Consider the following 113,832-nt stretch of genomic DNA (forward strand, 5'->3'; position numbering starts at 1 on the left):
CGGGCTACGGGGGGAAGGTCAACCTGCGTACTCGCCCTGGCCACCGCACACCTGATGCGCCGCCACGCCCACCAAGCCGGCCTAAAGATGTCCGTGCGTGAACTCCTCGACCACTCGCCGGCATCGGCGAAACCATCCTGCTGCACCACGACGGCGGCAAAGGCCGCCCCCGCGCCCAACGCATCCTCACCGACATGACCAACACCCAACAAACCCTGTTCGACCTGTTCGGCCTCGACCACTACGCCCCAACCCGCTGACCAGCACCACCACCCAGCATGGGTAATACACCACCCACCCCGCAGCACCCACCCTGAACAGCCCAGACACCAAAGTCGATCATGAAAAGTCGGAAACTCCCGCTAGTGCCCCTCGGCGATGACCGTGAGTCTCGTGGCGACGGCTTCGGTCCATGCTTCGCGCGCTTTTGCGTCCGAAAAGGACCGCTTGTAGCCCCGTCGACGCCGTCAGCGCCAGAAGAACGGAGCCGCTCGTCACGCCCAGCGAGACGGCGACGGCCTCGCTGCGTCCTCGGGCCAACGCCGCTTGCAGGATGAGAACCATGTTCGGACCGGGCTCAGCGCATTGACCAGATAAAGCGTCAGCGCTGCCACGATCGCCATCATGAGAATCGTTCCGTTTCACGCGGACACACTGACGCGCGCCCGCAGCCCCATCGGGACTGTCGGGACAGGCGTGCGTCGTCGTCGCTGCTCGGTCCGGAATGACGCCGACCGACCGGATGACTCGGAATCTACTTCCTGACCGGTTGTCGAATCACGTCCCGGTTCGTGGGTGAAGTGGAACGATGTGAGTTCAGCGACCGACCGTGCCGAACGGCTCGACCCTTGCCCGCAATTGGGCCTTGATCGACATGGCCCGGAGGCTAGCAGCGGTCCGGCCCGGTCACGCCGCGGGTTTTCCGCTGCCGATCAGGGTGTGGGCGATGTCGCGGGCGGCGGCGGTGATCTCGGCCTCGGAGGCGTCAAGGCCACGCGAGGACATCAGCACCAGGTTGACGCTGAGCAGCGCGGCCCGGACCCGCAGCACCTCGGCGATCGGGGCGTCCGGGCCGGTCAGGATGTCGAACAGCTCGGTCATCTTGCCGAACACGTTCTCCCGGCCCTTCTCGTCGTGCAGCTCGCGGATCACGTGCTGGTTGGCCATCGCGAACCTCATCACGGCCATGCCGCTGCCGATGCCGCTGCCGATGCCGCTGCCGAGGTCGACCATCCGGTCGACGGCGCGGGCGCGTAGCTCCGGGCCGGGCGGCTGCTCGCGGGCCCAGGCGGTGAGCTCGTCCAGCGCCTCGAGGTGGGCCTCGAAGATGGACCGGACGATGCTCTCCTTGCTGCTGTAGTGGTAATAGAGCGCGGCCTTGGTGATGCCCAGCCGCTCGGCGATCTCGCGCAGGGAGGTGGCCTCGTAGCCGCGCTCGGTGAACAGTTCGATGGCCACCTTGCGGATCTCTGCCTTCGTGTCGGCGCCCCGCCGCTGGCCTGCCGCTGCCATCGCTGCCCAGTCCTTCCTCGTTGCCAACTTACCGGTCGGCAAGTTAGGGTCTTAACCGGCCGGTAAGTAAGACTACCGAAGGAACTCGCCGTGACCCAACCCGCCCGCTTCACTCATCGCGAAATCATTATCACCATGAGCGGTCTCGTGATCGCGATGCTGCTCGCCATGCTCGACAACATGATCGTGGCGCCCGCGCTGCCCACGATCGTCGGCGAACTGCACGGCCTGAACCGCCTGGGCTGGGTGACCACCGGCTACGTGCTCGCCTCCACCGTCGCCACCCCGATCTGGGGCAAGCTCGGTGACCTGCTCGGCCGCCGGATCACCTTCCTCAGCTCGATCGCGGTCTTCCTGGTCGGCTCGGCCCTCTGCGGCATGTCGCAGAACATGGGCGAGCTGATCGCCTTCCGCGCCCTGCAGGGCCTCGGCGCCGGTGGCCTGATGGTCGGCGTCATGGCGGTGCTGGCCGACATCATCCCGCCGCGCGAGCGCGGCAAGTACCAGGGCGTGACGATGGCCGTCATGCCGGTCGCGTTGATCGGCGGCCCGCTGGTCGGCGGCTTCATCACCGACAACCTGGACTGGCGCTGGGCGTTCTACGTCAACCTGCCGCTCGGCGTGGTCGCGCTCGCGGTCTGCTGGTTCGTGCTGGCCAAGCTGCCGCGCGGCGCCGGGAAGGTGACCATCGACTGGCTCGGCGCGGCCCTGCTCAGCGTCTGGATCACTGCGCTCGTGCTGATCACCACCTGGGGCGGCACCGAGTACGCCTGGGCCTCCCCGCAGATCCTCGGCCTGGCCACGGTCACCGTCGCCGGTCTGGCCGCGTTCATCGTGGTCGAGCGGCGCGCCGCCGAGCCGATCATGCCGCTGTCGGTGTTCGCGAACCGCAACTTCGTGCTGGCCGGCGCGCTCAGCCTGATCGTCGGCTTCGCGATGTTCGGCGGCATCACCCTGCTCCCGCAGTTCCAGCAGTACGTGCAGGGCGCCTCGGCCACCAACAGCGGCCTGCTGCTGATGCCGATGATGCTCGCCGCGATGGCCGTCTCGCTGGTCGGCGGTCAGCTGATCACCCGCACCGGGCACTACCGGGCGCTCCTGATCGTCGGCACCGTGCTGATGACCGGCGGCCTGGCGCTGTTCGCCACCATGGACGTCGGCACTTCGCGATTCATGACCGGCCTGTTCATGGTCGTGCTCGGCGTCGGCATGGGCTGCCTGATGCAGACCACCATGCTGATCGCGCAGAACAGCTCCCCGATCAACGCGATCGGCGCGGCGACCGGCGCGGCCACCTTCGTGCGCAACATGGGCGGCTCGCTCGGCGTCTCGTTGCTGAGCACGCTCTACATCAACCGGCTGCTAGACACCTTCACCGAGAACGCCGGCGTCGCGGCGTCCCGGGCGACCGGCAGCGGTTCGGCCGCGGCGATGACCCCGGCCATGCTGCGGGCCCTGCCCGAGCCGATCCGGCACGCCTTCCAGCTCGGCGTGAGCGACGGCATCCAGGCCGCCTTCATCCTCGGCGCGATCGTTGCGGCGGTCGGCATCGTGGTCGCGCTGTTCATCGAGCACGTCCCGCTGCGCGGCTTCGCCGATGCGCCGAAGGCCGAGATCCCGACCGGGCAGGCGCCGGCCAACGCGCACTGAGCCGGGGCCGGGGGCTTGCTCGCGCCGAGCCCCCGGCCCCGCCGTTGATGCAGGTTGATGCAGAAGGCACAACGGATTCGGCGGTGCGAGGGTCCGGGCAGTAGCAGAACGTTCCAGGAACCGTTCTCGGAGCGTTTCGGCTGCTGAAGGTCCGGATTCCAGAGCAGTTCCCCGGCTTTCGGGCGCCAGCCCAGATTGACCTCGTTGACTTCGCTCGCCTTGGTCTTCTCCAGATACAGGTCAAAATAGAGCTCGTTATCGTCGTCCGGATCGCCACCCAGGAAGACGGCGCTGCAGCCACCAGCGTCCGCCTGTCAGTGGCCCAGCTGTCGCTCGGGCCTACGCCGCGAGATGGGGTACGCTGCTCTGGGAGGAACGGTACCGGAAGTCGCTGGACGCCGTTCGAGCGCACCGATTACCTCTCATAGTACGGCAGCTGGCAGCAGATCAGTGATCTGGTGATCGACTCGTTCGCGGACCGGTTCTCCCGCGTCGAGCCCCGGCGGGCGGGTCGGCCCCCGCGGTTCCGGACACCGGCAGCTTCGACGGCGATCTCACCGCGTTGACCGAGGAACTGGCCGAGCAGCTACGCAGTGCGCGCTGGGCGACGGTCTTGCCCTCCATCGTGGACGCTGCCGAACGTGAGCCCGAGTTGGCCGGGCTTCAGGCGGATCTGCATGCCCGGTTGCTAGCTCCGTTCGGTGTGGTGACCGAACGCGCGCGGGCCCGCGGCGAACTCCCGGCCGGCCAGGAACCGGTCGATGTGACCGCCGCCGTCGCCGGCCCGCTGTTCTACCGTCGCTGGTTTTCCCGGGAGCCTCTCGACACCGCGTTCGTCCGGAGCGTCGTCGAGAATGTCCTAGCTAGTGCTGTATGGCACCGCGGTCAGCGCCGCCATCGCGTCGAGCGGCCACCCGTCGGTCGGCGCGACCGGGGTGGAGTTGCTGCTCTCGTTCGCCGGTGGCATCCTCGCGGGCGCCGCCACCGCGACCGTCGTGTTGTTCGTCCGCAAGAGAATCGACGATCCGACGCTGGAGAACACGCTCAGCGTGCTGACACCGTTCGCTGCGTTCCTGCCCGCGCACGCCGTGCACGCCTCGGGCACCCTGGCCGTCGTCGTGTGCGGGCTCGCCCTCGCCCGGTTCGCACCCCCGCACATCTCCGCGGCGACCCGGCTGCGTGCCCACTCGTTCTGGAACCTCACCGCCTATCTGCTCAACGCCGCCCTGTTCGAGGGGATCAGGGTACAGCTTGTCGCCGCCGCCCGGGACCTCAGCTCTCCGTCGTGGCCGCAGGCGCTGTCCGGGATCGCGGTCGCCGGGTCTGCCGTGATCGGTGGCCGCTTCGCCTTCCTCTACGCGTCGGCGGTCCTGGTGCGTCTGCTGGACCGCCGGGCCGTCCAGCGCGCCCGCCGGGTCGGGTGGCGGCAGCGTGTCCCGCTCGCGTGGGCCGGCGTACGCGGCGGAATTTCCCTGGCAGCCGCCCTGGCGGTGCCCGCCGCCGCCCCGGACCGGGGCCTCGTCATCGTCGTGACCGGCGGCGTCGTACTCACGACCCTGCTGGTGCAAGGGCTGACGCTGCCGGCGGTGATCCGCTGGGGCCGAATGCCCGACGACGGCCGGGACACCATCGAGCGGCGGGAGGCCGTACGCCGGATGATCGCCGCCAGCCTGGAGCGACTCCGCGCCGAGCCGGCGGGCGGCCGGGCGCCGGACTCCGCGGTCATGGTCATCGAGGAGGAACTCCGCGCGCGCCTCGCTTCCCCCGGAACGCGCCTCACGGCGCTCCGCCTGGAGGTCCTCGGGGCCGAGCGCCGCGAGCTGGCAGCGATGCACGCCGGCGCCCAGATCGACGACCTTGTCTTCCTTGATCTGCAGAGCGAGCTCGACCGTGAGGAGATGACCGTGGCGCCGGCGCCGGCCGAGTGACGCGCGACCGATCACCCCTCCCGGGTCAGAGCTCGTCGCCCAGCACCAGCTTGCCCCGCCGGGAACCGCCCTCCAGAGCCGCGTGGGCGTCCGCCGCCGCCGCGAACGGGAACACCGCCTCCACCGGCACCTCGAAACGACCCTGCTCGAACAACTCCGCGGCCGCCTCGAGGCCGTCGCGGCCGTCGGGCTCGCCGGCGATCGCGCCCATGGTCAGGCGGACCCCGTGCTCGGACGCTCCGAAGTCGGCCAGCGTGACCACCGCGCCCGGATCGCCGGTCAGCCCGACCAGCTCCGCCAAGGACCCGGCGCCGGCCACGTCCAGCGCCCGATCCACCCGCGTCGGCACCAGCCGCGCGATCCGGTCAGGCAGACCGGGACCATACGCAACCGGCGTCGCACCGAGCCGGGCTACGAAATCGTGGTTGCCGGGGCGGGCGGTGCCGACGACGCTGACGCCGCGGGCCGCGGCCAGCTGCACGACGACGCTCCCGACGCCACCGGCCGCGCCGTCGACCAGCAGGGTCATCCCGGGCTTCAGGTCGAGCAGGTCGAGGGCACGGGTGGCGGTCTCGACGCTGGTGCCGGCCGCTCCGGCCTGAGGCCAGGTCATCGCGGCGGGCTTGCGGGCCCACATCGGCAGCAGCGCGAACTCGGCGCTGGCCCCGCCCAGCTTCGCGATGTCCACGAGACCGAAGACCTCGTCACCCACCGCGACGCCGTCGACGCCCGCACCGACCTCGTCGACCACACCGGCAGCATCCACACCGGGAATATGCGGCAGCACCAGCTGCGCGCTCATCGGCGTCCGTCCGGAGCGCAAAGCGCCGTCGACCGGTGACACCCCGGCCGCCCGGACCCGCACCCGGATCTGACCGGCCGGTGTCGACGGCGTTTCCGCCTCACCCAGGTGGAGCACCTCCGGGGCGCCGAACTCGTCGTACTGCACTGTCCACATCATCGGCCTACCGTAGAACGGAAACGGAACGGATGTTCCGCCCCGGAGCGAAGTGAGAAGGAGGGTCGCGCGAGATGACTCAGATGCAGCGTTCCGACGCGCGTTCCAACCGTGACCGGGTCCTGACCGCGGCCCGCGAGACATTCGCCGCGGCCGGCCTGGAGGCGCCGGTGCGTGAGGTCGCGCGACGGGCCGAGCTCGGGGTCGCCACCGTCTACCGGCATTTCCCGACCCGGACCGACCTGGTCACGGCGGTCCTCGCGGAACGGGTCGAGGCCTGCCGGCGGCAGATGCGCCGAGCGCTCGACGACACGGACCCGTGGCGGGCGCTCTCCGGCATGATCGAAGAGTTCGCCGACCGGCAGATCCACGACCGCGCGCTCAACGAGGCGCTGCTGGCGCCCGGCGGGGCCGCCGGGGCTTTCGCCGAGCAGCGGCGTGAGCACGTCGAGGCGATGAACACGCTGGTCGCCCGGGCCCGCGCCGCCGGGCGGCTCCGCGAGGGCGTCGGCCCTGAGGACGTACGCGCCGGCTTGCTCGCCATCGCGGCCCTGCGCAACCTCCCATCATCAACGAACGCCCAGGTCATCGGCCGGCTCGCCGAGCTGCTCCGGGCCGGCCTGCGGGCGTGAGCCGGCCGCGCGGCGCCGGCGTCTGATCGGGCTGACTGCGATGCGCCGGCCTCTGCCCACCGCGCCGAGCGGCAAACCCGATGTGCCCCGGCGGCTTGCCCGTCTCTTCCCGTTCCGCCTTTGTGGCTGCTCAGCTGTTGTTCCACAGCCGCCTGAGGAGGAAGTCTGACGTCATGCCGACGCCTGTCCGCCTCCTCGTCTTCGGCGGGCTGCGACTGTGGCGCTCCGGCGTCGAGATCGACGTCGGGCCGTTGCGCCGGCAGATCGTGTTCGCCGTCCTCCTCGCCGCCCGGGGCGCGGTGGTCAGCGTGGCCGACCTGGTCGACGTTCTGTGGGGCGACGACCCCTCGGCCAGCGCGACCAACCAGGTGCACCGCCTGATCGGCGAGATCCGCCGAATGTTCGAACCGAGCCTCGGCAAGCGGGAGGTGGGTGCCTGGGTCCACCCGCACGGTAACGGCTATCGGCTCGTGGCCGACGCTCGCACCTGCGACCTGACCGCCTTTTTCGACCTCGAGACGGCCGCGCGGGCAGCCGTGCGACGAGACGACAGTCAGGAGGCCACCCACAAGTTCGAACAGGCTCTGCGGACCGCTCGGGACCAGCCCTTCGCCGGCCTACCGCCGCACGTCCTCCAGTCGCCCTCGTTCGTGGCGATCGACGCCACCCGCAACGACGTAGCGGTCGCCGCCGCCGACCTCGCACTGGGCCACCCGCGGGCCCGCCAGCTGCTTCCACTGATCAACCGGTACGCGGCCGCCTCGGTCCTGCACGAGCCGCTCCAGGCGCGGCGGATCCGCCTGCTGAACGTCACCGGGCACCGGGCCGAGGCGCTCATGCACTACGACCAGGTACGCCAGCGGCTCGCCGACGAGCTGGGCGCCGATCCGTCGGTCGAGCTGCAGGCCGCACACCTCACCGCGCTGGCGCAACCGGATGAGCCGAGAGAAGTCCGCCCGGCGCAGCTGCCGCTCGGCCTAGCCGCCCTCGCACCCCACGACGACGTGCAGGCCGCACTGCGGGCCGAGCGCGGCTCCCTCGTCGTGCTCACCGGCATGGGCGGCATCGGCAAGACCGCGCTGGCGGTGGACTGGGCCCACCGCATCGCCGCCGACTACCCGGACGGACAGATGTTCCTGAACCTCCGCGGCTTCGACGCCGAGGGCAGCCATCTGCGGCCGTTCGAAGCGTTGGGCATCCTGCTCACAACCGCTCGAGGTCTGCGAGGCCAGGGCGCCGGCTACGGGCGCGGAGGTATCGGGTGAGCGCTCGGGCGGTCTTTGTACCGAAGCGGACCCGGCGTTGTTTGTCGCCCTTGCCGGTCAGTACGACGGAGTTGGTGTCCAGATCGACGTCGGGCACGAGCAGGTCACCGATCTCGGAGAGGCGTGCGCCGGTGTTGTAGAACATCCGCACCAGGGCATGGTCGCGCAGTTGGATGAAGCTGTTGCCTTGACAGGCACCGAGAATCTGCTTGGTCTCGGCGTCGCTGAGTACCTCGACCAGCTTCTGTGCGGCTCGCGGCTGCGGGAGGTCGTGCATCGGCGATCGCTCGATCTCGTTCTCCTCGGCCAGCCAGCGGAAGAACTGTTGCAGGGCCTTGTGTTTGTTCAAACCCGTGGATGCCGAGCGGGTCTCGATCATCCAGGCCTGGAACGCGACGATCTGTCGCTGTTCTACCAAGGTCGGGTTGTCGGCGCCGGCCGACTGCGGCGTTTGGTCGTGGAGGTAGGCGGCCAGTTGGCAGGCTGCGAGTACGTAGTTGTATCGAGTGGTCTCCGGATGGTTTCCGGCCCGCAGCGCCCGGTCCCAGTCCCGCAGCAGCATCGTCCACTCTTCGGCGCGCACGCTGGTCAACAGGTGCGTGATGTCCAACGTCCACCTCCCGAGTCAAGGGGTCGCTGACAGCACCCGAAAGTCCCCGAGTCAAGGGGTTGCTGACTGGCGCTCGCGCCACTCCCCAAGAGGCCCTCCGGGGGCTGCACCCGGCCTCACGAGTAAAAGGGTCACCCGAGCGGCCGGGAGGCCTCAAGCCGATCACTCGGACGATCTACACCACGGGTTGACCTGCGCAAACACTGATCGAGGGGAGCGATGCCCGTTCCGATGCCTTAGCTGAAAGCGCGGCGAGTAAAGGAGTCCATCAAGCCGGAAAAGTCTCTGCGGGATAGGTCCGAAACCGGTGCCTGAGCTGCGCAAACACTGTTGGCTGGTGCGCTTCGCGCGGTTCCATGAAGTTGCCGAGTAAAGGGCACCACGAACGGTAGACATCAATCTGCGTAAATTAAAAGAACGCCCTCGCAAGGCCTCTGACCTGCGAAGACGTTCCAAAAGTCGGGCTGACAGGATTTGAACCTGCGACCCCTTGACCCCCAGTCGCATTACGATTTGGTTAAGTAAGATCAGATTGTGTCAATCAGTACACAGATCCGGACAGACCGACAGCGCAATGCCGTCCGATTTCAACCAGTCGTGGGGAAGTTGATCAATCCTGTGACCAGGCATGTGACCACGCCCAATCAAGTGCGGCTCCTGTCAGCGGATTCAAATAATTGACGATGCCCTCAAGAGGGACGGCACCTTGCCGCACACTTGGGAGGATTCAGCTTCTTCCCGAAACAGCAAATCAGGAACGTCATCAAAACCCCGGCTCCGCAGAAGCGGCGACCATTTGACAGCTCATGAGAGGACTATCCCTCCCCGCAACCCGTAGCGGGCTTCAAATCCGCACGCTGCCTTCAGTTCCGATAATACTCCGCCGACTCGCCGTGACAATTCAAGGCTGCGAGTTGACCATGCCAACGGCGCACCCAGATTGCCACCCGCCGACCCTGCCCAGCCCCGTCTGCGATAGCGGCGATTCCTGATCGCCGCTATCGCAACAGCAACCCGAAAGGCCGCCGGTGTCTAGCGTCAGGTCGCTGATAGGTCGTCCGCGGTCAGCGGCTGATCTGCCAAGCCTGCAGCCTTGAGAGACAAGATCGCGGCGTCAACGTTGGTGGCGTAGAGGACGATGGCGAGTTCGTTTCGCGCTCGTGAGACGCAGACATACAAAAGTCTCCGGCTCCGATCCACGGTGGTGTCTTTGCCGCTAGATTTGTTGCGGCGATCGGTATCAGAAAGCTCTGCGAGCCCTAAGAGTTTGTCGTAGGAGTGGGCGGGCAATGTGCCTTCCGAGTCGTCAAGCAGGACTATGACGTTGGGAAATTCGGCGCCTTTGGTTCCGTGTTGTGTCGAGTAGGGGGACTCCCGTCTGATGTACTGCAGGTATCCGTACAGCTCGCGGACATCGCAATCCAGGAATTTCTCCAGTACCTCCTGGGTCTTTTCGCCCATTACCTGGTCTTTGTGTTCCCCGTCGGGGTCGAGGTAGCGCGAAAGTAGCGGAGTAGCTTCGATGAGCCCGTGCTTGTAGGTGTGCCGCAGCGCATCTCCTACTGAGCCTTCGCCAGCTTTGGCTACTATTGTTTGAAGTTCCCGCACGGCCTCACTTGCGGCGGTGAGGCGCTGACGCGCGACTCCCGGTTCTGTGATGCCGTCCCGCAGCGTGGTGCTGTGCTTGCGCAGGATCCGCGGTATTGCGGCGGCGCTGGCTTCGCACAGTGGCAGGATGACGTTCAGGAACGGCGCGATGGGCCAGGCTGTGCCTTCGTCGAAGCCGGCGGACAGCGCGGCGGGGGCTTTCGGCACATGGAAGGCGGCATGTAGGTCGGCGAAGCCGAGTCGGCGTGCGGCGAGTTTGTGCATGGCTACGAGGATTTTTGCGCCGCCGGGCGCATCGCTGGTCCAGGCGTCGTTGGAGGTGCGTTGCGCGAGCCAGCGGCGGACGGTGTGCATGCTGGTGACGCGGTCGGCGTCTGCGGGCAAAACGAAGAAGTACGCGTGGCCTTCTGGGGTGACCTCGTCTGTCCGGCCGGGGATTTGTTGGTCTCCGTCGCCGGCGGCCCGGACCCGGTTGACGACCTCGAGAACCTGCCGCGATGAGCGGAAGTTCTCTGGTTTGTTGATGAGGGTCCAGTCGGGTTCTGCTGGGATCCGGCCGATGCCGGTGGCATAGATCTGCTGCATGGTGTCGCCGAAGAAGCCTAGGAGGAAGTCGCCTTGGACGGTCCGATACAGGTGGATGAGGCTCTTGACGACCTCTGACTCGGTGTCCTGGCTCTCGTCGACAAAGATGATCGGGAATCGTGAAGCGACCACCTTCGCCAGGAGCGGCTTGGTCATCAGCATGTGCGGCACCATCTTGAGGATGTCCGCGTGGCCGATCTGCCCCTTGCCGTAGTCGGGTCCGATGCCATAGGTGAATCGGCGCATCGATCGCAGGCCGTCACTCTGGCGTTGGTAGCGGTCACGGTCCTGCTCCGCGGAACGTCGTTTGTCGGGTGTTCCAGCCTTGTCGATCTTCTCAGAAATTTCGGCGAGCTTGGCCGCGAGTTGGCGTTCTATCCAGGCTCCGATGTCGGACTGGAACGGTGCGACTAGATCCCACAGGAAGCCATGGATTGTGGAGACGTATACGAGCGGGTCGTCGTGGACGTCGTCGTGGATCTCGGCGGCGGCAACTTCTGTGTAGGTGATGCAGGCGACCTGTTGGGTGCGGGCACGTAGCTGCTTGCGGCGGTCGCCAGCGACGTAAGCCAGCGCCTTGACCAGTGAGGTTGTCTTCCCTGATCCTGCCCCGGCGTTGACTACGAATCCTGTTTTTCCGCGCCGGTCGAGGATCTCGCGCAGGGCACGGTCAGTGTGAGTGTCCGGTGCCTCGATTCGGCTGGTCATCCGCGTACCTCAGCTTGGATCTCGGTCAGCTGTGCACTCTCGGACGCTTCCGCGGTCACCTGATCGCGTAGCCACTCGAGGCCCTCGACGATGTAGTGCGGCCCGAGCCACTCTGCCGGGTTGGAGGTGATCAGCGCGAGGGCGAAGTTGGTCTTGTCGAGCTTGCGGACGCGTTGGTGGATCTTCTCGTGAAGCTGGTCCAAGGTCATCTTTGCTGCATCGCGCACGCGCAGGCCGAGGTTTGCCTGCTTCAGGTCTTGGCACCAGGCCAAGTTTTGCAAGGCGAAAGCCTCTTCGAAGGTGCGGCCGGCTCGGGTGTCGCGTTCGCCGTTCCACTCCACCGGTTGGCGGGTCTCATAGGCAACACGGACGTGGCCGGGGTTTTCTTGCTGCGGCGGGCACTTATCGCTGGCTGGCAGATCGAGGAGGTCGGCGACCGACCGGATGCGTGGGATCCAGGTTGCCAGCGTCTCGTTGCTCGTGACGGCGTCGTCCGTCGTAGTCATGCATGTGGCCCGGCTAGTTTGCCCGTCGGCATCATCAAGACCGTCGTCGTCGGGCTCGGATGCGCCATCGGCATCGTCCGTCTTGGGCCCATGGACGCTGTCGATGTCGGTGATGACCAGCGTCGGAAGGCCGAGGAATTCGACGAGTTCCCGGAACTTGTGAGCGAAGGCTCCACCTACCTCCAAGATCGTCAAATGGCACGACTGCAGCTCAGGCGCCGCCTGCTGAATCATCAGGGGAAGGAGAAGGCGCTCGACGTTTCCCTCGACCAGGACTGCGGCATCAGCGAAGAACAGGTCGCAGTGAGTGAGCTTGAGATACTGGCGGAGGAAGTGCCGCGTGGATTCTTCGGTGACGCCCTTGAACGTCATCAGGTCTCTGACGTCGGTGTGGTGGAGGTTGCCGTCTTGGCCGGTACGTCTGAAGTACCGGATGGGCTCGAACGACTTCTCGTAGATGACGTGCGCCGAGTGGGTGGTGACGACCATCTGCGTGGTGAAGGCTGGATCGGTTTTGGGGAGAATCTCGCGGATTTTCCGGATGAACACCTGCTGGAGTTGGGCGTGCAGATGAGCTTCGGGTTCCTCGATGAATACCAGGTGGATCGGTGGGCGCTCGCCGTCTGCGTCGATCCACCGGTGATGGAAGTCGAGGACTTCGACGACCATGTAAATGAGGTTTTTGAAACCTAGCCCGTTGTACTGGTCAGGTAGGGTTCGCTCTGTCCCGCCAGCGCCGTCGCCCGTGGGCATCGCGTAGTGGACTCGGGCTCCACTGCTGAGGACGGTCTGTGCGTTGAATGACGCTTTTACGACCAGACGTGGATGTTGGAAGCCCGGGTAGCCAAGATCGGAAAGCTTGGTCAGGGTCGACTCGAAGACTTCCGCGAAGTGCTGGTTGAGTCGAAGTTCCGAGTCCGCGATGGCGGCTATGGCCGCTAGGTCAGTCTCCTGCTGTTCGAGGTTGCGGGTGTAGAAGCCGCTCAGCTTGCGCGAGAGGTCTTGCGCCCGGCCACGGCTTTCCCCGTCGACCAGGTGGCGCTGGGCGTCGAGGAAGTCGATCCTGATCAGGTCGTCGAGCTTGCCTCCGAGCTTGCTTTCGCCTCCGCTGACCCAGTCCGGGGTGAAGCTTGCGTCGAACTCGAAGTTCTTGTTGCACTGGCCGGCGTCCAGGACTGCGTAGACGATCTCGTATTCACGATGTAGTTCACGCGTCAGGTAGTCGGTCAGGGACCGGGGCCATGGTTCGTACGCTGAGCCTTCGGCGAGTTTGGCGGCGGTGATCTTGCTGCGGCACTCTTCGAAGTTCTCGACCAGCTGCTTGCCGTTCCTGGGGCGGTAGGCCAGCCGAACCCCGACTAGCTCTGAGTTCCAGCTCAGATCAGGGAGCAGGTCGATCACCCGGTGCAGGTTGGTGTCGTCGTCTTTCAGGTTCAGCCAGATGTCCAGCTCAATCTGGGGAAGCTCGTCAGGGTTGCCGGACCCGGAGTCGAAAGCGTCGAAGACGTCCCAGCAGTCGGTGGTGAAGTCGTAGATCTGAAAGCGGCCTTTGCCCTCGCCGAGGAACAGTCTGAAGACCTGGGCTGCCGAGGTCTTTCCGCTGTTGTTCGCTCCGACGAAGACTGTTGTCTCCGGGTCAAGATCAATCCCGACTTCGCGCAGCCTGCGGAAGTTCCTCACCCGGAAGGTCTCGATGTACAACATCGCTCCGTTCGCAAGGGCGCGCTACCTGGAGCGCGCGAGCCATCGAACGATAGACCTCGTCTCCCCCTTAGCCATCCTCCCGAACTAGCACCGCCCGCTTCGGTGAAAGGTTGAACATCGAGGTGGACCGCTGGAAGTCATCGACAGCGGCCGTAGAGACAATGCAAAAGTTCACCGGTTCGGGTGATCGGGAACGGACTCAACGGCGAGGGCGATCCGGCTCTTGGGAGCGCGTGGCAGGCGGATGCTGGCTGACAGGTGCGATCGTGCGGGACGCCGGTGGCTCAGTCCCGGCGACGTTGGGCTTTTGGTCCTTCCTGCTTGCCGTTTACGATGGGTTTCGCAGACTTTTACAAGGTGCGCCACAACGGATGGTGTCGCCGGGACGAGCGACGGTAAGCCACGACATCGGTTCGGATGCTGACCATCGGTGGGACGGCGGGTCGTCAATTCTGATTCAGGGGTTGCTACGGCGCGAGACCGTTTAAGGCTGCGGTCAGTCCTCGCTGAAGAGCTGCCGCAACCGCTCAGAGATCGCGTCCATGGCGTCGTCGGCGAGCATGATCGCTTGTTGTGCATGTCCTCACCGTGAGCCGCGGAGACCGGTCCTTGGTTCAACGCCTTTCCCTTCACGCCCAGCATCACCACATCGGTCATTGCCGACGTGGCATCGTCGGCTTTCCGGCGAATGTCTTCGTCCAAGATCAGGCGAATCGATTTCCTGATCTGGGCTCGAACGGCCAGTTCCTTCTCGTCCGTGTCGAAGCCCAGCAGAGTTCCGCCGTAGCCGTGCTCGGTGGTACGTGCGATCTTCAGATCCTCGAGGTGAGTCTTCGTTGAGTCGCGCATCATTTGCCACAGCCCGTCGTAGGCCGCCTGCAAGTTCTCGATTTCGAAGGCGCGGCGACGGTCCGCAATGGCCCGCTGCCGGTCGGTGTCTTTCACCTTCCGGTCGTGCTCAATCTTGCGGCGCTCGTTGGCGATGTTCGCCACGGACGTCACCACAACGCCGGCAATCGCCGACCCGCCAGCTACCAGGCCGACCAAGAGGCTCGTATCCACGCAGGGCAACCTACTGGTAGGCCTCTCACCCGCGCTAACCATGGGAGTGCGATCCCCGCCCCGTCACCCGCCTACCGGCGCTATACGCGTTGCAGGCGCCCGCGTCCGATCCGACCGCATGATCATGGCTTTGGCTCGGACTGCCCCGTCCTGCTCGGCCTGACCGCCCCCGGAGCGTCGGGCACGAGCGGGCAGCAGGACGGTCCGGACCTGTTCGACGCGTTCGCCTAGATGGCTCCGGTCGTACGAACAGCCCGGATCGGCGGCCCCTTCGGTCAGGGCTGAGTGTCAAATCATGATCGATGTGCGCGAGTTTGGGCCCCACGCTGCAAATGCCGGCGGGTGCACGCGAGTATGTCGATCAGTAATCGGGACCGCGGATGATACAGGTCAAGTACGAGATCTACGCCTAGATGGCTGATGCGGCAAGATCATTTCGCCCCGTACCGTAAGCGTGGTGAGTGATCTTGACGCAGCTCAGGAATCGTCCGGCAAGTACGTCCGTTGGTACGCGACGGATCCGAACAGGCCGAAGTGCATCCTCGACTTCTGCGAGTCGGGACGGCTGCATGGCGATTTCTGCGGAGCTCACTACGCCCAGAAACGCCGGGGTGAGGTGCTGCGTCCCGTGCGCGGCTCGAAGGCCTACCACCAGGCGAAGTTGAATGACAAGGACGAAAAACAGTGCACGCGGTGCGGGTACTGGCTTCCACTCACAGACTTCTACGTCCGTAAGGACGGGAGCAAGGTTGTCCTTGGCCGCTCCCACTGCAACCGATGCAACATCCTCCGTCGCATGGGGATGACCGCCAAGGATTACGACGAGCGCCTGACCCAGCAGGGCGGCGGCTGCGCCATCTGCAGCAAGGTCGAGAACGGATCGAAGGGCCGTATCTGGCTCGCTGTCGACCACGACCATGGATGCTGTTCCGGGTCAGGCTCCTGCGGGAGCTGCGTTCGGGGCCTGGTCTGCGACGGCTGCAATGTGATGCTTGGCCGGGCGATGGACCGGGCTGACATCCTCCGCAAGGGTGCAGAGTATCTCGAAGCGTACGAGAGCCGTTGACATGCAGAAGCGCCCAGCCTGTTCCGGTCACCAGTGCCAGGTGTACCCGGCGATCGACCCGTCGCGGTTGCCGCGGCCGGTTACCCCGCTGTTGCGGGATTGGATCGAGGAGGGCTCAAGCTCAAAGGTGGACGTCGCATCAACCACACACGCTGAATACCCGCGGATCCTGCGCGGCCGAGTGACCGCCGCTTTCGGCGATCTACGGGTCGGGGACATCACCCGCCACGAGCACCTGGATCCCTGGAACAGGCCGGCGTTCTGCTTTCGCATCGCGGGCCAGCGATCCATGATCTCGTGGTCGCGGCTCTGGCGACCGGCATGGGCCTGGGCGAGCTGCTCGGCCTGCGCACGAGCGCCGTCCGGGTGGGCACAGCGGCGGAGGTGCCTGTGGAGCACACCTTGCGGCGCGACGGTACCTTCGCGCGCCGAAGACGCCGCTGTCGCGGCACACCATCGCCCTGTCCCCCGACGCCGCCGCCTCGTTCGCTGTACTCGTCCACAACGAGCATCCTGATGAGTTGGTCTTCACGGCGCCCGACGGCCAGGCGTGGAATGCCAGTACCTTGTGCCGCCGGCACTGGCAGACGGCCGTCTTTGCCGTGCAGCGCTGCCCGCGGCATCGTACGACCGCGGCGTCGAACGGATGGGTTAGCCGGTGGGAAGTGTCTACCTGCCGTTGCCCGGATCGGCTACGCGGCCGTCCACGGCTGCACGACCTGCGGCACTCGCACGTCGCCCACCTGATCGCCGCCGGGGGACTTCCACTGCGTCCAGCTGCGCCTGGGGCACGCCTCGATCAGGACCACGTTCGAGGTCTACGGGCACCTGCTGACGCACGGCGAACTCAACCAACTCGCGGACTGGATCGGCAACGACCTGCCGGCCGAACAGCAAGCGCGTCGATTCGGACCGTCGGCTGCGGGCCGGAGCAAGCTTCGACCCTCCAGCCGACGCGCCGAGCGGCCTAATGCTGCTCCTGGCATGCGGCTCGGCCGTCGTGGGCGTACGGCGACGAGGGCGTGGCGTAGGTGGATGATGCGTTGACCAAGCGATTCAGCGGGCGCGGCGGCGGCCTTCCTCGTCGAGATGTCTGACAGCCGACGCTGGTCATCCTGGCGGAGGACCGGCTCCTGCGCCAGCGGTGGTCACATCACAAAGGGCTTGATGTGCCTGGCGAGGGCCGCCGCAAGGCGAACCGGGGTGGCATCGCCGATGAGGCGCGCTATCTCGGTTCTCGATCCGCACCACAGGTAGTTGGGCGGGAAGCCTTGCAGGAGCGCGGCCTCATAGTGGGTGATGGCGCGATGTTCTTCCGGGTGGAGGTATCGCCCTTTCTCGGGTTTGAGGAATTCGACGCGGATGGCCGGTGCTGGCGCGTCCCATCGCATGCGGCCGAGGTCGCCGGCCGCTGCGGCTCGCGGCCCTCTGCGCAGGTAGTGGGGAGACAGCAAATGTTCCGGCAGATCACGGACGTCGCCGCCAGGCGGGATGTGCTGGTAGCGCTGCTGAGACAGCAGGGTAACCCGTCGGCCAACGTGCAGATGGTGGCTTCGGAATGTGCCGTGGACGTGCTGGCCGAGAAGGTTCGTGGTGTCGGTGGGGAAATCCCAGACGTGTACCTCGGGAGCGGCGAGGCCGCCGAGTGCGTTGTGGACGGTTACGCGGGGTAGGCCGTGTCTGCCGCCGTGGGTGGGTACGGGTAGCGGAATGCCGTCGGTTTGCGAGCCAATGATGACAGCGTGGCGACGGTCTTGAGCGACTCCAAAATCTGCCGCTTGCACGACACCGTAGGTGAGCCTGAAGGCAGTAGAGCGTTCTTGGTCGATCGTTTGGAGCATGGCTTCGAACTCGTGGCTGCGCAGGAATTGAGGTGTCGTGACGATGGCAAAGACGGTCGGCCGTGCCTCGACGACGACCCGCCAGAACTCTTTCCACAGAGTGTTGCGGGGGTCGGAGCCTCGGGCACGGCCCCAGCCGGTGAATCCTCGCGTGGGCGGGGCGCCGATGAAGACGTCGGCGTGGCCTAGCCCGCGGGATTCGACGTTCTGGATATCGCCCCGGTAGGTCAGAGATTCACCGAAGTTGGCGGCGTAGGTCGTCGCGGCGGCGAGGTCGATGTCGACTGCGAAGATCGGACGGTATCCCTCTTGAACGAATCCGAGGGTCACTCCGCCGGAGCCGGCGAATACGTCGACTACGGTCGGCTCTCTGAGATCAGTAGGCGCCGGATCGACCGGAGATTCATCCGTCACTGGCGGCCGATGCTGCGCCGACCTCGCCGGAAGATCGCGCGCCGTAACGGTCTTGCTGAGTGTGTCCAGATCGAAGGTCAGCTGTTGCTGAACTAGGCGGCGAGGCGGGCCACACAAGCTCGGCCCGCCCGCGAGCGCGTCGGCATCCCTATTTTCGATCACGTTCCTCGTGGTTGTTTCGCTCGGCGCGGTGAGTGCAATCCGGCCCACGGCGATCGGTGTTTCCATGCCGTTGCCGTAGTGGGCCGCGATCAGCAGCGTGCCTTCGTGCCCTGTGCACAGCTCGTGCGCTGCCGGCCGAAGGTCCAGGTCTGCTAGGTGAGAGAACCTGCCAGACAGAAGGTCGGTGCGCCCGAGGGTGACGTTGTCTCCTGAGGTGATGACCGTGCCGTCACCGATGCTGACCAGCCCGGTCGCATTCGCCTGTGCGGCGCGATGCCGCCGCAGTTGAGCGGTCGCGACGGTGGTGATCAGCAGTTCCGGGCCGATCGTCAACAGATCGTCGTGGTCAATCCACGCGGACGTGGTAGCTGCATCGCTGGGATACGCCAAGCTGTGGCGCTCTTCGTCGCCGAGCTTGTCACCCAATCGGGTGATCGATGCGCCCGACCGGCCGTCAGTGCCGCCGCTGGCGAAAGCCCACACAGTGCCGTCCGGGTGGGGCGCGAGACGCGTGGTTCCGAACAGCCCTCCGCCGATCACGGTCACTTGATTGTCCGCAAGCCGTCCGACGCCGTGACGGCGCGTAAACAGAACCGCTCCGTCGGCTCGCACCACGGGATTGCCGTGACATTCGGCTACGGAAACGGCCCATCGAGACCTCCGCGACTGGATGTCGACAGCAAGAATGCCCTGGTCTGTAGTGACTAGGACATGGCCCTGCGGATCGATGCCGACACCAAGGCGCAGCGACGTCGGAAGCGTGAACAGCACCTCGCCGGTCACCACCGCATTTGTGTCGGTGACCAGGCCGTCCGGCATCATGTCCGGCGTGCCGAAGGCCACGCTCGGTGGGTCCTCGGAGGAACCGATCAGGGTCAGCAGCGGCACGTACGGCTCACCGTAGAACGACGCCCGATCGTGCAGCTGGGTGAAGAGTTCCTTCGGCGGCACGAGCCCGCTGAGCATTGCCTCGAAGTGGGTGGCGTCCATGAGTAGGACCTGGAGCTGTTCACCGTCAGCGATTTCCGCGAGCGCGTCCGGGCTATATCCGCCCATGGATAGGAAGACTCCCGGAGTTCCGGCGAAACGTTGACGAAGCCGTCTCTGCAGCTTAGCGATGTATCCAGTGTCTGCTGAACGGTTCTCCCATTTCGCTTCAAGGACGTAACGAACTTCTCCGATACGGAAGACGACGTCCGCCTCGCCTTTGGCAAAGACCGAGGATTCCGCTCGATGTCCCCAGCAGCGCAGCATGTCTGCGATGAGGTCGTTGAACGCCTGGCCTCGCGACTGCGGCGTATGGCCGTCCAGCCGGCGAAGCTGCCCGTACTCCGCAATGAGGGCCTGAAGTCGCGGTCCGTTGTGCACTGTGCCATCTTGCCGTCAGTAGAAGGATGCGTCGACGCCGCGTCGCCGGGATCAACCGCCGCATGATGGTGTCAACCGCCTGTACAGCCGTGCTCCTGCGCGACGATGCTCGAAGATCGCCGGTCCGCTCCACAACTGACCGCGGAGGCCCTGATTGCCGGAAGCACCAGGCTTCGGCGCGGCCGGCCTCCTCGCCGCCCAGTAGAGTGAGGTCTCCGCCACCGCTGCGCGGATAACGGTCTCGCCCGGCGGATCCTCACCCGAGGATGTGAATGTTCCGTCGGGCCGATGACGTCGATGCCGCGGCCAATACGTAGCAGGACGCGTCAGGTGAGCTTTCTGCGACGTGGTCCGAGTGTGTCCAGTACGTCGGTGACGTCCGGCGCGAGCTGCGGTTTGGCGATGTAGTAGACCTTGGTCACCTCCTCGCTGGCGTGTCCGAGCTGGAGCGATGCTTCTTTGGTTTTGACGGCGCTGTCCAGCACCGTGGCTACTGTTTTACGGAAGATGTGCGGCGTGACCCAATCCAGTCCGACCCTGGTGCGGACCTCGCGCCACTGCCGGCCGACATTGTCGGGCGAGAGCCAGGTGTCGTTGCGGCTCTTGAAGACCGCGTCGATGCTGTGCTGACCATGGACCGGATGCTCACGGTCGTGGAAGCGCCGCCACAATACGTTGACTAAGAACTCTGGCGATCCCTCGTGTCGTCGGATGGGGCGGGCCCGGCGAGGCTGCGTCGTGTCTGGGGCGAGACGAATGGACCCATGCCGGCGACGCTGATCACGATTGGATGTGGACTGGGATCGTTGCCTCGGATGTCAGCGAGCAAGTACGCGTCGCGGTCGTCGCGGATGGCCATGCCGTGGACCCTGTTGACGGTCAAGTGGGCGAGTTGGGCGCTGCGCCCACTGGTCGTGCTGGTCTGATAAAGGCTGCCGCGCACGCCTTGGTCGTAGGCGGCGGTGATAATGGACTTGGCGTCCCTGGTGATCAGCGGCCGCGGGCCGGATTGCGGTGATTCGACCCAGGCGGAGCGGTCGACATGGTTTGACACGTCGAGATCGACCACGGCGGAGTGGCCGTCGGCCGCCAGGAAGAACCGCCGGCGTTCCAGCCAGGTGGCGTTCCATACGTTGGCTGAAAAGTCGATCTGATGGCGGTCCTCGGCACCAAGCCCGGCGCCGAGCCCGGTCAAGCTGACCAGGTTGTCGTACATCGTGCCGGTGTTGTCGAAAACCCATGCCGGGCCGTCCGGGCCGGACAACAGGCTGCTGTTGCCGGTGAAACCACCACCGATTACTTCCAGCTTTTCGGCCTGCCAGCGGACGACGGCGTTGTTGCACACCGTCAGTAGTGCGCCATCGGGTTCAACGATCGCTGTTCCCCGGCAGCCAGGCAGCGGCAAGGCCCATTGGGTGGTGCCGTGCCGGATATCAACCGCAACGATCCCGTCGCCGGTGGTGACGAGCAGGGTATGCCTGTCGGGGTGGATGCTCAGAGCCTCCGGCTCGGGCCATCCCGGACCGCCGATCAGGATCGCTCTGGCGCTCACTCCGCCGGCCATTTCCCGGATCAGCTGGTCCTGCACGGTTTCGTCAGGCGGGATGGTGAAGGCCGGAGGGGGACCGGGACGGCGTTGCAGGACCAGATCGGTCAGTGGGACATGGACCCCACCGTGCCGGGCGACGTTGGTGATCACTTCCTCGATGAGGTCTTCGGGTGGGAGGAGACCGGACAGGATGGCCTCGAAATGGGAGCGATCCAGCATGATGACGTCGGGCTGTTGACCGATCTGTGCTGTCTTGGCGGCGTGCCGGGTGTAGCCGGACATCGACAGAACGATGCCGCGGGTTCCCCGTAGCCGTTGCCGGACCCGACCGGCCAGTTTGACGATTGCGTCGCTCGATTGAGGCTTGGCCAGCCATTTCGCCTCGAGCAGATACCGGGTCGGCCCGATGCGGAAAGTTACGTCGATCTCGTCGACGCCATCCAGTCCACGTACCCCTACCTCGACGTCGTCAACGCCCCAGTGCCGCAGCAGATCGGCGACCAGCGTGTTGAACTGCTGGCCACGGCGATGCTCAGCGCCGCGCGCAGCGTTCGCCAGTTGGCCATAGCGGGCTATGAGCGCGTGGAGGCCCAAGGTCCACTCTCGACTGGCCGAGTACCTGACCATTCAGCTCGCCACCCTCCGCCTGCTTCTGCAACTTCCGTGGGGCAGCATGCCACGTTAATCGGCATCCGCTATGTAACGGGCCGGGACCTCTGCAACCCGGGTCGGGACGATTACTCGGGTATGGGTTTCTCCGGGCATGAGGATCGCTACTGGCTGGATCAGGCGGCCTTCCATCGCGCTGAACGGCTCGTGGCGGCGTCTTGCAAAGGTGCTCTGCGCTCCGAATTAGTGCTACGGCACTTGATGAAGCGACAAGACCGACGGTCACACGCAGGGGTGACGTAGGGGGTGGTCGCAGTGTGGTCGCCGTCTGATCGGGCACGCAGAGAACGACAGACACCAACCTGAACTGGGAGGCCGTCATGAGGCCGAATCCGCATCGGGGCCGGGTCTACCGTCGCTGCGCCTGCCGAGGCGCCGACGGCAAGCAGCTCGGCGCCCGCTGCCCGAAGCTCACCAACGCCCGTCACGGCACCTGGACCTACGCCGTTGATCTACGCACCCTCGACCGCCGCAAGACCATGCGCCGCGGCGGCTTCGCGACCAAGACCGAAGCCTCCGCCGCACTGACCAACGTGCTGCAGTGCGAGCGGGCCGGCGTCAGCATCGACGACACCGAGACGGTCGCCGACTACCTGCAGCGCTGGTTCGAGGCGAAGGCGCCGACCCGCAAACCGAACACGGTCAACCGCTACCGCGCCTACCTGGACAACGATCTCATCCCCGCGTTCGGCGCGATCCGCCTCGAGAACCTCAACCACCAGCACGTCGCCCAGTTCATCCGCCGCGAGCTCGACGCCGGGCGCGGCCTGGTGACCCTGCGCCGGTGCATCACCACCCTGTCGACCGCGCTCAACGACGCCCGGCGGGCACACCGCCTCGAGCACAACGCCGCCCGCTACGCGCAGATCCCCCGACGGCCCCGCAAGGACCTCACCTGCTGGAGCACCGCCGAGGCCAGCGCCTTCCTGCGCCACTGTCACACGCCTTCGCGCGGCGCATCGCTAGCTTCGACAAGACTGCCGTCGCGCAAACCAAGCAACTCGTCGATGTAGCCTCCCTGCCGCCGGACGCCGAATTCGCCCCAGGCCTGCAAGCCTTTTTCGAAACGGCAGGGCGCCCGGTGGCAATGCCGCTCATCCGCAGCCTCTTCGAGCGGGGCCTGCAGCAGGCAGACGGCGTTGAAATTGACCTAGGGCACCAGGTCGGTATCGCTCTGGACTGAACCGTCATCGGCACGCCGGTGCGGGTCACCGCGACGCGACCAGATCCTCGGCCGGGTCCTTCTGCCGCGACGATACCGACGATCGGCGCTGCCCGGCTGCTTGCTGCGGGCATATAGCCAGCCGCCGCGAGCTCGTCCGCAGAGACCTGCGCACAGGCGTGATGTCCGAACGGCGCCGGCGCAACCGAAGCTGGAACCAGTGATACCAGCCCAATGAGATGACAAAACCCAAGCTGACGAGTCGGTAGTAAACCACGGCTCCGATCGCCGCGGGGGCCGCCGTCCCGGTCGCGAGCAGACCCAGTATCAGTGCACCATCGATGACGCCGAGCCCACCCGGAACGATGGTCACCGAGCCGGCCGACATCGCAGCACAGAACGCCAGCAGAACTGCGGTAGGGGCAGGCGGCTGATCGCCGGTGACGTAAAAACACAACCACAGCGCCGCCGCGTCGAGGAGCCAGTTGAGGACCGCCAAGGCGCCCGCTACGAGCCCGTCAATGGGCTGTGGCCGTACATCACGCAGCTGGGCCAAGGCGCCGGAAACACCCATGCTCATTGGTGCCTCCGGCCGCCGGAGCACACGCTGGCCGATGGTGAGCAGTCGGCCTAGCAGCCGTTCGATGATCGCGGGATGGGCCGCCACATACCGCAGTCCGAAGGTAATCAGCGCCCCGACAACAAGGAACAGTACGAGCTGGCGCCAGTGAGCTGCCGACCTTGACGCCAGCGCGCTGCCGGTCGTCAAAGTAGCAAGAGCAATTGTCGAGAGCACACCGGAAAGGACGATCGTCAAGGATGCCACGGCAGGAGCGGCGCCGAACCGGCGCATCTCTTGATAACTGAGCCGCGTCGAGAAGGCCGCCCCGCCGGGCAGGGTTTCGTTGAGCGAGTGGGCCGCATAAACCAAGCGGGCATTCGCCCGATACGACGACCGGACCCCAGCCGATCGAAGCAACCGCTGCTGCATAAGAGCGTACGTTGCCATCGAGGCCATCTCGGCCACGAACACCGTGGCCAGCCAACCGAGGTTCGGCGTCGGCAGGTCCCGCAACGCCAGACCTAGTTCCGGCCAGTTGATCCGCAGTTCCACGACAACGAAACCGACCAAAGCGCCCAGTGCGACATGACGCGCCCAATGGCGCCGAGCTTTCCTGCCCGGCCCGGTGCTCAACATCTCCGCCTGACTCACCGTGGCACCCTGCCTTACATCGACGAAGACCAGGCACCCGCGCCCAGCGTCAGCTTTTCCAACCAGACCAACCCGATCAAGATCCTCCGCGGAGGCGGTATTCCAGTTGGCGGATGTGATCAGACACACCGATAGGCTGCCGGGGCAGCCTTTCCTGCACAACTAGATACCCAAATTGGCGGCCCTGAACTAACTTGGCAACGGCGTGAACTTTTTCAGTGAATGAACGACACATCCTCGTGGCCCGATGCTCGCCCGCGGGCGAAGGATTCTATGAGGTGGAATCTATCGGCCCTCGTCGGCTCGTTAGTCCGGGGCGTGAAACGCGGGGACGCGCCAGCAAGGTGCCGTCGAAGTCGTCCGGCGGAAGAAATGGGCGTCCGTCGTCGCAGGGGTAGGCGTCGAGACCCCGCTGCTGAGAAGGTCTGCCGTTCGCGATCGACTATTACCCCGTCCTTGGGGCATTGGCCTCGACCTGCATCGGGTCTGGCGTCTTGCGGCAGCCTTTGACCGCCGCGTACGCGCAGGCCGAGCGGGCGGCAAGGGCTAGCGCGCGCACCAGGACCGCTGCGGAGTCAAGGGCCTGGGCGGTAAGTTCAACGATCGCCGCCCCGACGGCCCCGCCCGGCGACCTGACGGAGCTGATCCACAATTGCGTCTCCGCGGCCATGTCGTTCGGCCAGGTCGTCGACTGTCGTCCAGGGAGCGACGAAACTGGGCCCGCGGGCGACGCCGAGCACCGCAGTCGCCACGATCAGGGGCACAGCCGAGGTGAGACTCGCTGTCGCGACCAGCGACCGCTAAACGGCATCTATGGCCCTCTCAGGTTCTTTCATGAGGCCGGCTGCGGTGGCCTGCAGGAGCCGCGAGAGTCGCGGCTCGAAGTCGAGAGCGGCATGGGCCCAGCGCGGTTCCTGAGCGTACAACGCGGCCAGGGTCTCGGTGGGATGCGATATCTGCCAAAGGTGGGCCGCCATAGCCAGGGCCGCTGTGATGAGCGCCTCGGCCTGCGAGGTCGTAAGGCGACTGTTAGCCGTAATTGCTTCGACGATGGCGTCGTACGCTGCGAATGAGTTCCGCTTGTACTTTCGCGCGCGATCGATGTCGACGTCGCCCTCCAAGCTCAGCGGCACATGTGTGAGCAGGTCGCAGAACAACGGCAAAGAGGCCAGCGAGGAGCTCATCGTTGAGGCGATCTGCGCGGGCGTCCGCTCAGGCGCGCCGCGAAGCAGGTCGACGAGCACGTCACGCCATTGATTCCAGCCGCGCTCGGCCAACTCGAGCAGAAGCTCCTCCTTGCTGGCGAAGTACCGCCGCACAGCTGAAGGATGCAGGCTGGCGACCTCGGTCACACCGGCGAGGGTCACGTGGCGGACTCCGCCATGGTCGGCGGCGATGGCGCGTGCGGCGTCCAGTAGATCTTCCGCCCTGCGTTGCTTAGCCTCCGCGGAGCGAGCGCGCTGATACATGCGGCAAGTGTAACGCATGCAACGTGCGTAATCCGCCATCCGGTGCTAGCGTGTGGATAACGCATTCGACATGCGTTAAGCGGGCTCCGGGCCCGACACCGATGAAGGAGACGTTGTGCAACAACTCAACCGGCAGTACATCGCGGGTCGCATCCAGCCGTCCCGCGGCAGCGACACGCAGGTGGTGACGAGTGCGCTGAGCGGCCGGCAGATCGCCGAAGGCGTCCTCGGCGACGCCACCGACGCCGAAGCCGCGGTGGAAGCGGCGCGGCTGGCACTACCCGCCTGGGCAGCCACTTCCTTGGACGAGCGCCGGGAATATCTGCAGAATCTGGCCGACGCGTTCGCAGCCCGCCGCGACGACATGATCTCTGCCCTCATTGAGGAGTTCGGGACGACCGCGGCGACGGCCGGCTACATCGTCGATCAGTCCCAATACTGGTTCGTCGATGCACAGAAATTGCTGACGGAGTCCGTTTTCACGCAACAGATCGGTCGGGCGACGGTGCGCAAGGTGCCGCTTGGCGTGTCCGTTCTGATCACTCCGTGGAACGGGGCCAGCTGGTTCATCGCCATGAAGGCGAGCGTCGCACTCGCAGCGGGATGCACCGTGGTTATCAAGCCTAGCGAGCGTGGCATGCTCCAGGCCCAGCCGGTTCTCGACGCCATCGCCGAGGCCGGCCTGCCGGCCGGCGTCATCAACGTTGTCTTTGGTAAGGGAGACCCGGTAGGTAATGTCCTGACCTCGCACCCGGACGTGGCGAAAGTGTCGATCACCGGCTCCACTGCAACCGGTAAGACGATCGCTCACAACGCGGTGGACACGATGAAGCGCGTCACGCTGGAGCTCGGTGGCAAGTCGCCGACAATCATTCTCGACGATGCTGACCTCGCCCGGGCGGTACCCTTCGCCGTTGGAGCCGGCCTGTTCAACAACGGCCAGGCCTGCATCGCTGGCACCCGAATCCTGGTGCCGCAGAGCCGAGAGGCCGAGATCAAAGCCGCTCTGGCTGAGGCCGTCGGCGCCCTGCGCGTCGGCGATCCGCGAGATCCGCAAACCGTCATCGGTCCGGTACTCGACCGCGCACAGTACGACCGGATCCAGCACTACATCCAGACAGGCATCGAGCAGGGCGGCGAAATCCTGGCCGGAGGTCTGGGGCACCCCGAAGGTCTCGAGGAGGGCAACTACGTCAAGCCCACACTGATCGCTACCAGCAACGACCGCACTGTCGCCCAGGAGGAGATCTTCGGGCCGGTGCTCGCCGTGCTGACTTATCGCGACGAGCAGGAGGCCATCGCGATAGCCAACGACACCCCCTACGGCCTGCACGCATATATCGCGGCCGGCGACCTCGATCGGGCGACACGCGTCGCACAGCGCCTGCAGGCCGGGCGGATCATGATCAATGAGGTCGTCGACGCGCCCGACGCACCCTTCGGCGGATTCAAGCAGTCCGGACTCGGCCGCGAGTTCGGCAGCTTCGGCATCGAGGCTTTCCTCGAGACCCAAGCCGTCTTCAGCTGAACGTCGGCCGGAAGGACTGTCATGACCGACAACGCAAGCATCCGCTACTTGCTGGACCGAATCGCAATCCAGGACGTTATCGCCACATATGGATTGGGCCAGGACCTTCACCAGGGCCAGGACGAGGACCAGACTTTGATGACCCAATGGTCGCAGGTATTTTCCCCCGACGCCGTCATCGACGCCTCCGAAGTGGGCCAGAGCGCAGCCATCACCCTCGCCGACTACGTCGACTTCATGCGCGGCCGTGATCGCAAGGGCACGGAGGGACTGGGCAAGCTGTTCAGTCGCTGGCAGCACCGCGAAGGCCACGCCGTTGTCACCCTCTACGGCGATCGAGCGACGGCCGTCTCGCCGTTCCTGCACCTGCACGAGACACGAGACGGCCAGGCCAACGTCATCCACACCGGCCTGTGGCACGACCAGCTGCGGAGGCGACCCGAAGGCTGGCGAATCGTTCATCGACGGTTGAGCAACGGCTTCTTCAACACTCTCGCCCGCATCGAGGACCCCAGCGGACTTCTCGAACGCTGACACCGCCAACGCCTGGGGCGCGCTTTCCAAGCGCCCCGGGCGTTGGCGGTTCCCGCCGAAGTCTCCAGCTGCGCCTGTGCTTCCAGCCCCCCGCCGCTCCGGAGCCTCGGTTAGGGCGAACGCCTCCAGCAGCTCGAACCCGAGGGTCTCGACGTTCACCCCGATCACCCGGAGCCTTGCGCAGATGTTTCTTGGCCGCCGGCCCGGCCGCAACACGGGAGGTAGTTACGTGGAATGGCAGTCCAGATTCTTCCAGGAATCGCAGCGCCTTGCCCGACACGCCAGTGCCCGGCACGGCCACGGCCAATGTGACTGGATAAGGCATTCCAGCGAGTACGTGACGTAGAGCATTACCAGCGCAAGACCCGAGCAACGGGATGGAAATGCTGTCAGGCGAAGGGTTCGAGGCGAGCCAGTGCAGGTCGATGCCCTTGCCGCCGATGCACAACGTGGCGTGGCCGAAGACAACAGACCGTTGCCACTGCCCTGCGCGCCGATGCAACGCGAGCCCGGCACGTCCATGGATCCTCTTTTGCGCCCGCGTCGGTACCCTCGTCATGCCTTCCTGGGCAAGGGGCTAGCTGCTGAAGACGCTCTGGCCGCGGCCTTTCTCAGCCACGCCGGCTTCGGCACAGCAACCACCCGAACGTCCCGCACCGTGGCGGGCGGCTCAGCGCATCTTCAGTACATAGGAACGCTCTCTCAGTGACCCACGACTCATGATAACGCAACTCAATTGCGCTATCATCAAGATAACGCACTTGGATTGCGCTAAATAAGGAGACCTCATGCTTGCCGCCGTGGTGACCCGGTTCGGAAACCCGGACGTCTTCGCTCTGACCGACCTGCCGGACCCACAGCCCGGCCCGGGTCAGATCTCAATCAATGTCAGCCACGCCGCCGTCGGCCTCATCGACGCCTACGTCCGCCAAGGCCTCTACAGCGAGCGGCCGGGTCTGCCGCAACCGCCGTATGTGCCGGGCCTGGAGGTCACTGGAACCGTCCGAGCAATCGGCGAGGGCGTCACCGGCCTGCGCGTCGGAGAACCGGTTTTGACACTGTCCGGTACCGGCGCGGAGGGCGGGTATGCCTCGATCGAGGTCGTCGACGCAGCCATGGCGGTGAGCTTGGACGGTTCCCATATCGACCCCGCGCTCGCTGTGGCGGCCGTCCCCAACGCGGCCACCGCCTACCTCGCTCTGACTGAGGTCGCCCACCTGCGCAAGAACGAACGAGTGCTGGTGCACGGCGCCATCGGCGGCCTCGCCTCCGCGTTCCCCGGCATGGCACGGCTGCTCGGCGCCAGCGAGGTCGTGGGCACTGTTCTCACCGCCGACCTGGACGCCGCACGCGCCTCCGGGCTGCCGTACGACGAGATACTGGCCTCCGGCGACGACCTCGGCGCGGCGCGGTTCGACGTTGTCGTCGACCCTGTCGGCGGCGACGTGCGAACGGCGTCGCTGACAGCGATGGCCCCGATGGGCCGGATGCTACTGGTCGGCAACGCCAGTGGCGACTGGACGCACACCGTCAACACCAGTCAGCTCTGGGGCGGAAATCTGGCGCTGTTGGGGTTCGCGGCCGGGTTCTTCCTGCCCGCACACCCAGAACTCGCCGGAACCGCTGGAGCAGCCGCATTGGAGGCAGCCAAGCGTGGTCTGCTTCCGCTGAACGTCACCACCCTGCCGTTGTCCCAGGCCGCCGAGGCTCACCGGCGGCTGGAGGCCGGATCGGTGCGAGGCCGCATCGTGCTGACCGTCTAACTCTGCCGGGTCCAGGCACGGCGGAGTGCTGACGGCCGCGGGGCGCCGCTCTCAACGGCGAAGCCGAAGGTGTCGGCCGCGAGACGGAGCCCCGCGGCGGTGGGAGTCGTCACGTCAGTTGGCGTCCGCTCACCGAGTGCCAATGGGCACCGCGGACGCGATCCGGGCGTCCCGGACGCCTGCGGAGAGGGGTGGTGGTCCGGCAACAGCGCGTCGGCCAAAGGGGCTCCGCCGACCTGAATGGGTCTGGTCCGCAGTCCGCGCTACGGTCGAGGCTCGCAGCGGCGACCGCCTGTGCGAGTTTCCGGGACGGTCAAGTTGACGGCGCAGGCGCCGACGTGGAGCTCCCACCCTTGACCCGCTCAGGACAGGGGTATCGAGGTCAGCCGGATCGTTGACGTGCACGGTTGGCCGTCACGCCGTTCAGCCATAACGAGTGGCCCTCGGTTGCTGGGGAAGTGTCGGTAGAACGTCGCCAGAGCCACTCAGTTGCGCTTGGCGATGACCGGTCGCCGCCCATTGAAGGTCTGCCTCGCTTTGACGTTTGACCGCCGCCCTCAGTGTCGGGTGCGGCGCCAAGGGCGAGGCGCAGGGCGTCATGGGCCGATGTTCATGTGCCGCCGAACCGGCGCGTCAACGAGTCGCCGGTCGTCACTGGAATGCCAGTGCGACCCCACAGAAATGACAGCGGTTCAGGCCGTCAGCGCTCCTACGCTCGGGACCGCGGGGAAGGACTCCGCGTAAACCTAGGAGAGCCCTGTGACCTTGAAATTGGGCGTCAATCTGCCGCAGACGCAACCGTACGACTACGCCCATGACGTCATCACGTTCGCCCGCTGCGCCGAGGAGATCGGCTACGACAGTTTGTGGGCTCTCGAACGCCTGCTCAAGCCGATGGACACGAGCGGGGTACATGGGTTGTACGGCGTACCGGATCTGGGATGGCCGGAGCAGTACGGAAGCGTTGCGGATCCGCTGATCGTGCTTGCCATGGCAGCGGCCGTGACTGAGCGCATCCAGATTGGGACGGGTGTATTGGTCCCACCTCTGCACCTTCCGGTCCGGCTCGCCAAGGCTCTCGCCGCCTTGGACGCCGGCAGTGGTGGGCGGCTGATCGCGGGGCTGGGTGTCGGCTGGTCGATCGACGAGTTCGCCGCCACGGCGCCGCGCCCGTTCGCCGAGCGGGGTGCGGCCCTCGAGGAGTTCCTGGATGTCGCCTCGGCCGTTTGGGGCCCCGACCCGGTCACCATCGACACCGATCGGTTCTCGGTCGCGCCGGCGCAAATCAATCCCAAACCGGGTCGCCGGATCCCGGTGTATCTCGGCGGGAACAGCCGGCCCGCGCTGCGGCGCGTCGCCCGCCGGGCTGACGGCTGGCTGCCGAGCGCCATAGCTCCGTCGGCGGTCCGCAACGGCCTCGAACAAATCCGGCAGACGGCAGCCGAGCACGGTCGCGAGCCCGAGTCGATCAGCTGCGTTTTTCAGATTGCGTACGGAAGTACCGCGGAGGTTCCGACCCTCGGCCGGCAGCCGTACACCGGCAGCGTCCGTCAACTCGTCGAGGACATCGCCGCCCTAGCCGAGGCGGGAGTACACCACGTCTACGTCTCGCTACCGTACGCCACAACCGATCTCAAGTCGTTGATCGGCGCCGCCGAAGAGCTCCACGAGGCTGTACGCGGCGCGGGTCTGTAGCTGCCGTTAACAAGCGAAGGTCGGCGATCGATCTCGGTGAGCGACCGAACCACCGGAAGCTCGGGCCAGCGGTAGCAGCGGTCGGGAACCCGGCGGAGCGCGCAACTACGGCCGACTTCGGCTGGTCGATCGGCCTCCAATCGCACCGTGCGGCCTACCTTCCGGTCGGCACCGTCGTGCAGCCTTCCATCGCGTGAGCGACGAAGCGCCCGCAAACTCCGAGAGAACACCGTTTCGGCAGCAGCTCAGCACAGCGAGAGACAACGGTTAGCCGTCCAGGCCCACGATTCTCCTCGACGGAGCGGTCCACGGCTCATATTCGGCAAGGCCCTGATGTTCTTACTCATTGGCGCGGAGTTGCGACGCGGCTCGACCGCGCGAGTCACGCATTAGATGTGTGTATTCCGGTGCCGGCCACGACTGGCATCGCACTGACGACCTAATGTACAGCCGAGGCACACCGCGCGCAGGAACCGACATACCCGAAGAACGTGGCTGGCCGGTAAGAATCCGCCGCGCATGGCCGCAAACTCTTTGGCAGCGGTGTCCACCGCAGCTTTGTCTTCGACGGAGGAACGATGGCGAGCACTTACGATGACCTGACAGCCCTGTTCATCAACTGCACCCTCAAACGGTCACCGGAGGTCAGCAACACGCAGGGACTGATCGATCTGAGCAGCGCCATCATGCGCAAACAGGGCGTCCGCGTAGACCACCTCCGAGCCGCGGACCATGACATCGCCACCGGTGTCTGGCCCGATATGACGGAGCACGGCGCCCTGACCGATGAGTGGCCAACGCTGTATCCGAGGGTGCTCGACGCCGACATCCTCGTCATCGCGGGTCCGATCTGGCTGGGCGACAATTCGTCGGTCACTAAGCGGGTCATCGAGCGGCTGTACGGCAACTCGCACTTACTTAACGATGCTGGCCAGTACGCTTACTATGGACGCGTTGGGGGTTGCCTTATCACCGGCAACGAAGACGGCGTGAAGCATTGCTCATCCAACGTCCTCTACAGTTTGCAGCACCTTGGTTACGTGATTCCGCCTCAGGCGGACGCCGGCTGGATCGGCGCCATCGGTCCCGGGCCGTCGTATCTCGACCCCGGTTCCGGCGGACCGGAGAACGATTTCACCAATCGGAATCTGACGTTCATGACATGGAACCTGTTGCACCTGGCTCGGCTGCTGAAGGACAACGGGGGCATTCCCGCGTACGGCAATCAGCGCGCCGCGTGGGACGGTGGAGCGCGGTTCGATCTACCTAACCCCGAGTATCGCTGACCGGCACCAGAGGGCCAAGAACCCGCTCAGTCTGGTCACCGGTGCCCGGAATGCTGAGGACGGGTAGCAGGCTGGCCGCCTTCAGCCTGCTACCCGGCACCTACACCCAGCCGGTTAGCAATCGTGACCGGTACGGATACCGCGCGTGCGCGACACCAATGTGAAGTCGTCCACGAGGGCCGCTAAGGAGAAAAAGGGATGAATTACCCGAAGATGATTGCGTCAGTCAACCAGATGGAGCCTGTGCCTCGGCGGATCCGAGCCATGCTGGCAGGTCGTATCGTGGTCGACACCACTCGCGCGGTCTACCTCTGGGAGTGGCCGAACTATCCGCAGTACTACATTCCGGTCGACGACGTCGGCGAGGAATTTTTGGTCGACGAGAACCACGAGCAGCGCCTCAGCCGCGGTTTGGCACGCCGGTTTGGCCTGCGTGTCGGCGTGACCGAGCGGCCCCGGGCGGCACGGCTCTACACCGCAGACTCGATCACCGGGCTCGAGGGCCTGATGCGTTTCGAGTGGGATGCGCTCGACACCTGGCTCGAGGAGGACGAGGAGGTCTTCGTCCACCCGCGCAATCCCTACACCCGAGTGGACGCGGTCCGTTCGACCCGCCATGTGCGCATTGAACTCGACGACGTTGTGCTGGCCGAGTCCCACTCCCCCGTGCTGCTGTTCGAGACCGGTCTGCCGACCCGTTACTACCTGAACCGCAGCGAGGTCAACTTCGACGCGCTGCAGCACAGTGCCACAGTGACGCCCTGCCCATACAAGGGCCGCACTAGCCTCCCTCTTTCGTTAAGCCGCTGGTTCATCAGTGCTGATCAATTTTGGTGGCGTTTGGTGAGGTGAGTGCGGTTTCGGGCGTGGTGAGGGCCCGGCGCGGGGCCGGGTTCCTCCGGGGTGTTTCGTCGGGATTAGGGGCGCGGGTCAGCCGGCTGGCCGGGGTAGTGCGTTGAGCCGGCCGAATGCGGTTACGAGGGTGTCGGTCCAGGGCCAGTGTTCGGCGATGGCCAGGCGGGTCCGGCGGGCGGTGCGGGTGATCCGGGCAGCGACGTGCAGCAGCCGGTAACGCAGTTTCTTGGGCTCGGCCTTGGCGAGGTCGCCGTCCAGGAGCAGGGTTTGGGTCCAGGCGAGCAGGTCGATGCCGGTCAGCGCGAGGTGCAGCCAGGCCTGGTTGATCGCGAACACCCGGGACGGGAACCGGCCGAAGCCGGTGTCCTTTCCACATCGGATGCGATCTTCGACCCTGGCGTGTGCCCGATGGCGGGCTTCCAGGTACTGGATCGATCCGCCGCCGGGTGGGGTGTCGGTGGCGATCACCTGGTGCCGCCAGCCCTCGATGGTGTCGAACAGGGTGAGCTGGGCGCCGGGATGCGGGCGTTCCCGGCGGACGATGAACCGGGTGCCCTCAGGCCAACCGTCGGTGGCGACCATGCCGGTGATCTCGCAGATCTCGGCGTGCTCACGCAGGTCACCGTCGACATCGACGGCACCGATCCAGTCGGTGGCGGCTCGGATGGCCTCGCGGACGGGTTCGGTGATCGCGACGCCGACGGAGAAGCGGATGTCCAGGTGCTGCCGGTCGCGTAAGGCCCGGATGTGGGCCAGGACGCCGTGGCTGGAACCGGCCGAATCGGAGCGCAGCAGGATAGGCGTGCCGTGCCGATGGGCGTCGGGGATCTGCGCGAGGGCTTGGTCGAGGACGGTGATGTGATCGATGGTGGTGTTCGACCCGGCCCGGCCTTCGCGCAACATGCCGGCCAGGGCTTCGCCGGTGTTGTCCAGGAAGCAGAACAACGGGTGGTAGCCGAACGTCTTCTTCCAGGTCGAGGTCGCGGATTCCTTCTCGGAGTGGCACAGCACGATCGAGGCGTCCACGTCCAGGACCAGGCCGGGCACGTCCTGTCCGGCCACCGTCGGGGCCGGCAGATCGCCGCGGGTCTCGGCGTGCTGGGCCCAGGCGATCTCGCGGGCCGCGGCTCGGGCCGCGCGCAACGCGGCCAGGGCTGTCTCGTCAAGGCCGGCGAGCAGCCGCCACGCGGTCGGATCGGAGGCCACCGGCCCGAACAATTCGCTCTGGTCACGCAGCACGGCCAGATCGGCGATGGCCTCGCCGCCGTCGGCGAGCATCACCGCCAGATCCACCGCGATCCGGCCCGGGTCGTGTCCGCCCTGCCGCTGCCGCAACCCGGCCAGAGCCTGGCTGAACGCGCTGGTCAGGCCAGTCGCATCGGCGAGATCGGCCAGCAGCCGGGCCCCGGCGTGACCGACCACGCCCCGCCCGCCACCGGTGACCACGATCTTCGGACGTGTTGCGGTAGCCTTCACCCTGCAAGTGCCTTCCGTGACGGGTTGAACAGGACTCTCGACAAGCCCTATTTTCCCTGATCAGAAGGCACTTCTGCGTTTCCAGCCCAATCCGTGGACAGCCCTTAACGAAGGGCCGAGGCTAGTGATTACTGGTCGGTGCGCACATCAACCGGTGTTCACCCGGACCTCGCATGGTCGTATTCATTCCCGACTGCCAGTGTTCAGGCAATCGCAGGGCTGGTGTCCTTCTATAACGAAAAGGTCGATACCTACCTCGACGGACAACTGCTTGAGCGTCCGAAGACCCACTTCGTCAATTAGGCACGCGCCATGCCAACCTCTGGAACTGGGCCGCCGGCCTGGGCTCGGGCCGGCCGCGATGGGGAATCAAGCCGGCTCACTGTCGCGTCTAGGAGGCGAGGCCGGTGAAGCGGTCCACGTAGCGCTGATCGGCGTGAGCGAGGTCCAGCAGGACGAAGAAGTCGGCCGAGCCGAAGGACACGTCATGCGCCGGTTCACCAGCGACGACGGCTCCCAGGCGGAAGTAGCCGCGCAGCAAAGGTGTGGGAGCGGTTACAGGCGGTCCCGGCTCAGGCGGCGCAGTCCACGGGACGTGGGGGTGAATTCTCGGCTGCGGTGACATGAGCCCGCGATCGAGGATGTACTGTCTTGTCGCTGCAGCTTGATGCCCACCGTCGCGCAGGGTGACCGATGTACATCCGCCGAACCAGCGGCATTGACTGGTACGCGCCCACCCCAGGATTCCTGCCCATATGTGGGCGATGACGGCGCCGTTTCGGTGCTCAGGGTGCACCGCGAGCCGGCCTATCTCCAACAGGTCGGGAGTAATCACGTGCAACGGCGATAGGTCGAAAAACTGCTCCGAGTAGCGGTGACCGGCACGGACCGCCTGTTCTGGACGCAGCATGCGGCAGGTTCCGACCAGAGACCGTGTCGGACGATGCGTGATCAGTAGGTGATCGCAAAACCAGTCGAACGTATCGGAGTCGCGTTCGGAATCGTCGTCGCCTCGCCTGAACTCCGTGGCAAACACCCGCTGGCGTAACTCCTGCGCGGCAGCGATCCGCTGCGGCTCCCTGGTGACCTCTGATTCGTACGGACTGATTGATACGTTGGACATATTCGTTACGTCGTTCGAGGCGACCTGGAGTTCAGGTCGTCGGCACGCGTTCGGAGAGCCGTGAGCGATCTGCTGCTGCGGATGGAACGTTCAGTAGGGCACGGAGCCCCGAAGCGGAGGAATACCGCCCGTACAGCCAGTTCAGGCCAATCAGTGGTGGTCGCTGGCCAGCACATATCCGCGGTGTCCTATGCGACCGTTCCGCGCAAGGCTCCGTGCGGCGATTCGTCGCCAGGGTTCCCGGGCGAACATCCCCGCCGTTTGCCGCGGCAGGATCTCGCTGCCTCACGGGCGGATCGATCAGGAGCGGAGTCAGCAGCACGGTGGCGGCGCTGCAAAAGCGCTACACGCCGCCACCGTGTCGGCTACCGCCGGCTGGCGGTCGCTTCCGTCCCCTGGAAGATGTCGTCGGTCGTCTCGTGCAACCCTGAGGTTGTGCACCAGTGAGTAGTCGCCTGCGGCGCCCGCGTCAGCAGTTTGGGCCAGTGAAGCTCGTCCTCGCTGCGGCGGCAGGCGTACAGGTCGGCCGTGACGACACGAAGACAACAGTGGGTTGGCCGTTTACTGGCGGGCTTCAGGGGTGCACGGAGAGGCCATAGCCGGACTCGAGGCGCAGGGACTCAATGAGCACGAAGGCGTTGCTGTCGGTGTAGACGTCGGCACCGGCCAGCACCCCCGTGTACTTGGCGACGACCGGGGCGGCCGTGGCCGCGACGAGCGCGTCGAAATACGTCTTGGTCACGGCCCACTGGTTACCCGGATACCTCTGGGCGAAGGGAGTGCGATCAACCGTGTCGATCGCGTGCTGGGCGCTCGCGGTGAGGTCGTCCATGTACTGCTGATGCAGCGAAACCTCACGCCGGCTGCCGAGCTTGACGTGCCCGGCGATGAAGGTGTCGAAGCTGTAGTCGAGTGCGGTCGCGGGTACACCGACGAGTCCGAGGATGTCCTGGCTGACGTTCAGCGCCGCGAACGGCACCCAGGACGGGATGACCACGTCGACGAGCATGAGCGCCCGATGGTGCGGGAAGTGGACGAAAATGCTGTCGATGGTGTGGTTCGGCCCGTGATACGCGAGGTCGACGCGTTCGCCACCGACACGCAGCACGTAGCGGTCGTCGAAGACGACGTCCGGTACGGGGCGCCGGGGGTCCTTCAGGCCGCGCAGCACGCGACGGGTCTCCGTGTGGCCGATGCGCACCACGTCCTTGCCGAAAAGGCCCGAAGCACCGATATGGTCGACGTGGAAGTGTGAGTACACCAGGTGAGTCACCCGGTTGGGCCGGCCGGATGGCAGTGTAACCGAGTCGATGGCGCGCTGCAGGTTCCCGCCCATCGAAGGTGGGGCGTCGAAGAGCACGACGCCGTCCCGGGTCGTCAGGAAGGCGGCCACGTACCCCGCGGCGTCGGTTACCCAGTACAGATTCCGGCGAATCGGTGCGACGTAATAGCCCTCGGGTCCGATGGCGGGTCCTTTGGCGAACGGCGGGATGGGCGCGAAGTCAGGCAGATCGGAGGAAGCCGGGGTGTCGGCGGCGAAGGCCGCGCCAGCCGGCAGGAGGGTACCCAAGGCGGGGATCGCGGTCATCGCGAGAAGGGCTCGGCGAGAGGTACCGGAGATCGGTTTGTCGCTTGATGTCATGGCGTTCTCCTGGGGTGGATGAATCGAGTGGGCCTGTGCAGCCGCGAGGCCGTCGTTTGAGACCTGTCCCAATCGGCGCGGTGCCCTCATCCCCGGCCAGCGTGTATGGCCGAGGATGACCGTCCCGTTCTGCGTCGTCGCCGCATGCGAGGGGGTTCAGGAGGCCGAGCAGGCACTGGAGGTGAGCCGTCCTGGTCGGCGGTCCCACTCTGCGGCTGCTTGCCGGTCCTTGTTAGCGCAGGCCGAAGGCGTACAGTTTGTTGTTGTTGATCGTCGGCGTGCCGTCGACGAGGCACTGGGTGCCGCAGTATCCGGAGCCCCAGTAGACGGAGCCGTCGGCGATCGCGGCGCCGCCTGTGACCGAGCCGCCGCTCGCGAAGCTCCACTTGATTTGACCGGTCCGGGCGTCGAGTGCGTACATGTTGGTGCCGGTGGGGTCGAGCGAGCCGGCGTAGACGACTCCGTTGGCGGAGCTCACGAACGAGGTATCGAACGAGCCGCCCGGGTCGGGCGTCTGCCAGAGGATGCGGCCGGTTGCGGGGTCGAGCGCGGCCCACGACCCGGCCGTGGCCGTCCGGCCGGCGTAGGGTCCTGTACCGCCCAGGACGTACGGCTTGCGCGCGGTGTCGCCCTCGGCCACGTAGATGCGTCGGCCGTCGGTGGCGGTGCCGTATTCAATTCCGCCGTTACCGCCGTTGCCCGCGGGACCACCGACGGTCTGCCAGGCCACCTTCCCGGTCGCCGGCTCGACGGCCCAGTACACGCCGCTCTTCTGGCCGATACCCAACAGCTGGCGCCGGTGGCCGGTTGCGGGGTCGACGGTGGTGAACAGGTTGGGGCCTGCCCCGAAGTCGTAGTCCGGGCCGGCCGGACGGGGAACTGTCCACAGATCGCTGTCGATCGTGCGGACGGACCAGGCAACGTGGCCGTCGCGCAGTCGCAGCGCAAGGATCGAGTCGAGGTAGTTGTCGGGGGCCGACGGCGTGCATCCGGTCTGGTCCGGTGCCTCGCAGATGCCGTCGGGAACGGTGTAGTTGTTGCCGGTGCCGACGTACATGAGGCCGCGTACGGGGTCGATCACCGGGCTGGAGGACCATACGGCGTTGCCCGTGTAGTAGCCGGGCAGGTTGGAGTCGCTGTCACCGTTGTTCGACGGCACGGTGTAGGTCTTCCACAGCATTCGCCCGGTTCGTGCGTCCAGTGCCACGATTTTGCCGCGGAACGTGCTGGCCTCCACACCCTCGCCCTTGGAGGAGACACCCTGGTAGATGATGCCGTCGTGGATCGCCGGCGAGCCGGTGATCATGGACGCCGGGTCGGTGTCGACCTGGGTCGACCACACGAGCTTGCCCGTGTGGCGGTTGACGGCGAACACTTTGGCGCCTGCCGCGCCCGGGCTGAGGATCCAGCCGTCGCCCAGGATGAGGTTCTGGCCGTCGAGGGCCGGGCTGGTGCGGGACACGTCACCGGCGACGCCGGTGTAATCGGCGATGTCCTTGGACCACAGGACGCGACCGCTGGTGGCGGCGACGGCCCATAGCTTGCCGCCGTAGTCGGGCACATAGACGACCCCGTCGACGACGGTAGGGGTCGCCGAGACGGCGCCGGCGGTGGTCAGCGTCCAGCGTGGCTTCAGACGGCCGACGTTGGCGGCCGAGATCTTGTGCTCGGCGGCCTGGTGGTGGGTGTCGTTGATGTTCTGTCCGGCCATTGGCCACTGTTCCGGACCGGCGTCCCGGTGGGCCGGTGTTGACGCCAGGCTCGCGGTCAAGGCCATGACCACGGCCGCGATCTGCGTGAATGGCATGGGATCTCCTGCTCTCACTTCTTAGCTTGCTTGCTCATGCATGTGTTATAGGGTGAGGACGATCTTGCCCCGGATGTCCCGACGTTCGGCTCTGCGGTGGGCCTCGGCTGCCTCCTCCAGTGGCAGGACAAGACCGACCCGCGTGACAGCGCGGCCGGCCGCCAGGTCGGCGAGGATGCCGGCGAGTTGGTCGCCGCGCGGCTGGACGTGTAAGCGGTGCGCCTGGACGCCGGGTCGCGAAGGAGGCTGTTCCGGTCCGCTCACCGCGATGAAGACGCCGCCGTCGCGGACCACCGGCAGCAGGTCGCCGCCCGTTCCCGCCACATCGACGACGGCATCGAAGCCCTCCGGAACGGCCGCACGGGCCGCCGCCACCAACTTCTCCGGGCCGCCGTCACGCCGGAGGACGACGTGGGCGCCCAGCGCGGCGACGAAGTCCTCGTCGCCCGCCGAGGCCACCGCGACGACGCGGCCGCCGAGCGCGACGGCATGCTGTGTGGCGAAGCCGCCGACCGACCCGCTCGCACCCGTGATCAGCACTGTCTGACCCGCGGAGATGCCCGCGAGGTCCACGGCCTGCGTGCCGGTCTCGGCGCCGAGCGGCACCGCGGCGGCGAGCACGTCGTCCAGCCCGGCGGGAACCTCGGCGAGCCAAGAGGGGTCGACAGAAATAACCTCGGCGTACACGCCCTCGTGGGTGGCAAGCCACGGGACAAGCCCAGCTACCCGGGCTCCCGGGCGGAACGGCCCGTCGCCATCGACGACGGTTCCGGCGAAATCCGCACCCAGGACGAACGGCGGCGCGAGATCCGGGAAAGCGGCCTGCAAACGCCCGGACCGTATGGCGAGGTCGAGCGGATTCACTGCCGCTGCCTTCACCCGGACCCGGACCCGACCGGGTCGCGCTTCCGGCTCTCTGACCTCCGCGACCGAGAGCACGGCGGGATCGCCGAACTGCCGTTGCTGGATGGCTCTCATGACCCTCTCCGATCCGTTGTGGATGCGGCCAACATAGGCAGCAGTTACTTGCTCAAGCAATGAAAAACCAAGGAGATCCATGTCACTTGCGTGCGCAAGCATTAGGATTACTCTGCGGGAAGGTCTGCCACAAGAGAGGACGTGCGTCATGTCGGAGAACGCATCCACCGACGTCATCGTGGTTGGGGGCGGGTCGGCCGGTGCCGTGCTCGCAGCCCGCCTCAGCGAGAACCCGCGGCGGCGTGTGCTGCTGCTGGAGGCGGGGACGGCCTATGCGCCCGGGGCGTACCCGGAAAGCCTGCGCAACGCCGACGTCGTCGCCGACCCGGCCCACGACTGGGGTTACACCGCGCGCGGCGGCACCGGCTCCCCCACCATTCCGACCCCACGCGGCCGTGTCCTGGGTGGCAGCTCGGCAGTCAACGCCGGGGTGGCCATCCGGGCCCGCGCCGAGGACTTCGCCCGCTGGAGCCGCTACGGCATCGACGGGTGGTCGCAAGCGGACGTACTACCCGCGTTCCGGGCGATGGAGAACACTCCCACCGGCGACGACCGCTTCCACGGCCGTACCGGGCCGCTACCGGTGCGCCAGCGCACGGACGCCGATTTGACGCCGGGGCTCCGAGGCTTCGTCGAGGCGTCGGTGGCTCAGGGCTTCAAGCGGGTCAGCGACTTCAACGGCGACGACCCGGCCGGCGCGGGCGGTTACCCGCTTACCGTGCTCGACGGCGTCCGGCAGAACACTTCGCTGGTTTACCTGACCGAAGCCGTACGTCGACGCCCCAACCTCACCATCGCCGGTGACATCACCGTGGACCGCGTGCTGTTCGAAGGCGCCCGTGCGGTAGGTGTCCGCACCGCGGACGGCACGGAGCAGCGCGCCGGCGAGGTCATCCTGTCCGCGGGAACATACGGCAGCGCGGCCGTCCTGCTGCGTTCCGGCGTGGGCCCTGCGTCGGACCTGGCGGGACTGGGCATCAGCACGGTCGCCGACCTGCCGGTCGGCAAGCGCCTGCACGACCAGCCCTTCTACTACAACGCGTACGCGCTGGCGCCGGACCACCTGCAGATGTCACCGGCCGTAGGGGCGTTGCTGTGGATCGCCTCCAGCGAGGCCGCCGAGGATGAACTCGACCTGCACATCACCGCCACCCACCTGATGCCCGGCTCGTACAGCCCGACCGGCGGGGCCATCGTCTTCGCCGTATCGGTGGTGCAGCCCGAGTCCCGCGGCACGCTGCGACTGGCGAGCCGCGACCCCGAGGCGGCGCCGATCATCGACAACAACTATCTCGCCACGCCGCGCGACCGGCGCCGCATGCTGGAGGGCGTCAAGCTCAGCAGGGCCATCGGACGCAACGACCGGTTCGCGCCGTACTCGGCCGGCGAACTGGTGCCCGGCGATACGGTCTCCGACGACGACACACTCGCCCAGGTGATCCGGGACAACCTCGCCGTGTATGGCCACCCGACCTCGACCGTGCCTATGGGCGGCCCGCAGGACCCCTGGGCAGTGGTCGACGCGCGTGGTGTGGTCCGGGGCCTGAGCGGGCTGCGTGTCGTCGACGCCTCCATCATCCCCGAGGTGCCGTCGACGGTCACGAACCTGACCACCATCATGATCGCCGAGCGGATCGCCCGGCTCGAATACGGGTCCTGACCATCGATGAGCTCCCCTACCCGAACCATGCCGGCCGTGCTGTTCACGTCCGGCCGTCGAACCGTTCTCGCCGAGCACCCGGAACCAGAGCCGACGCCCGGCAAGGTTCTCGTCGACGTCGATCTCACCGGCATCTGCGGTAGCGACCTGCACGCCGCCGACCTCGAGGTCTATACAGCCGGCCACATCCTGGGTCACGAGGTGGCCGGCCGGGTCCGCAGCGTCGGCGAGGGTGTCAGCGGCTGGCGGCCCGGCATGCGGGTCGCGATCAACCCGAACGGCAACATATGCGGCACCTGCCGCTGGTGCCGCGCGGGCCAGTTCAACCACTGCGTACGCGCCACCCAGGAGACTGCGGTGGGCATGCAGCAGGACGGCGGTCTGGCCCCGCGGCTGCTGCTCGCAGCATCCACGCTGCGGGTCATTCCGGAAGAAATGGGCCGCGTGGAGGCCGCGTGGGTGGAGCCCGCCGCCACCGCACTGCGAGCCGTACGGCTCGCCGGCGATGTCGGAGGGCGCACGATCCTGGTCACCGGAGGTGGCCCGATCGGTCAGCTCGTGATCCGCCTGCTGCGGCAAGCCGGTGCGGGGCGGATCGTGCTCTCCGAGCCCTCGCCCGAGCGGCGCCGGTTCGGAGCCGCATCGGGAGCGGACGAGGTCCTCTCACCGGCCGAAATGCCGGAAGGTCTTGCCGTCGACGCGGTGATCGAGTGCTCGGGCAACGCCGGCGCCACCCGGCAGGCCGTCGGTGCGCTGGAGCCGCGCGGGACGCTCGTGGTCGTCGGCGCCGGGCCGGGCTCCGGACTTGACCCCGCTACCATCCTGTTTAAGGAGCTCGTGGTTCGCGGCTCCTTCACGTACGTCTCCGAGTTCGACGACGTCATTCCGATGCTGGCCGACAACCGGCTGCCGGTGGCCGACCTGACCACCGAGGTGGTGCCGCTCTCCGGCGCCCTGGACGCCATCGCCTCGCTGCGTCAGGCGTCGACGATGAAGGTCCTGGTCGATCCGGCGCTGTGAGGCCGGCCCGGCATCACGGGGGTAGCGGCGGCGACGGAAACGCGGGCACGCGGGTGTCACGGCCGGTCGCTGCGGCCGTGACACCCGCGCGCCTGCGCCCGACCGTCGCCTCCACCCCCAGGACCGCCGACTCGACATGAGGCACGGCTCGATCACCAGCCTCGTAACGGAAGGCATGGTGACGCCTGATCCCGTGCTGCAGCTGCACGATCACGACGATCGGTGCCGCAGTCGGCGTGCATAGGTTTAGGCAGCACGGCTGGGCGGCGATATGGCAGCTCCGTTCCGCCACGCTTGCCCGCGCCGTCTGGTGCAATCCGCTGAATACTCGACATGGTGACGCAGCTTCGGTAGCACCACCTGAACCGGACTACCCCTGGCGCACCGGCTGCGGGTCCCTCCTGAAATGCAGGGCCCGCAGCAAATCCACGTGGCCTACCGGATCGGCGCGGACGCGCTGCTCGAGCAGGCATCCAACGACGCTGCTCCGGCCACCGCCGATTTCCCCCAGAGGCCTGCGTCGTCGCCACCGCGACGACGGGTGGCAGTGAGCCCGCGAAGGGCCGAAACGACTAGGCAGTTTGATGGTGCGCGGTGGCCCTCCAGGCGCTGGTCGTCCTGATCGACGGCCTCGCATGCGGCTGGCTCGGTCGCGGTGAAAGCGCCCTCGATGCCTGCGCTCCTGCTCCTGGAGGGACGGCTAGGTGAGCACTTGAGAGAACCTCTCGCGCGTCGCGACGAACTCGCGTCGGATTGCCCGGGGCGCCGACCATTCAGTCGTCCGGGAATGCGTTACTCATTGTCTCATCGTGCCTTCGGAGGTGCGCCTGCATACCGCCGCTGCGGCTGGCAGGCGCTCGGCACGACCGTGGGGCCACGGCAAGATATCGCCGTAACTCCACGGTCGTGCCGTCACTGTCAGGAGTTGACGACGACTACCTCGTAGGTGGGCGAGGTTGATGGGATGCCGGACTCGAAATGCGCGTTCACCGCGGCGAGGCGGTCGCCGAACAATGCGGCGGTGGTGGGGAAGCCGAAGGCAGGGCTGCTGATCACCTTGGTCTGCACGCCTTGGGTCAGGCTGCTGTTCAGCTGGAATCGCACTATCAGGTTGTCGGCAGCCCGTACCGCCCACAGCCGGTGCCCGTCAAGCACGAGACCGTCGACATTGGGTACATCAATGCCTTGGATCTCGTCGCTGGCGCCGGTAGCCGGGTTGACCCTGTAGAGCCGGCCGGTGGGGGTGTGGGCAACGATCAGCGTGCGGCCGTCGGGTGCGGCCACGATCCCGTTGAGGTTGACTGTGCCGCTTGTGTCTGCGGCCGGTCCGGTGACCATCAGCGTGCGGGCAGCGCCTAGCCTGCCGTGTCCGTCGACGGGAATGAAGAAGAGTTTCGCCTCTGCAGAGTCGGTGAGCCATGCGCCCTCGGCCGTAACCGCCACGTCGTTGATGAGATCGCCGTCTGGGGCGAGTTGGTAGGTCGCTAGAAGGGCGCCGGTACGGAGGTTGTAGACGTACGCCTGGCCGCTGAAGCTGCCGGCGACGAAGAGCAAACCGTGGCGGACGTCAGCCTTCAAGCCAGCCGCCTGGCTTCCATCGGGGGCGTCGATGAACTTCTCCACGGCTCCGCTACGGATGTCGCCGCGGAAGATGTCGCCGTTGAACAGATCAGTCGCGTAGAAGGTCGGCCCCGCGCCAGCGGCTACGCCCTCGGCGGACGTGGCCCCTGGCAGGCCGATAACCCGGGGAACCCCGACCACGCTGTAGGTAGCGATGGTGGCCGCGGCGCCAAGAGCCGGCACCGCTGAGGCACCAAGAAATCCGAGCGCCAGTACCGGCACCACCGCACCCTGCAGCAACCGAGCGATTCGAGGATTTCTGTTTTTGCTGGACACGTCTACTCCAGTCATTGATGGAACGGAACTCGCGGTCTTTGCGGGCACCGCTGCGAGCGAGCCCTACGCCAGAGGCTGGGCGGGACAGCCTGTACTCCAGCGCCGGGCCGGTGTAACGACAGCTACGCCAGCGGATGGCGTAGCCGGCACGGCCTTGCTGGGGATTTGCATCACGGCCGCATTGACGACTGCCGGATCGCCGGGCAACGTATCCCAGAGTCAATGGGGCTTGCGCGATCGAGGGCGCACAGCCGTTATGCCGGGCTGAGCAGCACATCTCGGAGCGGTCACCGCGGCGCAACCCGCAGCGCCCATTTGGCCGCCGACATATGACGGCCGGTCCCCGTTTGCAAGCTCGTACGCCTCGGTCGAGTGACGTTTCGCGGAGCGCCAGCGGCAACGAAGTAACACCAATTTGCGTAGGCGGGCCGCGCGGGGTTCCAACCCTGTCGGCGCCACCGGGCTCGTCGCGCCGGTGACGCCGATCATCGACGAGTCGTCAGTCGTGGACGCTCATTTCGAAGCCCTGGTTGAGCCGGGCAGACTCCAGCAACGCGAACGCAATCGACTCGGTGTTGACATCGACCGCGCCGAGCCGGCCGAGGTACTTCTTGATTACCGGCTCCGCCGCGACGGAGGAAACATAGTTGAGGTGATGCTTCACCGCCGCCCAAGCGTTGGCGCCGTATTTGGCATAGAACGGCGTCGGGTCGACGGTGGTCAGTGCCCGCCGGACCTCGATGTTGAGGTCGGCCATGTACGCGTCGTGGAGCTGTACGTCCCGCCGGGTTCCGACACGGCCCAGGTGCCCCCCGAGAAAGTGTTTCCAGGGAAGCTCGAGCGCCTTCGCCGATGCGGCGACGGAACCTGGCACATCCTCGCTGAGATTGAGGTTGGAGAACGGGACCCAGCCGGGGTAGGCGATGTCGACTAGGACGAGCGCGTCGTGGCCGGGCAGGTGGATATAGATGTTGTCGGGGGTGTGGTTCTCGCCGAACCAGTGAAGTTCGATGCGCTCACCGCCGATGTGCAACGTGCGGTGGTCGTCGAAGGTCTCCTCCGGCGCCGGCTTCTTGGGGTCGTTGTCGCGCTTGAGCAGTCGGCGGGTTTCGCTGTGGCCGATACGGGCGATGTTTTTGCCGAAGATGGAAGAAGCGCCGGCGTGGTCCGAGTGATGGTGCGTGTAGATGAGGTGTGTGACCTTGTTGGGTAGGCCGAGGGGCTTGGTGACCTCGTCGATCGCGCGCTGGATGTTGTGCCCGAGGGTCGGTGGGGCGTCGAGCAGGACGACCCCGTCGCGGGTGGCGATGAACGCGGACAGGTAGTCGGTGTCCGTGACGAAGTAAAGATTGCGGCTGACCTTTCCGACCGCGTAGCCCAGGCTGTTGACCGGCTTCCCCAGCGATGACGGCGGGATCGGCGCGTAGTCCGGCAGGTCGTTCGGGTCCTCGGCAGTTGCCCCGGCCGAAGCGAATGCGGCGGCGGGCGTGGCGAGGGCCGCCGCGGCGGAGCCGGCCACGGGGGCCGCGGCCAAAGCTGCGGCGCCGGCAAGGAAGCTTCGGCGTGTGCTGTTGTCCATCCCTGGACTCCTTCGAAACTGGTCTCTTCACGTACTTGAAGTCACCGTAAGCACGCTGATTTGCTTTCGCAAGCAAGTCGTTCCATTGGTCACAGTCGAAGTGGCCCGAAGCCGGCCGCGACCGTCGGTACTCCGTGACGAGTCTTACCAAGGGCTTACGTGCCGTAAGAGCCTCTGAGTGCCCGGACACCAACACGCGTCCGAGGAACACCGATGACTCAGGAAGCAGACCGATGAACAACACCACTCGCGCCGCTGCCGTCGCCGGCGCCGTCCTGGCCGCAACGGCCACCACCGCCGGGCCGGCCTCGGCGTCGACCAGGCACCACCCGGCAGGTGGGGTCTTCGTCCAGACCAACGCACTGGACGGAAACTCGATCGTTGCTTTCGACGAGCACCTTCACGCGCTCGCCACGTACTCGACCGGCGGCCGCGGCGGTCTTCAGACCGGAGCGGCCGCCGACCCCCTCGCCTCGCAGGGCTCACTCACGCTCGATCGGGAACACGGCCTGCTCTACGCGGTCAACGCCGGAAGCAACACGATCACCGTCTTCGCCGTACGCGGTGCCCGACTCACCCGGCTGCAAGTGACCGGATCCGGCGGGGTCTTCCCGACCAGTGTCGCCGTGCACGGCAACCTGGTCTACGTCCTCAACACCCGCGACGGCGGCTCGGTCCAGGGCTTCCGCCGCATCGGGGACCGCCTGGTGCGGGTGCCGTCGTGGCACCGCTCGCTCGGCCTCGACGCCACCGCCACCCCGGAGTTCACACACTCCGCCGGGCAAGTCGCGTTCACCCCCGACGGCCGGCATCTGCTCATCACCACCAAGGCCAACACGAACGAGATCCTCGCCTTCGGCGTGGACCACACCGGCGGGCTGACGCTCGCCGCGGCGCACAACGTCGAAGCGGGCGCTGTTCCCTTCGCGGCGGCCTTCGACCGCTGGGGTCACGCCGTCGTCGCCGAAGCCGGCCCGAACGCCGCCGCCACCTTCTCCGTGCATCACGACGGCAGGCTCACTGCGCTGTCCTCGTCCCCGACGGGTGGCGCAGCGACGTGCTGGATCGTGGGCGTGAACGGCGTCTTCTACCTGTCCAACGCCGGCTCAGCGACCATCAGCGCCTTCCGCACCCGCGCGGACGGCTCGCTGGAAAGCCTGGGCGCTGAGGCCACCGACGGTCCCGGTGCCGTCGACGCCACTGTTTCCCCCGACGGGCGGACGTTGTACGCCCAGACCGGCGGCGGCACGGACGGAGTCACCAAGTTCACCATCGCCCGAGACGGACGGCTGCACCGTGCGAGCTCGACGACGGTGCCGGGCGGCGCCAACTCTGAGGGCATTGCCGCCTTCTGACCCGGCCCGCGGTAGGGGCCGCATCGGAAGATGCGGCCCCTACCAGCAACGGCACCTGTCGGACAGTTTCAGTCGCACCACGTGCCGACCAAACCACGTGCTGGCCGAAGGCGGCCGGCAGGCCGGATGGATCTCTGCCCTGTAGTTGCAGGGCGGCCGAACGAGAACGGCCACGCCGGCTCCGCATCGGTCTCCCGGCATCAGCTCTGACCAGTAGACGCTCGTCCGGCCCCTTGTGCCGGCTCTCGTCGTTATGCCGCCACCTCCGGGCCATACGGTCTGGTGCGTCGGATCGGCTACTCGACGATGGAAGGTCCGGAAGCACACCAGCCCCTTTGGTGGGCGTGCGCCCCGAGGCGTCCCGGCCGAGCAGCAAAGCGTTGACGAACGGTCGCCGACGTGGCTACCTCTCCGAGCTCACCTTGGGCTGGCCGCCTTGGCCGCATCGGTGCTGGCTTGGTGTGCATGTCGTACCACTCACCGCAGGCCTTTGACGAACGTGCGGTCAGGGTCGGCGGCGATGCTCACCTCATCGACGGCGGCAGTGCGCCCGTCCTCGGCCACGAAGGCGACTCGCACCGGGCGCTCGTCGGCGACGCGACGACGGCCATATGCGGGCGGGTCCCCCGGCGAGCGTAAATGGTCGTCGCCCCACTGCTGCAAGGCCCCGAGTACCAGGCGCAGCTCACGCCCTGCAACGGTCAGGTGGTAGTCGACCCGCGTGCGCGCACCCGCCACGCGATACTCGCGAGGTTCGAGCACACCAGCGGCCACCAGGGTCGTCAGTCGCGCCGTGAGGACCTGCGGCGAGAGGCCCAGCGCGGACTGGAAATCGGCGAATCGGGTGGTGCCGGAGTGCGCCTGCCGCAGGATGAGCAGACTCCAGCGCTCTCCCACGACTGCGAGGCTTCGCTCGATGGAGCACAGCGCGTCGGGCGCAACATACGGTTTGCGGGCAGTCACGGCCGCGTCATACTTCGGTGGGCTCGACCGGTGTTCCAGCGATGCGAGCCCCCAGGTCGAGTTCGAAGTTGCCGGGCTGCTGGAAACCGGCCGTGAAAAGCCGGGCGAAACGCTCCTGCATGCCAGGCCGTCGCAGGCTCCGGCCGAACGCCTGATGGCCCGGCGGAAACTCGGCTTCCGGCGGCAGCGAAGCCACATCGACCAGCTCCTTGGTCTCACGGACCGCGGTCTTGTCGAAGCCAGCCACGCGGCGGGCGAACGCGTCGGTGAAGGCGTCGAGCTCGGCGTCCGGGACGACACGGTTGACGTAGCCGTACGCGGCGGCCACGCCGGCCGGGAAGTCGTCCGCACCCAGCAGGATCTCCAGGGCCCGGCCCCGGCCGACCAGTCGAGGCAGCCGTGCCATAGGGCCGCCACCGGGCACCGCTCCTGCGGCGACCTCGAACTGGCCGAGGACCGCACGGTCACCTGCGAACCGGACATCCGTGGCGAGTACGAATTCGCTGCCCGCTCCGCGGGCCCGGCCGCGCACGGCCGAGACAGTCAGCAGAGGCAGGCGGCTCAGTCGGATGAGATTGTCGAGGTAGGGGTCAAGTCCTGTCGGCGTGGGCGGCAGCGCTGCGATGCGATCGCGGCCCGAGCGCACGTCCCAGTGCGCCATGAAGTAGTCCGGGTTGCTGCTGGTGAACACCGCAACGGTCAACGCGGGTTCCTGCTCCATCCGGGTCAGCAGTCCGGCGAGCTCGACGACGGTGTTCTCGTCAAGCAGGTTGAGCGGGCCATTGGCGAATGAGATGCGCCAGTACGCGGAGGAGATCTCGTCGACCTCGAATTGTGTGCTTGTCATGGTCTTGAGCTAACCAGGCTGGCTTCCAAAAAGGTAGTCAGGGTGACGATGCCCGCACGCAGGTAAGACAACGAGGAACTACCGTCGACGCCATGTACATCAGTACGCGTTTCGCGGCGTCAACACGCTCGTCACCCTCGGCGTATGCGGTGGAAGGCTACTGCGCTGAGAAAACCTGCCTTCTCGGTCAGAACGAGGCCGAAGTCACCCGGAGTCCACTTTCGGCTGAGCGACGCCCGATGGTCCACCTCCGCACCTTCCGGCCCGCCCCGGGAAGACGGTCTTCGCATTGGACGGGTACAGCGGCTGGCGGTTGATCGCAGGCTTGGTGTCGGCTGCTCGATCGCCGAGTCCACCGAGACGTGCCGCCTGGCGTCGAGCGGGATGCCACCCTCATAAAGTCCCGGCCGGCGCCGCGACTGCCGGGGTCGCCGAGAAGCTCAGGCGTGGAAAGTGCTGCGAGCTTGCTTGTCAGCGACGGATGAGCCTGTTCTTACGTAGGGACTGCGGTCTCGACGCCGATCCGGGTTTCGGCGGACGGTTGAGCCGCAAACGACGCGCGGAAGACCCCGTCGAGTTCCGTCAAATGCGCGGCATTGGCGACTACGCGGTATCCAGGCCCGTTGTAGGAATCGAGCACCGTGTCGGATGTCATGAGTGTCCTTCAACCGGCTGCTGCCGTTGCTGACAGCACGTCGGCAGGGGTAAGCCGGCCCGCCGTGCCGCTGGCGTAGACACTGACGAGAAGGTGGCCGGTGGGGTCTATGAGGAAGCCGGCGGGTTGGAGGTACCGGGGATCGTCGTTGTCGAATGCGCCGGTCAGCTCGGCTATTTCGATGGTGTTGGCACTGTGTCCGACTGGATAGGTCAGCCCCAACGCTGCAACCATCGTGGTCGTGACCGGCTCACCGTCGACGGAGAGGGCGAACACCCGGACGCCTGCGGCGGTCAGCTCGGGCATAGCTTGCTGAAACGCTGCCAATTGCACGTTGCAGTCAGCGCACCAGGCGCCCCGGTAGAAAAGGACGACACCCATGTCGCCCTCGAGCGCACCGGGTAGCTGCAGCGAGGCACCGTCGGGCAGCCTCAGGGTCACGGCCGGGAACTCATCGCCGGGATGCAGCATTGTCATGACGGCGATACTCCGAAGGCCCGGTTCAATCGCTCGACGCTGGCGTCATCGAGCGTGATGTCGCGGACAGCCAAGTTCTCGGCGAGATGCCCGAGGCTCGATGTCCCGGGGATGAGCAGGACGTTCGGAGCCGCGCCGGCCACCCAAGCCAGCGCCACCTGCACCGGGCTGATGCCCAGAAGGCGGGACACGTCGCGTACGTCGGGATGCGCGACGATCGACTGCCGCTGGCTTGCCGGAAATCCCAGGGGAGTGAACGGCACGAAGGCGATGCCCCGATCCGCGCATAGCCGCAGCACCGCGTCCGAGCCGCGCTCAAGCAGGCCGAACGAGTTCTGCACGCACACAACTTCGGTGATTGTCAGAGCCAGTAGCAGCTGCTCGGGCGAGACGTTGCTCAGACCGACGCCGTCGATCAACCCGTCGTCACGGGCCTGCGCCATGACTTCAACCTGATCGGCGAATCGTGCGTCGGCCCCGCGGCCGCCCATCACCCGCAGGTTCACGGCGGCCAACCGGTCGACGCCAAGGACCGTCAGGTTGTCCTCGATCCCCTGGCGTAGTGCTCGCGGGTCATCCCAGGCGACGACGCCACCAGATGGTGTCCGACGGGCACCGACCTTGCTCACCAGCACGAGATCCTCGGGGTACGGGTACAGAGCGTCGCGAATCAGCTCGTTGACGACCCTCGGCCCGTAGTAATCGGCGGTGTCGATGTGGTTGACGCCACCCTCCACGGCCCGGCGCAGGACTTCCAGCGCTATGTCCCGGTCTGCGGGTGGCCCGAACACTCCCGGCCCGGCGAGCTGCATGGCGCCAAAACCCACGCGATCGACGACGTGCCGAGCGATGGTGAACGTCTCCATCTCAACCTCCTTTGCTTGTGCAAGCATAGTAACTGGCCGGGTGGCGGTCGAGCAGCGGGTCACGCCGCGCACAGCGAGGTAGGACTCCCAAAGGACGGGCGATGCAGCTGCGCGGCTATCGACTTCGTACGCTGGTGCTCGTGCCACTAGACGACACCTCTGCGCAATGGCTCACCGAGCTCGGCGCTCAGGGCACTGTTCGAGATGACGCGCACGCGCGGCTGCACGCGCTCCTGCTACGGGCCGCGCGGGCCGAGGTGAATCGGCGGTCGAGGCGGCCAGCGATCGTCGGCGTCGAAGCGGACGACCTCGCCCACCAGGTCGCGGCCGACGCGATGCTCGCCATTCTCGGGAAGTTGTCCACCTTCCGGGGTGAGAGCCGATTCACCACTTGGGCGTACAAGTTCGTCGTCCTGGAGGTCTCGGCCAAGATCGCCCGGCACACGTGGACGAAACAACCGCTGACACCGTTCGACGAATCCGACTGGGAACGAATACCGGACACTTTCGGTCTCTCGGCCGAACGAGAGGCCGAGTGGCGAGACTTGCTCGCCGCTTCTCGCTTCGCGATCGAAAATGAGCTGACCGAACATCAACGACGCGTTTTCAAGGCCGTTGTGCTCGACGGCCGGCCACTCGACGTGCTGTGCATCGAGTTGGACACCAACCGCAACGCGATTTATAAGACGCTGTTCGACGCCCGCCGTAGGTTACGCAAGACACTGGTCATCAAGGGCTACCTACCGGAGGATCGATGAAAGGCCGGGTTGGAGACCTCGACACCTTCTTGCGCACCGACCCGCGTGACGTCGGATGCGAAGAAGTCATCGAGATGCTGCACGTATATGCCGACCTACACGCTGCCGATCCCGAGGATGCCCGCGCCCGTTACCCCGGCATCGACGTCCACCTCCGAAGCTGCGGGCCATGCCTGACCGACTTCGAGGGCCTGCTCGAGCTGATCTCAGGCTAAACGCGGGCCTGGAGGGACGCGGGCGACTCGGACGACCGGCCCCGACCCTGTCCGTACCCGGGCTGAGCTCGGGGACCTTGTCGAAGGTCTCTTCCGGTAGGCACTGCCCGCGGTCACCTTTCACGATCTCCGCCGCCGGGCTCGGTGGACTGGACTGGTGAAGCAACCAGATCCCCCAGCCCGACGGCAGTCCGTGCGCGCGATGCACGCAGCCCGGGGCCGCCGGAAACGTGCGGTCACGGGCGTTCTCACCGACGTCCCAGAGCCCACCGGTGCACGAACGACTTGTCCGTACCGGCGAGGACGCCGATGGCAGCGTCGACGACAGTCTCCTCACCGGCCGGGGCGGTGCCGGCAGTGACGACCGCCGCGACCTCGCGGAACAGCCCACCCAGCCATGCCATATCGGTGACCTCACCCGCCGCCCCTCGGCGCCAAGTTAGGTCATCGCCTTCGCGGCCTCGGCCTGCGGACGACGGCGCCCACCGCGTGCCTGACGGTGAGCAAATGCTGGAGAACGGTGGAACCGATGAAGCCGGTGCCACCGATGAGAAGAGCGCGCACATTCCTTTCGCTCCTCGTCGTCGCTGACCGATACACTCATCGACATTTGCTTACGCAAGCAAATATAGACGCTGGTATGTCGCTGCGGCCCTCTGCGACAACTACACGGGAGCAGGCCTGGAGGTTCGATCCGGCCGGCCCGCCGCCCGGGAGGCTACGGTAGGGAGCGACATTCCGTCGTCACGCGCCAGCAGGGACCGCCATGCCCACGAGCACTCGATTCGCTGTTGCCGTTCACACGCTGGTCGCCCTAGGGGTCAGTGGAGACAAGCCCCTGCGCTCGGAAGATCTGGCGTACTCGGTCAACACCAGCCCGGCGGTCATCCGCGGACTGCTTTCTCGACTGAACGGCGCCGGCCTGACCACCTCTCAACTGGGCGCCGGAGGCGGCGCCCGGCTGGCTCGACCCGCCGAGAGCATCCGACTGCTGGACGTGTATGAGGCGGTCGAAGACGGCGCCTTGGTCGCGGTGCACCGCACGCCACCACAGCAGGACTGCTCGGTCGGCGGCAACATCCTCGGCGCTCTCCAGCCGGTGCTCGACCGCGCCCGCAAGGCGTTCGAAGCGGAACTGGCCGCCGTGACGATCGCCGACCTCGGCGCCGAGGTCGCCCGGCTCGGCAAGTTCACCATGCCCCTCGAGTGGTGAGGGTGACTCTGACCACGGAAACATTCGGGCCGAAATGTAAGTGTGTCACTTACACACTGATATAGTTCGAGCATGCAGGTGCCCGTCCCGGGCTACCCCTCGAACACCGGAGTCATGATGAGCAACCCCACATCGGCCGCGGACCTCCTCAAGCGCAGCCTCGACACGTTCCTCGCCAAGGACATGCGGGGATGGGCCGACCTGTGCGCGGAGGACGTGGTCGCCGAATTCCCGTTCGCCCCGGAGGGTTCCCCGTCGCGCTTCGAAGGCAGGGAAGCCCTCTACGAATACCTGCGCGGCTACCCCGACCTCATCGACGTCAAGGAGATCCCCACGCTCAAGATCTACCCGACGGACGACGAGAACACGGCCATCGCCGAGTGGAGCGTGACCGGATCCGTACTGACCAACGGCAACCCGTACAACATGAGGTACGCGACCTTCGTGACCTTCCGCGACGGTCAGATCATCAACTACCGCGAGTACTGGAACCCGCAGGTGTTCCTGAACGCGCTGAGCGGCCAGAGTTTCTGAGCCCAGACTCTGCCGGTGCCGCCCGAGTGTTCACCCCGGGCGGCACCGCGGTCATTGTGCCGCCGAGCCCGCCGGCTTGCCGGACGATGAGGCGGCTGTTCTGGGGCTCCGCTTCCTGCCCGATCCGGGCCACGTCGGTTGCTGGAAAGGGTACCGCTGGCCGTTCGCTGGTGTCGGCTTGTCCTCCAGCGCGGCCAAGGCGTCCCCCATCATGTGCCGGTGGACTCGGCCGTCCGGATCAGCACCGTCTCGCGATCGGTCACGCTGTTCACTCATTGCGAGAGGCGCCGCGCGAAGTCCGGACGATCGGCTGGAAACGGTAGTGGTCAGACCCGCAGCCGTCGAGCAGATACAGGTGGTGGAGGGCGGCCAAGATCGGGTGGCCTGGTCGGTGCAGACATCCAGCGCAGCGGCCGCCGTCATGATCGGGATGTCGGCTAGTCCAGCGCCGTGAGCAAGCGAAACGCGGCCGCCTCCCGGCACCGGAGCCGTTTGAAACGGCCGCCTGGCCCGTTTCGACCGCCTCGAGGCGGTCGGCGTGGGTGGCCTACGGTGACGTGAATTCCGCGACGAATGCCCGTCCGGCCTCGGCAAGCGGCAGATGTGCCTTGCCTGCGATCCGGTTGGCCATGACGCGCAGGAGCGACGGGTAGCCGCAGGCGTGCGTGCCAAGGCGCTCGACCGTGCGCGATTCGCGCGCGAGGCGCGGCTCGCCGATCTGGCCCGCGAGAAGCGCAGATGACTCAGCCCGACTCAGCAGTCCCACGGTGATCCTGGGGCCCGAAGTTCATGTGGTCAGTCCGATTCCGACGATTGGGCCGCAGGCGATCCGCTGGTTCCGCCGGCCGGCACCCCCAACAGCGCGAAGGCCGCCCGCTCCATCGTCGGAAGGTCGAGGTCGGTCAGCGGGAGTCCGAGCGTGGCGGCGTACTTGGTGGCCCCGACGAACGACCCGAAGACCATGGAGATCAGCATCAGGGGATCCCCCTCGCGCACCACACCGGCGTGCTGCGCGGCACTGATCACCGCCACCAGCCCTGAATGGAGTTCCCGCAACACCGCGGCGGCTTCGGCTCCCAGGTATCCCGCATGCATCTGGAACTCCATGAAGGCGAACAGCGCCGGGTGGTCGGTCGCGAAGGCCACCAACGCGTGCCAGATGTGACGCAGCGCCTGCTCCGGCGGGGCCTCGCGCACCTCGTCGGTCAGCACCGCCCGGATGAGCGCCTGTTTGCCGGCCACGAAGACGGCCTCGCCCAGCGACTCCTTGTTCGGAAAGTACCGGTAGATCGTCCCCACGGCCACATCGGCCCGTTCGGCGATGGACGGGATCGCCGTGCCGCCGAATGTCTTCTCGCTGAACAACTCAAGCGCGGCGAACAGAATCCGCGAGCGGCGGCTGTGCGAGGAGAAGGGCGTCATCGGGGCAACCACGGGCGACATGAATGAATCTTCAGCAGCGACGAGCGGCGTGTCAACGCGCCGATCACCCAGCCCGGGCCGGTCTCCCCGATCGGCCTCGAATCGAAGAGCAAGCGTGTCCGTGAAACTGGCGTCCACCTTCCGCCATACGGAGCCACGACTACAACCACGACGTGATCGCTTTGGCGCGCGGGCGGGTGCTGGTTCGTCGCCGGGCTGGGTGTCGGCTGGGTGTCGGCTGGTCGATCGACGAGTTCGCTGCGACCACGGCCCGCCCGTTCGCCGATCGCTGCGCGGCCCTCGACGAGTTCCTCGATCTGGCCTCGGCTGTGCGGGGTTCCGATCCCGTGACTCTCGACACTCGTCGGTCATTACACGCATCCACGGTTCCGCTGCCCTCACCAGCTGCCGCGCCCAGGGCCGCACCGGCTCTGGTGTCACCGCCGCCTTGCCGGCTCCGCGTCGCTGCCGCCCGGATCGACCCCAAGCCGACCGGCTGCGTGCCGCCAATCCGGCCGGACGAGCCGTCCGGCCTTGCGTTGGGTGGCCCACGGACCGACGGACGGCCACCCAGCTCCATCCTTCGGCGGCCGTCCGTAGTGAGCTGGACCAAATCCGGCAGGTGGCCGAGTTCGGGCGGGATCCGACGCTCATCGGCTGCGTCTTCCAGATCGCATACGGAAGCACCACCGAAGTCCCTGCGGCGGACCGTCAACCTACACCGGCAGTGTCCGTCAACTGGTCGGCGCCGCGGCGGTACCGATCGAGGCCGGGGTCGGGCCACGCCTACATTTGGCTGCCCTACGCCGACGCCGCCCCCAAGTCGCCAGTCGCCGCCGAGGAGATCCGCCAAGCGGTACGGGACGTGGGGGTTGTAGCCGGACGCTGTGGTGCTTCTGACATTGCCCTACTCACGACAAGCCATAACATTGCTTGCAAAAGCAAATGTGAGGTGAGGTATGTCAGACCCATCAACTTCCCGCGTGGCCGTGGTGACCGGCGGCGCCGGCGCCATCGGCGGCGCGATCGTGCGCGAACTGGCCGACCGGGGCCATCGGGTAGTCGTCGTCGACCGCGCTGGCGACATCTCCTGCGACCTCGGCTCGGAACAACAGGTGCGGACGGCTGCCGCAGAGATTCTCGCCGAGTACGGCCGCGTCGACGTGCTCGTCCACGCGGCCGCCGCCACCGATCTGGTGGAACTCGATTCCCTGGACCTGTCGGTGTGGCGGCGGGTTCAGGCGGTCAACGTCGAATCCGCTCTGCTCCTGAGCCAGGCTTTCGTGCCCGGCATGCGGGAGAGGCACTTCGGGCGGATCGTCTTCGTCACGTCCGACACGATCTGGAAGCCTCCGAGCCCCGACCTGCTCGGATACATCGCCAGCAAGGGCGCGCTTACCGCGCTGGCCCGCTCCCTGGCGACTTCCCTCGGCTCGAACGGCGTCACGGTCACCACCGTGGCCCCTGGGCTCACCCGAACCGGCGCGACCGCCTACCAGCCCGACGAGGCATTCGCCGCCGCCCAGGCGACCCAGGCGCTGCCCCGCCCGCTCACCCCGCACGACGTCGCCGCCACCGTCGGCTTCCTGGCGAGCGACGCGGCGGAGGCCCTCACCGGACAGGTGCTGGTCGTCGACGGAGGAACATTGCTGCGCTGAATGGCTTGGGCACAACGGCGGGCCGAACGCCTCTATCAGCACACCAGGTCGTCGGCGGCGGACGCGCCGGTCGGAAGCGGTAACTCGCGGAACTACCCCAGATCCCGGACCTCCGAACCGATCAGCTTCTGCGCCTCGGCGAAGACCGCCGCCGACCGCACCCCCACCACCCGGCGATCCGACTCGGACGCCGCCCGCAGCTCGGCCTCCTTGACCTCGAGATAACGGCCGAGAATGTCGCGGATCTCGTACCGGGCGACGCGCTCCACCAGCGCGCGAAGGCGATGGGTAGCATGCGAGACCGAGGCCAGGGAAGCCTCCCGGGACGCCTGTGACTCCCCCGGCCGGTTCAGCGCGAAAACCGCGTCGCTGAGGTCGATCATGTGATCCTGGATCTCGTACAGATTGGTCCGCTGGTCGGCGGCACGCGCCTGTGCCCGCTCGAACGCGGCCGCCCGGTCCTGTTCCCGGTCCCGGCGCCGATCCGACATCCGCTGACCCGACAGCGTCAGCAGCCCACCAAGAACCAGCGCGACGGCCGAGAACAGCTCACCTTCCCACGACGACACATCCGGCCTTTCGCTCGTGCGAGGCTCCTACCGAGCCACTCACCCATGTACTTCGCGCGGTCGCAAGCCGAGTTCAGCACGCCCCGCCTTCAAGGTCGCGGCGACGCCGCGCAACGGCCGCGAAGCACTGATGTCCGATGCCGTGGGCCCGAGATCGAAGTGCAGCCACAGCTGGTCGGTGGGCCGCCCGGTGGTCGGCGAGGCTTTGCAGGGTGGCGTTCGGGCGGCAGAGGTGGCCGGCGGTGACACGAGATACGGCCGGAGGCTGAGCGAGGCAACCCATGGCAGTAAGCCAGAAGTAGTGGATCTGCCGTTACATCAGCTGGTGGTGCTCGGCCACGGGGCTCAAGTTGTTCACGCGGTTTGGCCGCGAACAGGCGGACAGGCTTGTGCCACTCGAAGTAGCCGGGGCGGTCCCCCGGACCAGACGGGCATCGACCGACTCCCACAGCATGACCTGGGCTGAGCAGGCTTCTTCAGGGCCGCCACATTTGCCGCCGACGACACAGTGATGTGGTGTCCCCGCTGCAGCGGCAAAAGACGCGGGTAGGTCGCGGCACGGACGCCGACGATGGCCCGGCAAGCGGCCGCCGGTCCCAACGTTTGGATGATAGCTTCCATCGGCCTCGGGCTCGGCGGTTGCCCGGTCCCGCCGAGCTAGAAGGTGAGGTGGGCCCGCGCCTGCCCTGGCCAGGAAGTTCGGTCGAGAACAGGCGAGGCCCCGCTGCAGCCCGCAGTGCCGACGGCCGACAGCGGCTGGTCATAATGGTGCGGCAGCTGGCGGTCGGGGCAGCAGGTCCGCCACCTGTGGCGCGTCCCGGACGTTGTTGATCACGATCAACGTCAGCCCGCCGTCCAGCAGCGTGCGGTAGAAGCCGGCCAGGGCTGCCGCCCGGGCGGCACGCGCGCCTGGGTGATCGCCAATCCCTCCCGCTGCGGGTCGGCGGAATCTTCGAGACGATCGACACGTTATCGTTTCGGCGTGAGCCTTGCCCCGTTGAATGCCGATGAAGAACGACTGTGGCGATCCCTGCTCCGGATCGTCGCGACGCTACCGCGTCTTCTCGATGAGGACTTGGTGCGGTCGACCGGGGTGTCGCTCTCCGAGTACGTCACCCTGATGAACCTCTCCGAGGCCGAGGACCAGGAGATGCGACTGACCGAGCTGGCACTGGCCGCCGGCCTGTCGCTGAGCCGCATCAGCCGCTTGGTCGAGGACATGCGGGTCCGCGGCCTGGTCACCAAGCGCCGCGCCGCGGCCGACACCCGCGGATTCATCGCGACCCTGACGCCGGCCGGACTCGAACGTCTGCGGGACGCCTACCCGACCAACCTGGCCAGTGCCCGCCGCCGCGTACTCGATCACGTGGCTCCCCGAGCGGTCAGCGGGAGCGGTCAAGTTCTTGCCGCGATCGCCGAGGGCATGGACGACGACTCTGACGACATCTGACCCGAGGATGCGGGCGGATGCAAGCTAAGCCGGGTGTCCCCTCGCCCAGACCGGGTGGTGTTTCATGGTCGCCGACCAACGATCACGCCACCACAGTTCGGCTTCATCTCCCAAACCAGCAGTTGAAACTGCGACGACCACAGTGACGCGCCGACCGCCGACTCCCGTCGCGCACAGCCAGGGCTCCGACACCTCCGACGTTGACGCTGCCACGGACGACGAGCGCGTGTGGGAAGGGAGCGTCCGGAAGCACGGACATGCCAGCGCCAGCCTTTCGCCGTGCAGCGCGGCACGCCGGTTCCCGATGGGAATCGCCGCGCCGTTCCGGTGGACCCCGCGCCCGGAGCGGGGCCGATGAGCTTGTCGGCAAACCACGCCGGGACCAGCTATAGCTGTTCGTAACCCGGTCGGAGATTCGGTGTGTCGGCACCACCCACATCTGAACAAGCGGCACGGCTCGTCACCGGCGATCGTCGAACGGGGTCAGACCGGGAAAGTAACGCCGGTCAGTCGCTCCGCTGCGCTCCATACGTCCCGCTGAAGCGCGGCGTCGTGGGAACGCCCGCTCGACGAGGCGAGCACCGGGTGGCCCCGAAACCCGCCCCGCTGCCCCGGCCCGTAGTACTGGCCACCAGATACCGCCGGATCGGTGGCCGCACGCAGCACCGGCAACGCTCCCATCGCCGGTGTCTGATTTGCCCACAATTCGTACGCCCGGACCAGCCACCGCAGAGCCGCGGGTGAGTTCCGGGCTAGCTGGGTGCGGGTGATACCCGGATGGGCGGCGACCGCGATCGTGCCTACGCCCGCCGCCGCCAGCCGCCGGTGCAGCTCGTAGGTGAACAGCAGATCCGCCAGCTTCGAGTCCGCGTACGCGCGGATCCGGCGGTAGGGGTGAGGGGACAGTGAATCCCCCACGCTGATCCCCGAGTTGCGGTGAAAGAGACTGCTGACGGTGACGACCCGCGACCCTGGCGCTTCGACCAGGTGGTCGAGCAACAAGCCGGTCAGGGCGTACGGCCCGAAGTAGTTGACCGCCAGTTGCAGTTCCAGCCCGTCCTCGGTGGTCTGCTGCGGCGTGAACATCACCCCGGCGTTGTTGATCAACATATCGATCCGCCGGTGCCGCGCCCGCAACGCACCGGCGGCGTCGCGGACCGACCGTAACGACGCCAGGTCGAGCCGCTGCACCGTGACGTCGGCGCCGGCTCGCAGCGCCCTGATCCGATCCGCCACCGCGTGGCCCTTGTTGATGTCGCGGACAGCCAGCACCACGGAAGCGCCCCGCACCGCCAGCGCGGTCGCGACCTCCCGCCCGATGCCGCTGGTGGCTCCGGTGACGACGGCCACCTTCGCGCTCAGGTCAGGGACGTCCTGAACAGTCCATCGGGCCGCTTCCACGTTGGGCTCCCATCTCGGGGTGTCGATCGGTTTCCCCGCATACGTCGGCCCGCGGCGCACATGGTTCAAACGGTGATGTCACATCGCTACGAATGACCTCAGGTAGCTCGGCCTGAACTCCGAGTGATCCTCACCGACGACTTCTGCGAACCGGCGCACGATCGCCCGACGCGCCACTGGGATGTCAGTGCGATGCCGGTGAAAGCCCCACCGGTCGGCAAGTGCTGCGACCTACGTTCGGTCATGCGCATCCGAGCGCAATTTCCATGGGCAAGGCGCCACCCGTGCCCCCATGTTTCCGGTTTCCTACCAGGTGGTTTCTCGAATGCTCCAGCAAGCGACGACCGGCATCACCCTGCCCGCCGGCGGCCCTTTCGCCCCGACCGGCAACGCTCGCCATGTGCGCATGCACCATCTCCACCAGACGCACTCGCGTCCGCTGCTGCGCTTCATCCGCACCCTCACGCGCAGCGAACCGGGAGCTGCTGAAGACCTGCTCCAGGAGACCATGCTGCGTGCCTGGCGGAACATTCACATGATCCCCAGCGAGACGGAGAATGCGCGCCGATGGCTGTTCACGGTCGCGCGACGAACCGCGATCGACTCGCTCCGGATGCGGAACACCCGGCCGGTCGAGATCGGTATGCCGGACATGACGACGAAGCCCACCACCGACGACGCCATCGACATGGCGCTCGCCACGCACGAGCTGCGGCGCGCTTACGCCGCGCTGAGCGAGGCGCATCGCGTCGTGCTGACTGAGATTTATCTGCGCGGGCGGACCGCGGACGAGCTTTCCGTCGAGCTCGGTGTTCCGGTCGGTACGGTGAAATCGCGAGCCCACTACGCCGTCCGGGCGCTGCGTACCGCGGTGTTGAGTGTGAGTGACAGGTGACGGAACGCGGATCCGTTGCGGGAAAACAGGCCCCGGAACGGCCTCACGGCCGGCCCGTGGCGGACGCGCCGTCGCTGCCGGAGCCGTCACAGCAGCCGTCAACAGTGAGCACTGGGGCTTGCAGGTCAAGGCGACAAATCGTGGCGAGAACGCGGACGCCGACCAGCGCACGGTGTCTCGCTCACGGCGAGCCGGCCGGGCGGGTTCCGCGGTGGCTGGCCGCGTTCGGAGTGCTGGCAGCGGTACAGATGATCGTGTTCGTCGCCGTCGCCGGGGCGCTGCGGCCCGGGTACGACGCGAACCGTCATTGGATCAGCCAGTTGTCGCTCGGCCCCGGCGGGTGGGCCGGTGCGCTGAATCTGGCGACCGTCGGGATCTGGCTGTTCCTGGCAGGACTGGGCCTGCGGTCACAGGTGAGTCGGTGGGGCTTCCGGCTCTTGCTCGGTTGCGGGGTGGACCTGGTCCTGATCGCGCTGTTCCGCACCGACGCCGGCATCGGATATCCGCCGGGCCTGCCAGCGGAGCACAGCCTGCACGGCCTGGTTCACAAGGTTCTCTCTCTAGGACTGGCCGGTGCCGGAATCGGCGGAGTGATCGCACTCCGCACCGCGCTGCCCTTTCGCCGGTCACCGGTGGCCGGCCTCGTCACTGCGGCGCTGATGGCCGTGGCGTTCGCCGCGGGGGCCGTCCTGGTGTCGTTGGACGCGAACGGCGTACTCAGCGGAAGCCCGAGTGGTCTGTTCGAGAGAGTGGCCCTGTTCGCTGGGCTGGGCTGGATCGGTGCGGTCAGCGGATGGGCTGCATGGGGTTCTTCCGGCCGTCGTCCCGCCGCAGCGTCGCCCACGGATCGGCCTGAGCCAGCGCGTACAGCAGGCGTAGCACGGGATGCAGCCCGAGATGGAGCCGGGCCGTGAGCCACGACCGCGGATAGGCGCAGGGCGAGGCGACATCGCGATGCATCCGATAGCTTCGCTCACCCATCAAGGCGTATCGGCGGAAGTCTCGGAACCGGTTGGCGATACGGCGAGCCGACGTGAACACCCGCAGACCTGGCACGAAGGCGATACGCCCGCCCGCACCGTACAGGTGGATACCGCGGTCGATGTCCTCATGCACGTCCGGCCGGGCGCACAGCGACTCTCTCACTCGGCACCATCCGTCCGCGCGGATCGCCATGTTGGCGCCGAACAACCAGTCGATCCGCCGCCGGCTCCACGCTCGCCGGAACAGCGTGTCGACCCAGCCAAGCAGTGGCGCCAGGCGAACGTCGTAGTAGCGCACCGAGCCGGTCACAGCATCGATGGATGGGTCGGCGAACTCCTCGCGGACACAGCGGGACCAATCCGGCGGCAGGCGTGTGTCGGCGTCGATGCGCCCGATGACATCTCCGGTCGCCGCGTCGAACCCGGTGTTCCGGGCGTACTGCACTCCTTGCCGCTGCTCCATCAGCACCTGGATCCGGTCCGCGTACGAGTCCAGGATCCGCCTGGTTCCGTCGGTGCAGTTGTTGTCCACGACGATGATCTCGTGCACCCGCTCGTTCTGGCCGAGGATCGCGTCCAGGCATGGACCGATGAACCGTTCCTCGTTGTAGACCGGTATGACGATGGACAGGCGCACATGTTGGAGCGTCACTGCCTTTACGTCGCACGGGGATCGGGCAAGTTCAACGAGCGGTGCCGTGGCCCGTCCGTGACGATGGTGTTGCCCGGTACGGGTCGAGAGCCTTCTTGTCTGGCTTACCGTTCGGCGTAAGGGGTACGGCGTCAACAAATGTCACTGTCTGTGGGACGGCTTTCGGGCCGAGCCGGTCGCGGACGAGTGCACGGAGTTCCTCGACCGGTGGCACCTGCCCCGGCTCCGGCACCACGAACGCGTGGACGGCCTCACCGCTGTCCTCGTCCGGTCGACCGATCACGTAAGCTTCCGCTACCGCCCGGTGGGATGCGAGCGCGCGCTCGATCGGCCCGGCGTACACCAGCTCCGCCTGTACGATGATCACGTCGCGCGCTCGGCCGGACAGCCGGAGGTATCCGTCCAGGCGGATCTCGGCGAGGTCGCGGGTTCGCACCCAGCCGTCGACGAACACCTCGGCCGACTCGGCCGGGTCGTCCCAATAGAACTGAGCCTGAGCGGGTGTACGCACGAAAAGCTCACCCCCGCGGACCTCGACGGCTACGCCAGGCGGCGGCTGGCCGACCGATGACAGCAGGTCCGGCCGGGCGGTCAGCTCGGCAGGTGTGATCATGGCGATCGGACCAGTCTCGGTCTGGCCGTACTCGTGGAAGATCACGGGACCGAGCACCTCGAGCGCCTCGGCCAGTCGACGTGGTTCGAGGGGAGATCCGCTGACCATCAACGCTCGCAACCGGCTGAGGTCCTCCGGCCGCTCGCGTTGAGCCCGGACCAGTTGGTGAAGCCGGCCCACCGTGATGACACCGGCCGTGGCCTGCAGCCGGGAAAGCGCCTCCGGGTAGATGGGCGGATCAGCCGCCACCAGGACGCCACCGGCCGTCAGCGCTAGCACCGAGTACTCGAGCATCACGGCGCTCGACAGCGAGCCGAACACCAGGAATCGGCCGAGCCCACTTGCGATCTCGCGAATCGCCGGCGGCCATCGGTCGGGGTACGCGTTCCAGCCCTGGCTTATCGCCGCGTACGTCCGGCAGCAGCCCTTTGGCTGACCGGTGCTGCCACTGGTGTAGAGGATCCACGCGACGGCCGCCGGCCGGCCAGCGGCCGTCAACGGCAGTCCGTCGTCCGGCGAGGTCAACAAGCCGGTCAAAGAGGACTCGTCGATCAGGCGGCCACCCGAAGTGGACAGCACGTGTTCGAGCTGATCGGCACGCACTCCGGTGACGCGGGCTCCGACGGCGAACGCCGCGACGATCACAGCGAACGCCTCCGGGCTGACACCCAGGTGCAATACGACACCGTCGCCCGGGCCGACACCGCCCGCGCGGAGCCCGGCCGCGACGCGACGGATCATCGCTGTCATCTCGTCCCCGGACACGATCCGGTCGCCGAGCTCGAACAGCGGTTCGGTACCGCGTGCGACAATCGTGTCGAGCAGCGGTTGGGGCCAGATCGCGTCGCGCATCCGGGCGGTCCTTTCAAGGTGGCCTTGCGCCAGCTGGCGCTTCACGGGATGGTGCCGAGTTGATAGCCCAGGCCGTGAACGGTTCGGACGATCTTCCGGCCGAGCTTGCGGCGCAGGTAGTAGACGTAGGTTCCGACGATCGACGCGGCGGTTGCGTCGCCGAAGACACTCCTGCGCAACTCGGCCCGGGTGTGTACGGCGTGCGGGCGCAGGGCCAGGGTCCGGAGAAGGGCGAACTCGCGCTCCGACAAGGGGATTCGGCGGCCGTCGGGCCAGACCACGTCGCGCACCGCGAGTTCGAGGTAGCCGTCACCGATGCGGACGGCTTCGGCCGAGCCGGTAGCCCGGCGGTGGAGGGCGCGGACGGCGGCGACCAGTTCCGCCGTCTCGAACGGCTTACAGAGGTAGGCGTCCGCGCCGGCGTCGAGAACGGCGATGCGGTCCTCCACCACGACGATGTCGGTAAGGACCAGGATCCGGCTGGGCACAGTCCGGGACCGGAGGCGAGTCACCACCTGGATACCGTCCAGCGCGGGCAGTTTACGGTCGATGATCATTAGGTCGTACTGCCTGGTCAGCCCGAGATGCAAGCCGCTGTGCCCGTCGCCGGCCTGGTCCGCCTGGTAGCCCTCGCGGGCCAGGCAAGCAACTAGACGGCGCCGCAGGTCTTCGTCGGCCTCGATCAGCAGGAGCCGGGAGGGGGCCGGGAGGGCGGGCGGCGTCACGCCGACCGAGGGGGCCGAGCGTCCGAACGGGATGAGGTCCCGGCGCTGGTTCAATGTCACCGCGGTCTCCTGGCGCCGAACGGCGCCGAACGCACGTTTTGGGTGGAGAAATGGCGCACGACTTCCGGCCGGGCCAGTCGCCCGGCTGCGGGCAGGCCGCTGGGTGCGGTCCCGCGATCGCCGTATCCGACGATCGCGGGAATTCTCCCGGCCGGTGCCGCCCGTTCAGAACGGGAACTGGCGCTGTTTGCTCGTGGAGTTGATCCAGATCACGTCGGTGAAGTCGGCGATGCTGTCCGGACCGGTCCGTCCCCATCCGCTGTCCCGGACGCCTCCCATCGGCGCGTGGATCTCGTCGTTGACGGTCGGCGAGTTGACGTTGACGATGCCGGCCAGGATCCGTGGGGCAAGCTCGAAGCCCTTGTAGGCGTCGCCGGTGAGGATCGAGGACGTCAGACCGTACATGGTGCGGTTAGCAACGTCGACCGCCTCGTCCGCGGTGTCGACCGGCTCGACGATCACCAGGGGGCCGAAGGTCTCCACGTTGGAGGCGACGGCGTCGTAGGACACGTCGGTGAGCACGGTCGGCTGGTAGACCCGGCCCTCGTGGGTGCCCCCGGTTCGCACCACCGCGCCGTGAGCGACGGCGTCCTTGACCCGATCGTCCATCAGCATGACCGCGGCGTCAGTCACCAGCGGGCCGATGATCGTGCGTGGGTCGAGCGGGTCGCCGGCCGGAAGGGTCTTGACCCGTTCGACGAACTTCTCCATGAACTCGTCATAGATGCCCCGCTGGACGATGATCTTGCGGGTATTGAGGCAGATCTGGCCCTGATGGAAGAACGCGCCGAACGTGGCCATTTTGACCGCGTAGTCGACATCGACGTCATCGAGAATGATCATCGGGTTGTAGCCGCCGAGTTCCAGGACGGTCCGCTTGAGGGTCTCCCCTGCCCGCTTGGCCAGCATCTTGGCGGTTTGGACCCCGCCGATCAGGTTGATGACGCGCACGTCGGGACTCGCGAAGAACTCGTCGCCGATCGGCGCCGCGCCCCCCGGGCGATGGGTGACGACGTTGATGACCCCTGGCGGAAAGCCTGCCTCCTCGGCGATCTCCGCGACGATGAGCCCGGCGGAGATCGGAGCGAATTCCGACGGCTTCACCACCACGGTGTTCCCCGCTGCGATCGGCGACAGGACCGCTCGCCAGGAGAGGATGTTCGCGCCATTCCAGGGCGTGAAACTGGCCACGACACCGAGCGGACGGCGGACACCGATCGAGTGCGTGTCGGGCAAGTTGGATTGGATGACCTCACCCTTCGGCAGGAACACCCAGCTCGCGGCCTGTTCGAGGGTCGCGGCGACCAGGTCCTGCTGAAAAGTCGAGAAGGGCAGAGTGCTGCCGGTCTCCCGGGCGAGGATTTCGGCGATCTCGTCGCGACGGCGCCGGACGATCTCAGCGGCTTTGAAGAAGAGCTTGGCCTTCTCTGACGGCGGCATGGCCGCCCAACTCGGGAAGGCCGCGGCCGCCGCGGCGATGGCCGCCCGGGCATCCTCGGCGGAGGCGTCGGCGACGCGCGCGTAGAGATGCCCGCTGTACGGCTCATAGTCGTCGAACAGCGCTCCGCCGGATGCCTCCAGCCATTGCCCCCCGGCGTAGTAGCGATAGCTGCGAGCGGCCGCGGGAGCGACGATGTCGTCCTCGGACACAGTTGTGGTCATGGTCTTCTCCCCTGCTGTCATCAACGTCGACGACGCGTGCTTGGCAACGAAAATCTAATCTCATCGACTTGCTTACGCAAGCAATATTGGTCACTCTGTCGCCACAGCAAGGAGCGGGATGCAACACAGCCCCACGCTCCCGGAGGGCAGCCCCGCTTCTCCCGCCCAGAAGGCCCCGGCGGCCCCGCGGAGGATGCGGGCTGCAGCTTCCCCAGGACGGCAGGTGAGCGTTCAAACGGCCGGTCAGTGACAAACTCCGCGTCGTGGCGGGCCGGCGTACATGGCCACAGCTTGGCAACGAACCCACGCGCTGCGCTTGTCGTCCCGTGCGACGGAAAGCTCGGTGTCCCGAGTCATCGGCCCGGACCGCTGCAGCGAGACCTCTCGCCGAGGAGGTCTCTCACTACCGCCACGCGACGGGGCGCGGCCTCGCTCAGCTTGAGCACGCCGGGGACTGTGGTCAGCTGCGCCTCGATCACGAACGGAGGCCGGACAATCGACAGCTGGATGTGATCCAAGCACGCCCGTCGCCGGGTGAGCACGAACACCTCTTCAACATTCACTTGCTTGCGCAAGCATTGCCTTGTACTTTGAAGATCCGGGGTCACGTGGAAGGAGCGGTCGCATTGTCCGACGAAACGATCCCCGCCGACACGAACCAGTAACCGTGCGCCGCCATCAAGGCGACCTCTCGAAAGGCTCTCTCTCATGAACGTCTTCCTGTGGATCCTCGCCGGCCTGCTCGCCGTCGTCATGCTCGCGTCCGGCGTGCAGAAGCTCATCAGATCCAAGGCAGATCTTGCCGCGTCTGGTCAAGGCTGGGTGGACGACTTCCCGGAGGGAGCGGTCAAGGCGATCGGGGCTGTAGAGGTTCTCGCGGCCATCGGGCTGATCGCTCCGGCCTTGTTCGACATCGCACCCGTCCTCGTCCCACTCGCCGCCTCCGGCGTCGTCCTGGTGATGGTCGGCGCCGTGATAACGCACGCACGTCGCCGGGAGTGGACCAACATCATCGTCAACGTGGTCCTGCTGGCGATAGCTCTGACCATCGCCGTCCTTCGGTTCGGACCCCAGAGCTTCTGAACAAGCTCCATACAAGTCCCCCCGACGCGGCAGGGTCACCCGTCCTTGCGGTGCCGGTCACCGCCCGAGCGGGCACGCCTTATCGCCATGACCACGATTGCGCCTCTCTGACCCTCGCCGGGGCATTCGTACTGCCAGACCAGCATTTTGTCGGCGTTGTCTATCCACCGCGGAGCACGCACCCGCAATCGACACAGGAGCACACCATGGGCATCGAAGAACTCTTGCCGCGAGACGTCGCGGACCTACCCGACTACGCACCGATCCCGGAGTCCGAACTCGGGCCGGCTCTCAACGCGAATGGCTATCACGTCGGCCAGGTCCACGGAAATCTCTACTACGTCACCGAAGGCGTCTACCAGGCGCCGTTCCTGGTGACGCCCGAAGGCGTGGTGCTCATCGACGCCCCGCCGACCATAGGTCACAACATCCAACGCGGCATCGACGACGTGGCGCGCCAACTAGGTCTGCCCAACAAGGTCACGCACTTCATCTATTCGCACAACCACACCGACCACGCGGGCGCTACAGCCTTGTTCGGCGACGACCTGGTACGTATCGGCCATCGCGAGACCCGCAACCTCCTGCTGCGCGCCAACGACCCGAACCGGCCGGCCCCGCACGAGGTGTTCGACAGCGAGTTGTCCCTGACCGTCGGCGGTGAACGGCTGGAACTGGCATGGCACGGAACCAACCACAGCCCGGACAACATCTTCATCAACCTGCCGGAACACGACACACTGGTCGTGATCGACGTGGTTCTGCCCGGCTGGGCCCCGTTCGCCAACTTCAACCTGCACGAGGACGTGCAAGGGGCCATGGCCGCCGCCAAGAAGATCAATGAATACCATTACTCGCATCTGATCGCCGGTCACCTCGGGCGCATCGCCACGCCCGTCGACGTCCGGATCCAGCAGCAGTACAACGCGGACCTTGAGGAAAGCGTCAAGACCGCGCTGTCGACGACCGATCCCACACCGTTCTTCGTCCGCTACAGCGCGAACCCGTGGGCAGGCTCACGGCACTACCTCGAGGCAGTCGCCGCAGCAGCGGCCCGCCCGATCGTCGAGAAGTACACCGGTGTCCTGGCCGGCGTAGACGTCTTCGCCCTCACGAGCGCTTTCCAGATGATGCAGTCGAACCGGCTCGACATCGGCTTCGGCTCGTACATCCACCCATGACCGGATCGGCTCCGGTGACCAGGTAAGCGGCACGGTCGAGCCGTCGACGCCGGGCGGGAGCGTTGGCGGACGCGTCGCCCTGGACGCGGCCCGCCGTTGTCCCGCAACGCCAGCGCCGCCATCCGGCTCGACCGATTGTCCATTTTCCGGCAACTCTCAGCAGAGGTCGACGCGTCATGTTCGCTGCGACCGCCCATACCCATCGCGCAGCGAAATGTCTCCGCTGAACGGGCTGGTTCGGCGCCTGGACCATCAATCCAGCGGGACGGAGTTCGCGCCGTCCGAACGTGGGTGGCCCAGGAACCGCGATGGAGGTCGACGTCTTGTGCAGCGGGGTGACGACCAAGTGTGGTCTGAACCACCTTGCAGACCCCCTTCCCTCACTCCATAATTTGCTTGCGAAAGCAAGCTCACGAAGGGTTACACCATGACCAACATCGGCATCATCCTCGGCAGCACCCGCCCTGGCCGGAACGGAGAGGCCGTTGCACGATGGGTGCAGTCGGTCGCGTCCGAGCGCACTGACGCTCGATACGAGCTGGTCGACCTGCTCGACTACAACCTGCCCCACCTCGACGAGGCCATTCCCGCGTCGGCCGGTCAGTACAGCCAGCCGCACACGCAGCGGTGGGCGGAGAAGATCGCATCATTCGACGGGTTCGTCGTCGTGACGCCGGAGTACAACCACTCCACGTCAGGCGCACTGAAGAACGCGATCGACTTCCTCTTCGCCGAGTGGAACAACAAGGCCGTCGGCTTCGTCAGCTACGGCGCAAACGGCGGCACGCGGGCGGTCGAGCACCTTCGCCTGATCGCCGGCGAACTGATGATGGCGGACGTGCGTGCGCAGCTGGCGCTGAGCCTCATCACGGACTTCGAGAACTTCAGCACGTTCGTCCCGAACGAATACCACAAGCAGAGCCTGGGCACGGTCCTCGACCAGGTCGTCGCGTGGAGCACCTCGCTGAGCCACCTTCGCGCTCCGGTCAGCGCCTGACAACACAGCCACTCCACACGCCGGAGACCGGGACCGACCCGCGCCCAGAGCGGGACAGGCCCGGTCTTCGGCCGCTGCGATGACGGGCCAGACAGAGCTAGATCAGGTGGTGCCTTTAGCCGGACGGCGGCGAAGTCTCGGCTACACGCGTTCCGACTGCTCGTCGGTGTCGGTGACAATCGGCTGTCTCAGCAAAGTTTGTGGCGCCCGCACAGTCTCGGCTCGCGCCGATCCGGCACGATCGGTCGCGCGCCGCGCGACGGAACGTCCTGTTCAGGTATTGGAATGGCGTGCATCGATCGCGATCTCGGGGGCGGCAGGTTCCTCCAGGCGTGGCAAACTCGCCGCACCAGAGACCAGCAACAGATTGAGGCGACCGTCGCGGTCGAGGCCCTTGCCAGCAGGCCTATACGGGCGGCGAACCGAGTTCAGCGACATTCCACTCCACCTCGAGGTCACCGCGAACGGCCTGCTGGACTTGCACGGGATACCGCCGGCACCCACAGCAGGAAGGCGACATACAGCTTCAGGACATCGCCGGACCTACGCGGTCAGCAGAACCGAACGAGTTCTGCGCAGTATCCATCACGGGTCATGCCCACACGGCGAGAAACGTCGCTGAGCCTCCCGGTGAAGGAAGCTCAATTAGGCTTGCCCGCGCAAGCATGTTTAGGAGGAATCGTGGAACTCGGACTGGCGATCGCCGACTTCACCTGGCCCGGTGGCAATGCGCGGATCGGCGACACCCTGCATCGCCTGGCGAGTTCAGCCGAGGAGGCTGGGTTCTCCCGTATCACGGTGATGGATCATCTCTGGCAGGCACCCGTCGTCGGCGCGCCCGAACGCGAAATGCTCGAGGCGTACACGACACTCGGCTTCCTGGCCGCGGCTACCCAGCGAGTCCAGCTGCTCACCCTGGTAACTGCGACGACCTACCGCGACCCGGGCCTACTGGCAAAAATGATCACTACGTTAGACGTGTTGTCGGGCGGAAGAGCTTGGCTCGGCATCGGCATCGGGGCCGGATTTAATGTCGGTGAGGCGTCTGGCCTCGGCCTGCCTTTCCCCGCCACGGCGGAACGGTTCGAACGACTCGAGGAGACCTTGCGCATCTGCCACCAGATGTTCCGCGGCGATCAGAGTCCCTTCCGGGGGAAGCACTACTCGCTGGGCCGTACGCTGAACTCCCCGGCACCGATTCGCAGGCCGCCGATTCTTGTGGCCGGTTCCGGGGAACGCAAGACGCTGAGGCTGGTCGCGCAGTATGCCGACGCCTGCAACCTCTTCGCCGGCCCTGACATCGAACGCAAGCTGAACATCCTGCGACGCTACTGCGTGGAGGCCGGGCGCGATTACGACGCCATCGAGAAGACGGTGCTGCTGCCGCTCGACCCTGGCCCCGGCGGCCGCGGTATCAACCGGTTACTCGCCACTCTGCAATACTTCGCCGATCTCGGTGTGGACACCGTTTACGGGCCGGTCCCCGGCGTTCACTCACCAGAGGTAATGGAACTGTTGCGCGCTCACGTCATCCCAGCCACCAACGAGATGGGTCAGCGCCGCGACCGCTCGGCAAAGTTGGGGTAGCGCGCCCGCCGACGTCGCGCTGGACTGCGCTCAGGCGGGCCAGGTGGCGGCCACTTCTGCTATCCGACGCGACACTCCCCCGCCTTCTTATGGACGATCTCATCGCCCCAGGGAGTCGCTCGCTGACCGAGTACGCCCATCCATGCACCTATCGGACTCCGGCGACCGGCCGATGCGCCTGACAGATCTCGCGAACGTGGTCGACCAGCCTGTAGTCAGTCAGACGGACCGAGCGATGAAAAGCTTGCGCGGTCGGCCTGATGTCCACGCGGCGCGCTTCGAAGACAGCTAAAACATCGCGACGGTCATCCCGGCCGACATGGACAACTTGAGAGGCGGCGGCCCGACCACGTGCTGAGGCAACTGGGCCGGCGGCCAGACTACGGCGAGACATTCCCGAATGTGTGGGACTTACTTACGGCTCGTCGGTCGCTTACGGGCCCGTCGGCAGGACCGCCACCGAGTTGCTGCTGAAATACGATGCGGTGAGAATCGCAGTTCGTGACCGGGATAAACGCCGAGCTCGGCCGAGGAGGCTCGGCGCCTCGACGAACCAAGAACGCCGACATGCTTCAGCATTTGCCGGGCGTGGCAGCTCGAGCTCCCGCCCGCGCTGCCACGCCCTGACAGACTGAGCAGGTAAAGTGACGTTCCTCGGGTCGGCCCGCCGTCTCACTTCATCGCGCCCCCTCGCACGTCGACCCTGGTTCGGTCTCCGGGTGGACCGGCTACCCCACGGAACGACGGCCACCGGTCCACCCGACACATCGTGCGGCCCGCACGCGGCGGCCACGGTATGCGGGGTTCATTGACCGGTCCGGTCGTCCCTAACTGGCGATCACCGCCCCGAAAGCCAATTCGGCACCGCCAGGCAGCCAGGCGTAAGGCGTCAGGCCGCCTTGGAGGCGGCCGACATCTCACGGCGCAGTACGGGCAACACTTCCGCGCCGGCAAGATCGATCATGTCGTGGACCGTCTTTTCGGGAACTCCGCCGGCGTCCATCCCGAACAACTGGCGTCGGTACGGTCCGAAGCTGTCGCGGAACGTCATGACGTGTTCGACGATCTGCGCCGGGCTGCCGACGCACAGACCCGTGGAGCGGGCCGCTTCTTCCAGCGGGCCGGAACTGCTCAACACCGGATGGGAATAGTAGTAGGGGGCGTACTCCTGGAAGGCGTCCTGCGACCTCGGACGCACGTACATGGCACCGCCGGCACCGACGATGGCATCTTCCGGACGGCCCTGACCGTGCTCGGCCCATCGGCTGCGGTAGTACTCGACGTACTTGGCGAAGTAGTCGATGGTCATGAACAGGTTATTGACGAAGAACCCGTCGCCGTAGCGCGCGGCCTGTTCCGCGATCTGCGGACTGCGGATCGAGCCGTGCCAGACGAAGGGCGGAGTCCCGTTCATCGGTCGCGGAACAGCGGTGAATCCTTCGAGCGGCGTCCGGAATTGTCCCTCCCACGTGACGACCTCTTCGTCCCACAGGCGACGCAATAGAGCGTAGTTCTCGACTGCCAAGGGGATTCCGTGTTCGATCTCCTGCCCAAACCATGGGTAGACCTGGGCAGTGTTGCCGCGCCCCAACATGAGGTCCACCCGTCCTCCGGACAGATGCTGGACCGTCGCGAACTCTTCAGCGATACGGACGGGATCGTTTGTGGTGATCAGGGTCGTCGAGGTCGACAGGACGATGCGTGAAGTCCGGGCGGCGATGAACGACAGGATCGCGGCGTCGGCGCTGGAGACGAACGGCGGGTTGTGATGTTCGCCGATGGCGAAGACGTCGAAGCCGGCCTCCTCGGCATGCACGGCGATCCGGGCGATCGCGTGGAGCCGTTCGTTCTCGCTGACGGTCCTGCCTGTCATCGCATCGGCCGTGAGATCCCCGACACCGAAGATTCCGAACTCCATCACACTCTCCTAGTTTGCTTGCGTAAGCAAGTGTAGCGTGTAGTCGGCGGTCGCCGTTGTCAAGCACAGGAGAGTGGTCATGTCTGTCTCGTCGAGTCCGTTAGCGGGCGCTGCCGTGCCGTGGTGGGAAACCATCCTTACGTCCTATCCGAGCACGGTGGCGCTCGTGGCCTCCCGGACGGCCGCAGGGGAACCGGTGGGCATGCTGGTCAGCAGCTTCGTCGCAGTTTCGCAGACGCCTCCGATGATCGGCTTCCTGGCGGCCACTCAGTCGTCGAGTTACGCAGCTATCTCGGCCGTTGGTCGGCTCACGGTGAGCATCCCCGCCCTGGACCAGCGGCCGGTCATCCGCAGTTTCGGACGCAAGACCGCTGATCGTTTCGCGTCGTCCGATTTCATCGCATCACACAACGGCCTGCCGCGCCTGAGTGAGGGCGTCGCGTGGATGGACGCCACCATCATCGACGAACGCACCTACGGGGACCACGTCCTCGTCATCGCGGCCGTGGACGCATTCGGAACCGGCCGTCGCAGCGAACCGCTCATGTACCGGCACGGCGGTTACGGCGGATTCGCCGCGCCGGCCGCCTGAACAGCCACGACATCCGCCGCAGGTCACCGGTACTTCAGAAGCGCGGCGGGCTCACCGCCCTGCTCCGTTTCTTTGGGCGTGCGCTGCCATTTTACAAACGTCCCAATGGCACGCAAACCGAGTCACCGAGATGTAGTGGCGATCCCTACTCCCCCAAGGGGACGACGGCCAACCGACCGAGCTTCCTCGTGAACCCGATCGGCGAGGCGCCAAGATCATTAGATCGGTCCCCGACGGCAACGACGGAGATGATTGCCACCGTGATCGCCGCCTCGACGCTCCATCAAAAACCGGCTTGTCCCGGCGCCAGCAAGCGGAAGCGTTGTCGCCTACCGGAGGAAGTCGGGTCCGCGCGGGCCGAAGTCCTGCGAGGCGAGCCGGGCGAGCAGCTGCGCCGGCTTGAGAGAGCCGTGTTGATCCAGGGCTCCGATCTGCGCGGCGCCAGCTTTTCGCCCGCTCTGTGCTGGCCCCGAGGACCGACACCCGGCGTCGCAGGCAACAAGCGTTGATCCGCGCCCCAAGTGCATAGGGTGTGCATCATCACCGACGGTTCTGCGCTGCCCGAGAGTGCGACGGCAGTCCGGAAACGCCGCGCCCTAACGGTAGCCTTTCCGGCCCGTACGCATGGCGGTTTATGCATCCGTTCAAGGCAGCTGGGCGAAGCGGCGCAGACAGCGCGAGAGGGGTCGACGCGGTGGTGGCGGCCATGATCAGGCAGACGATAGGCTGTTCAAACCGATCACGCTGCTACGGTAGCCGGCTGACGAAGCACGGAGAGCGCAGAACTCCAAGCTACAACTTCGTCCAAAAGGTTATTGAGCTGTGGCAGCTGGTAGGAACCTGGTTTGAAAACGCTGTAGTTTTCGAAATCGGTGTTAAGAGCCAGGGTAACCTGCTGGCGCACGTCAGCCATTTTGAGTTCGCCCGCAACCAAGCGTAGATGTTCAACGGCGCGGGCACCGCCTACGACGCCGTAAGACACGAAACCAACCGCCTTGTTGTTCCATTCAGCAAACAAATAGTCGATCGCGTTCTTCAGAACACCAGAGGTGCCGTGGTTGTATTCGGGAGTGACAATCACGAAGCCGTCAAAAGATGCGATCTTTGCAGCCCAGCTCTTGGTGTGGTCGTTCTGGTACTGACCCATGGACGGCGGTATCGGCTCGTCGAGGTGCGGCAGGGGATAGTCGCGGAGATCGACCAGCTCGTACTCGGCATCGCCGCGCTCTGTAGCGTTCTGGTGGACCCAGCTAGCAACCTGCTCGCCGTTGCGGTTCGGACGAGTGCTGCCAAGAATGATGCCGATGCGAGCCATAGACCGCTCCAGTCACGTAGTCGTTGACGAGTCCCGAGGCGCGACGTTACGGGCCCATCGTTGCAGCGATCGGACTTTCCAGAATCTCACGTCGCCGCCAAACGGCCGGAATCGACTTCAGGACGATGATGTTTGCGCGGTGAGCATGCCGTGTCGACCGTGTGGGTAGAGCAGGGACGGCATAACCTGTCCCTTGCCGAGGCGTAGACGTCAGACACGCAGGCGGATCTCAAGGGCACTCGCGTCGGCGCAGGTGCAAAAGCGTCACCTTTCGCCATACCTGTCCACTACTCGGGCCTCGCAGTCCACCCCTGCCGAGGGACAGGCCGCGATCGCGGCGCCCTTCCCGACCATGCCTTGATCGCGCGGAGCAGGAGCTGCCGATATCTGGGAGCCTGCATGTTGCGATCGACACGACCATCGGCGGTTCATAGCCTGCCGCACGACTCGTAGCCAGCAACCCGAGCGACACCATCGTCTACCGAACCTGCGGTATCGATTGGACGCTAACCAACGTGCAGGCCGTGGGAGACGGCATTACCGGCGCCCCGGGGTAACCAGCGCGTACCGCGAGCCCCGCGACGGCAACGAACATCCCGGCCCTTTTGCGACGTTGCTTCGGCCGCTGACCACCCGAGGACGCCGGCTCACGCCCACCGCCTGTTACGGGGCATTCGTTTAGCACGCAACTCGCTCGTTCCGGTTTGGGCAGGCCAGACCGACGTGCATCCAGTTGCCAGAGAGATGTCATTGAACGCACGTAGCTTTGCAGCCGGCGGTGTGTTCACTGACGTACTGACAACATTTCAACGAAGCCAAGGCGTGTACATGTCATACCATCCGATACCGTGCTCGACCATTACATCGGCGTGGCCGACAGAGCGGTAGTCGACCACTTCCCGATAGCCGTATAGGTGAAAATTCACCCACGGCAGTGGTCGACTTTGGGGTCGAGCAGAAGGAGTCTCATGTCCTTATTTGGAACTTCTACTGCCGATTCCTCGATCAGTTCGCGCAGTCCCGCCACTTGTGGCATACCAGCGTGAACACGGAGGGCACAGTGCGTGCAACCCTGGGTGCAGCTCAGCGTGCAGTCATTGGCGGCGCCAGTGTGGTATTCGGCGTCAAGGCAGCTCTTCTCGACACCAATGATCGGACTATGTAGCTCGAGAACGAGTTTCACTGTGGCACCGGCGATCTGATGTTCGTGCGCTTGCGTCGAGTGACACCGCCAGGCCGACGCGCGCATACGGTCGAGCCCGGGTTATCTAAAGTTTCAATCACAGAAGGAGATATCAGTGCTGGCAGCTGACAGCAAGGCCGTGGTTTTGCAGTACGCAGGAGTAATGGCTGAGCGCCGCTTCGACGAGCTGTACAAATACATGCCGGAGAAGGTCCACTTCAACGACGTTGAGATTTCACGTGACCGCTTCGTGACGCAGTTCAGTGAGCAGCTCGCGGGTTTTCCTGACTGGACCTTCGAGCCATTGCATATCGTCACAGAGGGCGAATTTGTCGTTGCGCATCTGCGTTCGACCGGAACACACAAAGGCCGTTTCATGGGGATCGAGCCGACCGGCAAGTCGATCGCCGTGACGGAGTTCTCGATGTACCGTGTGGTTGACGAGAAGATCGTTGCAGTGTGGGTTCTTTTTGACGCCCTCTCTCTTACTCAGCAGCTGGCTTGAGCCAAAGAGGTCGCTACCGTTTAGCGGCACTCGGCCAACGCTGGCTCGCTCTGGCCTTTCCACGCCATGCTCCGCGAGATATGGGCAGATTCCTAAGTGATTGTGGAGAGCTTCTCGCGTAGGCGCCGTGGCGCCGTGACCGAGACGGTCGGGTCGGGCGGGGTGTCGCGGTGTCATCGCGCCGCGGCTACCCGCCTGACCTGAGTGACGCCCAGCGCGGCCTGGTCAACGACCTGCCTGAGCCGAATGGCCGGCCGGAGCAACGTCGAGTTCGTGCGAAACCCGCCGATCAGCGCCGCTTCGCGGTACAGCCGCAGCTCCCGGTCGTGGACAGGCCGCGGGGCATGGCCGACCGCCGACCACGCCGGGCGTGACTACGAACGCCAGCCGGAGGTCGCCGAGGCCCTGATCCGCTGGCCGTTATCGCCAAATCGCCCGGCGGATCACCCTCGGAAAGTTGCTGGGTCCCAGCACCGTTGTACCTCCACGTGGCCCTGACCTAATCTTCCATACTCACTGATAACCGATCCACCGATGTAGCCGTGTGCAATGACTTCCGTGGTGCTGCGACAAGAGGGACGGCAAGCCCCGATGAATGCGGGTAATGGCCACGCAGCAGAGGGCGCTGGGCACCACCGTCTATGAGCCCCTGCAGTAACTTCTCCACCGTTCGGCCGTATTGGGCCGGCTCCCCGTTGAGACCGACAGGTTCCGGCTTTCGCAGAGCCGCAGCGAATCTCGACCGACAAGGCTCCGCCGGTGGTTGAGGCCGTCCCGCAGTGATCGACTGGGACGGCTCTTGGACATGAGCTCCCCTGTGAGCAGCAGGTGGTGCAGGAACCGGCTCAAGCCCGGGCATGCTGAGGACGCGTGGTGTGCACCAAGCTCCGCCACTCCACGTCCGCCGGTTCCCTCCGGCCGCGTATTCGTCAGCGTGTACGTCAGCGCCGCGATCGGCCGCCAGACGGCGTGCTCGGTCAGGTACGGCAGGTCGACGAGCGGGTCTAGTTAGAAGGCGGCCAATGCCTCGCCCCCGGTGACGAGCATCACCGGGCTTGCGTGTACGGCCCGGCGCCACGCTCATCACGACGATGTGGTCCTTGCTCAGCGCGACGCAGGGCAGCGCAGTCAACGCATCCGTGAAGGTCTGAGTCGGGCGCCGAGCAAACTTCGCGTGGCGCTCGGGTTTGCCGCCATGCGCGAGGTCCAGGCTGTCGAGTGCAGTCGGCGGACAGGGCGTTCGTTGCGCCGACATGCACGAGAGCCCTGGCCCGGCCCGACCTCTTCAGGACTTCAGCGGCCGCCCGCACCTACTTCTTCCGTGCCTAGGTCACAGCGGGCGGCATCGTTGCGATCCAGGACAACGACTCGATAACCGAGGTCGACGAGTTCCCCGCCAACCGCACCAGTGGGGCAGGTGCCGACCCCAGTCCGGGCAGCGGCGCTGTGACATGTGCTCGCCACAGGCCCAGCTGGTGCCCTATCCCGCGAATGGCCGGTTGCCGACGGGGCGGAGCGCACGGCAGAGTGCGCCGGGAGACCGCGGACAAACTGGTCGGATCGAACAAATCGCTGGCCCCGCGGATGAAGAGGGGTAAGTTCGGTCACCTGTTCGCACACTAACCAGTTGTGGGGAAGCCCGTCGATGGTCGCGGCGATCTCGCCCCTATTACGGACAGTGATGCAGTCATAACAGACGATACGGCATCTTCTTGACAAAGCAACTAGAGCGAATGAAGATTCATTCATGCTCGTTTGCCGTCCCACCATGACGCCATCGTCAGCAGACGATGGTCGCTCGCTGCTCCTCGGTGCGCACCGAGTGTCGGCAGTTCGATGTCGGAGCGACCAAGTATGCGGCGTACCACGAACTGCTCTGGCCGAGTTCGAAGGTGATGGCGATCGAGCAAGCGGTCGCTCCGCTGCTGCGCGTTTCGAAACGTTGATCGCGTCGAACCGGCGAGACGACGACGGATCGACAAACATCTGAAAGGCGATGATGAGCGAGTCCGTCCTGACCGCCACGCGATCACGGGAGGCCGGATCGCCGGACGTGCGCTTCCAGATACTGGGGCCCGTTCGCCTGTGGCGCGACAACCAAGAACTAGACGTAACGGCCCCACAGCGACGCGTGCTGCTTGCATTCCTGCTGGCCCGAGCGCAGCGCTCGGTAACCCCGGGCGAACTCATCGAGCTGCTCTGGGGACCCAGTGCGCCTGCGCATGCGATTAACAGTCTGCACCGCCATATCGGCGGTCTACGGCGTCAACTCGAGCCTGGCCTGCCGAGTAGGGCGGGTGGCCGGTGGCTGACCCTACGTGGGGGTGCCTACCGCATGGCCGTCGACGAAGGCTCTCTGGACCTGTTGCGATTTCGTCGATTGGTCACGCAGGCGCGGCAAGAGGAACCCGGACAAGCTCTCAGCCTTTATGCTGAGGCGCTTGGCCTGTGGCATGGCCCGGTTGCTGCCAACCTCGACCCAGGTAGCCGCGATCACCCCGTGTTCGGAACCATCGAGCGAGAACATGCTGCTGCGGTAGAGGGCTTCGCGCGGACCGCTCTGCACCATGGCGAGGTGTCGATGGCTCTGCCGATGCTGGTCGAGGCCGCAGAACGTCACCCCCTCGACGAGGCAGTACAGGCCCAGCTGCTGATCCTGCTGGCCGCCTCGGGAAAGCAGGCCGAAGCGGTCAGCCGATATGAACAGATTCGGCGTAGGCTTGCCGACGAACTGGGGGTCGACCCGGGAAACGCTCTACGCACCGCTTACGAGCAGGTCCTCCGACAGGAATTCCTTATCCCGGCCGAGGGCGCAACGGCGCCGGCGACCCAAACAGCCCAGAACATCACCGATACGCCGCGCCGCGAAGCGGTTTCCGCACCGAGCCGCCCTGCACAACTACCACTTGACCAGCGCATATTCGCACCCAGACCAGAAGTAGTCAGTCAAGTACATACGCTGGTACAGGACGCGGTAACCTCAGGTCCGGCATCGGTAGTCGTGGTCCTAGAAGGCATGCCAGGCATCGGAAAGACGACGACGGCAATCCACCTCGCGCATAAGCTGATTGATCAATACCCCGACGGGCAGCTCTACATCAATCTGCATGGCTTTGACGAGAATGACGCGGCACTCACAGCCGAGGAAGCTCTGCAGAACCTGATCATGGGCCTCGGCGTGGATCAGGGGAGCATACCCGCGGGCCGACAGGCCATGGCGGGGATGTATCGCACACTGCTCAGCGGGCGCAAGGTGCTGGTGGTCCTGGACAACGCGCGTGACATCGACCAAGTCAGCGACCTCCTTCCGGGGGCCGCGGGGTGCCTGACACTGGTGACCAGCCGACGACGGCTTACCTGGTTGCGGGCGACCGCCGGCGCCCACGTGATCTCGCTCGATCTGCCAGACCGCCAACAGGCCCGCTCATATCTAGCGCCGTACATCGGCCACGATCGCATCGCAGATGATTCCCATGTGATAGACGCGATCATCGATCAGTGCGGCCGGTTACCGCTGGCATTAGCAATTGTCGGGGTCCGCGCCGCTTCGTACCCCACACTGTCGATGAATGAGCTTCTCGCCGATCTCAGCGCCGCCCCCGAGCGGCTCGACGCATGGCAATCCGATGGCGTGCCCGGCGGTGTCCGCGCCATATTCGCCACCTCCTACCGCCAACTGTCGGCAGCTGCGGCGCGGATGTTCCGGTTGTTGTCCTTGCACCCAGGTGCGGACCTGACAGGCCCGATAGCCGCCAGTCTCGCAGCAGTCCCGACTCGCGTTGCGCACGCCGCGATGCAGGAGATACAACAAGTCGGCTTGATGCGCGAGGACCGCCCGGGGCGATTCTCCTGGCATAATCTTGTCCGGTCCTACGCAGGGGAGCTACGCGACGAACTCGAACCTAGCCTGGAACAACAACGTGCCATGGAGCGGCTGCTCCTGCACTATTGGCACACCGCGTCGAAAGCTCCCCGGCGGCATGAACCCTCTCTCGAAGCGCCACCGTGGAGTCCAGAATCCCCCGGGGTGACCCAACAAGTATTCCCAGACGCCGAGGCAGCGCTGTCCTGGTTCGAAAGCGAGCAGCACACCTATCACTCGATGATCCGCTACGCCGCAGAACACCAGTATGCCGAGATAGCATGGCGCCTCGCCTACGCGTTGCGCCCTTATCAACAGCTGCGAGCGCGATGGCAGGATTGGCTGGACCTGGCAACGGTTGTCCTCCAAGCAGTGCAACATGCAGATAACGCACAGGGCGCCGCCTACACCCACCACAGCATCGCCGGAGCGCTCTACTGGCATGCTCGGTTCGACGAGGCTCTCGAGCACCTGGACAGCGCGGGCAGGCTGTTCGAACAACTCGGCCTTGCCCGCGCCACGGCACACCTGCCCCTGAGCACGGCACAGGTACTGGTTGAGACGGGGCGTCTGCCCGAAGCATACGAACATGCTCATCGAGCCCAGCGGCTGCTACGCGCGCAGGGCGACGAGCGAGGCGAAGCCAAGGCCTGGTATTTCATCGCCGTCACGCACATCGGGGAAGGCTCCGTCGAGGATGCGCGTGAACCGCTCGAGTCCGCGATCAAGGGGTCTCGACGCGCGGGAGACCCAGTCGGGGAGGGGGCGGCGCTGTCACTCCTGGGCGACACTCTCAAGCAGGCCGGCAACTACGAACAGGCACTACGGAACTACGAGAGGAGTTTGGACCTGCAACGCGAAGCCGGGCACGTGGTCAACCTCAGTGACGGTTACCTGAGCCTCGCCGAGTGTCATCTGGCCCTGGGCGATGAGGAGGCGGCCGAAGACCTGTGTGCCCGGGCTTTGACGTTGGTCCCCGCGTTGGCCCTTGCCAACAGCCCAGCCGGAATTCATATGCGTGCACTGATGGAACAGGGACGACTACCGCTGGTGCACGGCGGAACCGGTGAGTGAGTCCCGCCTACGGCTTCTGAGCTGCGATGTGCATTGAGGTGACCGTCCATCGACGCCCAGATTTCCATGGAGCTTCCCCGTTACCCAGGGCGAGTGCGCTGGAACTGGCGGCACGTTAACGCAGGGAACATGCGTGAACGCGACCGACACCACAACTTGGCGGCGCACCCCAATTGCGCCCCCTCCGATTAAACGGTCCATCCGGTCGGCCTCCGCAACGACACGGGTTCGAACCAAAGGGCCTGTCCAGCCGGAGTTCACCGCAGTATCAGATCGAGACCGTGACTCTCACCATATGCTTGCTCACGCAAGTAAATGTTAGTCTCGGCTCATGACGCCTACGGAGGAGGCAGCAATGACCACTGCCCCGGTCGCCTATCGACCCCGCCATGCCGCCAACGAGCGCTGGCCTCGCATCAGTACCACCCCGTACCGGCCACGACGTCTCGCGGGATATGTGGCTACAACACAGACCGACACTCGCACGTCGCCCACGACCGAGCCGAACGGGACGAGCGATACAGCCGAGCACGAATAGTCACCGCGGCGCGCACAACTACCCTGCTCCGCCACATCCGCGCCCTGCCAATCGGCTGCACCCCATCCTCGGCTGGCAGAGATCAGTGGCCGGCGAAACTCCCAAGCAGGAGCAGCCCCGGCGACTTCGCTAAGCCGGAGCCGACGATACGGCGGGAAGGCCCGCCCCCTGCGACGCGGCGCAGTCGGTGTGGGCGGGCTCCACAACGGCAGACCCGCATGATGGGAGGCCTAGGACTGTTGCCAGAACGGGCGACTGGTGTCGAATCTGTTCGCTATCGCCGTCAACAAGGCTGCGCACACGGCGCAGTCTGCGGCGGCCGGGCGTCGCGGGTGATTCCGTACCGGGCGGGAACCGAGCCCGGCACAAAGCGGTCGGGTCGTCGGCGACGCTGCCGAGCTTGACAAGAAGGCGACCGCCTGGCCGACAGACGGTCGCACGATCGACTCACGGGTAGAGAAGCAAACACGGACTGAGGTTGCTCGCGCAAGCATGTGATAGCCTAACGGGAGCCGACCGCATAAACCCAAGGTGTGCAGATGCTGGAGTCGCCGCTCAACCCGGATGAGGAAGTCTTCTGGCGGTCTCTGCTGGTGCTTGTCGCCACGCTTCCTCGCCTCTTGGACGACGACCTCTCGCGGTCGACAGGGATCTCGCTGACGGAATACGCGACGCTCATGAACCTGTCCGAGGCCGAGAATCAGGAGCTACGGCTCACCGATCTGGCCAACGCGATCGGACTGTCGCTGAGCCGCATCAGCCGCGTCGCTGAGGACTTGCGATCACGGGGCCTGGTCAGCAAACGGCGCGCTGTGTCCGACACGCGGGGCAACATCGTCACCTTGACGCCCGCCGGCCTGGTTCGTCTGCAACAGGCTTATCCCGGACATCTGGAAAGCGCGCGCCGCCGGGTTATGGACTGCGTCGACCCGACCTGGCTCGTCCAGTCCGGCAAGGCTCTTTCCACTATTGTCGCCAACAGCAATTCGGTGGGCGAAGCGGAGGCCATACCGGCGTCGGAGCTACGGCCGGGCCGCAGATGAGCCGGTGTCAGCCCGGTTGTGGATCGGCATCGTCGTTCTTCGCGAATTCGTCCTTGTAGGGCTGACCACATTGAGATTGACGCAGTGCTTGCTCGCCACTCCACTAGGCTTCGACGAACCATGGCCGATGTATTCGACGGGCCGAGTGGTCGGCTGCTTCCGGACTATCGATCGCAACCGGCATGTCGGCACCTGCCGGACTGGCGGATGACATCCGGGTCCACGCGCACCGTCGTGCCTGCGTCCGGATGCCGCGGCGCCCGACCGGTTTACCCCGGCCCCGCGCGGCTGCTGGCCATCTGATGTCGCCGCGGCCAGGCCGGGAAGTCGAGGGCCCCGCTAATTCCCCCGGAATTGGTCCAGTGGCGCCGCGACGGCTTGTAGCGCCACTTGCCGGATGCTCGCCGCGGACCCGAAGCGGGCAACAGAGCCCACTTACCCATTGCGTACGTTGATGAATTTCCCCGACCCACCCGCCCGGGGAAATGTGCCTGCCGGATCTCGCCGTACCGACCGGATCGCTGCCAGGCCGGATCAGCCGACTCGTCGATGGCCCGCACCTTCAAGCCTGGCCACCAAGCGTCGGGCCGCCGGAGACACCGAGCAGCCTCGCCGCGATGTCCCGGCCGCTTCAGCCGCATCCGGATCGCCTGCCACCAACATCGACGCGGACGCAGCCAGGGGTTCCAGTCCGGCGATGGAGGTCGTCGTGGGAAAGCTGAACGACGCCGTCCCGGCGGTGTACATCGAGCCGGCCCAAGACTGAGCGCCGCGCACAGTGTCGCCGACGGGGAATCCCACCTTCGTGCGACCGGAGTATGCGGGGCGGACCTGCCCGTGATGGCCACCGGCCCCGGAGTGCTGGTTCTCGGTGATGTCGGGGTTGTCGCCGAAATTCCATAGCCCGCCGGTCACCACCGCCGCCTTCTGGGTCCCGGCGTACGCCGCGATCACTGCGTCGATGACAACCTGCTCATCGGCCGGAGCAAGCTGGCCGACGAGGATCAGGCCCTCGGCTTGGCGCAGCGCGTCAGCCAGCTGGCTCACGTCGTGGAGCTCCCCCAGCCAGGGGCGCGCGCCGGCCTCGCTGACCGCCTGAGCCGCCGCGTCACTGCGTACGATCGGCGGTAACTTGGTGACCGCGCGCCTGCAGCGCATGCAGGACGGCCGAGCCGATGTAACCGGTGCCACCGATCACAGCCATACGCATGATGTGTCTCCCGAACAATGTTGCCTGAGCATCTGACGTGCCGCTTGGCCCGACGGCTTTCGGTCACCTGCTGGACGGCTCAGACCTCTTGACGAAGCAAACACGAGACCACCTACTTGCCTGTACAAGCAATTAGGTGGTCTCGGTCGTCACAGCAGCAGACGACGCTTTCTAGGCAGGCCACCCCGCCTCTGGCGCTGTAACGAGGGACGCCCCGCGATGACTGCGCCTGGCGCGTATCCCGGCGCGATCATGAACCGAGTTAGCCTCAGCACATCGGCCGGGCGAGGGGGCGCCGCGAACCGCAGGACATGCCCTCTCAGAAGCTGCAAGTCAAATGCGGAGCGACCCCTGGGCCCGACGGGCTGCCACTTCTCGGGTCTCGCCAGCATTTGTCAGGTCTACTTCACCGCGCTTTCGATAAACTCAGATCCGGTCGCGTAGCCCTACAGCCGTTGCCTGCAGCGTGGTTTTCGGTCCTACGATCTACCGCCGACCCGGCGGGGTGTCGACACACTCGCCGGCTGCGTATCCACGATGTCGGCGACGTCTTGGCAGCTCACCGCGGCCGGTACACCACAGTCCTGGTCGCCAGGCTCTCATCTACCGTCTTATCCGGCCGAATACTTCACCGTGAACGCCCTGCGATCGCCGCTGCGCCGTGACCCTGTGCTGGCCATGATCGGCCTCGTGGTCCTGGCCGCCTCGGTGACCGCGGCAACGGACACAGGACAGGTCATCAACGCGGTGACCTGGCCAACGCTGACGGCCCTGTGCGGCGTCGCAGCGCTCAACGGGTTCCGCATCCGGCGCAACCCGCACAACACCACCGTCGAGCGGCGAATGTGGGGCTCGGTCAGCCTCGCCACGACGATCTTCCTAGTCAGCGACATCTGGCAGTTTGCAATGTTCCTTCGGGCTCCGGAAAGCACCGCCTCAGCGCTCGGAGGACCCGTCTACAGCGTCGGCGTATTGGCCGGCACGCTCTGCATGGTCGTTGCCTTGCTTGCCATGCCCCTACGACTGGGCACGCGACACGAGCGGGTTCGGTTCCTGCTTGACGCCGCGACCGTGCTGGTGTTCGCGGCAACTCTCGGCTGCTACTTCACCGCGACCGCGGGCGAGGCAGGCATTGCCGGGGCAGGCCGCATCTTCTCCCTGCTGTTGGGTCCCGCGATCTACATGGTGGCGGTATTCGCCCTGATCAAACTGCTTTTGATGCCCGTCAAGCCGTTCACCCCGCTCGCGGGCACACTGATGTCACTTTCCGCCGCCTTCGAAGGAGCCGCCACCGGCTTCCGCCCGTGGCTGGTCGCCCAAGGCCACATTCCCTGGCAGCAGGGCGCCACAATCATCGCTGTGGCGGCATTGGCCGCCGCGGCCCGCGTCGAGCACCTGCGCACGCGCTCCGGCCGGCCGAATCCGTCACAGTCCAGCCGCCGACCGTACAGCCTACTTCCCTACGCCGCCGTGGCCGGCACCTTCGCCTTGCTGATCGGTGTCCTGGCCGTTGACGGATGGCAGAGGCCCACCTGGATCGTTGTGGCAGGCTCGGCAATCAGCTCAGCGCTCGTAGTCGCGCGACAGCTGGTGGCATTCGCGGACAACGCCCACCTATTGGAACTGCTTGACGCCAAAGTCGCCGAGCTACACATGTCGCTCGCCGCTCGGGACCGGCTCGCCGCCGAGTTGGAACACCTCGCGTTCCATGACACGCTGACCGGCCTGGCAAACCGGGCGTTCTTTCAGCGCCACCTGGACGACCACGGCGGCAGACGCGCGGTGCTGCTGATCGACCTGGACGGCTTCAAGCCCATCAACGACAATTACGGCCACGCTGCTGGTGACGCTGTGCTGGTTTCAGTCGCCGCGAGGTTGCGCGCATTCGCCGGCCCCGGTGACCTGGTAGCCCGTCTTGGCGGCGACGAGTTCGCCGTGCTCACCGCCGGACCCCTCACCGCTGCAGAGGCTCAGACCCTGGCGGTGGCGCTTGCCACCGAAATACGGCAGCCGATGACCATACGCGGCTGCGAAATTCGGGTTGGCGCGAGCGTTGGTGTCGCCACCGGCCGCGACGGGCAAAGTGGGGCCGAGCTCCTTCACGACGCCGACACCGCCATGTACCGGCAGAAGGCCGACAACCGGCATCGCTACGGGCAACTCGGCGTCGACCTGTCCGAAGTCGCATCAAGCGGCGAACCTCTCCGTACCTGAGCTGCCCTCGGTTTAACGCAGGGATCAGTCTCAAGGCCAGGATGGGTCTACCAGCGCCACAACGCCTCGGACAACGATGTACGAGCCCAGCTCGCCGCGGCGCCCAGTTGCACCGGCGAGACCTCGTGCACACCCTGCCGCACCCCAGCGTCGTTCCAGCCCCGCAAGCGAAACCAGCAAGTCATCCCGCAGCCGAAGCTGAGCTCGCCCGCCAGCCACTCCCCCAGATGCGAGTCAACAGGGCGGACAAGACGCTGCGCAGCACCCTGCGCTCGTCAACCGGCCGACGACCGGACCAGAGGGGGCGGCTGTTTCGACGGCCGGAGGCTGACTGTTGAACTGCCGGTGCGTTCGCACGACGTCTAGATCGATTGCGACCAGCGGCCAAGCACGTCTACGGCCGATATCCACGCGGAGTTCAGCCTTATGTCTAAGTCGTCTATTTTCACGCGTATCGCTACAACATCGCCGCCCCAAACACGGCAACGCCTCATGCGACGAGCCTTGGTGCTCGGCGGCAGCATCGCTGGACTGTTCGCCGCTCGCGTGCTCAGCGACTACGCCGACGAGGTGCTGATCATCGAGCGTGACACCGCCGATGGCGCCAATCCTCGGCCTGGCGTACCGCAAGGCGGCCAAGTGCACGCCCTTCTGCCAGGAGGCCGCATCCAGCTCGACCGGTGGTTCCCCGACTTCTCACCAGAAGCAGTAGCGGCCGGCGCGGTGGAAGTGTCCATGAATGCCACCATGCGCATGTACATGGGCGACCGGCCACGGTCGGCCATACCGAGAAGGGCCGACGGCCAGGACGTCACATTGTTGATGACGCGACCAAGGCTGGAGTATCTGCTGCGTCGCCGCGTCGAACAGCTGCCGAACGTCTCGACGATCCATGGCCGAGCGACGGGCATCCACATCGAGGCTGGCCGCGTCACCGGAGTGACCTATGAACCCGCTGGCGCCGTTGTTGGGGAACTCCGCGTGGGCGCGGATTTCGTAGTCGATGCTATGGGTCGTGGCAGCAGGCTGACGGAATGGTTGACGGCGGCAGGGGTTCCAGTGCCCAAGCTCGAGCGAATTCCGATTAAGACGAACTACGTCACCACGGTGATACAGGCGGCGAATCCGGACGCACTTCCGCCGTTCGTGGGCTTTCACGGCGCGCCTCAAGGGGCCGCCACCGGGCTCGACGGCGCCGTTATCCTGACCGAGAACGGAAAGCGCATGGTGGTCCTCGCGGGCTACGACACCGACCGACCGACTCGCGACCTCGCCGACCTCCGCGATCGTGCCACGCGCGCCTACCCACCACCGTTCGCCGAGGCTCTGCAGGATGGATCCGTTATAGGTGAACCGGTCTCCTATCATCTTGCCGATAGCCGCCGCCGCGACTTCGATACCGTCGCGGAGCATCCGGCCCGGCTCGTTTCGCTGGGTGACGCGGTGTCGTCGTTCAATCCCGTCTATGGCCAAGGAATGACCAGCGCGGCCCTGCAGGCTTCGGCTCTGGCGGCGTACCTGCAAGCAGGGCCTGACCTGGATCGACCGGCTCTCGAGTACTTCCGGTCCGTGCGAACTGTCGTCGACGCCGCATGGCAGCCGTTGAGAATCGCGGACATGGCCCAGCCGCACCTGGCACACCTGCGTCCGCGTCATTATCCGATGCTTGCCCGGTTCGGAAATCTGATGCTGACCGCCTCGCAACGAAGCGTGAAGGTGCGGCAGCAACTCGACGAGGTTAGCTGGCTGATCGCGCACCCTGATCAGCTGAGTCGGCCTTCTTTTGTCCTTTCGGTGCTGACCAACGGCTTACGGCGCGAGCCAGCCGATAGTAAGTCGCAGAATTAAGCCTCGACGACGGCCAGCCGCCGACCGGCGACTGGCCGCTGCCGCCGGCTATCGGCGATGCCGCACCGGTAACGGCGCTGCGGGAAGCTACGGATCTGAGCACGGCCCGATCTCCCCCAGCGGCCACGAACATGCCGCCGATCCTGCTGCCGCCTCAGGTGAGCGCAGTATGAGTGGGGGCGTGAGGGGCTCTCGTTTCAGGCCGCCGGCTCCAGATTCCGTCCGGCGCGGCAGTGCATGCGATTAGTATTCAGGAAGCCCGCGGATGCTGCGGCCCATTTCGTCAGCCGCAGACTAGGAGCGCGTTTGCCGTTTGGCGTTCAAAATCTTGACTGCGACCTACCGGTTGGCGTGGATGGTGAATCCGTCGAACAGCAGGTTCTACCGACACTCGGCGCGGTGGTGCCGGCAGGCGACGCCCGCTCACCGACGACGATCGGTCCCTCACTCAAGCGCGGTCATTATCTCGTCTAGGAACAGCTCGGCGGCGGCCGTCAAGAGAAGGCAGCGAACCCGGACACCGCCTTGGGTACGACCGGGGCGGGTTCCATGGGACATGAGGGCCGCGATGCCCGGTGGTGGCGGTAATCTTCGGCAGGCACCATACGACTGGCCGGTCAGGCCGCCGGGTTGAACCTACGCCTGCGCGGCACGGGGTCACGCGTCGTCCGTCTGTCGGCGTAGTTTCGCCAGCGCCTTGGTGAGCAGCGCGACACGTGCATCTGAGAGACGCCGACCTGCTCAACGATCTCGGTCTAGGTGAGGTTGCTGTCGAAGCGCGGGCTGATGAGCTTCTGTTCTCGGTCGCCGAGCGCCGGTCAGCGCCGGCCCGAGCGCGATGCGCAGCTCGGTGGTGAGGCTGCCCGTCTCGGCCCCGACGGCTCGTAATGCGTCAAGATAGCGGCCACGTTGCCGGTAGCCCCGGCAGGGCTGGCTTGTTGCTGATGTCACGGTCCCAGTTACATTGGCGATCTTCATCGGAACCGACGGCGCAGGATACGGGCACCTTGCAGGAGGCCGGCCTGTCGTGCCGATCGGCGTGACATCAGGACCTGAGGGACGACGTGAATTCCTACAGCATCACCATCACCCCCGACGACGACAGCGGTAACAGCACGACCCTGACCGTGGACACCTCCACCGGACAGACGCGGATCACCAGCGTGCACATGCACGCCCCGGCCGGACTGACCGGCGCTCAGCTGCCCAGCGTGGACGTCGGACTGCTCCTGCAAGCCGTTTCCGGCCCCACGCCCACCCCCGCCGCGATCACCACCGACCCCGCGACCGTGCCGCAAACGGCACCGCACCCGGTGCCCGCGAACACCGACGTAACGGCCGACGAGTCCCCAGCGACCACCGCAACGGCGCCCGCGCAGTCCAACCCCAGGGAAACCACCGAGCACGCACCGGACGCGGCGCCCGCGAAACGGGCCAGCCGACGGAAGGCCGGCACGACCCCGGCCGCCGAGAGTGCGCAGCCACCCTCAAGCGGCACGCCTCGCGGTCGGAGCCGGTCGGCTCCGAGAAAAGGCTCACCGCGCAGGCGACCAGCCGAACAACCAGCCGCAGCCGCCGCGGGTGGTAATGCGGAGCGGGTTTACCGCAGGATGCCCGACGACTTCCCCGCCGTGTACCGCCAGGCCGGCACCGCTGCGGCGATCGCCGATCACTACGGCGTACCCCGCCACACCGCACAAGGCTGGATTCGGCGCCACAAGAAGAAGGACCCGACCGCCCAAAACTGACCACCGAGAACCAGGCAGTCGGCCAACAGCCGGAGCCCTTCCCCGCTGGTCAGACCACGGAGGAACACCATCGCTACCTGAGGACGCCCGAGCGGCCTCTCGTACTCTTGACCAGCCGGCGGGCGCTGTACCCGCAACCGCCCGCCGGCACCCGGCCGCCGACCACGGCGCAACTAGCACCACGCCGACTCGAACTCACCCGGCCTGCCGCCCGGCGGAGGTGTTGTCGGTTTGCCCGCCAGGCGTCGGCCAGGGTCGTTGGCGGGCGAAAGCGGTCGCGGCCCACACCCGATGGAAGTAGTGCTGACGGACCGCGACGTCCGGACGGCGAGGTATGCCTGGCTTGGCGGCGGTGGTCAGCCGTCTTGCGTGAGTATCCCGGTGAGCAGGGCGCCGACGATCGGATAAGTGCCGAGCGGGATCAGGTCGCGACGGCGCACACGTTTGCCCCTGAGTAGAGCAGCGGCGACGACGGCGGACAGCAACCAAGGCACGGAGGCGCCAAGCATGCCACGCCCCAGCAGACCTGCCAGACGGAAGCCGCTCGCCCGGAGTTGCCCTTATGGCGAGCAGTGCCAACGCGAGACAGACCAGCCCGACAGCCACGCCGTGTAACCATTCTAGTGGCGTTGGTTAGCTTGCCTTCCGCGCGAATCGCCATTTCGAGTATGTTGGATTTGATCGCGTTCGCTACCGGCGAGCGGAGGCGCTCCAACACGCACCACACTGGCAGTGTGGGGGTCGACCGCCGGCCCTTGGCAATTACAGTAACAGCCCATCGGCGCGTTTCCGACTCTTTATCGTCATTATCATGGTGAACCCTTCTGGACGGCCGCGTAGCCGGCGGGACGCTACGGTGCACAAACTCGCTGCCGAGCTTGGCATTGGAGATCTCGAGAAGTTCCTTCGGGCATGTATCGCTAATGTCGCGGTAATGGGTAGCGCGACCGCCGCATCCGAGAGTGCACCAAAGATGCGGTACACGGTCGACGAGGCTGCGGCGCTTCTTGGTGTGTCGGCGAGATGGCTTGCCGATGAGTGTCGCGCCGAGCGGGTGGAACATGTTCGTCTCGCTCGGCATCGCTTTTTCACCCATGATCTGTTGCTGCGTTTGTTGGCGAGTCGTGAGGTGAAGTCTGTTGAGAAAGAAGCTGATCGTGATCTTGAGCGGATAATGCGACGACTCAAGCGCCGCGGGTTAACCGATAGCCAGCGTTGAACTGACCACGCCCGGGCAGATCACCGGCACTATTGCGCGGTCGAGTAGGGATGAATGCAGCCGTCGGCCTCCTCGTTCTGTTCGAACCAAGCGATGACATCGGACGCGGCGGCACCGAAGGTGTTGACGACGCCGTCGGATTGCGGGTGGTAAAGCCATTGGTGATCGAGGTCGTCGAACGCTGCGTCCTCGAAGCCCTTGTAAAGTTCGCCGGCAGCTTCCGCATCGACGATCTCGTGCTCCACGAGAAGGTTCCGGGCGCGCTCCACGACCAAGCTCAGAGCCAGCGCCTCGCCGACGGAGGCCGGCGCGGACCAGCAGTCCAAAGACAGCCGGGCGGTGACCGCTACCGTCGCGACGAGGAAGCTGCGGGCAAAACGAGCGTCGTAGCGTGACGCGAAGCGCTCCGGCAGGTCGGCCAGGACCAGGAAGTCGCGACGGTCGCCGGGCGCGGTGTCGCCGCCCACGGCCAGCATCTCGATGTCCATGAAGAGTTCGTCGATGACGATCGTCGTCGCGACGATCAAAGCGCCGGCGGCCAGTCTTCCCAGATCGCCTGACCCATCAGTGTCGTCGAAGGTGGCCTCGTTGAAGGCCCGTATGGACGAGGCGTCGTGGATGGTTCTGACGCGCCAGTCGATGGACTCGTCATGGTTGTCAGTCATCGGGGTGCTCCTGTTCGGAGATGCCGAGAATGGTGAGGAGGTTCTCGACCGAAATGACGTAACGCTTGCCGACTCGCAGCACGGGGACCGGGAAGGTGCCATTGCGAGCGAGTCTGTAGGCGGTGGTCCGCCCGATGCCCAGGACCGAGGCCGCTGTTTCGACGTCGGTCGCAAGCCCGAGCTTGCGGACCTCCGCCACTGTCCAGACACGTTTGGACACAGGTTCCTCCTCGCGGCGCTCCACGCAACCTCGACAGGTCCGCGGGCAGGCTTATCGGCCGGCGCCCCGCGTTTCGTTCTGCCGCCATCGCACCCCACAAGGTCATCACACGGCCGCGATCGACGACAGTTGGCTCCGGTGGTCCCCCGTGGTCCCCACAGCTCGTACGAGCCCTGGGTAGCGGCTCACGCCGCCTCGTCGTCCAACGCTGAGTCCATCAACTCGGCGGCCTTGCGTTCGCTTTCCGGCAGGACGTGGGTGTAGACCTCGCGGGTGGTGCGAGCGTCAGCGTGACCGAGCCTCTTCTGCATGACGTGTTCGGGTACACCGGCGTCGGCACCGGCTGTCGCCGAGGTGTGCCGGGCGTCGTGCAGCACAATCACCGGGACCTCGGCGGCGGTACAGGCGTCTTCCCAGCGATCGGTGAAGTAGCGCGGGTAGTAGGGTTCGCCGTCCTCTCGGGGGAAGACGTAGCCGTAGTCGTGATACAGCAGTCCGGCGACCGCCTTCTCCTCGTCCTGGCGAGCCTTGTGCTCACGCAGCACACGCACCATCGCCGGCCCGATCGCGATGGGACGCCGGCTCTTGCCCTTTGGCGACTTCTCGATCACCTTGTTGCCACAGATCGTGCGCTGAATGTGGATGTAGACGATCCCATTTTCGAGATCGACCTTGGACCAGCGCAGGCCCGCGATCTCCCCGCGGCGGGTTCCCGCGACCACGGCGAGCGCCCACGCCGCGTACAGGCGAGAGTCGCGATGGAATTTCAGGAACTGCTTCGACTCCTTCGGCGTCCACACACCCTTGCGACCATGATCCTCCCGTTGAGCCGGGCGGGGTTGCCGCACCGCTCCGAGGTCGATGCCCAGATCTTTGAACGCTTTCATCAGCACCCGATGCACGGTCCGAACAGTCGTCTCCGACAGCGGCTTCTTGCCCGCACCGCCCTCTTTCACCAGCGTCTTGTACATGTCCTGGACGACCCGCTTGTCAAGGCTGTAGAGCTGCCGGCCGCCGATGTGCGGAATCACGTACATCCGGAACAGGTTGCGGTAGTTGTCCAGAGTGGTTTCTTCGACGTCGAGTTCCCGCTCCGAGAGCCAGCCGGAGAGCTCGGCGGCGACACTGCCGTCCGCGCCGATGGCGGCCTCACCAAAGGCCTTGCGCGCTTCGGATTCCGCTTTCTCGGCTGCGGTTTCAGTGGCGAATCCTCGTCGCTTGTGCTGGCGGCGCTTGCCGTCGTCGCCGGGCGGCAGGTCGATGACGAAGTACCACAGCGTCTTGGTGGAGGTTTGGTACGAGCCGATGGTCATTGGGACGTCCCTGTGGTCACAGAGTTGAGCTGACCTCATCCACGGTAGGCCCGTCTGTGACCACGCCTGTGACCACAAGATCCACTAGAGCGATCTTGGTCGAGCGACGTTCGTCCATTGAAAAAGCCGTTGACCAGGACTTTCGTCCTCGTCAACGGCTTGAAAAAGCTGGTCGGGCTGACAGGATTTGAACCTGCGACCCCTTGACCCCCAGTCAAGTGCGCTACCAAGCTGCGCTACAGCCCGATGCCACCCGGTAACCTCACCGCGCGGCAACCTCTACACCCTACCAACCCCTAGCCATGGGCTTTCCCGCGACCCCCCGGCCCGAGCTTCTTCCGCGGCTTCACGGACACCTCGATCGGCGACCCCTCGAACCCGAACTCCTCCCGGAGCTTGCGTTCGATGAACCGAAGGTACCCAGCGTCAAGCGGCCCGGTGGTGAACAGCACGAACCGAGGCGGCGCCACCCCCGCTTGCGTGGCGAACAGGATCCGGGGAGCCCGCCCACCCCGAACGGGGTGCGGTGTGGCCTGGGCCAGCGCGGTGATCCACTGGTTCAGGGCCCCGGTAGGCACCCGCTGCTCCCACGAGGCGAGGGCCCGGCGGATAGCGGGCGCAAGCTTGTCCACAGCCCGCCCGGTCTTGGCGGAGATGTTGACCCGCACGGCCCACGGGATCCGCTTCAGCTCCCGGTCGATCTCCTTGTCGAGGTAGAACCGCCGGTCCTCATCGACCAGGTCCCACTTGTTGAAGGCGATCACCAGCGCCCGCCCGGCCTCGACCACCTGGCTCAGCACCCGCTGGTCCTGCTCGGAGATGACCTCTCCGGCGTCGAGCAGCACGACCGCGACCTCGGCGGCTTCGACGGCGCCGGCCGTGCGGAGGGACGCGTAGTACTCCGTACCGGAAGCCTGGTTGACTCTTTTGCGGAGCCCGGCGGTGTCGACGAACTGCCAGATCTCGCCGTCCATCTCCACCAGGCTGTCGACCGGGTCGACGGTGGTGCCGGCGACGGAGTCGACGACCGCGCGCTCTTCCTTGGAGACCTTGTTCAGCAGCGACGACTTACCGACGTTGGGCCGGCCGACGAGGGCGACCCGGCGGGGGCCGCGCGGCCCGTCCTCGATGATCGGCGGCGGCGACGGCAGCGCGTTGAGGATGTCGTCGAGCAGGTCGCCCGACCCGCGCCCGTGCAGGGCGGAGATCGTGTGCGGCTCCCCCAGCCCCAGGGACCAGAGGGAGACAGCCTCCAGCTCGAGGTTCTGATTGTCTGCTTTGTTGGCGACCAGAATGACCGGTTTGTGCGATCGGCGGAGCATGCGAACGGCGGCTTCGTCCACGTCGGTTGCGCCGACCGTCACGTCGACGACGAAGACGACGACGTCGGCGGTCTGCACGGCGATCTCGGCCTGGGCGGCGATGGCGGCGGCGCGATCCTTGGCGTCCGGCTCCCAGCCGCCGGTGTCGACGACCGTGAAGCGTCGTCCGTTCCATTGGGCGTCGTAGGGCACGCGGTCCCGGGTCACTCCGGGCACGTCTTCGACGACCGCCTGGCGGCGGCCGATGATGCGGTTGACCAGCGTCGACTTGCCCACGTTGGGGCGGCCTACGACGGCGACCACGGGAACCGGGCCGAGCGACGACGAAGATGCGTCGAGGTCGGCGACGGGGAGCTCACTCACTTAGACACCTTTGGAATTCAGAAGCTTCAACAAATAGGCGACAACCTCGTCGATGCCCATGCCGGTCGTGTCGACCTCGATGGCATCGGAGGCGACCCGCAGCGGGTCGACGGCACGAGAGGAGTCGAGCTTGTCTCGACGGGCGAGAGAAGCCTCGGTGGCGGCGACGTCAGAAGCGTCTTCCGCGCTGCGCCGGGCCGCGCGGGCGGCGGCGGAAGCGGTCAAATATACCTTCAGGTCTGCGGTCGGGGCGACGACCGAGGCGATGTCACGGCCCTCGACGACGATGCGCGGGTGGCCGGCGATGATGGCCTGCTGGAGGGCGACCAACTGCTTGCGTACGGCGGGGACGGCCGCAACCGCGGAGACGGCCCCGGTGACCTCGGGCCCGCGGATGGGTGCGTCGACATTGGTGCCGTTGGCCGCGAAGTGCGGCGCGAGCGGGTCGGTGCCGATCGACAGTTCGGTCTCCAGTGCGATCTTCGTGATCGCGTCGGGATCCGTGAGGTCGACTCCGGCTTGCAGGACTGCCCAGGTCACGGCTCGGTACATGGCGCCGGTGTCGAGGTAGACGCCGTCGAGGGCGGAGGCCAGGCGCCGGGAGACGGTGGACTTGCCCGAGCCGGAGGGCCCGTCGACGGCCACTACGCACTTCTCGGGCCGCACTTCTTCCGCCACCGTTCCTCCAGAGTTTCGCCCACCTGTAAAAAGCAACCCTCCCATTGTGCCCGTCCGTCCGCGCATCGACTAACTAGGGTATGTTACCGGTCAGTAACCACGGAGGGAGTCGACATGCCTACGCTCGACCGCCACGACGCCGTCTTCGTCCTCGATCTGGGCGACGGCGAGAACCGCTTGCACCCCGACTGGCTGACCAGCGTGAACGCCCTGCTGGACGAGGTGGAGAAGGCCGACGATCCGAAGGCGCTGGTGACCACCGCGAGCGGGAAGATCTGGTCCAACGGTCTCGATCTCGAATGGCTGATGGAGAACCCTGAGCAATTCCCGGCGTACACCGCAAGCGTTCACAAACTCCTCGCCCGCGTGCTCAGCCTGCCCATGATCACCGTGGCGGCCCTGCAGGGCCACACCTTCGCGGCCGGGGCGATGCTGTCGCTTTGCCACGATTTCCGGGTGATGCGCGCGGACCGCGGATTCTGGTGCCTGCCCGAGGCCGACATCAACATCCCCTTCACGGTGGGCATGAACGCGCTCATCCAGTCGCGGCTGACGCCGCAGACCGCCCACCTGGCGATGGTCACGGCCCGGCGATTCGGCGGCGAGGAGGCGTACGCCCACCAGATCGTCGACGAAGCCCTCCCCGAACCCGAGATCCGGGACCGGGCGATCGCCCTCGCCACCGCCCACGTTGCCAAGGCCGGACCGGCACTGCAAACCATCAAGACCCGGGCGTACGCCTCCGTGCTCGCCGCGCTGCAGGCCGAGTCCGAACCCCGGTCGTAAACCCCTACTCGTACGGCTGGGAAGGCGCCGGGATCTCCTGCCACGACACGACCTCGAGGTAGGCGATGTCCGCCTTGTTCAGTGGGTCCTTGCCCACCTCGGTGCTGTACCGGCCGACGGCCCGCACCCAGGTGCCGTCGGCGAGCCCGGCCGGCGCCTGCCCGGTCAGCGCGACCTTGATCGGCCGGCCGTCGGCGGCGCAGCAGTTCAACACGATGCGGGCCAGCGCGGGCCGGCCGTCCGGTCCACCGGTGATGAACCCGGTGAGCTCGACGGTGCGCCCGGTCAGGCTCCGGCCGCCGTCCAGCAGGGCGCGGGCCGCGTACTGAAGAAGGGGAACCTGGGCCGGGTCGCCCGCCGGCAGCGGCGGATAGTCCGACTCGGCGGAGACCGTGACGGTTCCGGACTTGGCGGCGGCGAAGGAGCTCAGCGGCTTCGGCGAGACCAGCAGCAGGCCCAGCGCGGGCAGCAGGAGCAGCCACCCGATCCGCGACTGGTGATGACCGTGGCCGTCGTCGTCGTGGCCGTCGTGCGCCCGAGCGCCCGGCCGGAGTTCCTGCCACAGGGTGACCACCGCGACGGCGACCAGCAGCACACCGGCGACGATCAGCAGCGGCCGGAGGCCGGCCTTCACGTACCGCAGGTAGGTGCCGTTGATGCTGATCTTCACGACCGCACCGCCGAGAAGCAGCAGCAGGATGCCCTGGATGCGCCGGTTCATCTCACACCGTCCGAAGGTCGAGAGCATGGCGGATGAAGTCGTTGTCGTTGCCGGCCGACCACCAGATCACCCCGGCGCGGTAGCCCACGTCGAAGGCGTCCGGACTGATCACGACGGACCGGCGGGTGCCGATCTCGTACGCGATGAGCTGGATGTGGTTGGTCAGTTGAGCGTTCTGATCGATCTTGCCGAGAATGGTGAACCGGCCGAGCGGCGCCGGATCGCTCAGCACGGCCGCCACCGTGCCGTCCCCGACCTGCCGGCGCTGCGTCCCGTCGGCCCGCAGCAGGTCGACCACGCTCCCGCCGTCGTCGATCCGGGTGATCCGGCACCAGACCGGGTCGCACTGCGTCTCGCCGCGCCAGGACGCCGGCATCTTCCGCACCTCGCCGGTGACCACGTTGCGCAGTTCGGTGGTGCCGGCCGCGGCGGTTGTCCCGTCGGCGAGCCAGGGCCAGGCCGACAGCTTCCAGTCGCCGTCCACCGGCCGGCTCTCCACCGCCCCGCCGTCCAGCGCGATCGAGCGGACCAGCGTCGTACCCTGCGGCCCGCCGGCGACCCAGCGCACCCGCCCGTCCGCGAGAAGCAGGTCGGATTCGGAGTCGTCGGATTTGAGGTCGCCGACATCGGCGGTGAGCCGGCGGGCCGGGCCGCCGGCGACGTCGGCGCGCCAGAGGGCGGCCGCGGTGCGGTTGCTCCGTTCGACCCAGACCAGCACTTTCCCGTCGGTGACGACCGCCGGGAACGACGGGTAGTCGCGCTGGGACAGGGACCGGATGGTGCGCACCGACCCGCTCCGCTGCCGCAGGAGCAGCCGCTGCTGCCGCCCGTCGGCGCTGAGCGCGCTGCCGACCGAGGTCTGCGCGTCGAGGAAGGCGAGCGGCCGGTACGCGGTGCCGTCCGCCAGATCGGCCGCGATCACCGCCCGCTCGGCCTGCGGCCAGGCGAGAGCGGCGGCCACCGGAGCGGGCGGCGGCGATCGGTCGACGCTGGGCAGCACCAGCAGGGCGACGCTGGCCGCGATCGCGGTCAGCGTCGCGGCCGGCTGGAGACGTGTCCTCACAACGGATTACTACGCACGCGACGACCGTACGGCTCAGACCGCCGCCGGTGAAGGCGGGCCGAGCGGATGCGCGCCTTCCGGCCGGAGGCCGTCGATGACCATGGCCAGGTAGCGCCGCCACAGGTCGGGCGCCGCGCCCGGCACGAAGCTGACCACGTGGGCCGGGACGCACATCATCAGGATCACGTCGAGGCCGGTGACGTCGGTGCGCACCGCGCCGGCCGCCTGTGCCCGCTCGACCAGCGCGATGATCGCCCGGTAGAGCCGCTCGCGGGCGTCCCGGAGCTGGTCGTTGATGTCGCCCGAGTCGCGCAGGAACGAGAAGTCGAGCTGCTGCTGCCGGCCGGCCGCCTCGTCCAGGAAGGCGAACAGCGCCGGGCCGGCGTCGTCGGCGAGGTAGAGCTCGCGGGCCAGCGCCGCGAGCGATTCGATCCGGTCCAGGACGATCGCCGCCAGCAGATCGTCCTTGGTCGGGAAGTGCCGGAACACCGTGCCCTTGCCCACCCCGGCCCGGCGGGCGATGTCGGCCACCGACGCGCTCATCCCCCGCGCGGCGAACTCCTCGGCGGCCGCCGCCAGCAGCATGGATCGGTTGCGAGCGGCGTCGGCACGCAGGGATCGGGTCACCTCGGAACACTAACAAGTTGACCGAGCGGTCCGCTTAGGCCTAACGTGACCGCACGGTCCGCTTAACCGAGGAGTTCCGAAGATGAAGGCACTGACCGCCCACCGGTACGGCCCGCCCGAGCAGCTCGTGCTCGACGATCTGCCGGTTCCGCACGCCGGGCCCGGCCAGATCCAGGTCCGGATCGCCGCCGCCTCGATCAACCCGCTCGACCTGCGCCTGCCGCGCGGCGACTTCGCCCAGCTGCCGGTGACCTTCCCGCACGTGCCGGGCAACGACTTCGCCGGCACGGTGACCGAGGTCGGCGCGGGCGTGACCGGCTACCACCGAGGCGACGAGGTGTTCGGCCACGCCGTCCCGCACGCGCTCCGGGCGATGGCCGGCGCGAAGAAGCCGTCGCTGACCACCGGGACGCTGGCCGAGTACGCGGTCTTCGAGGCCGACACCCCGTTCATCGCCCACCGGCCGGAGACGCTCGACGTCGCCCAGGCCGCCGCCCTGCCCACGGTCGGCATCACCGCGCTGGCCCTGCTGAAGACCGCCCGGATCACCGAGGGCGAGACCGTGCTGGTCGTCGGAGCCACCGGCGGCGTCGGCACGACGGTCCTCCCCCGGATAACCGGAAAGGTGATCGCCACCGGCAAACCCGGGGACGCCGACCTGCTCCGCGAGCGGGGCGCCGCCGAGGTCATCGACTACGGCGACTACCCGAAGGACGTGGACGTCGCGCTCAACCTGGTGCTGCCCAGCGACGAGCTCAACGACGTCGCGAACGCCCTCAAACCGGGCGGCCGCCTCTACACGATCACGTTCCCGATGCCGCGGCCCGGCTTCATCGACCGCGACGACGTGCTGTTCGAGCTGGTCCTGGACGTGGCCGGCGACCTCGCCGGGATGCGCGAGGTGGCCGAGACCGGCCTCACCGCGACGATCGGCCGGCGCTACCCCTTCGAGCAGGCCGGCCAGGCCATCACGGACTTCGCGAACCGGCACACGACCGGGAAACTAGTCGTCCTCGTCGGCGGACTCGACTGACTCGCGGGACTCGCCGGCCGGGCCCTCGTCGCCGGCCGCCTTGTACAGCGCCGCGACCTCCGCGTTGGACAGGTGCCGGAACCCACCCGGCCGCAGGTTACCGAGCCGGATCGGCCCGACCGAGGTGCGGATCAGCCGGGTGACCGGGTGGCCGACGGCCTCCATCATGCGGCGCACGATGTGCTTGCGCCCCTCGTGCAGGACCAGCTCCACCTGCGCGGACTTGCCGAGCGCGCCGACCAGCTTGAACGCGTCGACGCGCGCCGGACCGTCCTCCAGCTCGACGCCGGACAGCAGCTGCCGGCCCACGTTGCGGGCCAGCGGCCCGTTGGTGACCTCGGCCAGGTAGGTCTTGGAGGTCTCGTACCGCGGGTGGGTCAGCCGGTTGGTCAGCTCACCGTCGTTGGTGAGCAGCAGCAGGCCCTCGCTGTCGGCGTCGAGCCGGCCGACGTGGTGCAGGCGCTGCGGGAACTGCGCGAGGAAGTCGGCCAGCTCACTGCGGCCCTTCTCGTCGTCGAGCGACGACACCACCCCGCGGGGCTTGTTCAACGCGATGTACATCAGCTTGGTGTCGGTGATCACCCGCTGCCCGTCGACGCGGATCTCGGCGTTGGCGGGGTCGACCTTGTCGCCGAGCTTGGCGACCCTTCCGTTGACGGTGACCCGCCGCCGGAAGATCAGATCTTCGCAGGCACGGCGGGACCCCAAACCGGCGGCAGCCAGCACTTTCTGGAGGCGTTCGGCGGTGTCAGCCTGGGGCATCGAGTACTTCTTCCACATCGTCGGGCAGGAACGGGGCGAGCGGCGGAAGCTGGTCAACCGAGTTGAGGCCGAGCTTCTCGAGGAAGAGGTCGGTGGTCCGGTACAGATGTGCCCCGGTTTCACCCTCGACGCCGCATTCCTCGATCAGGCCGCGCGTAGCAAGGGTACGCATGACCCCGTCACAGTTGACGCCGCGGATGGCCGAGATGCGAGACCGGGTCACCGGCTGCTTGTAGGCGACCACCGCGAGCGTCTCCAGCGCGGCCTGGGTGAGCCGCACCGACTGCCCGTCGAGCACGAACCGTTCCACGTAGGCCGCGTACTCCGGCCGGGTGTAGAGACGCCAGCCACCCGCGGCCCGCCGCAGGTCGAACCCGTGCCCGGCCGCCGTGTAGCGCGCCGAGATGTTCTCCAGCAAGACCCCCACCCGCTCGGTGGGCTGCTCCAGGATCTGCGCAAGCTGCATCTCCGCGACGGGCTCGTCGACGACGAGCAAAATCGCTTCCAGCGCCGCGGTCAATTCCGCTTCATCGGAGAGGTCCGGCAGATCATCCGCTTCCGCGATTTCCGCCGTACGGGCATCAACTTCCACAACCGCACCGGCACCGCCCCGCTTACCGCGAGCCTGTTCCGGCACCGCCGCGCCGGCCTGCGCCCGCTGGAGTTCCGTCGGGGTGGTGAGCCGAACTTCCGCCACGTCGTCCCGCTCGTCGGCAAACGGCAGATCAACCTCGTCGTCGTCGCCGACGTCATCATCCGCGGCCACATCGAACATGCTCCCCGCGTCGTCCCCGTCCGCGAGAAGCGGCGCGTCAGCCGGCACCCCGTCCGGCTCGCCCTCATCCTCGACGGCCTCTTCGACCGCCTCGGGCACCGCAAGATCAGGCCCGATCTCAGCATCGGTCGGCTCCGGCTCGTCAAACTCGGCCTCAGCGTCAACCGGAGCATCGACGCTGACCGGCGCGTCATCCCCCAGCGCAGCCCGCTCCGGCTCATCGTCGCCCAGCTCAGCCCGCTCCGGCTCGTCGTCGCCCAACGCGGCCCGCACCGGCTCGTCGTCGTCCAGCGCAGCCCGCTCCGGCTCGTCGTCGCCTACCGCGGCCTGCTCCGGCTCGTCGTCGACGTCGGTCTCCTCGAGACCGTGAGCTTGGGCCGACAAATCCGACTTGTCGGCATCGGCGGCCGCGGCTCCGTCCTCGTCGTAGCCCGGCGGGTTCGCGCCCTCGAACTCCTCGTCGAAGTCGTCGTCATCGTCGGAGAGCCCAGCCTCCGACAACTCCTCGTCGTCGGCCGACTCGGTGCCCTCCCCGGCGCGACGAGCCTCGTCCTCGGCGGCAGCCTGATAGGCGCGGTCCGGCGGGCGCTGCTGACGCTCCCACGGCGGCACCCAGGCCGCAGCCTGGTCCGCGAGCGTATCGGGCCGCTCGTCGTCACTCACGATCGCTCTTCCTCCACCGCAGCCGGAGCCGCGTCGTCATCCCCACCAAGATCAAGACGATCCTCAGGCACGTCAAATCTGCCCGCCGGGAGATCCCCCAGGTCGGACACAATCGCACCGAATGTGCCCACCCCACCAACTCCCGAACCGTCGCCGTCGCCGTCGAGGTCACCGTCTCCGTCGAGGTCACCGTCTCCGTCGCTCTCGAGGGCGCCGTCGTTGTCGAGGTCACCGTCGCCGTCGTTCTCGCCATCGCTCCTGAGGGCGCCGTCGTTCTTGAGGTCACCGCGGCTGTCGAGATCGCCGTCGAGATCGCCGTCGTTCTCGCCATCGCCGTCGCCGTCGCTCTTGAGGGCGCCGCGGTTGTCGAGGCCGCCGTCGAGATCGCCGTCGCCGTCGCCGTCGTTCTCGCCATCGCCGTCGCCGTCGCTCTTGAGGGCGCCGCGGTTGTCGAGGCCGCCGTCGCCGTCGGGGTCGCCGTTGCCGTCGGGGTCGCCGTCTTCGTCGTCGCCGTCGAGGTCGAGGTCGAGGTCGAGGTCGTGCCAGTTGCCGTCGGAGTCCGGAAGCTCCACCTCATCGGACATTTCCGATTCATCCCCCGGGAGCGGCTCGGCGGCCGTGTCCGGTTCGGGTGCGCTGCCCTCGTAGTCGTCGATGTCCAGTTCGGCGTCGGAGGCCTCGCCGCCGACCCAGCGCACGGTCAGCTCGTCGAGCGACACCGGCTGCTCGAACTCGATCAGCCCCTCGCGGTAGAGCTCCAGCAACGCCAGGAACCGGGCGACCACCTCGAGCGTGTTCTCGCAGTCGGCCACCAGCAGAGTGAACGTCGCGCTGCCGGCCCGGCGCAACCGGTCGCGCAGCAGCTGGGCGTGCTCGCGGACGCTGACCCGGGCCTGGTGGATGTGCGCGATCGACACCAGTGGCGGCCCGGGCTTGGGCGTGAACTGCTTCAACGCCAGCTTGAACAGCCGCTCGACCCCGATGCCGAGCACCAGATCGGGCAGCGCCTCGGCATAACGCGGCTCCATCGACACGGCCCGGGGGTAACGCTTGGCCCCCGTGCCCTCCAAATCCGAGATGAAAGCCGCGGCCTCCTTGAAGGCCTTGTATTGCAGCAGCCGGGCGAAGAGCAGGTCACGCGCCTCGAGCAGGGCGAGGTCTTCCTCGTCCTCGACCTCGGCGGCGGGCAGCAGCCGGGCCGCCTTGAGGTCGAGCAGGGTGGCCGCCACCAGCAGGAACTCGCTGGCCTCGTCGAGGTCCCAGTCGTCGCCCATCGCCCGGATGTAGGCGATGAAGTCGTCGGTGACGGTGTGCAGCGCGACCTCGGTGACGTCGAGCTTGTGCTTGCCGATCAGCTGAAGCAGCAGGTCGAACGGCCCGGTGAAGTTGACGAGCCGCACGGTGAATTTGCCCGAATCCTCGGTGGGGATCTCGGGTGCATCGGGGGCGACGGGCTCTTCAGGCACCTGCTGACCGTAGACCACCGGTACGACAACCTGTTCCGGGCTCACACCGGCACCAACGCACCAAGATCACGGGGGTGACGGGCCTGCTATCCCCAGATGCGGACGAAGACCAGGCCGAGCGCGTTGAGGATGCGCAGCAGGAACGGGTAGCCGAACGGGAAGAAGCAGCAGATCAGCAGGATCAGGACGCCGACGTTCTTCTCCTCGAACCACAGCCGCATCCACTGGATGCTCGGCCCGGGCCGGCGCAGCGCGTTGTAGAGGATGCCGAAGCCGTCGAGCGGTGGGATCGGGATGATCGCGAGCAGGCCGAAGGCGAGCAGCCCGACGCCGAGCGACAGCAGGATGGTCTCGCCGTACGGCAGGGAGACCCCGAGCAGCACGTCGGCCGGGCCCATCACGGACAGGAAGTTCTCGGGGTAGACCACCGAGTACACCGCGAGCAGGATCTCGCCGAGAACGATGCAGCTCAGCGGCCCGGCGGCGAACACCGCGGCCGCGCGGCCCCGGCCGCGGTAACGCGGGATGTCGTCGACGGAGAGCATCTTGCCCCAGCCCATGCCGCCGAGGGCGGCGGCGACGGCGCCGAACGGGTCGACGTCCTCGCGGAGCCGGGGCGCGATGCCTTCCTTGCGGTCGGCGAGACCCAGGCTTCGTGCGGTGAGGCGTACGGCCACCGCGCGCACGATCAGTCCGAGGAGGAAGGAGACCACCAGGGCGGCAAAAGCCACCGGCGTGCCGAGAGCGAAGAGCAACGGATCAGCCGCGTTCGACCTTGGCGGCGATGACCTCGCGGGCCAGCTGCCGGTAGTTGCGGGCACCGGACGAGGCCGGGTCGAGTGTCGTGATCGGCGCGCCGGCCACGGTGGACTCGGGGAACTTGACCGTCTTGGTGATGACCGTCTGGTAGACCTTGTCGCCGAACGCCTCGACCACCCGCTGCAGCACCTGGCGGCAGTGGGTGGTGCGGGAGTCGTACATGGTCGCGAGGATGCCCTCGAGCTCGAGGTCGAAGTTGAGTCGCTCGCGCACCTTGTCGATGGTGTCGAGCAGCAGTGCCACACCGCGAAGCGAGAAGAACTCGCACTCGAGCGGGACGAGCACGCCGTGCGCGATGGTCAGCGCGTTGATCGCCAGCAGGCCCAGCGAGGGCTGGCAGTCGATCAGGATGAAGTCGTACTCCTTGCGGACCGACCGCAGCGCCCGGGCCAGCGCCATCTCGCGCGCGACCTCGTTGACCAGCTGGATCTCGGCGGCCGACAGGTCGATGTTGGCGGGCAGCAGGTGCAGGCCGGCCACATCGGTCTTGATGATGACGTCCTCGGTGGCGACGTCGTCCTGCATGAGCAGGTTGTAGATGCTCAGGTCGAGGTTGTGCGGGTTGACGCCGAGGCCGACCGAGCAGGCACCCTGCGGGTCGAAGTCGACGAGCAGGACCTTCCGCCCGTACTCCGCGAGGGCCGCGCCCAGGTTGATGGTCGTCGTCGTCTTGCCGACGCCACCTTTCTGGTTGGCGAGGGCGATGATCCGCGCGGGGCCGTGCCGGTCGGTCGGCATCGGCTCGGGGATCGGGCGGCGCATCGTGTACGCGGTGGGGTCGGCCGGGCCGAGGTCGGCGCCGAGGTCCAGCGAGTTCTGCTGATCGCGCAGCGCGGAGGTCCAGGCCTCAGCCCGTGAACCGTTGTCCGACATACGCCTTTAGCCCCCTCCCGACTCGCGGCTCAACCGCCGGAGCCGTGGCCCGACTGTACGCCACACGCGCCGCCCGAACGGGGCGCCTCTCCGGCGTGTCGCCATCTATGGGTGCGCAGCGTCTAACGAGCGCGCGGGTGTGCGGTCGCGTACACCTCGCGGAGCCGATCCACGGTGACCAGCGTGTACACCTGCGTCGTGGTCACCGAGGCGTGCCCGAGCAGCTCCTGGACGACGCGCACGTCGGCGCCCCCGTCGAGGAGATGGGTGGCGTAGGAATGGCGCAACGTGTGCGGGCTCACCGCGTGCGGTCCCTCGATCGGCAGCCCCACCGACTGCGCCGCCCGATGTAGGATCGTCCAAGCGCTCTGCCTGGACAGACGACCACCACGAGCGTTGAGGAAGACGGCCGGCGTCCCCTTGCCGTTGGCGACGAGCGCAGGCCTCCCCCGTACCAAATAGGTCTCCAACGCGGCTTTCGCATATGCACCCACCGGAACCAGACGGGTGCGTCCGCCTTTGCCGTGGAGGATCGCGGCGGCCTCGTCGCCGAGATCGAGGTCGTCGATCGCCGCACCCACCGCTTCGGAGATTCGCGCGCCCGTGCCGTAGAGAAACTCCAGCAGCGCTTTGTCCCGCATGCCCAGCGGCGTGTCGTCGGCGACGTCGAGCAGCCGGGTGACCTGGTCGACGTCGAGGGCCTTGGGCAGCCGTTTGGGCGGCGACGGCGGCTTGACCTCGGCCGCCACGTCCACCGCGACCAGGCCTTCCCGGGCGGCGAAACGGTGCAGGCCACGGACCGCGCTGATCGCCCGGGCCGCGCTCGACGACGCCAGCCCCTCCTCGCGCAGCGTGGCGAGGTGATCGGTCACGTCGGCAGCTCGCACCGCCGCAAGATCGTCGGTGGACAGGAAGGCGGCATATCGGTCCAGGTCACGCCGGTAGGACGCGAGGGTGTTGCTCGACAGTCCCCGCTCGACGGCGAGGTGGTCCAGCCAGGTGTCGATGGCCCGCTGAACGCTCAGCTCAGGACCTCGGCCGTCGGCAGGGTCGGCATGCCGTGTGCCTCCGCAACTGGCCCATAGGTGACGTTGCCGTCGAACGTGTTCAGACCCAGGGCCAGCGCGGGGTCGGCTGCCAGGGCCGGGCGCCAGCCGAGATTGGCCAGTTCCAGAGCGTACGGGAGGGTGACGTTGGTCAGCGCGTAGGTGCTCGTGTGCGGGACCGCCCCGGGCATGTTGGCCACGCAGTAGAACATCGACTCGTGCACCTGGTAGACCGGATCGGCGTGCGTGGTCGGCCGCGAGTCCTCGAAGCAGCCGCCCTGGTCGATCGCGATGTCGACCAGCACGCTGCCCGGTTTCATCCGGCTGACCAGGTCGTTGGAGATCAAGTTCGGCGCCTTCGCGCCCGGGACCAGCACGGCGCCGATCACCAGGTCCGCGTCCACGACGGCCTTCTCTATCTCGTACGCGTTGGAGGCGATCGTCTGCAGGTGCCCGCGATAGTCGGCGTCGGCGGCCCGGAGCCGGGCGATGTTGCGGTCGAGCACGAGCACCTCGGCCTGCATGCCGAGCGCGATGGCGGCCGCGTTCATCCCGGAGACGCCGGCGCCGATGACCACGACCTTGGCGGCATAGACCCCGGGAACCCCACCCATGAGTACGCCGCGGCCGCCGCCCGAACGCATCAGGTGGTAGGAGCCGACCTGCGGGGCGAGCCGGCCGGCCACCTCGGACATCGGGGCGAGCAGCGGCAGCGAACGATCGGGCAGCTCGACCGTCTCGTACGCAATGCCGGTGATCTTGCGGTCGAGAAGCGCGTCGGTGCACTCCTTGGAGGCGGCCAGGTGCAGATAGGTGAAAAGCACCTGCCCGGGTCGCATGCGCGGGTATTCCTCGGCGATCGGTTCCTTGACCTTGAGAATCAGGTCGCCCGCCTGCCAGACTTCGTCGGCGCTTCCCAGGATCGTCGCGCCCGCCGACGAGAAGTCGCTGTCGGTGATCGACGAACCGGCGCCCGCTCCGGCCTGGACGTAGACCTCGTGACCCGCTCGGGTGAACTCGAAGACACCCGCGGGCGTGATCGCCACGCGGAACTCATTGTTCTTGATCTCGGTAGGAATGCCGACCTTCACGACCCGGATCCGCCCTTCTCGACGCTGAGTACGGCCGTCCGCAGCCCCACCGCCACCTTGAAGGGCCTGAAGGCTGCTTTCTTGCCGAAGATTACCCCGCGACGACCGCCGCTAACGACCGTTTCGTCCGGTTTGAAGATCGAACTGTATCGAGGTACGAAATAGACGGTGCGGTAAGTTCGCCGCATGCCCCCGGTTGATCTCAACACGTCGGTGCCGCACTCGGCCCGCATCTACGACTACCTGCTCGGCGGCAAGGACAACTTCGAGGCCGACCGCCAGGCCGCCGCCGCGATCGTCAAGAGCTCACCGAGCCTGCCGATCTCCATGCGGGCGAACCGGCAGTACATGGCCCGGGTGGCCCACTACCTGGCAGCCGAGCGAGGCATCCGCCAGTTCCTGGACATCGGCACCGGCCTGCCCACCTCCCCCAACCTGCACGAGGTCGTCCAGCAGGTCGACCCGGCCACCAGGGTCGTCTACGTCGACAACGACCCGATCGTCCTGGTCCATGCGCGGGCCCTGCTGACCTCGGCCCCCGAGGGCGCGACCGCGTACATCGACGCCGACCTGCGCAACGTCGAGCAGATCCTGTCCTCCCCCGAGGTGAAGCAGAACATCGACCCGAGCCGGCCGGTGTCGATCAGCCTGATCGCCGTCCTGCAGTTCGTCACCGACGAGGACGAGGCCCACCGCATCATCGACGGCCTGCTCGCCCCGTTCCCGGCCGGCAGCACCCTGTCCATCTCCACGGTGACCGCGCACAACCCGCAGGCGGTAGCGGCCGCCGCGTCCTACCGGGCCCGTGGCATCGCGGCCAAGGAGCGCACCGACGCCGAGGTGACCGGCCTGTTCCGCGGCCTGGACCTGATAGACCCGGGCGTGGTCCTGGTTAATCGCTGGCGCCCCGACACCGACCCGGTCGACGACGTCCACGTGCAGATGTCCGGCGGCGTAGCGGTGAAGGGCTGACCGCTCCACATAGGAACGCCCACCAGGATCCGGTTACTCCACCAGCCAGCGGCCGGACTGATCACGCCAGCCCTTGGCCAGCCGGGTGCCGGGGAACGGCCCGACCTGCCGCCGCGGCGGCAGCGTCGAATCGAGTTCGACCATGTAGGACGGCATGTTCTCGCGATGCTCGACGGCGGCGATCCGGCCGTAATGCTGAAAATTCAAAATATACGGATCCCGATCGTACGGCGGCAGCACGGTCACCAGGTCGCCCACCTTGAATCCTTCAGTACGTGCAGCCACCTACAGACTGTAGGACGTATCGGTTGCCGGGTGAAGCAACCGTTCGGGCGTCCTCCGCGCGGTAGGCGGCTTGACTTCAACCAAGGTTGAGGTTGCAGGGTGACCTCGTGAGCTTTTCGGAGAGCGAGATCGCGTACCTCGGTAGCCAGCACCTGGGCCGGCTGGCCACCCTGCGCCCGGACGGGACCCTGCAGAACAGTCCGGTCGGCTACCGCTACAACCCCGCCATCGGGACCATCGACATCGCCGGCTTCAACATGGAACGCAGCCACAAGTTCCGCAACGTGGCGGCCACCCACGAGGTGGCGTTCGTGGTCGACGACCTGCCGTCGGTGCAGCCCTGGCGAGTGCGCTGCCTGGAGATCAGGGGCACCGCCGAGGCCCTCGAGGCGCCCGCCGACTCGGCCCACGACAGCCCGGGCCCGATCATCCGCATCCACCCGCGGCGGATCATCGCGTTCGGCCTGGAACAACCCGACACCGAGCCACACCAGCTGGTACCGAACAGCCGCGACGTCGGGTGATTAAGCTGCGGCGGTGGTCCTCACCGACTCCGAACAGCTGACCGCCGCCGAGGCGGGCATCGCGCTGTGGGCCGGGCGGCTCGTGCTGGACGCGCAGCCGCCGGTCGACGACGAAACGCTCGCCGAGGTGGCCGCCCGCTGTGCCGGACCACTGCCGGCGCCGCTGGTCGACCTGTGGCGGACCACGTTCGGCGGCCGGCTCGACTACGACCTGGACGCCGGGGTGTCGTTCACCGAGCTGTTCTATCCCGACAGCGACGGCTACCGGGACCTGTGGGGCTGGATCGACCACGAGTGCGAACTGGCCGCCGAGCACCGGCCCGACTGGGACGGCCGGCTCACCCACCTGCCGTTCGGCGGTTTCGAATACCTCGACCGGATCTACCTGCACACCGCGCCCGGCCCGGAGCACGGCGCGGTCGTCTACTGGCAGCAGGGCCTCCCGCCGGGCTGGGAACTGACCAGCGACGACCGGAACGGCCTGCTCGCTGCCGATCTGACCGCGCTGTTCGACCGGCTGGCCCTGGAACAGGATCCCTGGGCGACCGACGAGGCCGACTCGGGTGACGCGATGCGCGACGCCATCGACTCCCTGGCCGAGAGCAGCGACCAGCACGCCCGTTCCGCCGCCGAGAAGCTGCGCCACATCGTCCGGGCCACCGTGCTGGACTGGCGCGGCGCCCTGGCGGCCGGCACCCTGGCCGCGCAGCGCCGTCTGCGACGGCTGGCGCTGGACCACGCCGCCTCGGCCGGCGACCTGGCCCTGCTCGACCGTCTGGTCACCCTGGGTTGCGACCCCGCCGAGGAGGTACGCAACGGCCTGAGCCCGATCGACCTGGCCCTGCTCGCCGGCGCGACCGGGGTGGCCCGCCACCTGCTCGGCCTCCGGGTCCCGGTCACCAACACCCTGCGGGTGGGCGCCCACACGGTCGATCTGGCGCTGGCCACCGAGCTGCTCGACCGGGGTGCCGCCGTCGACCTGCCGGCCCTGCAGCGTTCCGCGAACAACCCGGACATCGCCGTGGTCCGGCTGCTGGCCACCGCCGTACCCTCCGTCGCGGAGCTGGCCCCCCGCTTCCGCATGCTGGCCGCCCAGGGTGAGGCGGCCGCGGGCCGGGCGTCCGCCCAGGGCGACGCCGCCGCGGCGGAGCGGGAAACGCGCCGGGCCGAGGTGTTTCGGGAACTCGCCTCATACGCGTGATAGGACCCGGTTGATAGGTATTTCCGCCCGAGTACTCATGGCTACGATGCGCGCGTGAATTTGATCTCGGAGGAGCCGGGGCGAGTGCCGACGGCCGCAGAGGAAGACCGGTTCTGGCTGCTCGTCGAGGAGGCCTGGGCGCGACTCGGGCCGGAACCGGCGGCCCTGCGCCGTGAACTGCTCACCCGTGACCTCGACGAGGAGGACGAGGAGCCGTACGCGGTCGAGGAGTGGCTGGACCCGTTCCTGGACTGCCTGCGCACGGCGAGCGGCGAACTGTCCCGGCAGGACCTGGTAGATCTCGACCGGGTGCTGGAACGCAAGCTCTACGAGATCGACCGCGAGGACATCCAGCAGGTCACCGACGGCTCCGACGACGGTTTCCTGTACTGCCGCGGTTTCATAGTCGCGCTCGGCCACGAGTACTACACGGCGGTGAAGCGCGATCCCAGGTTCGCGGTGCTGGACGCCGAGTGCGAGAACATGTGCTACTTCTTCGGCCACCTGCACCAGGAGCGCTTCGGCGAGTGGCCGCAAACCGGCTCCGGCATCAGCCGCGAATCAAACTCCAACGTGGCCGGCTGGGCAAGCTGACACATGCGCGCCCTGATCGTGGGAAACAGCGACGGCATCGGCCTGGCCCTGACCCGCCGGCTGCTGGCCGAGGGCTGGGAGGTCATCGGCCTGTCCCGCCGCCCGGCCCCGGCCGGCGCAGCCCAGGTGGCCGACGTGACCTCCCCCGATTTCCCGGCCGCGGTGGCCGAGGTGGGCGACGTGGACCTGTGCGTCTACGCGGCCGGCATAGGCGACCCGATCGAGAACGACGACCTGACCCAGCAGACCCGCGCCCTCGAGGTAAACCTCCTGGGCGCGGCCCGCACCTGCGAGGTGGTGGCGCCACGCATGCTGGCCGCCGGCCAAGGCCACATAATCGGCCTGTCCAGCCTGGCCGACACCATGATCTCAGCCGAGGCACCCGGCTACGCCGCGTCAAAGGCTGGCCTCACGTCCTACCTGCTGAGCCTGGACGCGGCGCTACGCCCACGCGGGGTCGCCGTCACGGCCGTGCGCTTCGGCTTCGTAGACACCAAAATGGCAAAGTCCCCGGTAACCCCATTCAAGATCTCCCCGGAGAAGGCGGTGGACGTACTGATGCGCTGCATCCAAACCCGCCCAGCCGTCGTCTCCTACCCCCGCCGGATGGCCGCCCTGACCGGAACCGCGGGCGCCCTGCTCCGAGCCCGCGCCCGCCTGCGCCGCAGGTGATCCCCGGCGTCCTTGAATGCTCAAACCGTTTCTACGGCAACGAGCCGCCTGGTCTGAGATCGCGAATCTGTCGATTTCGGCGCGCCCGGCCAGGCGGACGATAAGGTATTTTGCATCCGCCGAGAATCGTTCTTACGCACGCCTGGATGACGCTGTTTCCAGAGTTACTCTCTCTTTCCTGCCACTTCCCGATCGGGTGGCGCCGACTAATTCAGCAGCGGTAGTGTCGCGGCCAACGTTGCGGCGGCTCTCGACTCTCGCTCTCGCTCTCGGGAAAGCGCCGCGGTCGAATGGGAGGTAGATGGTGCGCAGTAGCGAGCGGTCAATGTCGTTCGTTGTGCCGCGCCAATCCGCCACCGCGGGTGGGCCCCGATCCGCCGACTCAACTCGACGCGGCCCGCGCCGGCCCCTAAGGCCCGCGCGCCTCCGCTGCCCCCGGCCTGCGGTGTGAGCCCGGCGCGCGCAGAATGCGCCGGCGTCACTGCCCCGGTCAGCCATGCGGCCACGGCCCGGCCAGTGGTATCCGCCCGGTGTCCGGGCTCGGCGCATGCCCGGGGCCTCCACCCTGCGTCCAGGCTCGGCGCGCCCCAGAGCTTCCGCTTGGTGTCCAGGCCCGACGCACACCGGAGCCTCCACCCGGGGCCCAGGCTCGGCACACACCAAAGCTTCCGCCCGACACCCCAGCCCAGCACACGCCGGAGCTTGCGGCCGCTGGGCGGGAGCGGCCTGATCGGCGAGGCTGGGCGGCTGCGGGCCAGGTGACGACAGGTCGCACTCGACTGAGACATCACGCCCGGGCGACGGCCGCTGGGGCAAGGTCGCCTCGTCGGGCCAGATCAGTGGCGGGACCGGCTCGGCCTCGTCGTGCAGGCC

The 113,832-nt window shown here is 66.8% G+C and carries 94 protein-coding genes, 1 tRNA gene and 5 pseudogenes; 45 read left to right on the forward strand and 55 right to left on the reverse strand.

From position 1 onward, the window contains the following. From Ato02nite_RS23740 to Ato02nite_RS23750, 3 genes are all read right to left on the reverse strand, one after another. A partial coding sequence (locus Ato02nite_RS23740) for a hypothetical protein (protein WP_213008809.1) occupies positions 1-242 on the reverse strand: 242 nt, incomplete at its 3' end. A 97-nt stretch (positions 243-339) separates the two neighbouring features. After that, entirely contained in the window at positions 340-645 is a 306-nt protein-coding gene (locus Ato02nite_RS53045) for a LysE family transporter (RefSeq protein WP_213008810.1), read from the reverse strand. Positions 646-906: 261 nt separating this feature from the next. Next, on the reverse strand, positions 907-1,512 hold the full coding sequence (locus Ato02nite_RS23750; protein ID WP_213008811.1) for a TetR/AcrR family transcriptional regulator: 606 nt from the start codon (positions 1,510-1,512) through the stop codon (positions 907-909). 90 nt (positions 1,513-1,602) lie between these two features. Here Ato02nite_RS23750 and Ato02nite_RS23755 point away from each other — a divergent pair, with 90 nt between their 5' ends. The 3 genes and pseudogenes from Ato02nite_RS23755 (at position 1,603) to Ato02nite_RS23765 (ending at position 5,090) form a co-directional block, all read left to right on the forward strand. Then, on the forward strand, positions 1,603-3,162 hold the full coding sequence (locus Ato02nite_RS23755) for an MDR family MFS transporter (protein ID WP_213008812.1): 1,560 nt from the start codon (positions 1,603-1,605) through the stop codon (positions 3,160-3,162). Between the two features lie 535 nt (positions 3,163-3,697). After that, positions 3,698-4,009, forward strand: a pseudogene (locus tag Ato02nite_RS53050) (TetR-like C-terminal domain-containing protein); the annotation flags it as partial. Positions 4,010-4,028: 19 nt separating this feature from the next. After that, on the forward strand, positions 4,029-5,090 hold the full coding sequence (locus Ato02nite_RS23765) for a cation:proton antiporter domain-containing protein (RefSeq protein ID WP_213008813.1): 1,062 nt from the start codon (positions 4,029-4,031) through the stop codon (positions 5,088-5,090). A gap of 25 nt (positions 5,091-5,115) precedes the next feature. On the opposite strand, the gene Ato02nite_RS23770 is transcribed toward Ato02nite_RS23765, so the two are convergent. After that, on the reverse strand, positions 5,116-6,048 hold the full coding sequence (locus tag Ato02nite_RS23770; RefSeq protein ID WP_213008891.1) for an NADP-dependent oxidoreductase: 933 nt from the start codon (positions 6,046-6,048) through the stop codon (positions 5,116-5,118). Between the two features lie 74 nt (positions 6,049-6,122). Between Ato02nite_RS23770 and Ato02nite_RS23775 the strand changes: the two genes are divergently transcribed. Both Ato02nite_RS23775 and Ato02nite_RS23780 read left to right on the forward strand, forming a co-directional pair. Next, positions 6,123-6,680 (forward strand): TetR/AcrR family transcriptional regulator, encoded by a 558-nt coding sequence (locus Ato02nite_RS23775; protein WP_246607346.1) that lies wholly within the window; start codon positions 6,123-6,125, stop codon positions 6,678-6,680. A 173-nt stretch (positions 6,681-6,853) separates the two neighbouring features. Continuing rightward, positions 6,854-7,945, forward strand: a complete 1,092-nt coding sequence (locus tag Ato02nite_RS23780) for an AfsR/SARP family transcriptional regulator (protein WP_213008814.1) — start codon at positions 6,854-6,856, stop codon at positions 7,943-7,945. Here Ato02nite_RS23780 and Ato02nite_RS23785 read toward each other — a convergent pair. The 4 genes from Ato02nite_RS23785 to Ato02nite_RS23800 form a co-directional block, all read right to left on the reverse strand. Next, entirely contained in the window at positions 7,884-8,555 is a 672-nt protein-coding gene (locus Ato02nite_RS23785; RefSeq protein WP_246607347.1) for a tyrosine-type recombinase/integrase, read from the reverse strand. The two genes, Ato02nite_RS23780 and Ato02nite_RS23785, sit on opposite strands and share 62 nt — an antisense overlap. Positions 8,556-9,593: 1,038 nt before the next feature. Beyond that, positions 9,594-11,456 carry a UvrD-helicase domain-containing protein gene (locus Ato02nite_RS23790; RefSeq protein WP_213008815.1) on the reverse strand — a complete coding sequence of 621 codons (1,863 nt, stop codon included), beginning with the start codon at positions 11,454-11,456 and terminating at the stop codon, positions 9,594-9,596. Next, positions 11,453-13,666 (reverse strand): ATP-dependent nuclease, encoded by a 2,214-nt coding sequence (locus Ato02nite_RS23795; RefSeq protein ID WP_213008816.1) that lies wholly within the window; start codon positions 13,664-13,666, stop codon positions 11,453-11,455. The genes Ato02nite_RS23790 and Ato02nite_RS23795 overlap by 4 nt, the downstream gene beginning before the upstream one ends. 171 nt (positions 13,667-13,837) lie before the next feature. Further along, positions 13,838-14,728: a hypothetical protein gene (locus Ato02nite_RS23800; RefSeq protein WP_213008817.1), complete on the reverse strand. Its 891-nt coding sequence runs from the start codon at positions 14,726-14,728 to the stop codon at positions 13,838-13,840. A 457-nt stretch (positions 14,729-15,185) separates the two neighbouring features. Here Ato02nite_RS23800 and Ato02nite_RS23805 point away from each other — a divergent pair, with 457 nt between their 5' ends. After that, positions 15,186-15,794 (forward strand): endonuclease domain-containing protein, encoded by a 609-nt coding sequence (locus tag Ato02nite_RS23805; RefSeq protein WP_213008818.1) that lies wholly within the window; start codon positions 15,186-15,188, stop codon positions 15,792-15,794. Between the two features lie 1,148 nt (positions 15,795-16,942). Here Ato02nite_RS23805 and Ato02nite_RS51810 read toward each other — a convergent pair. The 3 genes from Ato02nite_RS51810 to Ato02nite_RS23820 all read right to left on the reverse strand — a co-directional run bounded on the left by Ato02nite_RS51810 (position 16,943) and on the right by Ato02nite_RS23820 (position 21,755). Then, the gene (locus tag Ato02nite_RS51810; RefSeq protein ID WP_246607349.1) at positions 16,943-19,579 is read right to left on the reverse strand and encodes a DNA cytosine methyltransferase; all 2,637 of its coding nucleotides are present in this window, start codon (positions 19,577-19,579) and stop codon (positions 16,943-16,945) included. A 326-nt stretch (positions 19,580-19,905) separates the two neighbouring features. Further along, complete coding sequence (locus Ato02nite_RS23815) at positions 19,906-20,250, reverse strand: tyrosine-type recombinase/integrase (RefSeq protein WP_307853939.1); 345 nt, start codon at positions 20,248-20,250, stop codon at positions 19,906-19,908. Positions 20,251-20,258: 8 nt separating this feature from the next. Next, positions 20,259-21,755 carry a restriction endonuclease gene (locus Ato02nite_RS23820; protein ID WP_213008819.1) on the reverse strand — a complete coding sequence of 499 codons (1,497 nt, stop codon included), beginning with the start codon at positions 21,753-21,755 and terminating at the stop codon, positions 20,259-20,261. A 362-nt stretch (positions 21,756-22,117) separates the two neighbouring features. On the opposite strand from Ato02nite_RS23820, the gene Ato02nite_RS23825 reads away from it, so the two are divergent. Then, positions 22,118-22,810, forward strand: a complete 693-nt coding sequence (locus tag Ato02nite_RS23825; protein WP_213008820.1) for an N-terminal phage integrase SAM-like domain-containing protein — start codon at positions 22,118-22,120, stop codon at positions 22,808-22,810. Between the two features lie 195 nt (positions 22,811-23,005). Here the strand turns inward: Ato02nite_RS23825 and Ato02nite_RS23830 are convergent, their stop codons facing one another. Both Ato02nite_RS23830 and Ato02nite_RS23835 read right to left on the reverse strand, forming a co-directional pair. Next, entirely contained in the window at positions 23,006-24,172 is a 1,167-nt protein-coding gene (locus Ato02nite_RS23830) for a lysylphosphatidylglycerol synthase transmembrane domain-containing protein (RefSeq protein WP_213008821.1), read from the reverse strand. Positions 24,173-24,972: 800 nt separating this feature from the next. Further along, complete coding sequence (locus Ato02nite_RS23835; protein ID WP_213008822.1) at positions 24,973-25,641, reverse strand: TetR family transcriptional regulator; 669 nt, start codon at positions 25,639-25,641, stop codon at positions 24,973-24,975. Positions 25,642-25,756: 115 nt separating this feature from the next. Between Ato02nite_RS23835 and Ato02nite_RS23840 the strand changes: the two genes are divergently transcribed. From Ato02nite_RS23840 to Ato02nite_RS23865, 6 genes are all read left to right on the forward strand, one after another. Beyond that, on the forward strand, positions 25,757-27,169 hold the full coding sequence (locus tag Ato02nite_RS23840; RefSeq protein ID WP_213008823.1) for an aldehyde dehydrogenase family protein: 1,413 nt from the start codon (positions 25,757-25,759) through the stop codon (positions 27,167-27,169). 21 nt (positions 27,170-27,190) lie between these two features. After that, entirely contained in the window at positions 27,191-27,703 is a 513-nt protein-coding gene (locus tag Ato02nite_RS23845; protein ID WP_213008824.1) for a nuclear transport factor 2 family protein, read from the forward strand. 788 nt (positions 27,704-28,491) lie between these two features. Continuing rightward, complete coding sequence (locus tag Ato02nite_RS23850) at positions 28,492-29,466, forward strand: quinone oxidoreductase family protein (protein ID WP_213008825.1); 975 nt, start codon at positions 28,492-28,494, stop codon at positions 29,464-29,466. Positions 29,467-30,225: 759 nt separating this feature from the next. After that, the gene (locus Ato02nite_RS23855) at positions 30,226-31,161 is read left to right on the forward strand and encodes a TIGR03619 family F420-dependent LLM class oxidoreductase (RefSeq protein ID WP_246607351.1); all 936 of its coding nucleotides are present in this window, start codon (positions 30,226-30,228) and stop codon (positions 31,159-31,161) included. A gap of 578 nt (positions 31,162-31,739) precedes the next feature. Then, positions 31,740-32,447, forward strand: a complete 708-nt coding sequence (locus Ato02nite_RS23860) for a flavodoxin family protein (RefSeq protein ID WP_213008827.1) — start codon at positions 31,740-31,742, stop codon at positions 32,445-32,447. Positions 32,448-32,645: 198 nt separating this feature from the next. Then, positions 32,646-33,299 (forward strand): DUF427 domain-containing protein, encoded by a 654-nt coding sequence (locus Ato02nite_RS23865; RefSeq protein WP_213008828.1) that lies wholly within the window; start codon positions 32,646-32,648, stop codon positions 33,297-33,299. Positions 33,300-33,377: 78 nt separating this feature from the next. Here Ato02nite_RS23865 and Ato02nite_RS23870 read toward each other — a convergent pair whose 3' ends face one another. Further along, the gene (locus tag Ato02nite_RS23870) at positions 33,378-34,778 is read right to left on the reverse strand and encodes an IS1380 family transposase (protein WP_438873066.1); all 1,401 of its coding nucleotides are present in this window, start codon (positions 34,776-34,778) and stop codon (positions 33,378-33,380) included. Between the two features lie 135 nt (positions 34,779-34,913). On the opposite strand from Ato02nite_RS23870, the pseudogene Ato02nite_RS52850 reads away from it, so the two are divergent. After that, positions 34,914-35,081: pseudogene (locus Ato02nite_RS52850) on the forward strand (DUF427 domain-containing protein); the annotation flags it as partial. A gap of 88 nt (positions 35,082-35,169) precedes the next feature. Here Ato02nite_RS52850 and Ato02nite_RS23880 read toward each other — a convergent pair. The 4 genes from Ato02nite_RS23880 to Ato02nite_RS23895 all read right to left on the reverse strand — a co-directional run bounded on the left by Ato02nite_RS23880 (position 35,170) and on the right by Ato02nite_RS23895 (position 40,328). After that, a complete protein-coding gene (locus Ato02nite_RS23880) occupies positions 35,170-35,901 on the reverse strand; it encodes a GNAT family N-acetyltransferase (RefSeq protein ID WP_213008830.1) in 732 nt (243 codons plus the stop codon). A gap of 574 nt (positions 35,902-36,475) precedes the next feature. Further along, positions 36,476-37,543 carry an MBL fold metallo-hydrolase gene (locus Ato02nite_RS23885; RefSeq protein WP_246607352.1) on the reverse strand — a complete coding sequence of 356 codons (1,068 nt, stop codon included), beginning with the start codon at positions 37,541-37,543 and terminating at the stop codon, positions 36,476-36,478. A gap of 232 nt (positions 37,544-37,775) precedes the next feature. Next, positions 37,776-39,350, reverse strand: coding sequence for an outer membrane protein assembly factor BamB family protein (locus Ato02nite_RS23890; RefSeq protein ID WP_213008831.1), 1,575 nt, complete (start codon positions 39,348-39,350; stop codon positions 37,776-37,778). 45 nt (positions 39,351-39,395) lie between these two features. Beyond that, a complete protein-coding gene (locus Ato02nite_RS23895; RefSeq protein ID WP_213008832.1) occupies positions 39,396-40,328 on the reverse strand; it encodes an NADP-dependent oxidoreductase in 933 nt (310 codons plus the stop codon). A gap of 148 nt (positions 40,329-40,476) precedes the next feature. Between Ato02nite_RS23895 and Ato02nite_RS23900 the strand changes: the two genes are divergently transcribed. Together Ato02nite_RS23900 and Ato02nite_RS23905 are read left to right on the forward strand one after the other, a co-directional pair. Further along, positions 40,477-41,988: a GMC family oxidoreductase gene (locus Ato02nite_RS23900; RefSeq protein WP_213008833.1), complete on the forward strand. Its 1,512-nt coding sequence runs from the start codon at positions 40,477-40,479 to the stop codon at positions 41,986-41,988. A 36-nt stretch (positions 41,989-42,024) separates the two neighbouring features. Next, entirely contained in the window at positions 42,025-43,008 is a 984-nt protein-coding gene (locus tag Ato02nite_RS23905; protein ID WP_213008834.1) for a zinc-dependent alcohol dehydrogenase, read from the forward strand. 918 nt (positions 43,009-43,926) lie between these two features. Here the strand turns inward: Ato02nite_RS23905 and Ato02nite_RS23910 are convergent. Next, positions 43,927-44,904: an SMP-30/gluconolactonase/LRE family protein gene (locus tag Ato02nite_RS23910; RefSeq protein ID WP_246607353.1), complete on the reverse strand. Its 978-nt coding sequence runs from the start codon at positions 44,902-44,904 to the stop codon at positions 43,927-43,929. A 499-nt stretch (positions 44,905-45,403) separates the two neighbouring features. Continuing rightward, positions 45,404-46,483 carry an MBL fold metallo-hydrolase gene (locus tag Ato02nite_RS23915; protein ID WP_246607354.1) on the reverse strand — a complete coding sequence of 360 codons (1,080 nt, stop codon included), beginning with the start codon at positions 46,481-46,483 and terminating at the stop codon, positions 45,404-45,406. Positions 46,484-46,716: 233 nt separating this feature from the next. Between Ato02nite_RS23915 and Ato02nite_RS23920 the strand changes: the two genes are divergently transcribed. Further along, positions 46,717-47,838: a lactonase family protein gene (locus Ato02nite_RS23920; RefSeq protein WP_213008836.1), complete on the forward strand. Its 1,122-nt coding sequence runs from the start codon at positions 46,717-46,719 to the stop codon at positions 47,836-47,838. Between the two features lie 477 nt (positions 47,839-48,315). Here Ato02nite_RS23920 and Ato02nite_RS23925 read toward each other — a convergent pair whose 3' ends face one another. From Ato02nite_RS23925 to Ato02nite_RS23940, 4 genes are all read right to left on the reverse strand, one after another. Further along, positions 48,316-48,801 carry a winged helix-turn-helix transcriptional regulator gene (locus Ato02nite_RS23925; RefSeq protein ID WP_213008837.1) on the reverse strand — a complete coding sequence of 162 codons (486 nt, stop codon included), beginning with the start codon at positions 48,799-48,801 and terminating at the stop codon, positions 48,316-48,318. A 7-nt stretch (positions 48,802-48,808) separates the two neighbouring features. Beyond that, the gene (locus Ato02nite_RS23930) at positions 48,809-49,648 is read right to left on the reverse strand and encodes an enoyl-CoA hydratase/isomerase family protein (RefSeq protein WP_213008838.1); all 840 of its coding nucleotides are present in this window, start codon (positions 49,646-49,648) and stop codon (positions 48,809-48,811) included. Between the two features lie 664 nt (positions 49,649-50,312). Next, positions 50,313-50,780, reverse strand: a complete 468-nt coding sequence (locus Ato02nite_RS23935) for a redoxin domain-containing protein (protein ID WP_213008839.1) — start codon at positions 50,778-50,780, stop codon at positions 50,313-50,315. After that, entirely contained in the window at positions 50,777-51,646 is an 870-nt protein-coding gene (locus Ato02nite_RS23940) for an oxidoreductase (protein ID WP_213008840.1), read from the reverse strand. Before Ato02nite_RS23940 ends, Ato02nite_RS23935 begins: the two co-directional genes overlap by 4 nt. A 101-nt stretch (positions 51,647-51,747) precedes the next feature. Here Ato02nite_RS23940 and Ato02nite_RS23945 point away from each other — a divergent pair, with 101 nt between their 5' ends. Both Ato02nite_RS23945 and Ato02nite_RS23950 read left to right on the forward strand, forming a co-directional pair. Further along, on the forward strand, positions 51,748-52,404 hold the full coding sequence (locus Ato02nite_RS23945) for an RNA polymerase sigma factor (RefSeq protein ID WP_246607355.1): 657 nt from the start codon (positions 51,748-51,750) through the stop codon (positions 52,402-52,404). Beyond that, positions 52,401-52,619, forward strand: coding sequence for a zf-HC2 domain-containing protein (locus Ato02nite_RS23950; RefSeq protein ID WP_213008841.1), 219 nt, complete (start codon positions 52,401-52,403; stop codon positions 52,617-52,619). Before Ato02nite_RS23945 ends, Ato02nite_RS23950 begins: the two co-directional genes overlap by 4 nt. A 248-nt stretch (positions 52,620-52,867) precedes the next feature. On the opposite strand, the gene Ato02nite_RS23955 is transcribed toward Ato02nite_RS23950, so the two are convergent. After that, positions 52,868-53,023, reverse strand: a complete 156-nt coding sequence (locus Ato02nite_RS23955; protein ID WP_213008842.1) for a hypothetical protein — start codon at positions 53,021-53,023, stop codon at positions 52,868-52,870. Positions 53,024-53,385: 362 nt separating this feature from the next. Between Ato02nite_RS23955 and Ato02nite_RS23960 the strand changes: the two genes are divergently transcribed. Both Ato02nite_RS23960 and Ato02nite_RS23965 read left to right on the forward strand, forming a co-directional pair. After that, positions 53,386-53,832 (forward strand): Rrf2 family transcriptional regulator, encoded by a 447-nt coding sequence (locus Ato02nite_RS23960; protein ID WP_213008843.1) that lies wholly within the window; start codon positions 53,386-53,388, stop codon positions 53,830-53,832. Between the two features lie 72 nt (positions 53,833-53,904). Then, positions 53,905-54,366, forward strand: coding sequence for a nuclear transport factor 2 family protein (locus Ato02nite_RS23965; RefSeq protein ID WP_213008844.1), 462 nt, complete (start codon positions 53,905-53,907; stop codon positions 54,364-54,366). A gap of 547 nt (positions 54,367-54,913) precedes the next feature. Here Ato02nite_RS23965 and Ato02nite_RS23970 read toward each other — a convergent pair. Together Ato02nite_RS23970 and Ato02nite_RS23975 are read right to left on the reverse strand one after the other, a co-directional pair. Next, positions 54,914-55,132: a hypothetical protein gene (locus Ato02nite_RS23970; RefSeq protein WP_213008845.1), complete on the reverse strand. Its 219-nt coding sequence runs from the start codon at positions 55,130-55,132 to the stop codon at positions 54,914-54,916. A 29-nt stretch (positions 55,133-55,161) separates the two neighbouring features. Then, a complete protein-coding gene (locus Ato02nite_RS23975; RefSeq protein WP_213008846.1) occupies positions 55,162-55,926 on the reverse strand; it encodes a TetR/AcrR family transcriptional regulator in 765 nt (254 codons plus the stop codon). 845 nt (positions 55,927-56,771) lie between these two features. Here Ato02nite_RS23975 and Ato02nite_RS23980 point away from each other — a divergent pair. Next, positions 56,772-57,446 carry an SDR family NAD(P)-dependent oxidoreductase gene (locus tag Ato02nite_RS23980; RefSeq protein ID WP_213008847.1) on the forward strand — a complete coding sequence of 225 codons (675 nt, stop codon included), beginning with the start codon at positions 56,772-56,774 and terminating at the stop codon, positions 57,444-57,446. A gap of 92 nt (positions 57,447-57,538) precedes the next feature. On the opposite strand, the gene Ato02nite_RS23985 is transcribed toward Ato02nite_RS23980, so the two are convergent. Then, positions 57,539-58,015, reverse strand: coding sequence for a hypothetical protein (locus tag Ato02nite_RS23985; RefSeq protein WP_213008848.1), 477 nt, complete (start codon positions 58,013-58,015; stop codon positions 57,539-57,541). A gap of 982 nt (positions 58,016-58,997) precedes the next feature. Between Ato02nite_RS23985 and Ato02nite_RS23990 the strand changes: the two genes are divergently transcribed. After that, on the forward strand, positions 58,998-59,465 hold the full coding sequence (locus Ato02nite_RS23990; protein ID WP_213008849.1) for a MarR family winged helix-turn-helix transcriptional regulator: 468 nt from the start codon (positions 58,998-59,000) through the stop codon (positions 59,463-59,465). A 483-nt stretch (positions 59,466-59,948) separates the two neighbouring features. On the opposite strand, the gene Ato02nite_RS23995 is transcribed toward Ato02nite_RS23990, so the two are convergent. Then, a complete protein-coding gene (locus tag Ato02nite_RS23995) occupies positions 59,949-60,866 on the reverse strand; it encodes an oxidoreductase (RefSeq protein ID WP_213008850.1) in 918 nt (305 codons plus the stop codon). Positions 60,867-61,158: 292 nt separating this feature from the next. Between Ato02nite_RS23995 and Ato02nite_RS24000 the strand changes: the two genes are divergently transcribed. Further along, positions 61,159-61,761: a sigma-70 family RNA polymerase sigma factor gene (locus Ato02nite_RS24000; RefSeq protein WP_213008851.1), complete on the forward strand. Its 603-nt coding sequence runs from the start codon at positions 61,159-61,161 to the stop codon at positions 61,759-61,761. A 230-nt stretch (positions 61,762-61,991) separates the two neighbouring features. Continuing rightward, positions 61,992-62,675 (forward strand): DUF998 domain-containing protein, encoded by a 684-nt coding sequence (locus tag Ato02nite_RS53055; protein ID WP_498371285.1) that lies wholly within the window; start codon positions 61,992-61,994, stop codon positions 62,673-62,675. 70 nt (positions 62,676-62,745) lie between these two features. Here the strand turns inward: Ato02nite_RS53055 and Ato02nite_RS24005 are convergent. From Ato02nite_RS24005 to Ato02nite_RS24020, 4 genes and pseudogenes are all read right to left on the reverse strand, one after another. Further along, positions 62,746-63,396: pseudogene (locus tag Ato02nite_RS24005) on the reverse strand (glycosyltransferase family 2 protein); the annotation flags it as partial. A gap of 31 nt (positions 63,397-63,427) precedes the next feature. Continuing rightward, a complete protein-coding gene (locus Ato02nite_RS24010) occupies positions 63,428-64,861 on the reverse strand; it encodes a class I adenylate-forming enzyme family protein (RefSeq protein ID WP_213008853.1) in 1,434 nt (477 codons plus the stop codon). A 41-nt stretch (positions 64,862-64,902) separates the two neighbouring features. Continuing rightward, positions 64,903-65,646 carry a response regulator transcription factor gene (locus Ato02nite_RS24015; protein ID WP_246607356.1) on the reverse strand — a complete coding sequence of 248 codons (744 nt, stop codon included), beginning with the start codon at positions 65,644-65,646 and terminating at the stop codon, positions 64,903-64,905. 165 nt (positions 65,647-65,811) lie between these two features. Continuing rightward, positions 65,812-67,308 (reverse strand): aldehyde dehydrogenase family protein, encoded by a 1,497-nt coding sequence (locus Ato02nite_RS24020; protein WP_213008854.1) that lies wholly within the window; start codon positions 67,306-67,308, stop codon positions 65,812-65,814. A 708-nt stretch (positions 67,309-68,016) separates the two neighbouring features. On the opposite strand from Ato02nite_RS24020, the gene Ato02nite_RS24025 reads away from it, so the two are divergent. The 3 genes from Ato02nite_RS24025 (at position 68,017) to Ato02nite_RS24035 (ending at position 70,569) form a co-directional block, all read left to right on the forward strand. Next, positions 68,017-68,391, forward strand: coding sequence for a DoxX family protein (locus Ato02nite_RS24025; RefSeq protein ID WP_213008855.1), 375 nt, complete (start codon positions 68,017-68,019; stop codon positions 68,389-68,391). Positions 68,392-68,597: 206 nt separating this feature from the next. Continuing rightward, the gene (locus Ato02nite_RS24030; protein ID WP_213008856.1) at positions 68,598-69,572 is read left to right on the forward strand and encodes an MBL fold metallo-hydrolase; all 975 of its coding nucleotides are present in this window, start codon (positions 68,598-68,600) and stop codon (positions 69,570-69,572) included. 427 nt (positions 69,573-69,999) lie between these two features. Then, positions 70,000-70,569: an NADPH-dependent FMN reductase gene (locus Ato02nite_RS24035; protein ID WP_213008857.1), complete on the forward strand. Its 570-nt coding sequence runs from the start codon at positions 70,000-70,002 to the stop codon at positions 70,567-70,569. A gap of 273 nt (positions 70,570-70,842) precedes the next feature. On the opposite strand, the gene Ato02nite_RS24040 is transcribed toward Ato02nite_RS24035, so the two are convergent. Beyond that, positions 70,843-71,007, reverse strand: coding sequence for a hypothetical protein (locus tag Ato02nite_RS24040; protein ID WP_213008858.1), 165 nt, complete (start codon positions 71,005-71,007; stop codon positions 70,843-70,845). Between the two features lie 243 nt (positions 71,008-71,250). Between Ato02nite_RS24040 and Ato02nite_RS24045 the strand changes: the two genes are divergently transcribed. Then, the gene (locus Ato02nite_RS24045) at positions 71,251-72,156 is read left to right on the forward strand and encodes an LLM class F420-dependent oxidoreductase (RefSeq protein ID WP_213008859.1); all 906 of its coding nucleotides are present in this window, start codon (positions 71,251-71,253) and stop codon (positions 72,154-72,156) included. An 889-nt stretch (positions 72,157-73,045) separates the two neighbouring features. On the opposite strand, the gene Ato02nite_RS24050 is transcribed toward Ato02nite_RS24045, so the two are convergent. After that, positions 73,046-74,074: a CE1758 family FMN-dependent luciferase-like monooxygenase gene (locus Ato02nite_RS24050; RefSeq protein ID WP_213008860.1), complete on the reverse strand. Its 1,029-nt coding sequence runs from the start codon at positions 74,072-74,074 to the stop codon at positions 73,046-73,048. 79 nt (positions 74,075-74,153) lie between these two features. Here Ato02nite_RS24050 and Ato02nite_RS24055 point away from each other — a divergent pair, with 79 nt between their 5' ends. Further along, the gene (locus Ato02nite_RS24055) at positions 74,154-74,666 is read left to right on the forward strand and encodes a flavin reductase family protein (RefSeq protein ID WP_213008861.1); all 513 of its coding nucleotides are present in this window, start codon (positions 74,154-74,156) and stop codon (positions 74,664-74,666) included. Positions 74,667-75,405: 739 nt separating this feature from the next. Here the strand turns inward: Ato02nite_RS24055 and Ato02nite_RS24060 are convergent. Then, positions 75,406-75,981: an NADPH-dependent FMN reductase gene (locus tag Ato02nite_RS24060; protein WP_213008862.1), complete on the reverse strand. Its 576-nt coding sequence runs from the start codon at positions 75,979-75,981 to the stop codon at positions 75,406-75,408. A gap of 1,298 nt (positions 75,982-77,279) precedes the next feature. Between Ato02nite_RS24060 and Ato02nite_RS24065 the strand changes: the two genes are divergently transcribed. From Ato02nite_RS24065 to Ato02nite_RS24075, 4 genes and pseudogenes are all read left to right on the forward strand, one after another. Then, positions 77,280-77,669: an ester cyclase gene (locus Ato02nite_RS24065; protein ID WP_213008863.1), complete on the forward strand. Its 390-nt coding sequence runs from the start codon at positions 77,280-77,282 to the stop codon at positions 77,667-77,669. Positions 77,670-79,668: 1,999 nt separating this feature from the next. Next, positions 79,669-79,992 (forward strand): annotated as a pseudogene (locus Ato02nite_RS53060) (AfsR/SARP family transcriptional regulator); the annotation flags it as partial. A gap of 12 nt (positions 79,993-80,004) precedes the next feature. Beyond that, on the forward strand, positions 80,005-82,605 hold the full coding sequence (locus Ato02nite_RS24070) for an AfsR/SARP family transcriptional regulator (protein WP_246607357.1): 2,601 nt from the start codon (positions 80,005-80,007) through the stop codon (positions 82,603-82,605). Positions 82,606-83,682: 1,077 nt separating this feature from the next. Continuing rightward, positions 83,683-84,186: a MarR family winged helix-turn-helix transcriptional regulator gene (locus Ato02nite_RS24075; protein ID WP_213008865.1), complete on the forward strand. Its 504-nt coding sequence runs from the start codon at positions 83,683-83,685 to the stop codon at positions 84,184-84,186. Between the two features lie 534 nt (positions 84,187-84,720). Here Ato02nite_RS24075 and Ato02nite_RS24080 read toward each other — a convergent pair. After that, positions 84,721-85,233 carry a hypothetical protein gene (locus Ato02nite_RS24080; protein WP_213008866.1) on the reverse strand — a complete coding sequence of 171 codons (513 nt, stop codon included), beginning with the start codon at positions 85,231-85,233 and terminating at the stop codon, positions 84,721-84,723. Between the two features lie 61 nt (positions 85,234-85,294). After that, entirely contained in the window at positions 85,295-85,396 is a 102-nt protein-coding gene (locus tag Ato02nite_RS53065; protein WP_213008867.1) for an NAD-dependent epimerase/dehydratase family protein, read from the reverse strand. A 633-nt stretch (positions 85,397-86,029) separates the two neighbouring features. Here Ato02nite_RS53065 and Ato02nite_RS24090 point away from each other — a divergent pair. From Ato02nite_RS24090 to Ato02nite_RS24105, 4 genes are all read left to right on the forward strand, one after another. Beyond that, on the forward strand, positions 86,030-87,610 hold the full coding sequence (locus Ato02nite_RS24090; protein WP_213008868.1) for a GGDEF domain-containing protein: 1,581 nt from the start codon (positions 86,030-86,032) through the stop codon (positions 87,608-87,610). 507 nt (positions 87,611-88,117) lie between these two features. Beyond that, positions 88,118-89,458, forward strand: a complete 1,341-nt coding sequence (locus Ato02nite_RS24095; protein WP_213008869.1) for an NAD(P)/FAD-dependent oxidoreductase — start codon at positions 88,118-88,120, stop codon at positions 89,456-89,458. Positions 89,459-90,522: 1,064 nt separating this feature from the next. Continuing rightward, positions 90,523-91,206 carry a hypothetical protein gene (locus tag Ato02nite_RS24100; protein ID WP_213008870.1) on the forward strand — a complete coding sequence of 228 codons (684 nt, stop codon included), beginning with the start codon at positions 90,523-90,525 and terminating at the stop codon, positions 91,204-91,206. Positions 91,207-92,140: 934 nt separating this feature from the next. Beyond that, a complete protein-coding gene (locus Ato02nite_RS24105) occupies positions 92,141-92,425 on the forward strand; it encodes a helix-turn-helix domain-containing protein (RefSeq protein ID WP_213008871.1) in 285 nt (94 codons plus the stop codon). Positions 92,426-92,454: 29 nt separating this feature from the next. On the opposite strand, the gene Ato02nite_RS24110 is transcribed toward Ato02nite_RS24105, so the two are convergent. The 6 genes from Ato02nite_RS24110 to cmk form a co-directional block, all read right to left on the reverse strand. Continuing rightward, positions 92,455-93,090: a hypothetical protein gene (locus Ato02nite_RS24110; RefSeq protein ID WP_213008872.1), complete on the reverse strand. Its 636-nt coding sequence runs from the start codon at positions 93,088-93,090 to the stop codon at positions 92,455-92,457. Continuing rightward, positions 93,083-93,310 (reverse strand): helix-turn-helix transcriptional regulator, encoded by a 228-nt coding sequence (locus tag Ato02nite_RS24115; RefSeq protein WP_246607358.1) that lies wholly within the window; start codon positions 93,308-93,310, stop codon positions 93,083-93,085. The genes Ato02nite_RS24110 and Ato02nite_RS24115 overlap by 8 nt, the downstream gene beginning before the upstream one ends. A 185-nt stretch (positions 93,311-93,495) precedes the next feature. Next, positions 93,496-94,623, reverse strand: a complete 1,128-nt coding sequence (locus Ato02nite_RS24120) for a site-specific integrase (protein WP_213008874.1) — start codon at positions 94,621-94,623, stop codon at positions 93,496-93,498. Between the two features lie 169 nt (positions 94,624-94,792). Beyond that, positions 94,793-94,869, reverse strand: a tRNA-Pro gene (locus Ato02nite_RS24125). Positions 94,870-94,919: 50 nt separating this feature from the next. Next, entirely contained in the window at positions 94,920-96,308 is a 1,389-nt protein-coding gene (der, locus tag Ato02nite_RS24130) for a ribosome biogenesis GTPase Der (protein WP_213008875.1), read from the reverse strand. After that, a complete protein-coding gene (cmk, locus tag Ato02nite_RS24135) occupies positions 96,309-96,986 on the reverse strand; it encodes a (d)CMP kinase (RefSeq protein WP_246607359.1) in 678 nt (225 codons plus the stop codon). 114 nt (positions 96,987-97,100) lie between these two features. On the opposite strand from cmk, the gene Ato02nite_RS24140 reads away from it, so the two are divergent. After that, entirely contained in the window at positions 97,101-97,772 is a 672-nt protein-coding gene (locus Ato02nite_RS24140) for an enoyl-CoA hydratase-related protein (protein WP_213008876.1), read from the forward strand. Positions 97,773-97,776: 4 nt separating this feature from the next. On the opposite strand, the gene Ato02nite_RS24145 is transcribed toward Ato02nite_RS24140, so the two are convergent. Genes Ato02nite_RS24145 through Ato02nite_RS24155 form a run of 3 tightly spaced genes read right to left on the reverse strand, consistent with a single transcriptional unit; the run spans position 97,777 to position 100,183 of the window. After that, a complete protein-coding gene (locus tag Ato02nite_RS24145) occupies positions 97,777-98,493 on the reverse strand; it encodes a TIGR03943 family putative permease subunit (RefSeq protein ID WP_213008877.1) in 717 nt (238 codons plus the stop codon). A gap of 1 nt (position 98,494) precedes the next feature. After that, positions 98,495-99,556, reverse strand: a complete 1,062-nt coding sequence (locus Ato02nite_RS24150; RefSeq protein ID WP_213008878.1) for a hypothetical protein — start codon at positions 99,554-99,556, stop codon at positions 98,495-98,497. 33 nt (positions 99,557-99,589) lie between these two features. Continuing rightward, positions 99,590-100,183, reverse strand: coding sequence for a TetR/AcrR family transcriptional regulator (locus Ato02nite_RS24155; RefSeq protein WP_213008879.1), 594 nt, complete (start codon positions 100,181-100,183; stop codon positions 99,590-99,592). A gap of 82 nt (positions 100,184-100,265) precedes the next feature. Here Ato02nite_RS24155 and Ato02nite_RS24160 point away from each other — a divergent pair, with 82 nt between their 5' ends. Next, entirely contained in the window at positions 100,266-101,216 is a 951-nt protein-coding gene (locus tag Ato02nite_RS24160) for an NADP-dependent oxidoreductase (protein ID WP_213008880.1), read from the forward strand. Here Ato02nite_RS24160 and Ato02nite_RS24165 read toward each other — a convergent pair. The 7 genes and pseudogenes from Ato02nite_RS24165 to ald form a co-directional block, all read right to left on the reverse strand. After that, positions 101,187-101,996 (reverse strand): pseudouridine synthase, encoded by an 810-nt coding sequence (locus Ato02nite_RS24165; protein ID WP_213008881.1) that lies wholly within the window; start codon positions 101,994-101,996, stop codon positions 101,187-101,189. The genes Ato02nite_RS24160 and Ato02nite_RS24165 overlap by 30 nt on opposite strands. Beyond that, entirely contained in the window at positions 101,965-102,753 is a 789-nt protein-coding gene (gene scpB / locus Ato02nite_RS51815) for an SMC-Scp complex subunit ScpB (RefSeq protein WP_438873067.1), read from the reverse strand. The genes Ato02nite_RS24165 and scpB overlap by 32 nt, the downstream gene beginning before the upstream one ends. Before the next feature lie 1,268 nt (positions 102,754-104,021). Continuing rightward, a pseudogene (locus Ato02nite_RS24175) lies at positions 104,022-104,882 on the reverse strand (segregation and condensation protein A); the annotation flags it as partial. Positions 104,883-104,968: 86 nt separating this feature from the next. Further along, positions 104,969-105,637, reverse strand: coding sequence for a zinc metalloprotease (locus Ato02nite_RS24180; protein ID WP_213008883.1), 669 nt, complete (start codon positions 105,635-105,637; stop codon positions 104,969-104,971). A gap of 4 nt (positions 105,638-105,641) precedes the next feature. Next, complete coding sequence (locus Ato02nite_RS24185) at positions 105,642-106,574, reverse strand: ParA family protein (protein ID WP_213008884.1); 933 nt, start codon at positions 106,572-106,574, stop codon at positions 105,642-105,644. A 122-nt stretch (positions 106,575-106,696) separates the two neighbouring features. Then, complete coding sequence (locus Ato02nite_RS24190) at positions 106,697-107,599, reverse strand: site-specific tyrosine recombinase XerD (protein ID WP_213008902.1); 903 nt, start codon at positions 107,597-107,599, stop codon at positions 106,697-106,699. Further along, positions 107,596-108,711 (reverse strand): alanine dehydrogenase, encoded by a 1,116-nt coding sequence (ald, locus tag Ato02nite_RS24195; protein WP_213008885.1) that lies wholly within the window; start codon positions 108,709-108,711, stop codon positions 107,596-107,598. Before ald ends, Ato02nite_RS24190 begins: the two co-directional genes overlap by 4 nt. A 186-nt stretch (positions 108,712-108,897) precedes the next feature. Here ald and Ato02nite_RS24200 point away from each other — a divergent pair, with 186 nt between their 5' ends. Beyond that, a complete protein-coding gene (locus tag Ato02nite_RS24200) occupies positions 108,898-109,683 on the forward strand; it encodes an SAM-dependent methyltransferase (RefSeq protein WP_213008886.1) in 786 nt (261 codons plus the stop codon). Positions 109,684-109,716: 33 nt separating this feature from the next. Here the strand turns inward: Ato02nite_RS24200 and Ato02nite_RS24205 are convergent, their stop codons facing one another. Then, positions 109,717-109,941 (reverse strand): hypothetical protein, encoded by a 225-nt coding sequence (locus Ato02nite_RS24205; protein WP_213008887.1) that lies wholly within the window; start codon positions 109,939-109,941, stop codon positions 109,717-109,719. 134 nt (positions 109,942-110,075) lie between these two features. Between Ato02nite_RS24205 and Ato02nite_RS24210 the strand changes: the two genes are divergently transcribed. The 4 genes from Ato02nite_RS24210 to Ato02nite_RS24225 are packed head-to-tail and all read left to right on the forward strand — an operon-like array spanning position 110,076 to position 112,959. Next, positions 110,076-110,492 carry a PPOX class F420-dependent oxidoreductase gene (locus tag Ato02nite_RS24210; RefSeq protein ID WP_213008888.1) on the forward strand — a complete coding sequence of 139 codons (417 nt, stop codon included), beginning with the start codon at positions 110,076-110,078 and terminating at the stop codon, positions 110,490-110,492. A 13-nt stretch (positions 110,493-110,505) separates the two neighbouring features. Then, positions 110,506-111,693, forward strand: coding sequence for an SMI1/KNR4 family protein (locus Ato02nite_RS24215; protein ID WP_213008889.1), 1,188 nt, complete (start codon positions 110,506-110,508; stop codon positions 111,691-111,693). Between the two features lie 54 nt (positions 111,694-111,747). Beyond that, positions 111,748-112,287: a DUF4240 domain-containing protein gene (locus Ato02nite_RS24220; RefSeq protein ID WP_246607360.1), complete on the forward strand. Its 540-nt coding sequence runs from the start codon at positions 111,748-111,750 to the stop codon at positions 112,285-112,287. 3 nt (positions 112,288-112,290) lie between these two features. Further along, complete coding sequence (locus tag Ato02nite_RS24225) at positions 112,291-112,959, forward strand: SDR family NAD(P)-dependent oxidoreductase (RefSeq protein ID WP_213008890.1); 669 nt, start codon at positions 112,291-112,293, stop codon at positions 112,957-112,959. The last annotated feature ends 873 nt before the right edge of the window (positions 112,960-113,832 follow it).

The sequence above is a fragment of the Paractinoplanes toevensis genome, assembly GCF_018332695.1.
Classification (GTDB): domain Bacteria; phylum Actinomycetota; class Actinomycetes; order Mycobacteriales; family Micromonosporaceae; genus Actinoplanes; species Actinoplanes toevensis.

Excerpts from the sequence above, each read along its gene's own strand:
- Ato02nite_RS23750 (WP_213008811.1), bottom strand. The coding sequence starts at position 1,512 with ATGGCAGCGGCAGGCCAGCGGCGGGGCGCCGACACGAAGGCAGAGATC.
- Ato02nite_RS23770 (WP_213008891.1), bottom strand. The coding sequence starts at position 6,048 with ATGTGGACAGTGCAGTACGACGAGTTCGGCGCCCCGGAGGTGCTCCAC.
- Ato02nite_RS23775 (WP_246607346.1), top strand. The coding sequence starts at position 6,123 with ATGACTCAGATGCAGCGTTCCGACGCGCGTTCCAACCGTGACCGGGTC.
- Ato02nite_RS23780 (WP_213008814.1), top strand. The coding sequence starts at position 6,854 with ATGCCGACGCCTGTCCGCCTCCTCGTCTTCGGCGGGCTGCGACTGTGG.
- Ato02nite_RS23790 (WP_213008815.1), bottom strand. The coding sequence starts at position 11,456 with ATGACCAGCCGAATCGAGGCACCGGACACTCACACTGACCGTGCCCTG.
- Ato02nite_RS23795 (WP_213008816.1), bottom strand. The coding sequence starts at position 13,666 with ATGTTGTACATCGAGACCTTCCGGGTGAGGAACTTCCGCAGGCTGCGC.
- Ato02nite_RS23820 (WP_213008819.1), bottom strand. The coding sequence starts at position 21,755 with ATGGTCAGGTACTCGGCCAGTCGAGAGTGGACCTTGGGCCTCCACGCG.
- Ato02nite_RS23825 (WP_213008820.1), top strand. The coding sequence starts at position 22,118 with ATGAGGCCGAATCCGCATCGGGGCCGGGTCTACCGTCGCTGCGCCTGC.
- Ato02nite_RS23835 (WP_213008822.1), bottom strand. The coding sequence starts at position 25,641 with ATGTATCAGCGCGCTCGCTCCGCGGAGGCTAAGCAACGCAGGGCGGAA.
- Ato02nite_RS23845 (WP_213008824.1), top strand. The coding sequence starts at position 27,191 with ATGACCGACAACGCAAGCATCCGCTACTTGCTGGACCGAATCGCAATC.
- Ato02nite_RS23850 (WP_213008825.1), top strand. The coding sequence starts at position 28,492 with ATGCTTGCCGCCGTGGTGACCCGGTTCGGAAACCCGGACGTCTTCGCT.
- Ato02nite_RS23860 (WP_213008827.1), top strand. The coding sequence starts at position 31,740 with ATGGCGAGCACTTACGATGACCTGACAGCCCTGTTCATCAACTGCACC.
- Ato02nite_RS23865 (WP_213008828.1), top strand. The coding sequence starts at position 32,646 with ATGAATTACCCGAAGATGATTGCGTCAGTCAACCAGATGGAGCCTGTG.
- Ato02nite_RS23880 (WP_213008830.1), bottom strand. The coding sequence starts at position 35,901 with ATGTCCAACGTATCAATCAGTCCGTACGAATCAGAGGTCACCAGGGAG.
- Ato02nite_RS23885 (WP_246607352.1), bottom strand. The coding sequence starts at position 37,543 with ATGACATCAAGCGACAAACCGATCTCCGGTACCTCTCGCCGAGCCCTT.
- Ato02nite_RS23890 (WP_213008831.1), bottom strand. The coding sequence starts at position 39,350 with ATGCCATTCACGCAGATCGCGGCCGTGGTCATGGCCTTGACCGCGAGC.
- Ato02nite_RS23895 (WP_213008832.1), bottom strand. The coding sequence starts at position 40,328 with ATGAGAGCCATCCAGCAACGGCAGTTCGGCGATCCCGCCGTGCTCTCG.
- Ato02nite_RS23900 (WP_213008833.1), top strand. The coding sequence starts at position 40,477 with ATGTCGGAGAACGCATCCACCGACGTCATCGTGGTTGGGGGCGGGTCG.
- Ato02nite_RS23915 (WP_246607354.1), bottom strand. The coding sequence starts at position 46,483 with ATGGACAACAGCACACGCCGAAGCTTCCTTGCCGGCGCCGCAGCTTTG.
- Ato02nite_RS23920 (WP_213008836.1), top strand. The coding sequence starts at position 46,717 with ATGAACAACACCACTCGCGCCGCTGCCGTCGCCGGCGCCGTCCTGGCC.
- Ato02nite_RS23930 (WP_213008838.1), bottom strand. The coding sequence starts at position 49,648 with ATGACAAGCACACAATTCGAGGTCGACGAGATCTCCTCCGCGTACTGG.
- Ato02nite_RS23935 (WP_213008839.1), bottom strand. The coding sequence starts at position 50,780 with ATGACAATGCTGCATCCCGGCGATGAGTTCCCGGCCGTGACCCTGAGG.
- Ato02nite_RS23940 (WP_213008840.1), bottom strand. The coding sequence starts at position 51,646 with ATGGAGACGTTCACCATCGCTCGGCACGTCGTCGATCGCGTGGGTTTT.
- Ato02nite_RS23945 (WP_246607355.1), top strand. The coding sequence starts at position 51,748 with ATGCAGCTGCGCGGCTATCGACTTCGTACGCTGGTGCTCGTGCCACTA.
- Ato02nite_RS23950 (WP_213008841.1), top strand. The coding sequence starts at position 52,401 with ATGAAAGGCCGGGTTGGAGACCTCGACACCTTCTTGCGCACCGACCCG.
- Ato02nite_RS23955 (WP_213008842.1), bottom strand. The coding sequence starts at position 53,023 with ATGGCATGGCTGGGTGGGCTGTTCCGCGAGGTCGCGGCGGTCGTCACT.
- Ato02nite_RS23960 (WP_213008843.1), top strand. The coding sequence starts at position 53,386 with ATGCCCACGAGCACTCGATTCGCTGTTGCCGTTCACACGCTGGTCGCC.
- Ato02nite_RS23965 (WP_213008844.1), top strand. The coding sequence starts at position 53,905 with ATGCAGGTGCCCGTCCCGGGCTACCCCTCGAACACCGGAGTCATGATG.
- Ato02nite_RS24000 (WP_213008851.1), top strand. The coding sequence starts at position 61,159 with ATGTTTCCGGTTTCCTACCAGGTGGTTTCTCGAATGCTCCAGCAAGCG.
- Ato02nite_RS24010 (WP_213008853.1), bottom strand. The coding sequence starts at position 64,861 with ATGCGCGACGCGATCTGGCCCCAACCGCTGCTCGACACGATTGTCGCA.
- Ato02nite_RS24020 (WP_213008854.1), bottom strand. The coding sequence starts at position 67,308 with ATGACCACAACTGTGTCCGAGGACGACATCGTCGCTCCCGCGGCCGCT.
- Ato02nite_RS24025 (WP_213008855.1), top strand. The coding sequence starts at position 68,017 with ATGAACGTCTTCCTGTGGATCCTCGCCGGCCTGCTCGCCGTCGTCATG.
- Ato02nite_RS24030 (WP_213008856.1), top strand. The coding sequence starts at position 68,598 with ATGGGCATCGAAGAACTCTTGCCGCGAGACGTCGCGGACCTACCCGAC.
- Ato02nite_RS24035 (WP_213008857.1), top strand. The coding sequence starts at position 70,000 with ATGACCAACATCGGCATCATCCTCGGCAGCACCCGCCCTGGCCGGAAC.
- Ato02nite_RS24040 (WP_213008858.1), bottom strand. The coding sequence starts at position 71,007 with ATGTCGCTGAACTCGGTTCGCCGCCCGTATAGGCCTGCTGGCAAGGGC.
- Ato02nite_RS24050 (WP_213008860.1), bottom strand. The coding sequence starts at position 74,074 with ATGGAGTTCGGAATCTTCGGTGTCGGGGATCTCACGGCCGATGCGATG.
- Ato02nite_RS24055 (WP_213008861.1), top strand. The coding sequence starts at position 74,154 with ATGTCTGTCTCGTCGAGTCCGTTAGCGGGCGCTGCCGTGCCGTGGTGG.
- Ato02nite_RS24060 (WP_213008862.1), bottom strand. The coding sequence starts at position 75,981 with ATGGCTCGCATCGGCATCATTCTTGGCAGCACTCGTCCGAACCGCAAC.
- Ato02nite_RS24070 (WP_246607357.1), top strand. The coding sequence starts at position 80,005 with ATGGCCGTCGACGAAGGCTCTCTGGACCTGTTGCGATTTCGTCGATTG.
- Ato02nite_RS24075 (WP_213008865.1), top strand. The coding sequence starts at position 83,683 with ATGCTGGAGTCGCCGCTCAACCCGGATGAGGAAGTCTTCTGGCGGTCT.
- Ato02nite_RS53065 (WP_213008867.1), bottom strand. The coding sequence starts at position 85,396 with ATGCGTATGGCTGTGATCGGTGGCACCGGTTACATCGGCTCGGCCGTC.
- Ato02nite_RS24105 (WP_213008871.1), top strand. The coding sequence starts at position 92,141 with ATGGGTAGCGCGACCGCCGCATCCGAGAGTGCACCAAAGATGCGGTAC.
- Ato02nite_RS24110 (WP_213008872.1), bottom strand. The coding sequence starts at position 93,090 with ATGACTGACAACCATGACGAGTCCATCGACTGGCGCGTCAGAACCATC.
- Ato02nite_RS24120 (WP_213008874.1), bottom strand. The coding sequence starts at position 94,623 with ATGACCATCGGCTCGTACCAAACCTCCACCAAGACGCTGTGGTACTTC.
- Ato02nite_RS24140 (WP_213008876.1), top strand. The coding sequence starts at position 97,101 with ATGCCTACGCTCGACCGCCACGACGCCGTCTTCGTCCTCGATCTGGGC.
- Ato02nite_RS24145 (WP_213008877.1), bottom strand. The coding sequence starts at position 98,493 with ATGAACCGGCGCATCCAGGGCATCCTGCTGCTGCTTCTCGGCGGTGCG.
- Ato02nite_RS24160 (WP_213008880.1), top strand. The coding sequence starts at position 100,266 with ATGAAGGCACTGACCGCCCACCGGTACGGCCCGCCCGAGCAGCTCGTG.
- Ato02nite_RS24165 (WP_213008881.1), bottom strand. The coding sequence starts at position 101,996 with ATGTGGAAGAAGTACTCGATGCCCCAGGCTGACACCGCCGAACGCCTC.
- scpB (WP_438873067.1), bottom strand. The coding sequence starts at position 102,753 with ATGTTCGATGTGGCCGCGGATGATGACGTCGGCGACGACGACGAGGTT.
- Ato02nite_RS24185 (WP_213008884.1), bottom strand. The coding sequence starts at position 106,574 with ATGTCGGACAACGGTTCACGGGCTGAGGCCTGGACCTCCGCGCTGCGC.
- Ato02nite_RS24200 (WP_213008886.1), top strand. The coding sequence starts at position 108,898 with ATGCCCCCGGTTGATCTCAACACGTCGGTGCCGCACTCGGCCCGCATC.
- Ato02nite_RS24225 (WP_213008890.1), top strand. The coding sequence starts at position 112,291 with ATGCGCGCCCTGATCGTGGGAAACAGCGACGGCATCGGCCTGGCCCTG.